The following is a 94,432-nucleotide window of genomic DNA, read 5'->3' on the forward strand; positions in this document are numbered from 1 at the left end:
CTCGTGACGATCGACTCGCTCCTGTCGACGCCGGTCGGCAACTACGTCCTGGATGCGCTCGTCGAACGCGGGGTCACGACGGCGGCGATCGACGCGATCACCGAGACCGCTCTCTACGAGTGCGTCACGGCCGGCGCCGCCGAAGCGTCGTCGGCCAAGTTCCGTGACCCACCGGCGCGCGGCTTCCCGTGGGACGAGGTCACCACGCTCGAGGTCGTCACCGCGTTGTCCGACGCGGTGCTCTCGAGTGAGGCCGCGCGCTGGTGGTCGTCGCGTGCGCTCGACCGAGCGCAGCTCTGGATCGGCGCGCCGGATGCGATCCCGCAACCGGCCAACCCGTCACCGCGCCACTACGACAAACCTCCGAACGAGATCTGGACGTCGTCCGCGCTCGACGATGGCACGAGCGCGTGGTGGCCGCGGTTGCGCGAGGGTGCCGACGGGCCCCCGCCGACGGAGACGCAATCCGTATGGCGACTGACGCCGAGTCCCGCCGCACGCGTCTTCGAGATCACGAGCGCTCAGGACTACGCGTGGCTCCGCAGTGAGTTCGCCGATTGGGACGCAATCGCGCAGGCGTACGACGGCATCCATCTCGGCGTCGAAGGTCTGATCCGCGCGCAAGGCGTGCCGTGCGGATCGGTGATGCTCGACGACTGGGACGTCGAGTCGACCGCGTGGCTGCGTTGGTGCTTCGACGGCCTCGAGCGTGTGGCCGACCTCGAACCAGATCACGCGCACACGAGCGTGCCCGTGCTGCACAACCCGATCAAACGCGCGATTTCATCTCTTCGAGCTCGTCCGCCGTCATGAGCACCGAGCGCGCCTTCGACCCTTCCGACGGGCCGACGATGCCGCGCCGCTCGAGCAGGTCCATGATCCGACCCGCGCGCGCGAAGCCGACGCGCAGCTTGCGCTGCAGCATGCTCGTCGAGCCGAGACCGCTGGTGACGACGAGCTCCATCGCCTCGTCGAGCAGCTCGTCGCCCTCGTCGTCGACCGCGTCCGCACGCGAGGTGCTGCCACCCTCCGCACCCTGCACGCCGTCGATGTAGTCGCCGTCGGTCGCCTGGCGCCGCCAGTGGGCGACGACCTTGCGCACGCATTCCTCGTCGACCCAGGACCCTTGAATCCGCTCGGTCCGGCTCGACGACGCCGCGAGCAGCAGCATGTCGCCCTTGCCGACGAGCTTCTCGGCGCCGGGCTGGTCGAGGATGACGCGCGAGTCGGCGAGGCTGCTCACTGCGAACGCGAGGCGGCTCGGAATGTTCGCCTTGATCACGCCGGTGATCACGTCGACCGACGGCCGCTGCGTCGCGATCACGAGGTGGATGCCGACGGCGCGCGCCATCTGCGCGATGCGGCAGATGCTCTGCTCGACGTCGCGCGCCGCGACCATCATGAGGTCGTTGAGCTCGTCGACGACGATGAGGATGAACGGCAACCGCTCGTAGGTCTTCTCGCCATCGAGCGGGTCGGGATCTTCCTCGGTCGGCAGCTCACCGCGATCGAACATCGAGTTGTAGCCGGTGATGTCGCGCACACCGACCTCGGCGAGGAGGTCGTAGCGCATGTCCATCTCGCGCACCGCCCACTCGAGCGCGTTCGCCGCGAGCTTGGGCTTGACGACGACCTCGGTGAGCAGGTGCGGCAGGCCGTTGTACTGACCGAGCTCGACGCGCTTCGGGTCGACGAGGATGAGGCGCACCTGATCGGGTGTCGCTCGCATCAGGATCGACGTGACGATGCTGTTGATGCAGCTCGACTTGCCCGCGCCGGTCGCGCCGGCGATCAGCACGTGCGGGAACGTCGCGAGGTTCGCGAGCACCGACTTGCCCGCGATGTCGCGACCCATCCCGACCTCGAGGGGGTGCACCGCACGCTTCGCCTCGTCGGTCGCGAGGATGTCGCCGAGCGTCACCACCGGGCGCATGCGGTTCGGCACCTCGACGCCGATCGCGCTGCGGCCCGGGATCGGAGCCAGGATCCGCACGTCCTGACTCGCCATCGCGTACGCGATCTCCTTGCTGAGACCGGTGACGCGGCTGACCTTCACACCGGGCGCGAGCTCGAGCTCGTAGCGGGTGACGGTCGGCCCGACGGTCGCGCCGATGAGGCGCGCGTCGACACCGAACTCGTGCATCGTCGCTTCGAGGATCTCGCCGCCGGCATCGATGAGGCGGGAGTCGATCTGCTTGCCGGAGCCCCGCTTGAGGATGTTGGCGGGCGGAAGCTTCCACACGCGCTTCTCGCGGCGCGCGACGGGCCGGAGGTCGACCTCGGCTTCCTCCTCTTCCTCCTCGTCCTCGTCCTCTTCTTCTTCCTCTTCTTCGTACTCCTCGTCTTCGTCCTCGTATTCCTCGTCCTCTTCGGCTTCCTCGTCGAGCTCGTACTCCTCGTCTTCTTCCTCTTCTTCGTCCTCTTCCTCTTCTTCGTCCTCGAGGAGCGACTGGTCGAAGAGCACGGCGCGCTTGTTCGCGGCCGACTGGACGAACGGAGCAGGGCTCAAATGCGCGGGCGCTTCGAGCGAAGCGTCCGAACCGACGGACGCGACCGCGGCATCGCCGTCTTCGTCGACGGTCACGTCTTCGCGCTGCGTGAGCTCGAACAGCTCCTTGAATCCGGAGCGCGCCAGACGGCCGAGCGCGGCGACGCCGCCGAGCGCGTCGCGCAGTCCGATGTGTGCGACGAGCAGGAAGCCGAACACGAACAACGCGACGAGCACGACACCCGCGCCGAAGGGTCCGAGCGCGGCTGCGAGCGGACCGGCGACGAGCGCGCCCAACACGCCCCCGGCATGACGCAGGCGCGTGAAGCTCTGCGAGTCGGGACGACCCGCGAGCAGGTCGAGCACGCCGACCGCCGCGAGCACCACCGCGACGAGACCGATACCGACGCGCACGCCGCGCCGCTCGGGCTCCTCGTCGTCCTCGTCGACGTACGAGCGCGCGACCAGCGCGGCCGCGCCGCCGATCAACGCGATCGGAAGGAGGAAGCGACCGTCGCCGAGCACCGCGCCCGCGCCGGTGTCGAGCGCGCGGCCGAAGGGCCCCGCGAAGTGGAAGCAGATCGCGAGCCCGCAGAGGATCCCCACGGCCGCGAGCGCGACCGCGAGCGCGTCACTCTTGTGGCTCTCGAGCTGGGTCGAGAGCGCCTCACGCAAGGCCGCGAAGCGCGGCTCGCGCCGCAGCTTCCGGCGGGCCGTCCGCCCCCGTCCCCGCCCCCGCTTGGCCGGGGCGCGGCGGCTGGACGCCGGCCGACGAGTGGTCGTCGTGGCCATCCGAGCACCGTAACACCGGCCACATGGACAACAGTGCTTTCTCGTCGCGCTCGCTGCGGGCCGGGAAACCCGGCCCGCGGACTGTCGCCGCTCCGAGACGCGGGATGGGAGTCGGCGAGGTCGCGCGGGCGTGCCGCTACAACGTCGGGACGTAGCCCCCGTCGACCGGATAGACGTGCCCGGTGATCCACGAGGCCGCGTCGCTACACAGGAGCGTGACGAGCGCGGTCGGATCGCCCGGGTCGCCGACGCGCGGCACGAGGTACGGCCGCGCGAGACGGGCCTCGAGATCGGGCTGCGACTCGAGCGCGGCCGCGAGCGGACCGGTCTTCATCGCGCCGAGCGCGACGCAGTTGACCGTCACTCCCGACGCGCCGACCTCCGCGGCGAGCCCGCGACTGAAGCCCATCGCGCCGGCCTTCGCGGATCCGTAGATCACCTGCATGCGCTCGCCGCGCCGCCCCGCGTCGGACACGATCGTGACGACGCGACCCCAACCGTTGCGCGCCATGTCGCCGACGTACGCGTGGGTGACGTGCAACACCGCGCCGAGGTTGAGGCGCATGTCGGTCTCCCAGTCGTCGGGACTGGTCTCGATGAACTTCTTCAGCGCGAAACCGCTTGTGGGGATGCCCGCGTTGTTGACGAGGATGTCGACGGGACCCGTCTCCTCGCGCATGCGCAGCACCTTGACCGGGCTCGTGACGTCGGCCTTCACGGGGCGCGCGCTCCCTGGCCCTTTCGCAGCCTCCGCGACCGCGAGCGCGCGCTCTTCGTAGATGTCGTTGACCCACACCGACGCGCCCGCGCGCACGAACGCCGACACGATCTCCGCGCCCACGCCGTTGCCGCCCCCGGTGACGAGCGCGGTACGCCCGACGAGGTCGATCGTGTATTCGGATCCCCCGCCACTCACGCGCTCAGGCCTCCATCACCACCGGGATGACGATCGGCCGCCGCCGCGTGCGCTCCGCGATGAAGCGACCGAGCGACTTGCGCGCGTGGCGGCGCACGGTCTCGAAGTCTTTCGGCGCTTCGGGATCGAGCTCGTTCAGCGCGTCGGCGACGACCTGCTTCGCCTCTTCGAGCAGCTCTTCGGCCTCGGGCGCGTACACCCAGCCGCGCGTGACGATCTCGGGACCGGTCAGCACCTTGCCGGTCTGCGCGTCGACCGTGACGATGACGACGACGACGCCTTCCTCCGACAGCGCGCGCCGATCGCGCAGTACCCCGTGACCGACGTCGCCGACGATGCCGTCGACGTAGGAGTAGCCCGCGGGAACCGCGCGCCGTTCGACGTCGACACCGCTCGGCCCGAGCGTCACGAGGTCGCCGTCCTCGCAGATCAGCACGCGCTCGGGCCGCACGCCGACCGCGCGCGCGAGACGCGCGTGGTGCACGAGGTGCCGGTACTCGCCATGGACGGGCACGAACCACTCGGGCGACAGCAGGCTGAGCACGAACTTCAGCTCTTCCTGCGAGGCGTGGCCCGACACGTGGACGCGCGCGTTGCCGTCGTGCACGACGTCGGCGCCCGCGCGGTGCAGCGCGTCGATCACACGCGAGACGTTCGCCTCGTTGCCCGGAATCGCGTGGGCCGAGAGCACGACGACGTCGTCGTCGGAGACCTTCACGTACTTGTGCTCGTGCGCCGCCATCAACGACAGCGCGCTCATCGGCTCGCCCTGCGAGCCCGTGCAGATGATGCACAGCTCGCCCGGCGCGTAGCGGCTCGTCTCCTCGATGTCGACGATCGCGTGCGCGGGCACGTCGAGCAGCCCGAGCTCACGCGCCATCGCGACGTTGTGCACCATCGAGCGGCCGAGGAACGCAAGCTTGCGTCCACCCCCGATCGCCGCGTTCGCGACCTGCTCGATCCGGTGCAGGTGCGACGCAAAGCAGGCGACGATCAGACGACGGTCCGCGTGCTCGCGCACGAGCGCGCGCATCGCCTCGCCGACGGTCGACTCCGACGCGGTGAAGCCCGGGCGCTCCGCGTTCGTCGAGTCCGACAGCAGGAGCCGCACGCCGCCGTTGCGGCGCGCGATCTCACCGAGCAACGCCAGGTTCGTGTGCCGGCCGTCGACCGGCGTGAGGTCGAGCTTGAAGTCGCCGGTGTGCACGATCGTCCCTACGGGCGTGAAGAACGCCGTCGCGAAGCCGTGCGGAACCGAGTGCGTGACGGGCACGAACTGGCAGTCGAACGGCCCGATCGACCGGCGCTCGCCGTCGAAGACGGGCACGAACGTCGCGCGGTCGATCAGCCCCGATTCCTCGATGCGATTGCGCGCCATCGCGAGCGACAGCTGCGATCCGTAGATCGTGAGCTCCATGTCGCGCAGCAAGAACGCGAGCCCGCCGGCGTGGTCCTCGTGCGCGTGCGTGATGAAGACGCCTTCGACGCGGTCCGCGTTGTCACGCACGTACGAGAAGTCGGGCAACACGAGGTCAACACCCGGCATGTTCTCGTCGGGGAACATCAAGCCGCAGTCGACGAGCAGGATGCGATCCTCGACCTCGAGACACAGGCAGTTGCGCCCGATCTCACCCAAACCGCCGAGGAAGACGATGCGGACGGCAGGATCGCTCATTGAACGTTGACGCTACCGCGCACGACACACCTCCTCCTGCCGCACGAGAAACGCGTGGTCGCGCCGCGAGGCGATGCCATGATGTGCTCGCGGGCGCGAGATGGGGAGCATGGATGGGAATCGCGTACCGCCTCGATCCGGTCTTGGGGCTGACCGTGACGGTGTTCGACGGAGTGATCACCGGCGAGGAATGGATCCAGGAGGTACGCGAGCTCTTTGCGGATCCCGCGTGGCCGGCGGGGCGCCTGAGCCTCACTGATCTCCGCACCGCGGACTCGCACCTGCTCACGGCCGAGCACCGCCAGGAGGTCTACGAGATCAACCAGGCGCACGCGAAGCAGCTCGTCGGCATGAAGAGCGCCGCGATCGCCGGAATGCACTTCGACGAAGCCCGCGAGTTCGAGCGCGGCAACCGCCAGTCCGGCATGCGGCTCATCGCGTTCGACGACGTCGGCCCCGCGTGCGCGTGGCTCGGCATCGATGCCGCGGCCGTCAACCCGATCCTCGCGGAGATGCGCGCCCAGCTGCGCGGCGACTGACGCGCCCGAACGCCGCGTGAACGCGACGACGCGCGCCCGGCTGACGGGCGCGCGTCGCGTCGAGCGGTCGCCTGCGGAGGATCAGGCGACGGCGCGGTCCTTCGCGACCTCGTCGAGCATGGCGTACTCCTCACCGGTGTCGGTCCAGTCCTCGAACTGGATGACGCCGAGCTCGGTGAAGCGCTCGCGCAGCCAGCCGTCGCCGGCGTCGAGCAGACCGAGCTTCTTGCAGTTCGGCACGATCTTCGAGAAGAGCAACGACTGGAACACCGCACGGTCGGGCGCCTGCATCACGAGCTTCGTCGCCATCTTCACGTCGACGCCCATGCGGTCCCACACCTCCTGCTGGAGGAACCGGTCGCGCATGCGCACCGCGGCCTCGAACGCGAACTCCTGGCGCTCACGGATCTCGCTCGCCCCGAGGCCCGCGTAGTACTCCTTCAGCGAGAGCACGCCGAACGCGACGTGGCGCGCTTCGTCGCTCATCACGTAGCGGAGCAGCTTCTTCAGCAACGGCTCGGTCGTCATCTGGTGCATGAAACCGAAGGCTGCGAGCGCGAGGCCCTCGACCATGATCTGCATGCCGAGGTACGTCATGTCCCAGCGCGGGTCGCGAATGATGTCGTCGAGCAGCATCCGCAAGTGCGCGTTGATCGGGTAGTGACCCGACAGCTTCGTGTCGAGGTACTTCGCGAACACCTCGACGTGACGGGCCTCGTCCATCACCTGCGTCGCGCCGTAGTACTTGGCGTCGATCCACGGCACGGTCTCGACGACGCGCGCGGTGCAGATCAGCGCGCCCTGCTCGCCGTGCATGAACTGCGAAAGCGTCCAGTTCTGCGACTCGACGCCGAACTCGATCCACTCCTTGTCGCCCCACTTCGCGAACGGCGTGCCGCTCAGGTCGAGGCCGGCGCCGAACATGCCGTCGGCCCCCGCCTGCGCGGTCGCGTTGGCGAGGACGACCTTCTCCTGGTCGACGTCGGTGTCCCACGGCAGGTCGGTCTCGCCGTTCCACTGCGACGTCTTCGCCTTCTCGTAGAGCTTCACGAGTGCGGGACGGCTGCGCTCGTAGTCCCACGTGAAGATCGTCTCGGGAGAGGAGGTCACCTCGTGGACGACGGCGTCGACGTCCTCGTTGGTGATCGAAAGGATCGCCTCGAGATCGTTGATGTCCTCGCGGCCGATCAGATCGGTGAAGTCGCTCATGGTGTCACTCCCTGGGACGAGACGGTGGTGAGCCCGGGGACGACGAAGTCGTCGACGAGCGCGCGGACGGAGTTGGGATCGGACAGCTCGACGGTGTCGGTCGGGCTACAGAGATACGAGAGGAGGATGCGCGCCAGCCATTCGGCCGCGCGCGCGGCGTCGTCGGAGTCGAGGAAGCGCGCGAGCGCGGGTGCGACGACCCGCGCACCGGCGTCGAGGACGCGGTCGGCGCCGTCGAACGCGAGGTGGGGCAACAGCAGCTCGGGCTCCGCGAGCAGGACGAAGTTCAGTGCGTCGTGGGCGGTGAGCCAGCGTTGCGCTTCGAGCACCATTGCGACGACCGCATCGGACAGCGTCGTTGCCGATGCGGCCGCGTGGTCGAGCGCGGCCGAGAGCGTCGCGGCTTCACGTGCGACGACCGCGCCGAGCAGCGCGGGCTTGCCGGGGAAGTACCGGTAGAGGGTGGCGCGAGAGACGCCGGCCTCGCGGGCGACGTCGTCGAGCGTGCTCTTGGAGACGCCGACGCGCGCGATACAGGCCAGGGCGGCGTCGACCAAGCGGGTCGCGGCCGGCCCCGCGGCGCCGTCCAGCCCGACCGGTTCGATCGGCGGCACGGCGACCAGCGGTTCCTGCACGGGCGGCAATCCTCCGAGCCCAGGCCGGCCGCAGCTGCGGCCAACTCTCTGAGACGGTAAGCCTCGTTTCGTCTCACCGTCAATGTGTCACGCGTCACAACGAGTCACTTGCCACACCCAACCCGGCTACCCTACTCCGGCGTGGGTTGGGCACGGTTCGTAGGTAGATCGGTGCGGACCGGCTGGTCGTGGCTCGCCCAGGTTCTCGATGGCATGGGCAGGGTGCTCCTGCTGCTGTTTCTTGTCGGAATTGTCTTGGCGCCCCCAGTGGTGATTAGCCACGGAGGGCACCACCTGCTCAGCGGAACACTCACGCTCGCGGGCCTGGCCTTCGTGCTGCTCGTCGCGTGCTTCTCGATCGGGGCGTATCAGATTTACAGCGACGACCAGGCGAGCGTCACTCGCCAACCGCCGGACGATCAGGTCGAACTGAGCTTCACGCCTTGGAATGTCCTGGGCGTATGCGCCTTTCAGGTCACCAACGACGGCCATACGGACTGGTTCAGCGCCAGTTGGGTCGACGACCTTGATTTGCGAGACGACGTGCATTGGGATGCGATCGCGTCAGGGTCGAAATCGAAGGAGCTGGGGCACGCCTGGCTTCCGATTCCCGAACGTCGGTTGGTGCCCGGAGAGGTCAAGCGACTTTCTGTGCGCTTCACCTCGCGCAGGCATCGGCCACTCGACGTACCGATCGAGTTACGGCTCACGCTCCTGGGCAACCGTCAGGTCCGACTTGCCGATGGACAGTGGCCCGAGCAAGACGAGGACTGGCGTCGAGACGTGAGCGCGCTCCTAGCGCGCCTGCGTGTGTTCCGTGAGAACTTCGACAAGATGTCAGGGACGGCCAACCTGACTCCGACCGCACCCGACCGGCTTTACGAAGCGCTGGAGAAGGAAGTCCGTGACTGCGCGCCTGTCGGAATGAGATTCCTCGACAGCTTCCGCAGCACAATCAAGCTGCTGGACGGCCGGTCAGATAGCCAGAGCCGGATGCCCGCGATCCGCGCCATCGCGTTCAAGCAAGAGTGCGATAGAGCGATCGGACGGCTAGAGCTGGGGCTAGCCGAGCCTGATGAGGAAGCGTGAGCTACTCGCCGCCGTCGCTGTCGTCTTCGGAGTCGTCGCCGACGCCGAGCAGCACGCGCATCACGTCTTCGGGATCGCCTTCGATGTTGATCGTCTCGTTGATGTCTTGCTTGGGATCCACGGCTTCAAGGCTACGCCCCACTGGACGAGCGTCGTCGCCGCCGCCGATCCGAGACGACCGCGTTCACCATCGCAGCAACGAGTGCGCACAGAAACAGTACGGCGGTGAGGTCCTCGTTGATCTGCGCAGCGATGAGCGTTCCGCCGACCAGGACCATTGGCAGGCCGACCCGGAATTCGACGCCCCGCCGCTCTTTGGGTGCCGCGAGGGAGCGCGCTACCACGAGGGCTATCAGCGCGGCGCCGACGAGAATGCCGATCACGGCTTCCTATCGGCCGTTGATGAGCGGCCGGTAAGAGAGTCGCCGGCCCGTCTGGCCCATGAGCCGCGCCATGCGCTGAGTATCGCTGAGCTTCCGAGTGGAGAACCGGAAGTCGAACTCCGCGAGGTAGCGGTCGAGGTGCTCCGCGCTGATCCGGTGGTGCGTTCCGTCGAGCGACCGCTTCAGCTGCGAAAAGTAGTTCTCGGCGCGGTTGCTGGTGATGTCGCCACGGACGTACTCGCCGCCAGCGTGGTACACGGCGTCGTGTCCGCCGCCGAACTGGTTGCCGATGAAGTTGTAGCGGTTCGACTCGTCGGTCATGAGTCGCGAGTCGCGTACGTCGACTTGGCGCGCGATCGCGTTGTAGAGGTTTTCGCTGGTGATCTTCGCCATGACCTTCGACCGCGCCTCGCCCGTCTCGCGGTTGACGAGTGTCAGCACCGGAGTCTTCTCGGGGATGATGCGCTTGGACGGCTTCGCGTCCGGGCTGAGCGTTCCGCGGATCGCACGCGACTTGCCGCCGATGTAGGCCTCGTCGGCTTCGATCGTGCCGACCATCATCGCGACGCCCTTCGGGTCGCGCTTCATCGCCTCGCGGATGCGGTGCATCATGAACCAGGCCGTCTTGGGCATGAGGTCGTACTTGCGCTGAATCTCTCGCGCGGCGACGCCGTTCTTGGACGACACGATCTCGAAGACCACGAACAGCCAAGTGGTGAGCGGGATCTTGGACCCGTGGAAGATCGTCCCGACCGTGACCGTGAACTGGCGACGGCACGCCTTGCACTTCCAGACCCGCCGTTCGCTGACCTTCCCGCGTCGGGTGGTGCGCCCCGCCTCAGCCTTCGGCGTCAGGAAGTAGTGCTTCGCCGTGGACTGGCAGTGCGGGCAGACGGGGCCCTTCGGCCACCGCAGCTCCTCCATGTATTCGTACGCAGCGGCCTCGCTGGTGAGGCGCTTCTGAAGGGCGGGGATTGAGGTGCGCTGGGCCATGAACCAAGTATATGCCACACCCATGGGTTTGGCAAGTGACTCGTTGTGTCACGCGTCACAACGTGTGACTTGACAAACCACGGATGAGTACGCTCTGTTCGTGGGCTCCAAGGTGTCGCTTTACTGGACGGCGGTACGGCGACACTGGACCTCGGTCCTAGTGACCTGGGGTACAGGCCTTGGCCTCGCCTTCGGGCTGAACGCTGTTGGCGTCGTCAAGCGATGGCCGTGGTGGGCGATCGCGGCGCTACTCGTGCTCGGACTGTTCGTCGCTCAGTTCCGCGCGTGGCGTGAGGAACACGTCGCTCACGACGACTTGAAGGAACGGCACGACTACCTGAAGACCAAGCATGACGAGGTTGTGGCCAGCCATGCAGCGACCGTGCAGTCACTTCATGAGCGACTCGACAAGCGCCCGGTTCACGACCTGCACGAAACGAACCTCCGTGCGAGCGTCGACACACTGAAGGCCTCGATCGAGCGCGGCGCCGTACCGCGCTATGGGGAACCGGATCGCTTCGTACTGCGCGAAGCGTTCGAAGCCCACTTCGCTGACTGCGCCGAAGAAATCAAGGCTTACCGGGACGCTTCGGCTCGGGAGAAAATCGCTGAGGACGTATGGACGAAGAACTTCGACGACGCGATCGTCGTCCACGGGCTCGATCAGCCGCCGCTGCACGCGGCCGATCTGCGAAATGTCCTACTCGCCAGCGCGAAGAAGGCCATCTTCGCCGAGAGCGGTCGGGAGCGCGAGGACGCGCTCCCGCGCTGGTGGCATCCGAGCCGCGACATGGGTGCGGATCTACGCGAGGAACGGCGCATGTTCCGCTTTCCGACGGCGCGCTCACTGACGATCAGTTTGAAGCGATCAAGGCGAAACTAGACCAGGCGTTCACGGAGATGACCGAAGGTCACGGCGTGACCGCTTGGCGAGCCGCCCTTTCCGAGCTCTTCGAAGCCGCTGCGGACGCCTCAACAGTGCTTGAGCGCGCCCGCGATCGGGTGCTCTATCAACGCGCCGACTGCTCGCAGTGTCGGGATGGTTAGGCGGGCTCGATGTTTACCTCGCCGCCGTCTTCGTCGTCGCAGTCGTCCGACTCGTCGCGCGGTGCCATGTGCAGGAACGCGCGGATCAAGTCGATGGGGTCGGCTTCGCTGTTGACCCGTTCGTCCATGTCGCGCTTGGGGTCCACGGCCCGAGCGTAGGCCCCTGGGGGGTGCGGGTCTCGCGAAGGCTCCGTGGTCCGTCTTCCAGAGGAGCTGCTCGACTGACGCTCAGGTCACGAGCCGTCAGGCCCGATAATTGGGCCGTGGGAATGAGCGCCGACGATTCCAACGACCGGGACACCGCCGAGCCCGGCTTGTCGCTCATGCTCGGCTCATGGTCAGCGCGAGATCTGAGGCGCGCCTGGCTCTTGGGCGTCGCGCTCAGCGCGCCGGTCGGATTGGCGATCGGATTGTTCTTCGGGCCGTACACGGCTGGCGGCGGACTACCGGGCGCGGCTGCGATCCCCGCACTCGGTTTTCCACTCGCCTGGAGCGGGATTTGCGGCCTCGCGTGGCGAGACCAACGCCGACAGAAACGATCGCGTCGTCATCTGACATGAAGCGGCAGTCTTCCCGCGCGTCGCGTCGGTGTCTACCGTCCGGTGAGCGGCCGGTAGCTCAGTCGCCGGCCCGCGGTCTGGCCCATGAGCCGGTTCATCCGCTGAGTGTCGCTCAGCTTCCGGTAGTGGCTCAGTTTGATCAAACTGAGCCACTACCCAGCTTCCGCGTGCTGAATCGGAAGTCGAACTCGGCCAGGTAGCGGTCCAGGTGTTCCGCGCTGATCCGGTGGTGCGTTCCATCAAGCGACCGCTTCAGTTGCGAGAAGTAGTTCTCCGCGCGGTTGCTGGTCACGTCACCGCGGACGTACTCACCGCCCGCGTGCCACACCGCGTCGTGCCCGCCAGTGAACTGGTTCCCGATGTTGTCGTAGAGCTTGGACTCGTCGGTCATGAGCCGCGAGCCGTCCGGGTTCACCTGGTGGTTGATCGCGGAGTAGAGGTTGTCGCTGGTGACGCGCGCCATGACTCGGGTCCGCGCTTCGCCCGTCTCACGGTTCACCAACGTCAGCACCGGAGTCTTCTCGGGCTTGATGCGCGGCGACGGCCTCGCGTCCTTGCTGAGCGTGCCGCGAGCAGCGCGGGCCTTGCCGCCGATGTAGGCCTCGTCGGCTTCGATCGTGCCAACCATGCGCGTCGCAGTGGGGTTGCGCTTCATGGCCTCACGAATCCGCATGGTCATGAACCACGCCGACTTCGGCGTCAGGTCGTACTTGCGCTGCACCTCACGGGCCGAGACGCCGTTCTTGCTGGCGCACATCTCGAACAGCACGAACAGCCACGACCGAACCGGGATCTTGGAACCGTGGAAGATCGTCCCGGTGAGCGCCGAGAACTGCTTGCGGCACTCGCGGTTCTTGCACTTCCAGACTCGCCGCGGCGACTGCGCGCCGGTCCGCGTGGCGCGCGTCCCGGTCCCACTGCGAGGCGTGAGGAACACAACCACCGTCGAATCACAGTGAGGGCACACCGGCGAGTCGCCCCACCGAAGCTCTTCCAAGAACTGGTAGGCCGATGATTCGTCGGTCACACGTTTCGCCAGAGCCGGGATCGAGAGGTGCTGCGCCATGCCCTCATTCTCGTCCCGCAGGTCTGGTTTGTCATGTGACACATTGTGTCACGCGTCACAGTTCTCGGCCGGGGCGAGACCTTTCGTGACCGTTGCTGGCGTCGACTCCTGCGACGTACAGTGGCGGGGCCACAGCGGTTCGCGGGCAGGGGGCACGGTCAGATGGCGGGTGTGAGCATGACGCCGCGGGTGCGATTCCGGATCGTCGCGATGGCGCTGGGCGCCGTGATCGCGCTGGCGCCGGCGGTCGTCGTCGCCTCGGCAGGCGCCGCGGCAGCCGCGACGAGCTGTACGAACACTGCGTTCATCGGGCTCGGCGACCCGCCGACGGCCGGCTCGATCGCGTCGGCCGGTCAGGTCGACTGCTACCAGTACTTCGCCAAGAAGGGTCAGGCGATGCGCGTCCGTGTCGTCGGCACCGGCGGCGGGCTCGTTCCGAGCACCGCGGTCGACGGCCCGAGCGGCGGCGCGATCTGCGGCCCTTCGACCAACGCGGACCAGACGTGCAAGGCCTCGTCGAAGGGCCTCCAAACGATCGCGATCCAGGCGGCGGCGAACACCGGCAGCTACACGGTGCAGATCCAGCTCACGCACCTACCGGTCAACTGCGCGAGCCTCGGCTTCGCCAACCCGCCGAACACGGGCACGATCGTCGCCGGCGCGATGTCGTGCTTCACCTTCAAGGCACCCGCGGGCTCGCATCTCGTCACGCGCGCGGTCGCGACGAGCGGTTCGCTCGTGCCGCAACTCGAAGAGCTGAACGCGAAGGGCAACACGCAGTGCGGCCCGGACGCGACGCTCGAGCAGAACTGCCGACTGCTGTCGGGCGGGAACGAGACGCTCTTCGTCGAAGACGCGGCCGGACCCAACGCCGGTTCGTTCGCGTTGTACGCGCAGCTGACCCGCAGCGTCGGCTGCACGACGCTCAAGCTCGGCAAGGCCGTGCAGTCCTCGATCACGAGCGCAGGCCAGACCGACTGCTACCACTTCACCGGCGTGCACGGTCACCGCATGCGCGTCACGGTCGCGACGACGAGTGGCGCGCTCGTCGCGAACACCGAGGTGTTCAAGCCCAACGGCACGAGCTTCTGCGCGACCTCGACGGTCACCGAGCAGAGCTGCCGCCTCTCGAGCGACGGCACGCACACCGTGTACGTGTCCGACGTGAACGGCACGGCCACCGGCAATTACACGATCTACGTGCAGGACCTCGCGGCACCGCAGAACTGCACGACCGTCCAGTACGGCAACCACGGTGATCAGCACCCGGCGACGATCTCGTTCCCGGGCGCCGAGAACTGCTACCTCTTCGCCGGCACCGGCAACACCGGTGCTCACCTCACCGTGAAGACGACCAGTGGTTCGTTGACGCCCGCGTTCGACATGTACGTGCCGAGCGGCGGCGACTTCGTGTCCGGTCGGTGCGACCACAGCGCAACCGACGAGCGCTGCTTGCTGCCGACGACGGGCACGTACCTCATCATCGTGCGCGACGCGAGCGCGAAGAACACGGGCAGCTACTACTACACGCTCACCGAACGCATCTTCAGCTAGTCGCGCAGGATTCCACCGAGCAGCTCGCGTCGCACGAGCGCCACGACCTGCGCGGGATCCTCGAGGTCGAATCGTCCCGGCGCGCCGATGAGCGAGAGCACGGCGCGCGCGAGATAGTCGGCCGCGCGATCGAGGTCGACACCATCACGCAGTCGACCCGCGCGCTGCTCACGCGCGAGGTAGGGCAAGAGGAAGTCGGCGATGAACGGCAGCGTCTTCGTCGCCTCGGTGCTCAGCAGACCGAGCAGACGCTCCGGCTCGGTCACGAGGATCTTCTGCAACAGCTCGTGCTCGAGGAGCGTGCGGCGCGCGAACACGAGACCGTCCTCGAGCAGGCCGGCTAGGTCGGCCGCGTCCTGCACGTGATCGGCGAGGCGGATGAAGTACCGGCCGATCTCCCAGCCGACGGTCTCGCGCAGCAGCTCGTCGCGCCCACCGGGGAACTGCCGGTAGATCGTGGCGCGCGACACGCCCGACTCCTTCACGACGTCGTCGATCGTCGTCTTCGCGAGCCCGAAGCGCGCGACGCACGTGAAGGTCGAGGCGAGCAGGCGCTGGCGCGCGCCCAGCGGGTCGGCGGGCTCGGCGACAGGGCCGGCGGCCTCGGGACTCACGCCGACATTCTGACCCGGATCGGGCGGCACGTTGTTCCGTAGGATCGGCTCGTGACCACGTCCGAAGAATGGATCGCTCGGGACGCCGCGGTCGTGTGGCACGGCTTCACGCAGATGTCTGCGTACGCGGACAACTCCCCCATCGTCGTCGACCGCGCCGAAGGCCACGAGCTCATCGACGTCGACGGCCGCCGCTACCTCGACGCGATCTCGTCGGTCTGGGTGACGACGCTCGGCCACCATCATCCCGACCTCGACGACGCACTCCGCGAGCAGCTCGACAAGGTCGCGCACACGACGATGCTCGGAAACGGCAACCGTGCGGTCATCGAGCTCGCGGAGGCGCTCGCGCCGGTGGTGCCCGTCGACGATCCGCACTTCCTCTTCGCGTCCGACGGCGCGGCCGCGGTCGAGCAGGCACTCAAGATCGCGTTCCAGTACTGGGCGAACATCGGCGTCTCGGGTCGCACCCGCTATCTCGTGTTCGGCGGCGCGTACCACGGCGACACGATCGGCTCGCTGTCGCTCGGCGCGGGCGGCTTCGGTACCGACCTCTACGACCCGCTGCGATTCGCGGTGCTGCGCGCGCCCGCGTTCGACGATCCGGCGTGCTTCACGCGAGCGGTCGAGCTCGTCGCCGCGCACGCGCACCAGCTCGCGGCGGTCGTCGTCGAGCCGATGGTGCAGGGCGCGGCCGGCATCCTGCTCGGCGACCCCGACGGGCTGCGCGCGCTCGGCGCCGCGTGCGCGGAGCACGACGTGCTGCTCGTGTGCGACGAGGTCGCCACCGGGTTCGGGCGCACCGGAACGTTGTTCGCATCCGAGCAGTGCGGGCTCCGACCGGACGTGCTCTGCATCGCGAAGGGCATCACCGGTGGTTACCTGGCGATGTCGGCGACGGTCGCGAACCGGCGCGTGTACGACGCGTTCCTCGGCGACGATCTCGGCGAGCGGACCTTCTACCACGGCCATTCCTACGGCGGGAACGCGCTCGCAGCCGCGGTCGCGCGCCGGCACCTCGAGATCCTGCAGAAGGACGACGTGCTGACGAACGTCGTCGCGCGCGGCGAACAGCTCGCGGCGCTCCTGCACGCGCGCTTCGACGCGCACCCGCACGTGCGCGAGGTGCGAGCCAGAGGCTTGATGGCCGGCGTCGAGCTCGCGCCGCCCGATGCGGGCCTGCGCTGGGGCCGGCGCGTGACCGCGGCGACCGTGGCGCGCGGCGTGCTCGTGCGACCGATCGGCGACGTCGTGATCATGGTCCCGCCGTTGACCATCACCGCACCCGAGATCCACCGCATCGTCGACGCCGTGGGCGCGGCCGTCGACGAGGTGACGGCGTGAGCAGCCCGGCGCAGACCGCAGGCGCGGTCACGACGGGTACGACGCCGAACCGTTCGGATCGAGCGCCGGAGATCGAAGCCGCATGAGCACGTGGTCGGCGTGGGCCGAGCGTGAAGGCGCGGCGATCCGCGACGCGGGCCAGTGGCGCGAGCCACGGTCCTTCGACGGCGGTGGACCGACGGGAACGATCGGGCCTGCGGGCGCGCCGGTCGTGTCGTTCGCTTCGAACGACTACCTCGGACTCACGCAGCATCCCGACGTCGTCGCCGCCGCGCACACGGCGCTCGACCGGTGGGGCGCGGGTTCCGGATCGGCGCGACTGATCGTCGGCGCGCGGCCGATCCACGACGAGCTCGAGCGCGCGCTCGCGGATTGGAAGGGCGCGGATCGCGCGGTGCTCTTCCCCACCGGTTTCGCCGCGAACCTCGGCGTGCTCACGACCCTCGGTGCGCCCGATGTGCTCGTCTGCTCCGACGAGCTCAACCACGCGTCGATCATCGACGGTTGTCGGTTGTCGCGCGCGTCGACCGCGGTATATCGCCACGGCGATGTCGAACACCTCGACCGGTTGCTCGCTCGACGGGAGCAACCGCGCGCGCTCGTCGTCTCCGACACGGTGTTCTCGATGGACGGCGACATTGCGGATCTCGACGGGTTGGCGGCGGTCGTGGCGCGGCACCGCGCGCTGCTCGTGCTCGACGAGGCCCACGCAGTTCTCGGCCCGGAGTATCCGGCGTCCGGATTCGACGGCGTCGACGCGGTGCGCGTCGGCACGCTCTCGAAGACGCTCGGATCGCTCGGTGGATTCGTCGTCGCGTCGGAGGCGCTCGCCGCGCTCATCGTGAACCGCGCCCGCTCCTACATCTTCACGACCGCGAGCACACCCGCCGACACCGCGGCCGCGCTCGCCGCGGTGCGCGTGCTCACGAGCTCGGAAGGCGAGGCGCTCGTAGCGAGACTTCGCGCGCACGTGGAGCGCGTGCGCGCCGGTCATCCGTCGCCGATCGTGCCGATCCTGTGTGGCGAGGAGCGCGCCGCGGTCGATGCGGCGAACGCCTTGCTCGCGCGCGGCCTGCTCGTGCCCGCAATCCGCCCGCCGACGGTCGCGCCCGGCACCGCGCGCCTGCGCGTCGCGCTCTCGGCCGCGCACACGGACGCGCAGATCGACGCGTTGATCGCCGCGCTCGCCGACCTCGCGCCGCTCGACGTGCACGCGACGACTCGATGATCGTCGTCGTCACGGGGACCGGCACCGAGGTCGGCAAGACCTGGTTCACCGCGGCGACGATCGACGCGCTGCGCGCCGACGGTCGCTCGGTCGTCGCGCGCAAGCCGGTGCAGTCGTTCGATCCCGCCGACGCGCATCCCACCGACGCCGACGTGCTCGCGCGCGCGACCGGCGAGTTGCCGGAGACGGTGTGCCCACGCCCGCGCTGGCTGCCCAAGGCGGTCGCGCCGCCGATGGCCGCGGACGCGCTCGGGCTTCCGTCGTTCACGATCGCCGAGCTCGCGGTCGAGGTACGCGCCGGCACGGGTGCCGACGACGCGATCCTGTTCGTCGAGGGGGCGGGCGGCGCGCGATCGCCCATCGCGGAGGACGGCGACACGGTTGCGCTCGCGCACGCGCTCGCAGCCGACGTGGTCGTCATCGTCGCCGACGCCGGGCTCGGCACCATCAACGCCGTGCGGCTGACGGTCGCGGCGCTCGGAAACTGGACACCGATCGTCGCGCTCAACCGCTTCGACGCGCGCGACGAGTTGCACATCGCCAACCGCGACTGGCTACGAGCGCGCGACGGCTACGAGGTCGTGACCGATCCCGCGCAGCTCGCCGCCGCGCTCACACTCCGAGGATCCCCTCGAGCCCGATCGTGAGGCCGGGCCGCGCCGCGATGTGCTTCACCGCGAGCAGCACGCCGGGCATGAACGACGAGCGGTCGTACGCGTCGTGCCGAAGAATGAGGCTCTGACCGGTCGTGCCGAGCACGACTTCTTGGTGCGCGACCATGCCCCGCATCCGCACCGAGTGCACCGGGATGCCGTCGACGGTCGCGCCACGCGCGCCCTCGGCGACGAGCTTCGTCGTCGGGTCGTCGGCCCAGTCCTTCGACGCCGCCGCGAGTCGCTTCGCGGTGAGCACCGCGGTGCCCGACGGCGCGTCGATCTTCGCGTCGTGGTGCAGCTCGATGATCTCGGCGGTTTCGAAGTAGGGCGCCGCGAGCTCGGAGAAGCGCATCATCAGCACGGCGCCGATCGCGAAGTTCGGCGCGATCACGGCGTTCGCGGCGCTCTCGTCGAAGAGCTTGCCGAGGTCGAGCAGCTCCGTGTCGGTGAAACCGGTCGTGCCGACGACCGCGTGCACACCGTGCTGCGCGCAGAAGCGCAGGTTCTCGCGCGCGGCGTCGATCACAGTGAAGTCGACCGCGACGTCGGCACCCGTGTCGAGCAGCGCCTGCGTGCCGCCGGACATCTGCACGCCGGTGCCGTGCACACCGACCTGACCGAGGTCGATGCCCGCGTGGTGCGGGTCGACCGCGGCGACGAGCTCGAGCTCGGGGTCCGCGTGCACCGCCGCGCACACGGTCGCGCCCATGCGCCCACCCGCGCCGAACACCCCGACCTTGATCACGCGCCGAACTCTAGGCCCGCGCCTCGCGCCGCGCTTCCTGCTCATGCGTGCGCTTCAGATACGAAGCAGACGTATGACCAGACGAGGTCGAGACGCGGTCAGGTCTCGAAGTCGGATTCGGAGAACGGGCCGACGGTCGCGAGGGTGCGGGGGCGGTCGGCGATGACGCGGTCGATCACGCGCTCGATGTCGTCGCCCGTGACCGCGTCGATGCGACGGACGATCTCGTCGAGCGTCGGGATCTCGTGCTCGATGAGCTCGGCGCGCCCGAGCCGCCGCATCCGCGACGACGACGTCTCGAGCGACATCGCGATCGCGCCTTTCAGATGGCCCTTCGCGGCGTCGAGCTCACGCGCCGGCAGGCTGCGCTCACTCGACAGCCTGTCGAGCTCGCCGTCGATCACCGCGAGCGTCTCGTGCACGCGCTCGGGCGACGTGCCCGCGTAGATCGCGAGCATGCCCGTGTCGGCGAACGCGCCGCGGTAGGAGTAGACGGAGTACGCGAGGCCGCGCTCCTCGCGCACCTCCTGGAACAGACGCGACGACATGCCTCCGCCGAGCGCCTGGTTCAGCACCGTCAACGCGTAACGGTCGGGATCGAGGTGCGACACCGAGCGCAGACCGACGACGACGTGCGCCTGCTCGGTCGGGCGCTCGATCACGGCGACCGAACGGGGCTCGCCGAACGAATCGGAATCGCGCTCGGGGCGATCGCCTTCGAGGCCGTCGAGGCGCGACGACAGCAGATCGATCAAGCCGTCGTGCGTGAGGTTGCCGGCCGCGGCCAACACGATGTTCGTGGGCCGGTAGTGCGCGGCGTGGTACGAGGCGATGTCGTCGCGCGGCATGGCTTCGATGCTCGAGTCGGTGCCGAGCACCGAGCGGCCCAGCGCGTGCTGCGGGAACAGCGCGCCGGCGAACAGATCGTGCACGAGGTCGTCGGGCGTGTCGTCACGCATCCCGATCTCCTCGAGGATGACCTGCCGTTCCGAGTCGACCTCGTCGGGACGGAACGCCGGTCGCCACAACACGTCGGTGAGGATCTCGACGGCGAGCGCGAGGTGCGCGTCGGGAACGCGCACGTAGAAGACGGTCTCCTCCTGCCCGGTGAACGCGTTCATCTCGCCACCGACGGACTCGACCGCCTCCGCGATCTCGCGCGCCGACTTCTCGGGCGTGCCCTTGAACAGCAGGTGCTCGAGGAAGTGGCTCGCGCCCGACTGCGCGTCGGTCTCGTCGCGCGAGCCGGTGCCGACCCACGCGCCGATCGTCACCGAGCGCAGCTCGGGCAGCGACTCGGTGACGACGCGCAGTCCGGAGTCGAGCAGCGACCGGCGGACGTCCTCCACGGAGCGGCCTCGGCCCTCGTTCTCCGTCGAATCCGTCCGGCTCAGCGCCGCCGCGGCGGCCGGCGCCGGCGGGCACCGCCGCTACCGCCCGAATCGGAGCCCGACCCACCTCGGGTCTCCGCGGCGGGACCGAGGTCGCCGAACTCCGCCTTCGCCTGGTCTTCCCAGAAGTCCTCGAACGAGCCCGCCGCCGGCGCGGCATCCGACCCTCCGCCCGAGTCGCTCGACGTGCGCTCGGAGCGACCGCCGCCCGACCCACCCGACCCGCCGGAGCCGCCGTCGCCACCCGAAGGCGCGTCGGCGCCGACGAGCGAGAGCGAGAGCTTCCCGCCCTGGTCGATGTCGTCGACCTTGACCTCGAGCTCCTGACCGAGCTGGAGCACGTCCTCGACCCGGTCGATGCGCTTGCCGCCACCGAGCTTCGAGATGTGGACGAGGCCGTCGCGACCCGGGAGGATGTTCACGAACGCACCGAACTTCGTGATGTTCACGACCTTGCCGGTGTACGTCGCGCCGAGCTCGGCCGTCGGCGGGTCGAGGATGAGCTCGATGCGGCGCTGTGCCTCGCGCACCTTGTCGCCGTCCTTCGAGCCGATCGACACCAGGCCGACCATGCCGTCGTCGCTCACCGAGATGTCGGCGCCGGTCTCCTGCTGGATCGTGTTGATGACCTTGCCCTTGGGCCCGATGACCTCGCCGATCTTGTCGATCGGGATCTCGAACGAGATGATCTTCGGTGCGGTGTCGCGCACCTCGGCACGCGGCGCGCTGATCGCGCCGTTCATCACGTCGAGGATCTTCAGCCGCGCGTCCCGCGCCTGCTGCAACGCGGCGTTGAGCACGTCGAGCGGAAGGCCGTCGATCTTCGTGTCGAGCTGCAGCGCGGTCACGAACTCCGACGTGCCCGCGACCTTGAAGTCCATGTCGCCGAACGCGTCCTCGGCGCCGAGGATGTCGGTGAGCGTCACGTACTTGCCGTCGTGGTACACGAGGCCCATCGCGATGCCGGCGACGGGCGCCTTGATCGGCACACCCGCGTCCATCAGCGACAGCGTCGAGCCACACACCGAGCCCATCGACGTCGAGCCGTTCGACGACAGCACGTCGGAGACGACCCGCAGCGTGTAGGGCCACTCGGACGAGCTCGGGATCACCGGAACGAGCGCGCGCTCGGCGAGCGCGCCGTGACCGATCTCGCGCCGCTTCGGCGAACCGACCCGACCCGTCTCACCGGTCGAGAACGGCGGGAAGTTGTAGTGGTGCATGTAGCGCTTGCGCTCATCGGTCGTGATCGTGTCGAGCATCTGCTCCATGCGCGGCATGCCGAGCGTGGTGACCGACAGCACCTGGGTCTCGCCCCGCTGGAACAGGCCCGTGCCGTGCGCGGTCGAGATGACGCCGACCTCGGCCGACAGCGGCCGGATGTCGGCGAGGCCACGACCGTCGATGCGCACACCCTCGGTGACGATGCGGGTGCGCACGACTTCCTTCTGCAGGGAGCGCAGCGCCTTCTTGATCTCACCACCGCGTCCGGCGAACTGACCGGGCGCGTCGTCGGAGCCGACGAGGTCCGCAGTGACGACGTCGGCGACCTCGTCGAGCCGCGCGTTGCGCTCGTTCTTGTCGGCGATCTTCATCGCCTCCGCGACCGGGTTGCGAGCGGCGCTGCCGACCGCGTCGTACACGTCGGACTGGTAGTCGACGCTCTCGTTGTAGGAGATGAGCTCGATCGGGCCGTGCGCTTCCTGCACCTTGTGCACGAGCTCGAGCTGCAACTCGATCGACGCGTTGATCCAGCGCTTCGACTCCTCGAGCCCCTGCGCGATCACCTCTTCGGTGACCTTCGGTGCGCCGCCCTCGTAGAGCTCCCACGACTTCTCGGTGCCGCCGGCCTCGACCATCATGATCGCGACGTCGCCGTCCTCGAGCCGCCGGCCCGCGACGACGAGCTCGAACGTCGACTCGTCGCCTTCCTCGAACGTGGGGTGCGCGATCCACGTGCCGTCGTGATGCGCGAGGCGCACCGCGCCGATCGGCCCGTTGAACGGGATACCCGACACCATGAGCGCGGCCGACGCGCCGTTGATCGACGCGATGTCGTGCGGGTTCACCTGGTCGGCGCCCATGATCGTGGCGATCACCTGCACCTCGTTGCGGAATCCCGCCGGGAACGACGGGCGCAACGGCCGGTCGGTGAGCCGGCACGTGAGGATCGCCGACTCGCCGGGGCGACCTTCACGACGGAAGAACGAGCCGGGGATCTTCCCCGCCGCGTACATCCGCTCCTCGACGTCGACCGTCAAGGGAAAGAAGTCGATGCCCTCACGGGGCTTGCTCGTGCAGACCGTCGACAGCAACGTCGTGCGGCCGACCTTCACGAGCACCGCGCCGTCGGCGAGGTTCGCCAGCTGGCCCGTCTCGAAGGACATCTCGAGACCAGCCGCATTGACCGGTCCGGAAACCTGAATGGAGTCGCTCATTCGCGACAACTCCTCTGCTGTTCGTGCAGGCGGAGCCGGTTCCCAGTTGTCAGGGTCCGAGCCTCACGGTTCGGGCGCTGGCGACTGACAACCGATTCCTCGTCCTGCGTGTTGTGGTGACGCGAAACGAGGAGCGGACGATCCGCTCCTCGCGTGGCTAGCGACGCAGCCCGAGCTTGGCGATGAGGGCGCGGTAGCGCTCGACGTCGTTGCTGCGCAGGTAGTCGAGCAACCTCCGGCGACGCCCGACGAGCATGAGCAGGCCCCGGCGCGAGTGATGGTCCTTCTTGTGGACCTTCAGGTGCTCCGTGAGCTGGTTGATCCGGTCGGTGAGGAGGGCAATCTGCACCTCCGGCGAGCCGGTGTCGGTCTCGTGGACCCGGTGCTCGGTGATCGTGGCGGCCTTCGGCAACGCGCTTCTCATTCCGTTTGCTGGTGGGAAAGCGTCGTGCAGCTGCCCCGTCGGGGCGGCACACAGCCGGGCATGCTACCGCATGACCCCCGGAATTCAGCCAGAGCGCCGGACGAAGCGCACGGCGGCGGGCGTGCCGGCGGCGTCGACGGCGGCTCGGATGGCCAGGACACCGGGCTCCCCGCCCCCCTCACCGACGGCGATCGTCACCGGTCGCACCGGTCCTTCGCCCTCGGTGAGCGTGCCCTCGTAGCGGCCGGCCGCGGGGACACACAGCCGCGGGTGGACGGTGAGCGCGCCGTCGGCGTGGGTGCCGCGCAGCTCGTGCGGACGGCCGAGCACGGTCGCCGCGCCCTCGACATCGCCCGCCGCGAGCAGCTCGCGCACGCGCGTCGACGAGAACGGCACCGAGTCGTCGGCGGGCGCGACCAGCCCGAGCCCGAGCACCTCGAAGCCGAGGTCGGCGCCCATGCGCTCGAGCATCGGGACGTTCCCGCCGCGCTTGTGCCCGAAGTGGAAGTCGGCGCCGACGACGACGAGCCGCGCGCGCAGCAATCCGACCAACACCTCCTGCACGAAGTCCTCGGCGCTTTCGTGGCTGCGCGCCTCGTCGAACGTGAGGACGACACCGACGTCGAGCAATCCGATCGCGTCGAGCAGCTCGATGCGGTGCTCGAGCGTCGTCAGCAGCTTCGGCGCGGACTCGGGCCGCACGATCTCCGCGGGATGACGGTCGAAGGTGACGAGCGCGGCCTGCAGGCCGCGTGCGTCGGCGAGCTCGCGCACGAGTCGCAGCACCGCGCGGTGGCCGAGGTGCACGCCGTCGAACGCGCCGATCGTGACGACGCTCCCACGCGCGTCGGCATCGTCGGCGTCACCGGCCCCGACCGGGTCGCGCAGCACCTTCACGGTGTCGCGCCCTCCGGCATCACCACTGCGGCCTTCAGCGCCGCACCCTTGCGTTCGTACACGGCGAGCAGCGCGCCCTGCGCGTCGACGATCGCGAACGGACCTCCCTCGGTGCACGCAGGGAGCCCCGCCGGTGCGAACACGGCACCGTGCGCGACCGCCCGCGCCTCCTCCCCCGCCACCTCGACGCGGGCCATGCCCCGCAACGCTTCGGCCGGGGTGAGCACGACCGCGCTCGGATCGGACTCGACGGTCTCGAGCGGATGCGCCTCCGAGACGTCGAACGCGCCCACGCGCAACCGGCGCAGATCGCGCAGGTGCGCGCAGCCGCCGAGCGCGACGCCGAGATCGGCCGCGAGCGACCGCACGTACGTACCGCTGCCGCACTCGACCGTCACGTCGGCCTCGGGATACGCGCCGTCGGTGAAGCCGTCGACGTCGAACCGGTCGACCCGCACGCGCCGCGACGGCCGCTCCACCTCTTCGCCCTTTCGCGCGAGCTCGTGCAGCCGGCGACCACCGATCTTGATCGCCGACACCATCGGCGGCACCTGGTCGCGCTCGCCGAGGAACCCGCGCGTCGCGTCCTCGACCTGCGCGCGCGTGAGCCGCATCGTCACCCGATCGAGCACCGCCCCCGACGCGTCGAGCGTGTCGGTCGCGACACCGAAGACGATCGTGGCGCGGTAGCCCTTCGTCGTCTCCTGCAAGAAGCGGAGCAGACGCGTCGCGCGCCCGAGCCCGACGAGCAGCACGCCGGTCGCGTCGGGGTCGAGCGTGCCCGCGTGCCCGATGCGGCGTTGCCCGTAGATGCGCCGCAGCCGCGCGACCACGTCGTGCGACGTGCACCCCGTCGGCTTGTCGACGACGACCAGTCCGTCGACGCTCACTCGTGAAGCTGGCTCTCGATGCGCCGGACGATCTCGGCGACCGGATCGTCGGTCGAGAAGCCCGCCGCGAAGCGGTGCCCGCCGCCGCCCTGCGACTGCGCGATGCGGCACACGTCGACGGCACCGAGCGAGCGCATGCTCACGCGCGTCACGCCGTCGGCGCCTTCCTTGAAGACCGCCGAGACCTCGGCCTCGCTCGTGCGGCGAACGACGTCGATCAGCCCTTCGATCTCGCCGAACGACACGCCGAACTCGTCGAGGTCGGCGCGCGTGACCGACGTGTAGACGAACGACCGGTCGGCGTCGAGCACCGCGCGTTCGAGCGCGGCCGCCATCAGCTTGAGGTACGCGAACGAGTGCTCCTCGAACAGCGTGCGCGACAACTTCGCGACCGGCACGCCGTAGCCGACGAGCTCGGCCGCGAGCTGGAACACCTCGGGCGTCGTCGTCTCGTACTGGAAGCGGCCGGTGTCGCAGACGAGCGCGGCGTACAGGCACACGGCCGCGTCGGCGTTGAGCGCGAGGTCGAGCTCGTCGACGAGGCGGCGCACCACCACGCCCGTCGCCGCGGCGTCGGGGACGATCACGTTGATGCTGCCGTAGCGATCGTTCGAGACGTGGTGGTCGAGCACGACGAGCTCGCGCGCGGCCTTCGCGGGCCGCTCGAGGTCGCCGAGGCGCGAGAGCGCGCCCGAGTCGAAGGTGATCATCACGTCGGGCTCGGTCGGGAACGACGCGGGCGGCGTGAGCAGATCGAGACCGGGCAGCTCGCGGTAGTGCGGCGCGACCGTGAACGGCTCGGAGAACGACGACACGACGTCGACGCCCGCCCCGCGCAGGACGTGGTGCAGGCCGAGCATCGAGCCCAGCGCGTCGCCGTCCGGGTTGACGTGGCACGCGAGCGCCACCGAGCGCGCGCCGCGGATCACGTCGGCCGCGTGTGCGAGGTCGCTTCTCATGCCTCGGACCCGGGCGTGTCGTTCGAGTGCAGCTCGCGCAGCAGCTCCTCGATGCGCTGGCCCGCGGAGATCGACGGGTCGAGCTTGAACGTGAGCGCGGGCGTGTTCCGCCAGCGGACCTGGTGACCGAGCGATCGGCGCAGATGCGGCGCGGCCTTGGCCAACGCGCTCGCCGTCGCCTTCACTTCGTCTTCGGTCTGCGCGCTGCCGCCGGCGCCCAGCGCGGAGTAGTAGAGCGTGGCGTACGCGAGGTCGGACGACACCTCCGCGCCCGTGAGCGTCACCATCTCGAGTCGCGGATCGGAGAGCCGCGCGAGCTCGTCGGCGACGATCTCGACGAGCACCTCGTTGACGCGCGCGGTCCGCTGGTAGCGGTGCGGGGCGTTGCGCGGCATCAGCGCACCCCGCTCATCGAAGGTCGCTCCGCTCGAGCCAGGTGCGCTCGACGTCGATCACCTCGACGTCGGGTGCGGCGTCGACGAACCGTTCGACGTTCGCGAGCACGTCCTCGAGGTGCGAGTACGAACCCGACACGACGGCGACGCCGATCGCGCACCGCTGCCACTGGTCGAGGTGGTCGACCTCGGCGACGGAGACGGCGAAGCGGTGGCGCAGCCCGTCGACGATCGGCCGGATCGCGGCGCGCTTGGCCTTCAGCGAGCGGCTCGCGGGCACGTGGAGATCGAAGCGCACGGCAGCCGCATGCATCGGAGGATTCTCGCGCGGCCCCGTCGTGCCGGTCGCATGCCCGAAATCGAAATCCCCGGGTGCGGGTGAGCCGGCCGGTCATCCTTGAGCGATGTCGATCCAGGTTCGGGGCCTCACGAAGGTCTTCGAGACCGGACGGCGACGAGCCCGGCGCCGCATCGAAGCGGTGCGCGCCATCTCGTTCACCGTCGAGCCCGGCGAGCGCATCGCCTACATCGGGCCCAACGGCGCCGGGAAGTCGACGTCGATCAAGATCCTCACGGGGATCCTGCACCCGACCGCCGGCGAAGCCGCCGTCCTCGGCATCGTGCCGTGGACCGACCGCCGCCGGCTCGCGGCGCGCATCGGCACGCTCTTCGGTCAGCGCTCCTTGCTGTGGTTCGAGCTGACGCCGCGGCAGTCGTACCGGATGCTCGCCGCGATCTACGAGCTCGACCGGCGGCAGGAAGCACAGCGCGTCGGTGAGCTCGCGGAGCTGCTCGACGCGGCCGACCTGTTCGACCAACCCGTGCGCAGCCTGTCGCTCGGCCAGCGCATGCGGTGCGAGCTCGCCGCGTGCATGCTGCACGAACCCGAGGTCCTGTTCCTCGACGAGCCGACGATCGGGCTCGATCTCCTCGCGAAGCAGCGCTTCCGGGAGCTGCTCGTGCGCCTCAATGTCGAGCGCAACACGACCACGTTCCTCACGTCGCACGACGTCGCCGACATCGAGCACGTCGCCCGCCGCGCGATCGTCATCAACCACGGCTCGGTGATCTACGACGACGACGTCGCCGCGATGCGCCGCGCGCTGCTCGCCACGAAGCTCGTCGAGGTCGGGCTCGCGCAGCCGGCGCCGCCGCTGCACCTTCCCGGCGTCGATGTGCTCGAGCAAACCGACGTCAAGGCCGAGCTCGTCGTCGACACCACCGCGACGTCGATCCGCGCCGTGCTCGACACGCTGCTCGCGACCACCGCGGTCGCCGACATCTCGGTCACCGATCCGCCGCTCGAGCAGGTCATCGCAGAGATCTACCGGCAGCCGCAGACATGAGGAGCCAGGCGCAGATCGCAGGCGCGGTCATCGTCGCTCCGCCGCGGATCCGTCCGGGTCGAGCGCCGAAGATCGCAGCCGCATGAGCAGCCGCGCGAACGCGGCGACCCGCAAGCTCACGACCGCGGCGCGCACGGCCGCGCAATCCGTGATCGCCGAGCGCGGCGGCATCGGTGTCGCGGTCGGCTTCTACGTGATCGTGGTGAGCGTGCTCTCGGGACTGTGGCGGGTCGCCGCGCACGCCAACGGGGGCCGGCTCGCGGGCTACTCGGCCGTCGCGATCACGTGGTACATCGCGACCACCGAATGTGCGGTCGTCTCGCTGAACATCCGCATGATCGACGACATCGGGCGCGACATCGGGTCGGGCGCGGTCGCCGTGGAGCTCCTGCGACCCGCGTCGGTCGTCGCCGTGCGCGTCGCGACCGAGGTCGGCCGCGCGCTCCCCCGCCTCACCGCGCTCGCGGTTGCGGCGGTCGTCGTCGCGTCGCTCGAGGCCGGCGCGCCGCCGCGCCCGGTCACGCTGCTCCTCGCGTATCCGAGCCTCGTCCTCGCGATCGCAGTGAACATCGTCGCCCAGCACGCCTTCGCGGCGGCCGCCTTCTGGTTGCGCGACGCGGGCTCGACGTGGTTTCTCTACCAGAAGCTCGTGTTCATCCTCGGCGGGATGCTGATCCCGCTCGAGGCGCTGCCGGGCTGGCTGCACGGCGCCGCGAACGCGCTGCCATGGCGAGCGATGGCCTACGTGCCGGCGCGGCTGGCGTCCGGGCACCTCGAGCCCGTGCTGTTGCTCGAGCAGGTCGCCTGGCTCGTCGCGCTCGGTGCGATCGCGGCGGCCATCTTCGGCGCGGGCCAGCGCCGGCTGCAGGTGGTCGGCGGATGAACGGCCTGCTCGCGACGATGCGCAACGCGCTCGCGGAAGCGGCGGCGAAGCGCGCCGCGCTGCTCTCGGCGATGACGATCATGATCGTGAACGACGCCGTATGGGTCGCCTTCTGGGTGCTGTTCTTCCATCGGGTCGGTCACCTGCACGGGTGGGACAGCCGGCGCGTCCTGCTGCTGCTCTCCGTCATGACGAGCGCGGCGGGTATCACGCTCGGGCTGTTCTCGAACGCGCGGCGGGTCGGTCAGATGGCGGTCGAGGGTGCGCTCGACGCGGTGCTCGCGCTGCCCGTGCAACCGCTCCCGTTCCTGCTCGTGCGACGGGTCGAGCCGGTCAACATCGGCGACTTCGCCTTCGGTATCACGTTGTTCTGCATCGTCGGTCACCCCACGCCGGTGCACATCGTCGTCTTCGCCGGTGTGGTGCTCGCCGCGTCGGTACTCATCACCGGCTTCCTCGTGCTCACCGGCTCGATCGCGTTCTTCGCGGGTCGCGGTGAGGGCGGCGAGCTCGGCTTCCACGCGATCCTGCTGCTCGGCTCGTACCCGGTCGACGTGTTCGCGGGTGCGGCGAAAGTGATGCTCTACACGGTCGTACCGGCCGCGTTCGTGTCGTCGATCCCGGCGCGGCTCGTCCTGTCGTTCGATCCCGCGCGCGCGGCGTGGCTCGTCGGGATATCCGCGCTCTTCGCGACCGCGGGCACGGTCGCGTTCACGCGCGGACTGCGTCGCTACACGTCCGGCGCGGTCTGGACGCGCGGCTGATCGCGCCGAGACCATCACCGGTTGAGCGATGAGTCTCGCGGCGACCGATCGTCCGACTGACGTGAGCGTTCGCAACGAGCGCGGAAGCTGCAGGAGGATCAGGCGATGAACGCGATGGCGCGCCGGATGTTCGATCTCGTCGAGCCGATCGGTCTCATCCCGTACTCGGCCGACGAACCCAACGAGACGATGTTCGCCCTGGGGTTCACCGACTACTGGGACACCTACTTCGCCGGCCGCGCGGCGCCCCTCGGCCTCGTCCCCGCAGAAGTGGTCGACGCGCTCTTCTACAACTTCGCGCCCGGCGAGGTCGCCCGCCACATCCCGAGGGTCTGGCGGACCACCACGCCCGAGGCGGCGATCGCCGCTCGTCAGGAGGGTTGCACGAAGGCGTTGCGGCGGATCCTCCGCGAGCGCGTCGACTCGCCCGCCTTCGCACGCGCCACTGAATTGCTGCTCGCCGCGGCGACGAGCGCACCGATCGAGGGCCGAGCCATGTACGCGGCGCTGCGCGCGCTTCCGGTCCCCGACGACGTGGTGACCCGGTGCTTCCATGCCGCGGCCTTGCTGCGCGAGCACCGGGGCGACGGGCACATCGTCGCCCTGATGACCGAGGGTGTCGGTGGGCTCGAGGCGCACGCGCTCCTCGCCCTCGACATGGGGATGCCCGCGGAGAAGTTCGGGCGCATCCACCACCTCCCCGCACCGCAGATCGCCGCGGTGATCGACGGGATGCGCGATCGCGACCTGATCGGGGACGACGGTTGGCTGAGCGCATCGGGCCGCGCAGTCAAACAGCGCGTCGAGGCGCTGACCGACGACCTCGCCGCGAAGCCCTACGAGAGCCTCGCGCCGGACGAGCTCGATGAGCTCGTCTCGGCGCTCGAGCCGCTCGCCGAGCTGCTCGTCGCCGCGCAGGACTGAGAGCGGCGGTGACGAGCTCTCGCGTCAGGTGCGCGCGACCTCGCGCTCTTCGTACGTCTCGATGACGTCGCCGCCCTTGAGGTCCTGGAAGTTCTCGAGCCCGATGCCGCACTCGTAGCCCGACGCAACCTCGCGCACGTCGTCCTTGAAGCGCTTGAGCGTCGCGATCGAGCCGTTCCAGATGACCGTGCCCTCGCGCAGGAACCGGACCTTCGAGCCACGTGTGATCGTGCCGTGCTGCACGTAGCAACCGGCGACCTTGCCGACACGCGGAACGCTGAAGACGTCGCGCACCTCGGCCTCGCCGGTGACGATTTCCTCGAACTCCGGCTTGAGCAGGCCGACCAACGCGGCGTTCACGTCCTCGAGCACGCCGTAGATGACCTCGTAGAGCCGCAGCTCCACGTTCTCTTGCTGCGCGAGCTCGCGCGCCTTGCGATCGGGTCGCACGTTGAAGCCGATGACGGTCGCGTTCGACACCATCGCGAGGCTCACGTCGCTCTCGGTGATCCCGCCGACGCCGCGCAGCACGAACGACAGGCGCACCTCGTCGTGCTCCTGGTCGAGCTTGTGCAGCGCCTGTGTGACCGCTTCCAGCGAGCCCTGCACGTCGGCCTTCAGGATCAGGTTGAGCGTGGCGACCTCGCCCCGCTGCACCATCGCGAAGATGTCCTCGAGCCGGGCGCCGCCGCCGAGGGTCATCGGGTGCGCGAGCGCAGCCGTGCGGCGCCGGCGGGCGCGCGCCTCGGCGACGGTGCGCGCCGCCTTGTCGGACGGCGCGACTCGAACCTCGTCGCCCGCGAGCGGGACGTCGTCGAGACCGAGCACCTCCACGGGAACCGACGGGCCGGCCTCGGCGATCGATGCACCGTGCTCGTCGAACATCGCGCGCACTCGACCCCACGCGGGGCCCGCGACGATCGTGTCGCCGACGTGCAGCGTGCCTTCCATCACCAGCGCGGTGACGACCGGGCCGCGACCGGCGTCGAGGTTCGATTCGAGCACTGCCGCACGCGCCAGCCGCTTCGGATTCGCGACCAGCTCTTCCACGATCTCGACGTCGGAGACGAGCAGGATCGCGTTGAGCAGTTCGTCGATGCCGAGCCCGATCGGCGCGGCGACGTCGACGACCATCGTCGTTCCGCCCCACTCCTCGGGCACGAGCTCGTGCTCGGCGAGTTGCTGGCGCACACGCGTCGGGTCGGCGTCCTCGCGGTCGGACTTGGTGACGGCGACGACGATCGGAACCTCGGCGGCCTTGGCGTGGCTGATCGCCTCGATGGTCTGCGGCATCACGCCGTCGTCGGCCGCGACCACCAGGATCGCGATGTCGGTGACCTGCGCGCCGCGCATGCGCATCGCGGTGAACGCCTCGTGGCCGGGCGTGTCGATGAACGTGATCGTGCGGTCGTTGTAGCGAGCCTGATACGCACCGATGTGCTGCGTGATGCCGCCGGCCTCACCGCTGACGACGTCCGCGTGGCGGATCGCGTCGAGCAGTGTGGTCTTGCCGTGGTCGACGTGACCCATGACGGTCACGACGGGCGGGCGCGGCTCGAGCAACGCGTCGTCGTCCTCGTCGTCGTCCTCCGCGAGGAGGGCGAGGAGCTCGAGCTCCTGCTCCGCGCCGGGCTCGACGATGAGGACCTCGGCGCCGAGCGTCTCCGCGATGAGCTCGATCATCTCGTCGGCGAGCGACACCGTCGCGGTGACGATCTCGCCGGCGTCGAACAGCAGCCGAACGAGGTCGGCAGTGGTGCGGTTCAGCCGCGGCGCGAATTCCTGGATCGTGATGCCGCGCGGGATGACGATCTCGCCTTCGGGGACGGGCGCGTCCGCCGGCGTCAGTCGGGTCGCCTGCTGCGGCTCGAGCTCGGCGGCGTCGCGACGGCGCTTCTTGCGCCGCGGCCGTGCACCACCGGGACGACCGCGACCACCGGGACCGCCGAAGCCGCCCGGACCACCGCGACCACCGGGACCGCCGCCCCGACCACCGCCACCGCCGGGTCCGCCGCCGCCACTGCGACCGCCGAAGCCGCCACCACCACCGCCACCGCCGCCTCCACCAGCACGGGAGAAGCCGCCGCCGCCTCCACCACCGCCGAAACCACCGCTTCGCGGCGCGCTCGACGGGCGCTGCATCGGCGCGCCGGGACGCGTGCCACGCGGCGGAGGCGGAATCTTCTTCATGCCCGGAGGCGGAGGAATGGGCTTGCCGGTGAGGCTGCTCCGCAGGCCTTGCGGCGGTGCGGCCGGAGCCGGGGCCGCCGCGGCGGGCGCCTGGGTCGCCGCAGCCGCGGCTGCGGCGGCGGGCGCCGGCGCGGCCGCGGGCCGCTCGGGAGGTCGCTCCGCGGGACGGGGCGGAAGCGGGACGACACCACCGGTCGAGCGCACGACGCGGTGCGGCCGCGCGGGCTCCTCGACGACGGGCTCGGATGCCGGGCGAGCGGGTTCGGTCGCAGGCTCGGCGGGCGCCGTCGCGGCCGCGGCCGGACGCGTCGCCGCCGGTGCGGGCGCGGACGCCGGTGCCGGTTCGACCACCACGGTCGCAACCGGTGCGGGCGCGGGTGCAGGCTCGGGCGCGGGTTCGGGCTCCGGCTCGCGACGAAGTCCCTTGGAGTCGGCGAGCCGGCGGACGCGGTCCGCGGACGGATCGTCGATGCTCGACGAATGACTCTTGACGCCGATCTTGAGCTCTTCGGAGAGCTCGATCACGACGTGGTTGTCGACACCGAGCTCTCGAGCGAGCTCGTAGACCCTGATCTTCTTGGTGGCCAAACTACGTTCCAACTCCTGACGACATCTGTGCGCCGCGAGCCCGCGCGTCACGGACCGCCCCGCGGCGGCTCAACGTCCTAGTCTCGCACGAAGGGCAGCCTGTTCGTCACCCGAGAGCGTTCGCCGCAGCGCGCGCTCGAGCCGACCGCGGTGCAACGCGGGCTTCACGCAAGCGATTCCGCACAGCCACGCGCCCCGTCCGGGCTCGCCGACACCGACTCGCGTGCACCCGTCGCGACCGGCGGCGACGCGGATCGCGAGCTCCTCGCGAGGAGCCACGCGACCACAGCCGACGCAGGTTCGCGGCCTTGTCCGCCCCGCACCGAGGGTCACCCGGGCGACTCGCTGTCCGCGCTCTCGGCCGGCGCCGCGCTCTCCGCGCCTGCCGCGCTGTCGGTCGCCTCCGCGCTGTCGTTCGCGTCTGCGCTCTCGGCGCCTGCCGCGCTGTCGGTCGCTTCCGCGCTGTCGGTCGCGTCTGCGCTCTCGGCGCCTGCAACGCTGTCGGTCGCTTCCGTGCTGTCGGTCGCCGCACCGTTCGAAGCGGCGGCGGGCTCGCCCTCAGTCTCGGTCGGCGTGTCCGTCGCGGCTGTCGGCGGCGGGTCACCCGGCTTCGTGCCCGGGAGGTCGGCCGCGGTTGCGCCTGCGTAACCGGCTTCCGCCGCGGAGATGGCGTCGCCGCCGCCCGCGGGCTGCCACAGCAGCTCGCCGCCGGCGCCTTCGACCCACTCGCCCTCGGCGAAGAACTCGCCCGATTCCTCTTCCTGCAGCTGCGTCTCGCTCTTGATGTCGACGCGCCAGCCGGTGAGCCGCGCCGCGAGGCGCGCGTTCTGGCCCTCCTTGCCGATCGCAAGCGAGAGCTGGAAGTCGGGGACGATCACCTCGGCGATACCGGTGTCCTCGTGGATGCGGACCTCACGCACCTTCGCGGGTGCAAGTGCCTTCATCACGAGCTCGGACGGGCTGTCGACGAAGGGCACGATGTCGACCTTCTCGCCGCGCAGCTCGTTCACGACCTGCCGCACGCGCAGACCCCGCGCGCCGACGCACGCGCCGACCGGGTCGACGTTGTTGTCGTTCGACGCGACCGCGATCTTCGTGCGGTGGCCCGGCTCGCGCGCCACCGCCTTCAGCTCGACGATGCCGTCCTGCAGCTCGGGTACCTCGAGCTCGAAGAGGCGCTTCACGAGCCCGGGGTGCGTTCGCGACACGACGATCTGCGGACCCTTGGCGGTCTTGCGCACCTCGACGATGTAGGCCTTCAGCCGGCTGCCGTGCTCGTAGCGCTCGTTGGGTACCTGCTCGGCCTGCGGCAGCAGCGCCTCGACGCGCCCGAGGTCGAGCAGCGTGTAGCGCGCGTCGGTCTGCTGGATGATGCCGGTGACGATGTCGCCCTCGCGGCCCGCGTACTCCTCGTACTTGCGCTCGCGCTCGGCCTCGCGGATGCGCTGCAGGATGACCTGCTTGGCCGTCTGCGCGGCGATGCGACCGAAGTCCTTCGGCGTGTCGTCCCACTCGCGGACGACCTGACCCTCTTCGTCGAGCTCCTGCGCGATGACGTGGATGTCGCCGGTCTCGACGTCGATCTCGACCAGCGCCTCCTCCGCCGCGTTGGGCAGCCGCTTGTAGGCCGTCACCAGCGCGTTCGCGAGCGCCTCGAGCATGATCTCTTCGGAGATGCCCTTGTCGACCGCGATCGCGGTGAGGGCCTCCATCATCTCGTTGTTCCTAGGCATGCTCGTACCTCACGACCGGCTGCTCTCCTTCGGGCGGCTGCCCTTCGAACGGGTCGCGCCGCCCTTGCCGGGCTTCGAGCCGCGGCCGGGCCGCGGTGCGGGACCCCACTCGAAGACGGTCCGGCACGCGGTCACGTCGTCGTACGCGATGCGGCGGTCGGCGCCGTCGTCGAGCTTCACGTCGAATCCGGTCTCGTCGGCGGCGGCGAGGACGCCGTGCTCGCGCACCGTCTCCCCCGCGACCGTGTGCTTCACCGACACCCGCTCGTCGATCGCAGCGGCGTAGTGCTCGGGCCGGCGCAGATTGCGCTCGAGACCGGGGCTGCTCACCTCGAGGACGTCGGAGTCGCGCAGCAGGCCCGCACCGGAGAGCTCCGGCGCGAGCACACGCGTCGCGTCGGTGATCAGGTCGAGATCGACGCCCTCGCCCTCGGCGGCATCGCGCTTGTCGACGACGACCCGGATCGCACGCGCGTGGCCCGAGCCGGTGATCTCGACGTCGTACAGATCGAGGCCCAGGCCGGAGACGACGGGCGCGACGCGATCACGAATCGCTTCAGGGTCCGCCGTCATCGCCGTCACCTCCTCACACGAAAAAACGTGGGCGTAAGCCCACGTCCCCGTCGGCCACCCGCCCGGAGGCGACGACCATCGATTGGACCGAACCGGAGAACGATACCAGCAATGACCTCGGCAAACCTGGGTCGAAACGCCGCGAATCGTCCGCGAGGTATCCCGGTCGCGGCCGTCAGCCGACGAGCACGGGCTCGTCGGGCTCGGGCAGCGCAACCGGGAACTCGAGCTCGTCGGGACCGAGCTTCGACTCGCCCTCGATGTCGAGGTTCGGCAGCAGGCGGTCGAGCCAACCGGGCAGCCACCAGTTGGCGTCGCCGAGGAGCTTCATCGTCGCCGGCACCAGCACCATCCGGATGATCGTCGCGTCGACGAAGACCGCGGTCGCCAGCCCGATGCCGACCATCTTCACGGTCGGGTTGTCGCCCAGCACGAAGCTGAGGAACACCGAGATCATGATCAGCGCGGCCGAGGTGATGACCCGCCCCGTCGTCGCGATGCCGGTCGCGACGGACTCGGTGTTGTCCGCCGTGAGCAGGTACTCCTCGCGCACCCGCGACAGGAGGAACACCTCGTAGTCCATCGAGAGACCGAAGAGGATGGCGAACATGAGCATCGGCACGAAGCTCGAGATCGGGAGCGACTCGTGCACACCGAAGAGGCTCGCGCCCCAGCCCCACTGGAAGATCGCCACGATCACCCCGTAGGCCGCGCCGATCGACAGGACGTTCATGACCGCGGCTTTCAGCGGCACGACGAGGGACCTGAAGACGCTCAGCAGCAGCAGGAACGAGAGCAGGATCACCGCGCCGATGAAGAACGGCAAGCGGGACGCGAGACGATTCGACAGGTCGATGAAGGTCGCGGTCGGACCGCCGATGTAGACGTGCGCGCCGCTCGATGCGACCGCCGCCGGCAGCGTGTCGTGGCGGAGCCGGTTGATGAGGATCGTCGTCTGCGCGGCCTGCGGAGAAGACTTCGGCGTCACCTGGATCACCGCGGTCTCGCCGTTCGGGCTCACGGACGCGCTCGCGACGCTCGCGACGTCCGGGGTGGCCGCGACGGCGCGGGAGATCGCGGGGAGCACGACGGCCCGGTCGGCATGGCTGAGGTCGACGGAGAGGATCAGCGGGCCGTTCGTGCCCGGCCCGAAGCCCTCGGCGACGAGGTCGTAGGAGCGCCGGAGTGTCGAGCTGGTCGGGTCGTTGCCGGCGTCGGGCTGGCCGAGGCGCAGCGAGAGCATGGGAATCGCGAGCGTCAGCACCAGCGCGAGGCTGGCGAGCAGGTACGCCACCGCGTGCCGGGACACGTGATGGCTCATGCGGGCCCACCCGTGGTAGCGGCCGTCGTCGCCGCGCGCACCGACCTCGACCCGGGCGCGGAACCCGGGGATGCCGAAGCGGTCGATGTTGTGACCCGCGAAGCCCATCAGCGCCGGTAGCAGGGTGAGCGCCGCGACCACGGTGACCGCGACGACCATCGCCGCGCCGAAGCCCATCCACGTGACCAGGGGCACGCCGGCGACGGCGAGCCCGCAGATCGCGATCACGACGGTCGTCCCCGCGATCAGCACGGCCTGGCCGGCGGTCGCGATGGCGCGACCGGCCGCATCCCCGACCGTGAGGCCGCGCGCCAGACCGGCGCGATGGCGCGTGACGATGAACAGCGCGTAGTCGATCCCGACGCCGAGCCCCACCATGACCGCGATCGTCTCCGCAACGGTCGGGATCGTGACGAAGGCGGACACGAGCGTGACCGCCGAGAGTCCTGACGCCAGGCCGAACAGCGCCGTGCCGATCGACAGGCCCATCGCGATCACGGACCCGAACGCGATGATCAGGATGATCATCGCGGCCAGCAGCCCGAGACCCTCCGAGCCGGGCGACCCCGACTGCTCGCCGAACTGCGCGACCTCGCCCCCGAAGTCGACCTGCACGCCGGCGCGCGTCGCCGACGACACCGAACCCTTGAGGTCCCGGTAGGGCTGCTTGCCGAGGTCGAGCGGGCTCGCATCGAAGGCGACGTTCGCGACCGCGATCGTGCGGTCCTTCGAGATCTGCGCCGGCACCTGGTACGGGCTCGCGACCGAGACCACGTGCGGCACCTTCGCGACCGTGCGCAAGGTGGACTCGATCGCGGCACGGTTGGCGGCGCTCGTGACCGTGCCGGTCCGCGGGTGGAAGACCACCTGCGCGGAGCCCCCGGCCTGCGTCGGGAAGGTCGCCTTCAACAGGTCGGTCGCTCGCTGCGACTCGACGCCGGGGACCGTGAACTGATCCTTCAACTCGCCGCCGAGTGCCTTGCCGCCGACCGTGAGCGCGATGACCGCGGCGACCCACAGCGCCAGCACGAGCCACCGGCGACGAACCGCGAACCGGCCGAGCCGGTAGAGACTCCGGGACATGACAGGCTCCTCGACACCGGCGGCGGGGGGCTTGACGACGGGCCGGCCGGAGCATTCTGGCACTCGATGACGAATGACGCAAAGTGTCAAACGGCACTGGGCGACAGATTCTTGCTAGGATTGCTCCGTGGACAGCCGGGTCACGGTCGAGCCGGGCACCGTCGGCATCACCGACGTCGGGCTACGCGAGCGCAAGAAGGAGCGCACCCGCGAGGCACTCGAGGCCGCGGCGCTCGACCTCTTCGAGCGCAAGGGCTTCGACCACACGACGGTCGAGGAGATCGCCGACGCCTGCGACGTCTCGCGGCGCACCTTCTTCCGCTATTTCGCGTCGAAGGAGGAGGCGTTCGCCGGCGACAAGGCCGAGAAGTCGGCGCTGGTCGCGAGCCTGCTCGCGGCGCGCCCGGCGGACGAGGCCCCGCTCGAATCGGTGCGGTTCGTCGTCCGAAACTTCTGCGCCCAGATGGGCCGGGACAAGGAGGCGACCCTCCGACGGCTACGGATCGCGGCGGCGAGTCACGACCTGCACCAACTGCAGGTCGAGAGCTACGACGAGCGCACCGACGGGCTCGTCGACGCGCTCGTCGCGCGCAACGGCTCCCCTGTCGACCCCGAGACGAGGCTCCAGATGCGGCTGGTGATCGGCGCCGCGATGGTCGTCATGCGCTCCGCCGCGGAGCAGTGGCTCGCAAGCGACGGCGGCGGCGACCTCGAGGACATCGTCGACCGCGGCTTCGATCTCCTCGCCGCAGGGTTCCGCGGCTGAACGCAGCGCGAGGTCAGCTCGCGAAGACGGCCTTCAGTTCCTCCGGCGCGACCGCCTCGAGCTGGTCGTAACGGCACGAGTCGGGATCGCGGTCGGTCCGCATGCGCCGGAAGCGCGCGTTGTGGCGGAAGCGGCCGTTCATCAGGCCCTCGTAGGCGACCTCGGCGACGAGCTCGACGCGCACCGGCTCCCACGACATGTCCTTGTTCGCGTTCCACCGGTTCTGGCCGCCGGGCATCCGTCCACCCGCCTCCACCGCACCCATCGCGGCCTCGGCCCAGTCGCGCCACGGGTGCCCGTCGAGCGCGTGCTCGCGGTACGGCTGGAGCTCCTCGAGCAGCCGCGCGCGCTCGGGCGCGGCCATGCTCGACGCGACGCCGACGTGGTGGAGCACCCCTTGGTCGTCGTTGAGCCCGAGCAGCAGCGAGCCGACGCCGTTGCCGTCCTTGTGGAGCCGGTACCCCGCGACCGCGCAGTCGCAGGTGCGCTCGTGCTTCACCTTGAGCATCGTGCGCGCGCCGGGTGTGTACGGATCCGCGATCGGCTTCACGACGACGCCGTCGAAGCCCGCGCCCTCGAAGCGGTGGAACCAGTCGTCGGCGACGTCGGCGTCACGCGTCGCGGGGGTCAGATAGATCGGCGGCTTTGCCTTCTTCAGCAGCCGCTCGAGCCGTAAGCGCCGGTCACCGAACGGCACCCCGAGCAGGGACTCGTCGTCGAGCGCGAGCAGGTCGAACGCGACGTAGGACGCGGGGATCTCGGCCGCGAGCTTGCGGACGCGCGACTCGGCCGGGTGCTGGCGCAGCTGGAGCGCGTCGAAGTCGAGGCCGACGGGCGTCGCGATCACGAGCTCGCCGTCGAGCACGCAGCGTTCCGGTAGCTGCGCGCACAGCGGCTCACGCAGCTCGGGGAAGTAGCGCAGGAGCGGCTTCGAGTTGCGGCTCTGGAGATCGAGGTCGTCGCCGTCGCGGAAGACGATGCAGCGAAACCCGTCCCATTTCGGCTCGAAGATCACTTCGCCCGACCGGGGCAGCTCGCGCGTGAGCTTCGCGAGCATCGGATCGATCGGCGCGCGCAGCGGGAGGCTCATCGACCCGGTTGCGCCGGCCCCGCGGACGCGGCCACCGCCTCGACGACCGAGTCGATCGCGAGCTCGTCGCGCTCGCCGGTCGCGCGGTCCTTCCGCTCGACGACGCCGCGCCCGATGCCCTTCGCTCCGACCGTGAGCTGCATCGGCATGCCGAGCAGATCGGCGTCGGCGAACTTCACGCCCGCGCTCGCCTCGCGATCGTCGACGAGGACCGAGAGGCCGCGCGCTTCGAGACCCGCGACGAGCGCGTCGGCCGCGTCGATCACCGGTTGCGCGGCATCGCCGCGCCCGGGGAGGACGACGACGTGCACGTCGTACGGCGCGACCGCGCGCGGCCACGCGATCCCCGAGTCGTCGTGGTACTGCTCGACGACGGCGGCGAGCACGCGCGAGATGCCGATGCCGTAGCAACCCATCTGCATCGGGTGCGCGTTTCCCTCGTCGTCGGTGTACGTCGCCTCGAACGCCTTCGAGTACTTCGCGCCGAGCTGGAACACGTGGCCGACCTCGATGCCGCGGTCGATCGCGAGCGGGTTGCCGCAGCGCGGGCACGCGTCGCCGGGCACGACCGTCACGAGCTCGGCCCAGTCGGTGACCCTGAAGTCCCGTTCGAGCCACGCGTCGCGCACGTGATGATCGACGCGGTTGGCTCCGGTGATCCATCCGTGGGCCGCCCGCACCGAGGGATCCGCAATGACCGCCGTCGCCGCCGGATGGTGCGGACCGATGTACCCGCGCGGCAGGTCGGGGTGCGCGGCGAAGTCGTCGTCGGTGTAGAGGCGCACCCGGCGCGGTGCGAGCGCATGCTCCAGCGCGACGACGTTGACCTCGCGATCGCCCGGCACGAGCGCGAGGCCGAGCTCGCCGTCGGCGTCGAACGCGATGCACTTCAACAGCTCGCCGCGCTCGACGCCGAGCAGCGCGGCAACCCCGTCGATCCCCGGCACGTCCGGCGTCGCGATCTCCGTCATCGCCGACGCACCCGCGGGCGCGGCGGGCACGTCGACCTCGCTCACGGCGCGACGCGCGGCCTCGACGTTCGCCGCGTAATCGCACGATGGGCACCAGACGAAGTCGTCCTCCCCCACACTCGCGACGGCCATGAACTCACGGCTCACGTCGCCACCGATCTCGCCCGAGTCGGCTTCGACCGCGCGGAACGTCAGCGCGCACCGCTCGAACACGCGGAAGTAGGCGTCGTACATCGTGCGGTACGAACGATCGAGACCGTCGAGGTCGACGTCGAACGAGTACGCGTCCTTCATCAGGAACTCACGCGTGCGCAGCAGGCCGAAGCGCGGTCGCAGCTCGTCGCGGTACTTCCAGCCGATCTGGTACAGGTTCACGGGCAGGTCGCGATAGCTGCCGTACTCGCCCTTCACGATCGTCGTGACGACCTCTTCCGCCGTCGGCGCGAGGCAGAACGCGGTCTCCTTGCGGTCGAGCAGGCGGAACATCAGCGGCCCGTACTGCGGCTCGCGACCACTCCGCTGCCAGAGTTCGAGCGGCTGGACGATCGGGAACAGGACCTCCTGTGCGCCCGCGGCGTCCATCTCCTCGCGCACGATCCGCTCGATGTTGCGGAGCACGCGGTGACCGAGCGGCAGCCACGCGTAGATGCCGGCCGCGACCCGACGGATGTAGCCCGCGCGCACGAGGAGGCGATGGCTGTCGACCTCCGCGTCCGCGGGATCGTCCCGCAACGTGCGGAGAAACAACTGCGACATGCGCATGACCGGTGAAGGTACAGGGCGCGACCGGGAACGACGCGTGCCCGACGACGGGAACACAACCGTGAGCGGCCGAGCGGCGAGCGAGGCGAGCGAGCAACCTCGCGCGCTCCCATCCCGCGTCACGGAGCGGCGAGTGGGCATCCGATGACAACGGTGAAGCCCGGTGCCGGGCCGAGCGAGCGCGACCGGAAATGTCGACCCGGGCGCTCGCAAATATTCCCGACTTGCGTGCTGGTATTTCAGACGGGCGCTGGGGTACGCTGGTCGCCGTGATTCAGCAGCGCGGCGCGAACAGCATCTCGATGGGACGAACCCCACACGAGATGTACGACGAGCGCTGTCCTTCTCTTCCTCGCTGAGCCGGGGTTCCCAGCCGGGACCGGTTCGCCGCGGCACGCTTGCCGCACCTCCATCCGTCTCCTCTCGTGGAGCCCGCCATGGCGATCGACGTATCCGAAATCAGAGGCCGCACCCTCGATCCGGAGATCGAGCAGGAAGTCAGCCGCTTCGAGACGACCGTCGAGGAGTACCTCGCGGGCGACGTCGCCGACGACGTCTTCCGGGTCTTCCGTCTGAACCAGGGGATCTACGGCCAGCGCCAGGGCGGCCATCACCAGATGGTTCGCGTGAAGATCCCGTACGGCCGGATCGAGCCCGACCAGCTCGAGGTCCTCGCCTTCATCTCCGAGACCTACTCGCGCGGCTGGGGCCACCTCACCACCCGCCAGAACATCCAGTTCCACTTCGTGCCGCTCGAGAAGACGCCCGAGGTGTTGCGGCTGCTCGCAGGCGCGGGCCTGACCTCGCGAGAGGCGTGCGGCGACACCGTGCGCAACGTCGTCGGCTGCCACCTCGCCGGCGCGTGCCCGCTCGAGGTGCTCGACATCTCGCCCTGGGCCGAGGCCGCGGCGCGCTACTTCCTGCGGAGCCCGTACGCGCAGCGTCTCCCCCGCAAGTTCAAGATCAACTTCTCCGGCTGCGCGACCGACTGCGGCCAGGCGATGTTCAACGACGTCGGCGTGATCGGCGTCACTCGGCCGCTGCCCGACGGCACGGTCGAGCCCGGCTTCCGCGTCGTGATCGCCGGCGGGCTCGGCGCGAACCCGCACCCCGCGCAGGCGCTCGAGGAGTTCACGAGCCGCGAAGACCTCATGCCGACGATCGAGGCGATCCTGCGGACCTTCGATCACTACGGCAACCGCGACAACAAGCTCCGCGCCCGCATGAAGTGGCTCGTCGACACGATGGGCATCGACGAGCTGCGGCAGCGGATCATCAAGGAGCGCCGCCTGCTGCGCGCCGCGTTCGGCTGGCCCGGTGGGCTGCCGCAGCAGGTGCAGGAGCAGGGCGACGCGCCGGCCGGCATCTCGACCGAGATCAGCCCCAAGGGTCTGCCGACCGACGTGCCCGTCCGCCTGCTGGCGACGGACCCCTACGAGCGCTGGGAAGACGCAAATGTCGTCCGCGGACGGGCGAATGGCACGGTCAGCGCCTACGCGTCGTGCAAGCTGGGGGACATCACGGCCGACCAGTTCCGCGCCCTCGCCGCCATCCAACGTGACTTCGCGCTGGACGTGCGCATCACCAGCCGTCAGAACCTCGCGCTGCGAGACCTGACCGAGGCCGATTTGAAGCCACTGTTCGAGCGTCTCGACGAGATCGGGATGGCGCAGGCCGGCGCCGAGCTCGCACGCGACGTCGTCGCCTGCCCGGGTGCCGACACCTGCAACCTCGCGGTGACCCAGAGCCGCGGTCTCGCCGACGACATCGGCAACGCGCTCGAAGAAGCCGGGCTCGCCGACGTCGGTGGCGTGAAGGTGAACATCTCGGGCTGCACCAACTCGTGCGGCCAGCACCACATCTCCGACATCGGCTTCTACGGCCTCGAGCGCCGCGCACACGGACGGGCGGCGCCGGGCTATCAGATGCTGCTCGGCGGCCACCTCGGCGCGATGGAAGTCGAGTTCGGCAACAAGGCCGCGAAGCTCCCCGCGAAGCGTGCGGCCGAGGCGGTCGTGCGCGTCGTCGGCCGCTTCGCCGGCGAGCGAGAAGCCGGAGAGACGTTCGCAACCTGGCTCGCCCGCTCGGGCGGCGCCGCGGCGGTGGGTGCCGGGCTCAAGGACCTCGACGCCTTCGATCCGCCCGACGTCGCACCCGAGCTCTACGTCGACTTCGGCGAGACCGGCCCGTACGTGGCGGAGATCGGCGAAAGCGAGTGCGCGACGTGACGACCGTGCGAAGCACCAGCCAGCCGGCACGGGTCGCCGACGTCGACCTCGCGGAGCTCGCGCGCGTCTCGGCCGAGCTCGAGCGCAAGCCCGCGACCTCGGCGATCCGCTGGGCGTGGGAGCGCTACGGCGAGCGCATGGTCCTCGCGGCGTCGTTCCAGGACTGCGTCCTGATCGACCTCGCGATGCAGGTCGCGCCGGACGTCGAGGTCGTCTTCCTCGACACGCAGTATCACTTCCCCGAGACGCTCGACTACGTCGAGACCGTGCGGCGGCGCTACGACCTGAACCTCACGGTGATGGAGCCGCTCGTCGAGCCCGACGACCTCTGGAAGATCGACACCGGTGAGTGCTGCGCGGCCCGCAAGGTCGAGCCGCTCGCCCGCGCGCTCGACGGCGCCGAGGCCTGGATGACCGGGCTGCGGCGCGACGAAGCCGCGACCCGATCGAAGGCGTCGATCGTGGGCCTCGACATCGGCCGCGGTCTCGTGAAGGTCAACCCGATCGCACCGTGGACCGCCGCCGACGTGGAGCTCTACGTGAAGGACCGCGGGCTGCCCGAGCACCCGCTCCGCCACCAGGGCTACCCCTCGATCGGCTGCGCGCCCTGCACCAGCCCGGTGCGGCCCGGCGAGGACCCGCGCTCGGGTCGTTGGGCCGGCACGGGCAAGCTCGAGTGCGGCCTGCACGGCTGGCCCACGCCGACCGAGATCCGCTGACGCCCTGACTCCTGGAGACCCGGCGGGGCGGATTTCGCCGCGCTTGGGGACGGCCGTTCCCGGACAACTAGTATCAAACGCCTTGCACACGACGGGACGTCCGACGGGCGGGTCGGTGGGTCAAGCAGGAGCACGCACACGATGAACCCCGATCCCGTCGCTCCGCCGACGGTTCGCGACTACTTCCGCATCCTCGCCCGCCGGTGGTGGGTCGTGGTGCTGGGAATCGTGGTCTTCGCGATCCTGGCCCTCGCCTACTCGTTCAAGGGCCCGACGATCTACAAGGCGTCGTCGGAGGTCCGCTTCTCGTCCAACGACTCGAACAACGTCGCGACGAACGCGGGCAGCCACGCCAACGCCGGCAGCGCCGACCGCGAGGTGTTGAGCGAGGTCGAGGTCATCAAGGCGGTTCGCTTCAAGAACCACATCCTCGACCTGATGCATCTCGAGCCGAAGGCCATCAAGCAGGTCAACGTCAGCAACGTCCTCAACACGAACGTCCTGAAGATCACGATCGGGATGGCGAAGAAGCAGGCCGCCGTCGACGTCGCGAACGAGTACGCGAAGGTCTACGTCGAGCAGGTCGGCGCGCAGCAGGCGAAGCTGACGAAGGACCAGAGCGCGTCGCTCAAGCAGCAGCTCGACACCGCGAACGCCGCGCTCACCAAGACCGCGACCGCGCTGCAGGCCGAGGCGACGCGCGTCACGACCCTTGCCAACGCAGCGATCGCCGCGGGCAGGACCGGACCCACGTCCTCGCCGACGCTCGAGTACCTCACCGCGCAGTACAACGCGCAGGAGACGCGGCTCGGGCCGATCCAGCAGCAGTACGACCAAGTGCTCGTCGACAGCGCGACCTCGCAGCCGGCCGTGAGCCAGATCGCCGACGCGGTGCTGCCGAAGAAGGCGAGCCAGCCGCAGCCGGTCAAGTACGGGATCATCGGCATCCTCATCGGCCTCGTGCTCGGCCTCGCCGGCGCGTTCGGCTTCGAGCTCCTCACCGACACCGTGCGCAGCCGCCAAGACGTCGAGCGCTTCTCGCGTCTTCCCGTGCTCGCGATGGTTCCGCGCCGCGGACAGCACGAAGGCGGGGATCGTCCCATCGCGCTCGCCAATCCGGCGGCACCCGGCGCCGAGGCGTTCCGCGCCGCACGCGCGGGCGTGCAGTTCCTCTCGATGCAGGCCCCGATGCGGCGTGTCCTCGTCGCCGGTCTGCGCGCGAACGACCATCAGGACGTCGCCGCGGCGAACCTCGCGGTCACGCTCGCGGCGGCCGGATCACGAGTCGTACTCGTCGACGCCGACCTGCGCGGCGGCCAGATCCATGCCCGCTTCGGGCTCGCGGCCGGTACCGGTCTCACCTCGGTGCTCCTCGGTGACACCTCGCTCGCCGACGCGCTGCGTCCGGTCGAGGTTCCCGGCGGCGCGCTGCGCGTGCTCGGCACCGGACCGCTTCCGCCGAACCCGGCCGACCTCGTCGCCAGCGACTCCCTCGCAACGGTGCTCGGGCAGCTCGCCGACGGCGCCGACTTCGTCGTCGTGAGCTCGTCGCCGCTGCTCCCCTACAACGACGCGCTCGCGCTCGCCCGGCACGCCGACGGCGTCGTGATCGTCGCCACCGCACGGCGGACCCGGAAGCGCCACCTCGCCGACGGTGCCGCGAAGCTGCGGCGGGTCGGTGCACCGGCGATCGGCGTCATCCTCGACCGCGGTGCCGCGCACGGCGCCGACGAGTACGAGGACACGATCGAGAGCCTGCACACGTAATTTCTCGCTCGCTCGCTCGGGCGGCGAGCGACCGCGAGGCGGGTATCCCGCCGAGCCGCGAGCAAGACCAGCAAGCACCGCTCGACGGCGTCGGCCGCGTGTCAGGCGCGGGCGAGCTCTTCGTCGACGACGGACTGCAGCTTCGACGCGAAGCGCGGTTCGGAGAACGTCGCCGCGTGCGCACGCAGCTTGTCGCGCTCCCAGTCGTGCGCGAGCAGCCGCGTGAGCGCGTCGCGCACGAGCGGCGCCTCGGGTGCATCGAAGAAGACGCCGGTGTCGTCTTCGCGCACGGTGTCGAGGAACCCCCCCCAACGCAGCGCGGCGACGGGCACACCGAACGCCGCGGCCTCGAGCGGCGTGATGCCGAAGTCCTCGAAGGACGCGGCGACGAGCCCGCGTGCGTGCGCGTACAGCCACGCGAGCTCGGCATCTCCGACCGTGCCGGTGAAGGCGACGTTGGGCCCGGCGACGGCGCGCAGCGCGGCCTCTTCGGGACCCGCGCCCACGACGACGAGCTGACGATCGGGCGTGCCCGCGAACGCGTCGACCACGGGGCGCACGTTCTTGTAGGGCAGCAAACGGGAGACACAGACGAACATGCGGTCACCGATGTCGGCGGGCAATCCGTCGGGCCGGTGCCGTGGCGAGTCGGCATCGAGGCTGAACGGCGGCGGCACGATCTCCGCGTCGATGCCGTACGCGCGTGCAACCCGTTCGCGGATCAGCGTCGAGTTCACGAGGTAGCGGTCGGCGCGGCGCGCGGCGCGCACGTCCCAGCGCCGCAACGGTCGCTCGATCGCGTTCAGCACCGCGCGCTTCGACCACGCGCTACCGGGCGGCACGTACTGGTCCTTCACCCAGAGCCAGCGCGCGGGCGAGTGGCAGTAGACGACCCGCCGGCCGCGCACGTCGGCGCCGTGCGCCCAACCGGTCGACGAGCACACGGTGACGTCGGCGTCGACGCGCAGGCGCGAGAACGCGGGCGCGAGCACGGGCAACGCGAGGCGATGTTGCCGGCGCAGCAGCGCGACCCGGTTCAACGGCATCGTGCGCACGTCGTACTGCGCGAACTCGGGGAACGTCTCGTCGGGCTCGTAGAACGACGTGTGGATCGGCGCGCCCGGGAAGGCGCGCGCCAGCGCGAGCACCACTCGTTCGGCGCCGCCTCGCTGCGTCAGGTAGTCGTGAACGATGGCGACGCGGGGGGTGTCCCGCGTCATACGTGCGCGTACTCGGGTGGTCGCAGCGCCGACAACGCGAACGGCGCGGCGCGGCCCAGCGGTTCGACGACCTTCCGGCTGGTGTCGAGCATCGTCAAGCTGTACCCACCGAGGAGGATCCAGATCGGCATCACGTTGTAGTCGTTCGCGGTCGCGTACACGAGCATGAAGAACAGCCACGCGATGACCATGAACACGACCGACGTGCGCATCGAGCGCGCGCCGACGTCGTCGAGCCTTCGCTTGCGGACCGCTTCGCGGATCATCAGCAGCCCGACCGCGAGGTACGCGAGCAGGACGAAGATGCCCTGCTCGGCCCAGTCCTGCAGGTAGATGTTGTGGGCGCGGATGTCGTTGCCGAACCGGTCGCAGTTGCCGATGTGCTGCTGCACGACCATCGCGTTGGCGCCGACACCCCACAGCGGCCGCACCTCGATGAGACAGATCGCGACCTGGTTCGCGGTGTCGCGAGTCTGCGCCGACGTCGACACCTGCGTCGCCTGGAGCCGGGCGAAGATCGTGCCCGCCGCGAGCACGAACGCGAGCCCGGCCACGACGATGAGCACGAGGAAGAAGCCGAGCAGTCGCGACAGTCGCATGAGCCGGCGGCGCACGAACGTGAGCAGGATGAGCGGGACGACGACGAGCGACGTGGCCCAGACCCCGCGCGAGAAGGTCAGCGCGATCAGGACGCCGCACAGGCCGAGTGACCACGCGATCAGTCGTCCCTTGACCGAACGCGTCACACCGATCAGCCAGATCGCGTTGTAGAGCAGGAACATCGCGAACACGTCGGTCGAGAAGAACGTGCCCTGCACGCGCTTGAAGAGTCCGCCGCCGCCGTTCCCGCCGTACACCTGCGAGGTGCGGACCTGCTTCTGGAAGAACGTTGCGACCGCGCCGACGGCGCGGCCGGTCAACACCTGCACGCCGCTCAGGAGCGCGAGGCCGACGAGCACGCAGGCGAGCGCGACCGCGAGCTGCTCACGGCCGATGATGCGCGGCATCCGGTAGCGCGCGAACGCGTAGAGACCGGTGAGCGAGAGCCACATCGACGCGGCGCGGTAGTCGGCATGGTTGAGGACGCAGCTGACCACCGACAGGACGACGAGCGCGGTCAGCGCGATCAGGACGGGGTCGACGCGGCGCCGTCGCTCGGACTCGATGTCGGAGGGTCGGGACGTGTAGTCGACCATCCACGCGATCAGCAGCGGGATGAGCACCAGCGAGAACGGGAACAGCGTGAAGCCCCACGACGACGAGGCCGCGAGGGGCGGCGGCTTGCCGCCTCCGAACTGCGCGGGCAGCGGAAGTGCCATCGACAGGATCAGGACGTACGTCAGGAGGCGTTGGAAGCGCAACAAAATCCTTGCCGCAGGCGCAAATGCCGGGAAGCCGGACGAATCGGCACCGGATTCTACCGATCCCTGATCCCGTATCCTGATCCCGAGCCTCCACGGACGGAGGAGGCGGCCGGTCGACGCCAAGGGTTGGAGAGAAGATCGCGATGCCGCAGCCCGTGGTCGTGCACATCGGCTTCCACAAGACCGCGACGACCTGGCTCCAGCACGAGGTCTTCCCGCACCACCCGCACCTGCGGTCCTACGTCGAGGGCCACCCCTGGGACGACCCGTTCCTGCGCTGCATCGTCGCCGACTCCGACCGGCGCTACGACCCCGTCCGGGCCCGGGCGGAGTACGAGGCCGGCCTGGCCCGGCTCGGTGAGCTCGCTCCCGACGACGTCATCGTGATCTCGGCCGAGCGGTTGTCGGGGCATGCGGCGAGCGGCGGCTACGACACCGTCCGCATCGCGCGCCGGCTCCACGAGGTCCTGCCCGAGGCCCGCGTCGTCATGGTCGTCCGGAGCCAGGTCGACATGATCGAGTCCGAGTACCGGCAGCTCGTCGGAGAGGGCCATCGCGGCCGGCTGGGTTCGCTGTGGACGTCGGGCGCGTGGAAGCGCGTCCAGTTCGACCTCGAGCACTACGAGTACGACGCGCTCGTGCGCGAGTACCACCGGCTCTTCGGCGCCGAGCGCGTCGCCGTCTTCACCTACGAGCTGCTCGCGGCCGACCGTGAGCGCTTCCTCGACCGGCTCGCCGACTTCTTCGGTGTCGATTCGTTCAAGCTCGACCAGGTGAGCACGCGCGACGTGCACCCCGGTCTGCCGAACCGCGGCATCGGTCTGCTGCGGTTGCTGAACCACTTCCGGCGGACCGAGCTCAACCCCTTCCCCACCGTCGACCTCGGCGTGTGGTGGCGCGGCCCGATCGTCGCGGTCGGTCGCCGGCTACCGAAGCGCACGCATCTCGTGCCGCGCAGCAAGCGCGCGGAGCTCGCGCAGCGCTACCAGGACTCGAACCAGCGGCTCGCCGCGCTGCTCCCGGACGAGGACCTCGGCCCCTTCCTCCAACGCCTCGCGAAATCGGTCGCCTGAGCTAGTCGCGCATCTTCAGGAACGCGAGCACCTTGCGGGGCGAGAGCGTGGCTTGGGTCCAGATTCCGAGTCGTTGCTTCGCGAACCCGGTGAGCAGCAGGTTCTGCAACACGGTCGCGCCCGCGGACGCGACTGCGATGCCGGTCATGCCGGCGATGTGCGCACCGATGATCTCGCCGCCGATCGTCACGACGAGCGTGATGCCCGCGGCGATCGCGACGAGCCGGTGGTGGCCGGTCATGATCAACGCGAAGGTGCACGAACCCGCGGCGACGTCGATGACGAGCCCGGCCGCGAGGATCACGAGGATGATGCCGCCGCGGTGGAAGCGGTGGCTGCCGAACGCGACCTGCATGATCCATCCGCCCGCGAAGACGAACGCGATCAAGCCGGCGAGCGACGGAATCGTCGCGAGCGTGGTCGCGCCGCGCAGGAACGTCTCGAGCTGCTTCTTCTTCCCCTTCGTCCAGAGCTCGGCGATCATCGGCGCGACGACGCCGTTCATCACGAACAGCGGCAGCGAGAGCAGGGTCGAGAGGCGGCTGGCGGCGCCGTAGATGCCGACATCGGGCGCCGATCGGAAGATGCCGACGATGAAGTTGTCGCCCGACGTCACGATCATGCCCGTGAGGTCGGTCAGCGTGAGCGGGAGCGCGATCGCGATGATCGCGGCCGTCGCGACGGGCTTCACGCGCACGCGGATCGCGCTCGTGTGGCGCCACAGGAAGAAGATCGCGAGCACCATCGTCACCGCGCTCGCGCCGAGCGAGACCGCGACGGCGATGCGCAGGGTCGTGTGGCGCATGAAGATGAAGATGAAGAGGAACGCCAGCGCCATGAGCACGCTGCGCATCGCGTCGCCGTAGATCGACGCGCTCTTGATGTCGTGGAAGCCGCGGAACGCCTCGGACGCGGTGTAGCGGATGCCTTCCGTCGCCGACCACACCGCGAGCATCACCATCACGAGCTCGAGGCCGTGCGCCGACGACGGCTTGAAGACGTGGTGCGCAAGGAACGCGCCACCGCCGAACAACAGGACGCCGGTGACGGCGATCCCACCGCCGATGTTGAGGCGGTTGATGCGCTGGACCGTGCCTTTCGCGACCCCGGGCTCGTCGCGCGCCATCGCCTCTGCGACGAGCCGGACGACGGTCCGCGGCAGGCCGAAGTGGGCAATGATCGCGGCGGTCATGATGATGCTCGTCGCGAGCGTGTAGATGCCGAACGAGTAGCCGTCGTCGCCGTGCAGCACGCGCGCCGCGAGCGTCGTCGTGAGGAAGATGCTGATCATCGCGGCGAGGCGCGTGGTCAGGGTCCAGGCAGAGCCGCGCGCGAGGCGGTCCAGGAGGCCGCCCTTGGGCGGGCGGCGCCCGCCATTCCCGCCGTTCTGCTCGGCCTGCACCTGCGGCTGCGCGAGGGGTGCGGGCGGCGGCACCGGCACGGGAGTCGGCGCGGTCGCGGGCGGCGGCGGTACCGGTGCCACCGGTGCCGGCGGCTCGGGAGGTGCCGGCGCGAACGGCACCAGGGGTGCGGGCTCGACGGGTGCCGGGGCACCGGGGTCGGGGATGCCGAGGTGATGTTCCTCGAGCAGCCACTGCGTGCGGCGGCGGTCCCGCTCTCGTTGTCGCCGGCGTGTGCCGAACACCCTCGCCGGCCCGGGTCAGGTTCGCCGCGGGGCGACGGCCGCGAAGTCGGCGTACAACGACTCGCCGCGCTCGACGAGCGGGCGCAGGTCGGGCGCGTCCAACTCCGCCTGCAGCGCAGCCTTGTGCTCGGCGCGCTCCTTCGACGGACGCGGCACCTGACGCTCGAGACGCGAGCCGCTCTTGCCGCGCGCGCGAGCACCGGCTTCGATCGACGCGAAGACCTCTTCGTCGCGCTCCGGGCTGTTGACGTACGGCGCGAACGACGTGCCGTAGCGACGGTTGACCTCGTCGATCACGACCGCGTAGTCACTCGTCACGGTCGTGAAATCGGCGACGACGACCTGACCGAGCACCGGCCGCACGAGCCCGTAGAAGGAGTTCCACTCGAGGAGGCCGCGCTTCAGACGCTTGCGCGGTTCGCGGATGACCTCGGAGAGCACCGCGTCCCGGGGCGAGCGGATCACCACGATCGCGGGGATGTTGTGCTGCGCCGCGAGCAGGATGCTCGCGGGTGCGTGCATGTGGTGCGAGACCTTCACGTCCGGGTTCACGAACATGAACGCGCGAGAGCTGAAGGTGTTCGCCGAGCGCGGGAAGCCGTCGATCGCGATCTGCACGGGCGGGACGGCGGGCACGTTCCTCCGCCGTCGCTGCGCTCGCACGTACCACGGGAACGCGCGCGGCGAGCGCGAGATCGGCAGCCAGATGCGGCGCGACCACTCGAACGCCAGGTCTGAGTCGGCCACCCGAACGTCCAATCCCCGTGCTCTCGTCGCCGCCTCGACCGACTTCCGGAAGCCGACAGCATACCGAGGCCCGAATCGGGCCTCTTCGGGCGCCGACCGCTCGGGTCGACGGGCGGGTCAGGCTCCGTTCAGGAAGGCGTACCAGTTGCCGGAGCCGCCCTCGTCGTCGGTCACGATGCCGGGTTGGAGCTTCTTGCTGAACCCTTTGCGGGTTTTCGTGCCCGTGTAGTGAGTCACGGACGTGCCGTCGATCGCCGTGAATGTCAGCGAGATCGCGCGGCCCTCGCGCGACCAGGTGATCGTGTCACCGTGGTTGTCGCCGCCGGTGTGATTGCGGTACAGGTCGACCGTCGCGAAGTAGTGGTAGGCGTGGCCGCTCCACCTCACCCACCAGGTGTAGTTCCCGGCAATGCCGGTCGCGGCGCGAGTCGGGGCCGTCGGGGCCGCGACCGCGGGCGCGGCGGCCAGCACGGGCGCGCCCAGCATCAGCACACCGATCACAACCGCAAAGAGCCGCTTCATCGCCCGCCTCCCGAGTCCCACCGCCCAGACTCGGCGAACCTAGCGCCGGAACGCGCTCGCCTTCAACGCCGGTCCTTGTTCTTGCGGGTGACGATCTCCGTGAGGTGCGCGACGTGGTCGCCGAGCGGCGCCCGTACGCCGACGCGCAGGTTGCCGAGCGCCTCGCGCACGACCGGCCACTGCTGCGCGCGTGCCGCACGCACCGCGTCGTAGACCGAATGTGACGCCAGGGCGACGCGCGCCTCGGCCCGGTCGTGCTCGGTGAGCCCCGCGGTGTCGCGGTATCGGTCGTAGAGCCGGAGCCGGTCCCGCGCGACCGCACCGGACCCGAGGTTGGTGCGCGTGAGGCCGCCGGTGTGCCAGCGGCGGCGCAGGTAGGGGCGGCGCAGGTAGACGGCGCGTCCGTACGTCGACGCGCGCAGGTTGAAGTCGACGTCGGCCGCGTGCTCGAAGCTCGCGTCGTAGCCGCCGATCGCGTCGAACACCGAGCGGCGGAACATCACGGCCGACGGTTCGCCGAAGCTCTGGCCGTTGCGCAACGACAGGCGCACGAGCTCCGCGTGGTCGAGCACGTACCGGTCCCGCTCGACGAACACGTGGTGGCGGTGACCCACGTTCAGGCGACGCGGCAGCGGGCGTCCGTCCTCGTCGATGAACTCCTCCGCGCTCGACACGAGCGCGACGCCGGGATCGGCGAGCTCCGCTTCGTACGCGGCGAGCATGCCCGGGCCGAGCTCGTCGTCCTGCGAGACACACATCGCGAGCTCGCCGCTTCCCGCGCAGACCGCACGGTTCCAGTTCCCGACCATGCCGAGGTTGGTGTCGTTGCGCGTCCACGTGAGCGCGAAGCCCGCGGCCGTCGCGCGGTCGCGGAAGGGCGCGAGCAGCGCGTCGAGCGCGCGGTCGTCGAGCCCCGGCGACGCGTCGTCCACCATCACGACGTCGAGATCGGGGTGCTTCTGTTGCGCGAACGAGTCGACCAAGCGCGTCAGATGCGCGGGGTTCGGACGGTAGAGCGGGACGCCGAGACTGACGGTGCTCAGCGCGCGCGCCGCTTCGTCGGGTCCTTCATCCGGTTCGGGTTGATCCGATGCGCGATGTACGCGATGCCTCGCGCGCAGAACAGCAGCGATCGGTACGCGCGCACGCGCAGCGCCGCGAGTCCGTGCCGCTGCTCGTGCTGGCGCCAGTACGTCGTGGTGTCGCCGCTGTACTTCCCGGCCTCCGCGGCCGTGTAGTAGTAGAGCGCGATCGAGTTGCGATACCGCGGGCCCTTCACCGGATCGGTGAAGCCGTGCACGGAGTCGAAGTCGGTCTGGAAGATGACGCACGTGCCGAACTCGGGCACGACGCTCCGCGCGACCTGTGTGGCGTTGGCGTCGCCCCAGAGTTGGAGCGAACCGCCGTCGTCGGCGGTCCAGTCCGGGTTCATGTAGACGAGCGCGTTGAGCCGGCGGAACAGGCCGAGGCGCTCGTAGTTGTGGAAGTCGGAGTGCGGCTTGAGAATCCCGCCGGGCCCGCTCGAGTGCAGTCCTCCGCCGTTCAGATACGGGTCCGGGATGATCTTCGGGATGCCGGTGATCTCCTCGAGCATCGTGAGGAACGTCGGGTCGCACATCTCGCGAATGATCCGTGCGAAGTCCTCGGGGATCTTCTCGATGCTGTCGCAGATCATCTTCTCGGGCTGGTATTCGCTGCCCTCGTAGCGACGCCAGCCCGGCCAGTCGGGGGCCGGGAAGCGCTCCGCCTCCTCGCGTTCACCGACGAGGAAATCGTCGATCACTACGTGCGGGAACGGCTTTGCGCCCGTGAACTCGCCGTGCAGTCGCACGACGTCGGTGTCCGAGAAGCTACGGATCTTCATGACCGCGGGACGGTAGCGCGCTCGTTCGTGACCATCGACACCGGAGCGTGACCGCAGGAACGGGCGGCTCGCCGCGCGGGCCGTCCGACACGGAGGCCCCGACCAGAAAGCATCGACACCGGAGCGTGGCTAGTCATCGTCGGTGATGGTGCAGCGGCCGGTGCCGTCGGCGATGGTCGTGCCCGACGGGCTCGACAGGGTGACGGTGAAGAGCTCGCTCGCCTCCGCCACGGTGTCGCCGACGATCGGGATCGAGACGACGCGCGCCACCGCTGCGGGCGGGAACGTGACCGTCCCGGATCGGGCGCGGTAGTCGGCGCCCGCCGTCGCGGTGCCGTCGGCCGTGGCGTAGTGCATCGAAACCGTGTTCGCCTGCGCGGTCGCGAGCGTGACGACGAACCGCGCGGCACGCGTGCCGTTCTGACCCTCGACGATCTGGACGTCGCCGATCCCCGCGCGGTTCGAAGGCGTGCCCGGGTCGTCGTCACGCACGATCTCGAGGCCGGTGCCGGTGCCGATCGTCGCGCCGACCGGGTTGGCGAGCGTGACGTCGAAACTCTCGTTGCTCTCGTGCACGGTGTCGGCGATGGTCGTCACCTCGACGGTCGTGTCGAGCGAGCCCGCGGGGATCGTGGCGACACCCGACGCGAGCTTCACGTCGGACGAGCTCGTCGTGAGGTTGTTCACGGTCCACGTGACGCTCACCGGATCGGTGCTCGGCGTACCGATCGAGACGGTGAACGGGATCTTGGGCTTACCGCGGTCGCCTTCGTAGTAGTTGCCACTGCTGATCGACAGCACGACCTGCGAGTCGTCGGTCGCGACGTACCCGGTGCCGGTGGCGCGCCCGAGCGCGGCACCGACCGGTTTCGACAGCGCGAGCGTGAAGCTCTCGGTGGTCTCCGAATTGCGGTCGCCCTTCACGGGCACGTCGACGGTCTGCGACACCTGCCCCGCGGCGAACGTCAACGTGCCCGCAGTCGCGGTGTAGTCGGTGCCCGCCTTCGCGGTGCCGTCGGCGGTCGCGTACCCGACGGTCACGCCGCCGGGGCTCGGCGCCGACAACGACACCGTGAACGCCGCGCTGCGCGTGGCCGCGCCGCCCTCGAGCACGGTGACGTCACCGACGTCGGCGTGCAGCGACCCGGAGCCGGGATCGTCGTCGAGGATCGTGACCGTTCCCACGGGCTGCACGATCGAGCCGCCGATCGGGTTCGTGAGCTTGACGCCGAACTGCTCGTCGGGCTCGGCCTTCGTGTCGCCGTGCACGCCGATGAGCACGTCCTTGCTGGTCTGTCCGGGCGCGAAGGTCGCCGTGCCCGACGCCTTCACGAAATCGGCCGCGACCGCGCTGCCGGCGACGGTCTTCCACTGCACCGACGTCGTCGTGCTCGACGCGACCGACCGGCTGATCGTCACCGCGACATCGCGCAGACCCGAATCACCTTCGACGATCGACGCGTCGGAGACGGCGAAGCCATCGGCGATCGAGTCGTAGCGCGCGGCGACGGTCGTGGCGGCATCGGGAACCACGAACGACGCGAAGGTGTCGGCGTCGACCCCGCTGGGCGACGTCCACGTGCTGAACGTCCCCGTCGCGCCGCCGAACGACGCCGTCGACGGTGCGACGACCTCGTGCTCACTGCCGACGATCGGATCCCATGTGAACGGCGTCGCGTGCGCGATGCCGTCGACGGTGACGGTCGCGCCCGCGGGCTGCGACGCGACGGTGACCGGCACCGTCTTCGGCAGCACGTTCGTGGTGATCGACGTCTCGAGGCCGCTGGAGTCGGTCACGGTCGTGTCGAGCTCGTAGTACGTGTCGTCGAAGCCGAGGTCGGCGAACTGGAACGAGCCCGAGGTGCCGCTGAAGTCGCCGCCCGGGAACGCGTGCCCGCCGGTGTGCTCGACGATCGTCGTCTGCACGCTGTCGCCGGACAACGGTCCGTCCTCGGCGTCGTTCGCCGCGAGCGTCACATGGATCGTGTCGCCGATCTCGAAGCGCGCGCGCGGATTGGGCGTGATGTACGACACCGTCGGGAACGCGTCGGCCGCGCCGATCTGCAGGTTCGCGGTCGCGACACCGCCGGGGTGACCGTCCGACACCGTCAACGTGACCTGGTAGCCGCCCGCCTTCTTGTACACGTGCTGCGGGTTCGCCTGCGTCGACGTCTTCCCGTCGCCGAAGTCCCAGTGGTACGTGAGCGAGTCGCCGTCGGCGTCGCTCGTACCCGCGCTCGAGAACTTCACGGTCATCGGCACCGTCGGCGACGTCGTGATGTTCGCGCCTGCGTGCGCGACCGGCGGATGGTTGGTACTACCCGTGTAGACGATCTCGCGCAGCTGCCCCGAAGCGATGCCGAGCCACGCGACGTTCCCGTCGGGCGCGATCTGCATGTCCACAGGGCTGCCCCACGTGCCCGACGTGCCGAAGTCCGACCACGCGCCCGTCGCGGGATCGACGACGCGCATCGAGTCGCGAGCGAAGTCGCCGACGAAGAGCTTCCCGACGTACTGCGACGGATAGTTCGACGTGCCCGTGTACTTCGGGCCGCCGACGATCGCGGAGCCGACCTCGTGCGGCACCTCGTCGTGACGGTACGAGTAGAGCGGATCGATCGCGCCGACGCCGGTCCCGCCCTCGCTCGGCGGATAGATCGCATGACACGTCGACGCGGTCTCGGGCGACGTCTGGTAGTCGGGCTGCACGAGCGCGACGCCGTGATTGGCGACCTCGCCGCCCTCGTAGCAGGGCCAGCCGCCGTTGCGGTCGTGCCGCGGGTTGGAGAACGTCGGCCTGAACACGTCGAGCTGCTCCCACGTGTTCCAGCCGACCTCACCGACGTACACGTCGTCGTTGCTCGGGTCGACGGTGAAACGGAACGGATTGCGCAGGCCGTAGGCGTACACGCGCGAGCGAACCGACATCGGGCTGCCCGAGTCGTAGAACGGGTTGCCCGGGATGCCCGCACCCGTCGTCGGGTCGATGCGCAGGATCTTCCCGCGCAGGTCGTCGATGTTCTCGGCCACGAGCGATTGACCCTGGTTCACCCCGTTGTCGCTGCCGTCGGCGAAGCCCACGAGCAGGTGACCCTGGTCGTCGAAACGCAAGCCCGCGACCGAGTGCAGCCGCGACGGCGACTTGAAGCCCGACACCAACGTGACGCGCGTCGCCGGGTCTGCGGTGTCGGGGTCGGTCGCCATCGGCTTGATCGAGATGAGCTTCCCGCCCGCGGGATAGCCCTGATCGGGGTCGTCGGGCCGCAGCTCCTGCGTGAAGAGGACGTACACGCGCGGATTCGTCGCGAAGTTCGGGTCGAGCACCATGCCGACGAGGCCGCGCGACTGCACGGTGTTCACCTCGTCGCGGAGGTCGACGAACGTGTGCTCGACACCGTGATCCCACACGTCGACGACGCCGGTCTTGCGGCCGACGAAGACGCGACCGTCGGGCGCGTACGCGAACGACGTCGGGCCTCCGCCCGGTCCCGCGAGCAGGTTGCCCTGCACGAGCACGGTCGCGAACCCCGGCGGCGGATCCGCGCCTGCGGGTCCCGCACCCGCCAGCGCGGCGACCGCACCGAGCGCGATGGCGGGCCCGAGCGTCAGGAGTGTCGCGAGCGCGACGACGAGGCCTCGCGCGCGCGACCCTCGCATGGTGCCGCCCTCCTGTCCCACCGCGCCGGGCACCCGGTGCTCTCGCTCGATGTTGTCCGGTCGTGGGGCGCGCCGTCCAGGCCGGCACGGCGGAGCGTCAGCCCAGGCCGACGATCCGCGCGTCGCCGCCGATCGAGCCCAGCGAGCCGAAGAACTCGGCGTCGCCGAACGTGAAGATGCCGCCGTCGTCGGCGGCGAGCTCGTAGCCGTGGCCCGACGGCGTCGCCTCGATGCCGATGATCGGGCGGTTGAGTCGCAGCCCGCCGGTCGACCCGTAGAAGCGCGCGTCGCCGAAGGCGAAGATCCCGCCGTCGCTCGCCACCAACCAATACCCGTGGCCCGACGGCGTCGGCGCCATCCCGACGATCGGTCGGTTCAAGTGGATCGCGCCCGTCGAGCCGTAGAAACGGGTGGCGCCGAACGAGAAGATCCCGCCGTCGCTCGCCACCAACCAGTAGCCGCCACCGGCGCGCGGCGCCGCGAGGCCGAGGACGGGGCGCGTGAGTCGGAGCCCGCCGGTCGACCCGTAGAACCGCGCGCTGCCGTAGCTGAACACGCCGCCGTCGCTCCCGAGCAACCAGTAGCCGCGCCGATTGGGCGTCGACGCGAGGCCGACGATCGGCGCCGCGAGGTGATGGCCGCGCAGGTCGCCGTAGCTCGAGAGACCGAAGCCCTGCACGACGCCGGCTGCGCTGACGATGCGATAGCCGCGGTTGGTCGTCGGCGCGACCGCGTACGTCACCTTCGCGGTGACGGAGCCCGCGGGCGCGACGTACTCGAGGAACCGGTTGTGCGTGACCCGACCTCCCTCCGACCACGCGGGCGCGTCGAAGTCGGCGCCGCCCACCGAGACCGCGGCCGGCGCGGCGATCTCGCGCTCGCTGCCCGCGATCGTCGAGAACGTGTACGGCGTCCGGTGGCTCACGCCGTCGGCCGAGAGTGTGATGCCCGACGGTTGCGAATCGATCGTCACCCTCGCGACGACCGGCAGCACATTGCGCGTGATCGTCGTCGACAGCCCGTCGGAATCGGTCGCGGTCGTCGTAATGCGATAGGTCGCGGTCACGAAACCCTGGTCGGCCGCGACGAACGAACCGGAGACGCCGTCGAAGTCGTTCACGGGGAAGCGGTGGCCACCGGTCCAGTAGTCGATGCTCGTCGACACCGAGTCGCCGGTCAGCGGTCCGTCCTGGGGGTCGACCGCGTGCACCGCGATCGGGATCGTCGACCCGATGCGGAACCGGAAGGTCGTCGCCGGCGCGGTGAACGAGACCTGGGGCGGTGACACCCCCACCCGGATGTGCACGTTCGCGCTCGCGCTCCCGCCGCGCCCGTCGGAGACGAGCAAGGTCGCCGTGAACGCGCCGTGCCCGAAGGTGTGGACGGGATTCGCGCTCGTGCTCGGCGCGCCGCCGTCGCCGAAGTTCCAGAGGTACGAGAGGTGATCACCGTCGGGATCCGAGGAGCCCGCGCTCGAGAAGTGCACGGTCAGCGAGTTGCCGGTCGTCGACGTGTGGTCCGCGTGCGCGACGGCGACGGGCGGCCGGTTGCCCGAGCTCGTGTAGACGATCTCGTCGAGGGTGCCGGGTCCGAACGCGAGGAACGCGACGTTGCCGTCGGGCGCGATCTGGATGTCGACCGGGTTGCCCCACGTACCGGAGGTCCCGAAGTCGGTCGCGTGACCATTCGACAGATCGAGCGTCTGCATGCGCGCACGTGCATAGTCACCGAGGAAGAGCTTGCCGACGTACGGCGACGGATAGTTCGACGTGCCGAGGTAGCGGGGGCCGCCGACGATCGCGGAGCCGACGTCGTGGGGCACGTCGTCGTGGCGATAGCCGTAGAGGGGCGGCACCGCGCCCTGGCCCGTCCCACCTTCGGCCGGCGTATAGATCGAGTGGCAGATCGGCGCGGTCTGCGGCGCGGCCTGGTAGTCGGGCTGCACGAGCGAGATGCCGTCGCCGCCCTCGTAACACGGCCAACCCGCGTCGCGCTGCACGTCGGGGTTCGACGCGCTCTGCGGAAAGACCTGGAACATCTCCCACGTGTTCCAGCCGACGTCGCCGACGTAGAGCGTGCCGTTCGTCGGATCGATCGTGAAGCGGAACGGGTTGCGGAAACCGCGTGCGAACACGCGCGAACGCACGGAGTGGGGGTTCGCGGCGTCGTAGTACGGGTTCGATGCCACGCCGTTGCCGGTCGTGGGGTCGACGCGCAGGACCTTCCCGCGCAGGTCGTCGAGGTTGAGCGCGTTGATCGACGTGCCGGTTCCGACACCATTGCCGTTGCCGTCACCGAGGCCCACGTACAGCGTGCCGTCGGGACCGAACCGCAGCCCCGCGACCGAGTGCAACGTCGCCGTCGAGTCGAAGCCGGTCATCAGCACCCGCTCGCTCGACGGATCACCCACGTCGGGCTGACCGGGCTTGTTCGTGAGGCTCACGAGCTGACCACCCGCGGGTTCGGGTGAGTCGGGGTTCCCGGGATCGAGCTCCTCCGTGTACAGCACGTAGACGCGGCCGTTCGACGCGAAGTTCGGGTCGATCGCGAAACCGACCAGCCCGCGCGACTGGTACGTGTTCACCTGATCGCGCAGGTCGATGTAGATGTGCTGCACGCCGTGGTCCCACACGTCGAGCACACCGGTCTTGCGTGCGACGAAGATGCGACCGTCGGGCGCGTACGCGAACGACGTGACGTTCCCGCCGGGACCGTCGTCGAGGTTGTTCTGCACGGTCGCGATGCTGAAGCCCGCGGGCAGCCCGGTGACGTTGGGCGCGTTCGCCGCGATCGGTTGCGGCGCCACCGCGCGCGTCGACGCGTGGGCGACGGGAACGAGCGTCGCCACCATGAGCGCGACGACGGCGCACGGCATGACGACGCGCAAGCGCGTCGCAGCCCACTTCGACACGTCGCGCACCTCCCATGTTGCACGCGTCATCGCGCGGCTCCGGCTGGAGGCCCGCGCAATCGCACGCTATCCCCGGCGGGCGACGCGCGGAATCGTGGCACTCGCACGCGCAACGGACGCGCAACGCGCGCGCGTCAAACGATCAGAAGTGAACGATGGAAGACGACGACGCGACGGTGTCGTCGGCCGCGCTCGCGCCGCCGGTCGCGGGTTTCGTCGTGAGCTTCTTCGCCGGGCTCGCGGTCTCGCCGACCGCGTTCTCCGCGACGAGCCGGTACGAGTACGTGGTGTTCGGCTGCAAGCCCGTGAGGTCCGCGGTGATCGGCTTCATGCCCTTGTTGCCGCCCATGTCGACGTCGGGCGTCACGTGGTCGATGTTGTTGCCGACGCCCCACTCGAAGTGCGCCGTCGTGGCTGCGTCCTGCGGATTCACGCTGCCGGTGAGCGTGACCGAGTCCTTCGTGAGCGACTTCGGATTCGTGAGCTTCACCTTGGGCCCGGTGTTCGGGGTGAACGCGATGACGTCGCCGTACGTCGTGCCGACGCTGTTCGTCGCGACGACCCGGTAGTAGTACTTGCCCCCGCCCGTGAGGCCGGTGATCTCCTGCGCCGGGCTGCTCGCGCCGTTCGCCGCGCTCCGCGTCGGGGTGAAGTTGTTCAGGTTCGACGGGTTCGTGCCCCACTCGAAGTGGAACGACGTCGGCTTGCCGTTGTACCAGAGGTCCGCGAGGAGGTGCGCGGAGCTCGGACCGACGTCGGGAACCTTCGACACCGCGGTCGGCGCGCGACTCGCGGACACGGTGCTGACCGCACGCGCGACGTTCGACCGGCCGGTATCCGGATCGGTCACCGTGAGCGTGGTCGTGTAGATGCCGACGTGCTTGTACCCGTGCCTGAGCGCGGCCGGCGGCACGCCGGTGCCCTTCTTCGCCTTGGTGCCGTCGCCGAAGTCGATCGTCCACTTGCCCGCACTGCTCTCCGACGCGTTGAACGACTCGCTCAGCGTGTCGAAGCCCAATGGCTTGCTGCCTTGGATCCACACCGTCGGCGCCGCCGCGGTCACGTTCGCGACGAGCGTGTCGTCGGCGGTCGAGCCGGCCTGGTCGACGACGTGCAGGTGCGCGGTGAAGGCGCCGGCGCTCGCGTAGGTGTGCTTGATCGTCGCGGATGGCGCACCGGTTCCCTGCGTGCTCTTGCCGTCGCCGAAGTCGAGGGACCACTGCGTGAGCGCGCGCGTCCCCGTGCGGGTCTGCGACCCGTCGAACACGACCGAGAAGTTCTCGGTTCCGGAGATCGGACCGGCCGTCGCGTCGACGGCGGCGCGCGGCGGCGTTGCGGGCATGATGCTGCGCGACGAGAGGTCGGCCGCGCTCGGCGGTTGCGCGGAGGGCAGCGCCTTCGCCTTCGGATTCACGGGCGCCGCGAGCGCCGACGCGCTCGAGTTGCCGATGATGTCGGGCGGCCGCGGCGACTGCGTGAAGTCGAAGTCGTCGGCGAGGTCGGCGAGGCCCGGGTAGTTCTCGCGCACCACCGGCCGCGGGTCGGGACGACCGTCGGTCGTCGGGTCGAGTCGCGACGAGCCGAGGAACACGTCCTCGATGAAGCGCTGGTACGAGTCGAAGCTGTGCACGCCGTGATCGACGTAGCCCTGCTTCGCGTACGGGCTGATGAGCAGCGAGGGCACGCGGATGCCGAACCCGTTCGCGTCGACGCCGGGCGGGTTCACGTGGTCGTAGAAGCCGCCCCAGTCGTCCCACGCGAGGAAGATCGCGGTCGAGTCCCAGTCGGGACTCTGCATGACCTTGTTGACCATGTACGTGACGTACTTGCGGCCGTCCTCGATCGACGCGGGCGGGTGCTCGCTCACCGAGTTCGTCGGCACGACCCACGACACCGCGGGCAGGTTGCCGTTCTGCGCGGCGGCCACGAAGTTGTCGACGCTCTGGATGTTGCCGAGCTGGCCCGCCTGCTTGACGTCGCTGAAGTACGGCAACGGGTTCCAGATGCTCCCCGTGCGATACGACTGCGGCAGCGGGATGCACGTGAGGTCGCCGGGGTCCTCGCAGTCGGGCTCGCTGCCGTCGAACACGTAGTAGCCCCACGAGACGCCGTTCTGCGACAGCAGGTGGGTGACGTCGGTCCACGCGTAGTTCGGCGACGGCTGGAAGCGCGCGTCGTCGACCGCGTCGACCTCGTTCTCACAGCTCATCGGGTCGTTCGGCTTGTAGCACCGCGCGGCCCAGTCCGAGACCATGAACAGGTGCTCGGGCAGGCTCCACGTGCGGCCCGATCCGAACATGTGGTCCATGAGCACGTAGTTGTCGGCGTAGCTCCAGTACTCCGGTAGATCCGAGCGGAGCTTGTACGACATCACGTCGGGCTCGGCCTTCGGCACGCCGCAGTCGGGCTGGTTCGGCTTGCCTCGACAATTCTTCAGCGCGGCCTGGTACTGCTTGATGAAGCCGTCCATGCGGCCGCCGTCGATGTCGTTGTTCGCGTCGTGCGCGCCGTGCGGTCCGCCGTTCGTGATGTCGGTCGGGTCGTGCCACGGATACACGCACTGGTGCGTCGTGGGGTCGTTCACGCACACGGTCGGGTTGCCACTCGCGTCGACCGGGATGCCGTCGGCGCCGGGATACATCCCGAAGTAGTGATCGAACGAGCGGTTCTCCTGCATGATCAGGACGACGTGCTTGATCTTCGAGAGTCCGCCGGACGCGGGTGACGCGAGCAGCGTCGCCGTCGGGCCACCGGCCGCGCTCGCCGACGCGGTCCACGCGATCGCGAACGACGCGAGCAACGCGGCAACGGTGCTCAGCACGACGAGCGCGCGACCGCGACGGTGTCCGGCTCGCGCGGCAACCGTCTCACCCGCCCGGGCCCCGCCCGCCCCGCCCTCCGGCATCGGGGGAGGCTAGCTCGCCCTGCGCACGCCGACGAACGCGCACCGTGGCGATTCTCAGGGTCATTCGCTTTGCTCGCGGCTCCGTGACGCGAACGCGGGAGCGAGCGGGGTCGCGTGCTCGCTTCGCTCGCCGCGCGCGCCGTGAAACGTCAGGCCCAGGGCAGCTCGAGGGCGAAGCGGTCGGCGAGCGCGGCCTCGTCGGCCGCGAAGTGCGCCCGCAGGCGGGCCTCGGTCTCGGCCGACCAGCGCCCGCCTTCGTCACCCTCGGCTGCGGGTTCGTCGCGACGCACGTTCCAGTGGTCGAACCTGATGAAGAGGCGACTGCGCGTGCCCTGCGGCATCCGCTTCCACAGCCAGCCGACCGGGGATCGTCGCAACCGGCGCTGCACGTTCGGGAACCGTCGCTGCGAGCCGCCGACGTGGAAGCGCTCCCCCAGCCCATCGGGCAACACGACCGACACGCCGAGGAACTCGTAGATCTTGCCGAGCACCGCGGCGGGCTCGGACTCGAGGTCGCTCGTGTACGTCACGAGCAGCTGCTCGCGGTCGAAGCGCTCGAGATAGTCGCCGAGCATGCGGCCGTACTCGCTCCACGCGACGTAGGTCTCGCCGAGACGGGTCGACGCGCGCCCGGCCTCGAGCGCTTCGGGACTCGAGAGCATCTCCGCGATCGCGTCGTCGAACGACCGCGTGTCCTGATCGCGACGCGCCGCCATCCGGTAGTGCGAGTACGCGCGCTCGACCGGGTCGCGCAGGATCGCGACGAGCCGGGCCGCGGGGAACGCGTCGGCGACCCGTTGCGCGCACCCGCGGATGCACATGTACTGCGGCGTCACGGTGCCGAGCAGCCGACCCTCGGGCAGCGGCTGCGGGAAGTAGGTCGTGAAGAGGTGCTCCGCGCCCTTCGAGTACAGCTCGGGCCGGTTGAAGAACGGCGCTTCCTTGTCGGCCGGAAGGCACAGGCGCGGGTGCTGGCGCAGGTGCTCGAAGAGCGTCGTCGTCCCGCCCTTCTGCGCGCCAATGACGACGAAGTCGAGCGCAGGCGGCGGCGATCCCATGGGAGCGAGCGATGGTACCGGTCGCCCGGAAGCCGCTCGACCCCGGTCTCCTAGGATTCGCCGGATGCCCGCTCCGAGCTTGTTTGGTCAGCCTCGCAAGCTTCGGCTTCCCCGACGCCTCGGTGAGCAAGTTCGGCGGGCCGCAGGCGACGCGCCGGCTCTGGCGGCGACGTGATCCTGATCATCGGCATGTCCCGATCGGGCACCACGTTCGTCGGCCGGTTGCTCGAGTCACGTCCCGACGTGCACCTCGAGACCGAGCCGCACATGGTGTGGAAGGCCGGCAGCTTCTCGCATCTCCCGGACGACGTCGTCGAGGACGACGCGCGCGCCGCCTCGTGGATCCGGCAGACGCTGCTCGATGCCGCCGCCGAGAAGACACTCGTCGAGAAGTCGCCGGTGAACTGCCTCCGACCCGACCTCGTGCACCGAGTCTTCCCCGACGCGCGCGTCGTCTACGTCGAGCGCGATCCCGCCCGCTGCATCGACTCGAACTACCGGCGCACGCTGAACCACGAGTCGCTGAAGCCGTCGATCGCGATCCGCAAGTACCTGACGCCCCGCCGGGCCGAGGGCGACTTCGGCGAGCACCTCGACGCGACGGGTGGACGATCGCTGCTCAAGCAGGTGCGTCCGCGCGATTGGCCGGCATTCGTCGCGTACACGGCCCGCCTGCTCTGGACGCGCCAGACGAAGGGTCCGCTCCCGTTCGGGCCGAAGATGGCGGGCTTCGTCGAGATCGTGCGCCGCGACGGGCCGCTCGCCTATCACGTCGAGGTCCTGCGGGTCGCGCAGGAACGCAAGACCCGCTTCGTCGAGCTCTACGGCGACCGGCTCGCGAGCTTCCGGCTCGAGACGCTGCAGACCGATCCCGGCGAGATCGCGCGGCTCTTCACGTTCTGCGGGTTCCCGACCGATCGCATCGACGCCCTCGTCGGCGGCTTCGACCGCGATCTGGTGAGCCGCGCGTCGCGGCCGGGCCCACACGACGAGGAGATCCATCGACTGATGAAGACGCAGGGAGTCACGTGACGCTGCCCATCGACCCCGCGGAAGCGCTCGTCGTGGTGGGCGCGCTCGCGACGAAGCCGGCCGACCGCAACATCGAGCGCCACGAGGTGCATCCGGTCCAGGTCCTCACCGCCGACGGTTTCCAGCCGGTGCGCGCGCTCGACCGCGGTGAGTTCGGCATGAGCTCGCTCGTCATCCGGCCCGACGCCGACGTCGTCTACGGCTCGTCGGGCAACGACTTCTTCCGCCTCGATCTCGCGACCGGCACCGTCACCGACTTCGACGTCGAGCTCAAGGACAGCCACGAGATCACGGAGGTCGACGGGACGCTCTGGATCGCGAACACCGGGCGCGACGAAGCGGTCGCGTTCGATCTCGCGACCGAGGGCTTCACGCAGCGGGTGCCGGTGCGGTCCGCGCGTCGACCCCAAGCGTCGGCCGCGCGTCCGGGCGGCGACGACGGCGCCGAGACCGTCGACAAGTTCCACGCCAATCAGATCGTGCGCACGCTCGACGGGAAGATGTCGGTGCTCGTGCACCACGTCGACGGCAAGCAGACCGTGAAGTACGTCGCGCAACGGCTCGTGAAGATGCAGGGCAACGGCGGCGTCATCGAGCTCGAGACCGGCCGCGGCACGCCGCTGTCACTGAGCGGGCCGCACAGCATCCAGATCGTCTCCGACGACGAGCAGTGGATCTGCGACAGCCGCGCCGGCGTGCTGCGCGTCTACGACCGGGCCTGGCGCGAGCGCGCGCAGATCCCGTGCGCCGGTTGGGGGCGCGGGGTCGCGGTGTCGCGGGGGTCGGGCACGGTGTTCGTCGGCATCTCGGCGATCCGCAAGCGCTACCTCCAGGTCATCCCGACCTCGCAGCACTCGCAGAACATGGTGCAGGCGTTCGACGTCGCGCGCCGCGCGCTCGTCGGCGAGACGCTCGTCCCGAACCTCGAGACGATCAACAACGTGTACGTCGTCTCGCTCGCGACCGCCGAACGCCTGCTCGCGCTGTAGTCGCGGCGCTCTGACAGCGCACGACGGCAAACGGCGAGAGGAGTGAGCAAGCGACCTTGCTCACTCCCATCCCGCGTCATGGAGCGGCGAGCGCCCGCGGGCCGGGTATCCCGGCCCGCAGCGAGCGCGACCATCAGGACCGCTACATCATCCCGATCATCGGGCGGAAGAGCTTCACCGCGCTCATGTCACCCGCGAACGGCGCGCTCGGACCGAATTGGAAGATCTTCCCGGCCGAGTCGACGAACCAGTAGCCCTGCCCGTCGGAGGCGAGTCGCGCGCCGACGATCGGGTTGGTGTGGGCGGTGCCACCCGCGGACCCGAAGAACGGCTCGTGTCCGAACACGAACATGCCGCCGTCGGATGCGTACAGGTAGTAACCGTCGCCGTCCTTCGCCGCGTACATGCCGATGATCGGCTTGTTGAGGTGAAGGTTGCCGGTCGAGCCGAAGAAGCCGGCGTCCGATGGCGATCCGAAGGCGAAGATGCCGCCGTCGGAGGCCACGAGCCAGTAGCCGCGTCCGCTCGGCGCGGTCGCGATGCCGACGATCGGCTGGTTCAGGTGCAGGTACTGGAGGTCGTGGTGACCGGCCGAGTTGTTCCACGTCTGGGCGTCGCCATAGACGAGCACCTGACCGGTGGCGGTCACGAGGTAGTAGCCGGCCCCGGTCGCGGTGACGGCCATTCCGACGACGGGTGAGCTCAGCGCCGTGCCGCCGGCCGAGCCGTAGAACGGCGCGTCGCCGTAGCTGAAGACGCCGCCGTCGCTGGCGACGAACCAGTAGCCCGCGTTGCCGCAGGTGTTCTGCCCGGCAACCACCGGCTTGTTCAGCACCGTGCCACCGGTCGAGCCGTAGAACTTCTGGCCGCCGAAGTCGAAGACGCCGCCGTCGGAGGCGAGCATGCGGTAGCCCTTGAGCGCCGAGCTCGTGCTCGTCGTCGCGGTCGTGATCACGCGGATCTCGTCGACGACCGACGACGTCTTCAGCGCGAACGACAACGTGTGCGCGTTGATGAGCCGGGCGTAGTCACCGTGACCGTCGAGGCCGAGCTCGAGACCGGAGACGTTGTTCGCGTAGGTGGCCGGCCCGCGCAGCTCGGCCTTGCTCGCGTTGTTGCTCAACGTCGTCGCCTTCACCTCGACGCCGAGGATCGTGCCGGTGAAGCCCACAGTCGCGGCGCGGCGCACGATCGAGTCGCCGGGCGGGTCCGAGTGGACGAGGTAGCTGTTCACGAGGGTGCTCGCCGCGATCGTCGGCTGCGGGTTCGGCAGGCTCGACGGCTTGGAGTACAGGCCCGGGTTCTTGAAGTCGACGGGCACGCTCTGGCCGAGCGAGTGCATGCTCCGCTCTTCGTACACGTGCATCGTGGCGCTGACCGCGGTGCCCGGCCGCAGGCTCGCCGGCAGCGTGCCGGTGACGACGCCACCGCACAGACCGTTCACGCCCACGGTCGCAGGCGGCGTGGCCGCCGGGCGCGGCGTGGTCGCGCCGGCAGGCATCTGACCGGAAGCGAGCGCCGCCCCCGCCAGTGCCGCGATCGAAGCAACCGCCGCGATCCGTCCGTGGATCCGTCGGGTCCTCAACGTCATGAATCCAGCCCTTCGTCGGGTTGTGGTGCACCTGGCTCAGCGAACGGAACGCACGAGCGCCTGATACTGCCGTAGGGCGACCTTCGGCTGGTCATCGTGGGTGTAGAGCCCGAAGAAATTGCCGTGGTCGCCGGTGTCGGTGCCCTTGTCACGGTAGTCGAACCAGCACAACGGGCCCGCCCAGGGGTAGCTCCCCCAGAGGCGGTACGCGTCGTACATGATCTTCGCCTGTTGCACCTGGTCGACCGACTTCGGACCGCCCGTCGGCGCGCCGTATTCGGTGATCCAGACCTTCTTCGCCGAGTCGCCGTTCGCGACCATCGTGCGGCGCGCGTTCAGCATGCGGCTCCAGCTGCGCTGCCCCGCGTCGTCCGACGGCATCAGCGGATACGTGTACGGGTGGTAGCTGACCCCGTCGAAGTACGGCTTCGCGCCGGCGCGATACAGCGCGGCGAGGAACTCGTCGCCGCCGAGCACGCCCTTGCCGGTCTCGCCGCCGAGGCCACCCGTGAGCACGAGCGCCTTCGGATCGGCCGCCTTGATCGCCGGATACGTGAGCTGCAGCACCTGCTCGTACCGGGCGGGATCGGGGTGGGCGAAGCTCTTCACGTGGTTCGGCTCGTTGCCGAGCTCGTAGGCCGCGACCTTGCCCCGATACCGCTGCGCGAGCTTGCCGGCGAAGGTCGCGTACGTGTGCAGGTCGGGCGGGAACTCGACCGACCCCGCGCCCGACGCGCGCGCCCACTTCGGTGTGCCCGTGAGGTCGAAGATGATCCGGACGTCGTGCTTCGCCGCGTCGGACACGATGCGGTCGGGCACCGTCCAGTCGTCCTGATCCGGCCCGCGCTTCTCGACGATGTCCCAACGGATACCGGTGCGGATCCACTGCGCGCCCAGCGTCGCGATGCTCGCGATGTCGGCGTCGATACGGTCCGGCTCCTCCTTCACGAGCTGGATCCCGGTCGAGATCCCGAACTGGTCGGGCTGCAGCCCGGCGATCGTCTTCGCGTCGACGGTCGCGTCGGGCTCGGCGGGCGCGGCCTGCTTGTTGCGGCCGTCGTGGCGCGCGACCGCCACACCGACGACCACCGCCACCGCCGCGACCAGCACCACCGCGAGCAGCGCCGCGACAATGCGTCGGTTCCGGGACATGAGCCGCTATGCGCAGACCGCAGGTGCGGTCAGCCGGGGCACGACATCGCGTCGTACGAATCGAACGCGTCAGGTCGCAGCCGCATCGGCGACGACCTTACGCGAGGGTTGGCGACCTCCGGCCGGCGGCCTCGCGGCCTTTTCTCAGGACGGCCCCGCGGCCGATAGGCTCGCGGCGCGTGCGTGCGCCCGGGGCGGCCGCGTGCCGTTGTGAATCCGACCGGCGGCGAATTCTCCAAACGTGCCGATCCGGAAGGAACTCGGTATCCTCATGACACTGAGCGTCGTAGGGCGGTGACTGCACGTGAATACTCAGATCTCACATCTCGACGCGCTCGAAGCGGAGTCGATCCACATCTTCCGTGAGGTCGCGGCCGAGTTCGAGAAGCCCGTGCTCTTGTTCTCGGGCGGCAAGGACTCGATCGTGATGCTCCGGCTGGCCGAGAAGGCGTTCTCGCCGGCGCGCATTCCGTTCGCGGTGATGCACGTCGACACGGGCCACAACTTCTCGGAGGTCATCGACTTCCGGGACCGGCGGGTCGCCGAGCTCGGCTTGAACCTCGTGGTCGCCTCGGTTCAGGAGTCGATCGACACCGGCCGGGTCGTCGAGGAGACGGGCCCGCGGGCCAGCCGGAACCGGCTCCAGACCACGACGTTGCTCGACGGCATCCAGTCGAACGGGTTCGACGCCGTCTTCGGCGGCGGGCGACGCGACGAGGAGAAGGCCCGCGCCAAGGAGCGCGTCTACTCCTTCCGCGACGAGTTCGGTCAGTGGGACCCGAAGAACCAGCGGCCCGAGCTCTGGAACCTCTACAACGGGCGCCACCGCAAGAGCGAGCACATCCGGATCTTCCCGATCTCGGACTGGACCGAGCTCGACATCTGGCAATACATCGACGAGCAGAAGATCGAGGTGCCGTCGATCTACTTCGCGCACCACCGCGACGTCTTCCGTCGCGACGGGATGCTGCTCGCGGTCTCCGACTTCGTCACGCTGCTCCCCGACGAAGAGCCGGAGAACCTGCTCGTGCGCTACCGCACCGTCGGTGACGCGAGCTGCACCGGCGCGGTGGAGTCGTCCGCCGGGACCGTGCACGACATCATCCTCGAGGTCGCGGCATCGCGAATCACCGAGCGCGGCGCGACGCGCGCCGACGACCGCTTCACCGAGGCCGCCATGGAGGACCGCAAGCGCGAGGGGTATTTCTGATGGAGATGCTGCGGTTCGCGACCGCGGGTTCGGTCGACGACGGCAAGAGCACGCTCATCGGGCGCTTGCTGCTCGAGACGAAGCAGATCTTCGAGGACCAGCTCGAGGCGGTCGAGCGCACGAGCCGCGACCGCGGGTTCGACTACACGAACCTCGCGCTGCTCACCGACGGTCTGCGCGCCGAGCGCGAGCAGGGCATCACGATCGACGTCGCGTACCGCTACTTCGCGACGCCACGGCGCAAGTTCATCATCGCCGACACGCCCGGACACGTGCAGTACACGCGCAACATGGTTACCGGCGCGTCGACCGCCGACCTCGCGCTCGTGCTCATCGACGCGCGCAAGGGCGTGCTCGAGCAGTCGCGGCGCCACTCGGTGATCGCATCGCTGCTGCAAGTGCGCCACCTCGTGCTCTGCGTGAACAAGATGGACCTCGTCGACTACGACGAAGAGCGCTTCGAAGAGATCTGCGCGGAGTTCACCGACTTCGCCGGCAAGCTCGAGATCGACGACCTCACGTTCATCCCGATCTCGGCGCTGCACGGCGACAACGTCGTCACGCACTCGCCGAACACGCCGTGGTACGGCGGCCCGACGCTGCTCCATCACCTCGAGCACCTCTACATCGGCTCCGACCGCAACCTCATCGACGCGCGGTTTCCGGTGCAGTTCGTCGTCCGGCCGATGTCGCACGAGCACCACGACTACCGCGGCTACGCCGGGCAGGTCGCGAGCGGCATCTTCCGCGCCGGCGACGAGGTCATGGTGCTGCCGACCGGCTTCACGACGTCGGTCGCGAGCATCGACGTCTTCGGCGGCCCCGTCGAGGAGGCGTTCCCGCCGATGTCGGTGAGCATCCGCCTCGCCGACGACCTCGACGTCAGCCGCGGCGACATGCTCTGCCGGCCGAACAACGCGGCGACCGCGACGCAGGACATCGACGCGATGGTCTGCTGGTTCAACGAGCGGCCGCTACGCGAGGGAACGATCTACGGCATCAAGCACACCACGCGCACCGCACGCTGTCGCGTGCAAGGACTGCAGTACCGGCTCGACGTGAACACGTTGCACCGCGACGAGCAGCCGGGTGCGATCGCGATGAACGACATCGGCAGGATCAGCCTGCGCTCGACGGTCCCGTTGTTCGTCGACGAGTACCGCCGCAACCGCATCACGGGCAGCTTCATCCTGATCGACGAAGGCACCCACGAGACCGTGGGCGCCGGGATGATCCTCGGAGAGTCGAGCTGAACGAACGGACCGGACGGGTCGCACGGACTCGACCGATCCCGTCGACAAAGCACGAAGTCCACGGCCGATTTCGGGGGGCAGGCCACGAGGGCAGCGCAGAATGTTCACGCCTCGGCAACATTTCGGAAGCCGTCGCGCGAAATGATGTTGCCGCCACTGGTAGTGGCGACCAGCGCAAGGCAGAATGGGCTGTCCCGGGCTTCCCGGGGCGCCAACACTCGGACAGGTCGGGGACCCTGGACGGGCCAAGAAAGGATTAAGGACCGAGCCGTCGGGGGAACGTTGGGAACGCACGGGGGCGGCAGGATGACGCGATCAGGGGCAGGGCGGCCCGGGACCGGCGCACAGCGTTGGTCCAGCATGGAGGCGATGAACCCGGTTCTCGGCGTGCCCGCACGCGAAACGGGGGTACCCGCCGCGTGAGCACCTCACCTGCCATTCAGTCGCGCGGCAACGCGACGCGCGCCAAGCTTCAAGTCGTCGGCGGTTCCGGGCCGACCGGCTCACGCTGGCTGCGCCGCATGCTGCTCGTGCTCGACCTCGCGTCGGTCGCGATCGCGTGGGGCATCGTGCTCGTCGTCCCCGGCCGCTTCAACGGCGCGTTCGCCGGACGCCCGGGTGCGCTGGTCGTCGCCGAGTGCACGATCGTGCTCGCGTCGATCCTCGCGATCGCGTCGCAACGGCTATATCTCGCGCGCGTCTCCGGGGTGCGGTCCGTCGAGATCGCCCGCCTCGCGCGTGCGGCCGTCCTGTCCGGTCTCGCTGCGTTCGTCGTCGGCAATCTGATCGACGCCAGCATCTCCGCGTGGCGCGCGGCTGCGGGAGCGGCGCTGTCGTTCCTCCTGCTCGCGTGGTTCCGGGCGGTGTACACGACCTGGCTCAAGTGGGCACGCGCGCAAGGTCGTTACTGCCGGCCGGTGATGATCATCGGCTCGAACGAGCAGGCGCACGCGCTCTTCCGGTTGCTCGACAACCACCCCGAGATCGGCTTCCGCATCGTCGGAGTCGTCGGCAACGCGCCCGATGTCGCGCACTGGTCGGAGTCGGCGCGCTACCTCGGCACGCTCGACGACAGCCTCGCGGCCGCGGCGGCGACCGGTGTGACCGGCGTGATGATCGCCGGCAGTGCGGTCCCGCGCGACGAGCTCGACGGCCTGACCCGCGGGCTGCTGCGAGCCGGGCTCCACGTGCACCTGCACCTGTCGAGCGGGTTGGAGGGTGTGTCGAGCCGGCGCTTGCGGCCACTCCCCCTCGCCTACGAGCCCCTCTTCTACCTCGAGCCGCTGCAGCTCTCGAACTGGCAGCTGACGCTCAAGCGGGCGCTCGACGTGACCCTCGCGAGCATCCTGCTCGTCGCGAGCGCGCCGGTCCTCGCGATGGCCGCGCTGCTCATCAAGCTCGAAGACCACGGCCCCGTCTTCTTCAGACAGCAGCGCGTCGGCCGCCATGGCGACCTGTTCACGATGCTGAAGCTGCGCACGATGAAGCCCGACGCCGAGCGCTACCTGTCCGAGCTGCTCAGCGTGAACGAACGGCGCGGGCCGCTGTTCAAGCTCGAGCGCGATCCGCGTCGCACACGCATCGGCCGTCTGCTCGAAGCCTCGAGCATCGACGAGCTGCCGAACCTGCTCAACGTGTTGCGCGGCGAGATGAGCCTCGTCGGTCCCCGTCCCGCGCTGCCGTCGGAGGTCGCGGAGTTCGACGAAGACCTGCTCGCGCGTCAGTCGGTGCCCCCGGGCATCACCGGTCTGTGGCAGGTAGAGGCGCGCGACAACCCGTCGTTCTACGCGTACAAGCGGCTCGACATCTTCTACGTGGAGAACTGGTCGCTCTCGCTCGACGTCGCGATCATCATCGCGACGATCAAGCACGTGATGCTGCGGATCGTGCGCAAGCGGGTCATGGCCCGCGCCGCGCGCAACGGCACCACCGGCGCGACGAACGCGAACAACAGCACGGCCGCCGCCAGCGCGGAGTAGTTCGAGCTATTCGTTCGCGCGTTTGCGGACGAGCTCGATGCGCGTCTGATCGTCGTTCGCGTCGGTGCCCTGCTCCGCGAGGAGCTCGGCGCGCGTGGCCGCGGTGATCGCCTCGGCATCCGCGTCCGCCGCGGCGATGCGCGCCTCGATGCCCTCGGCGAGGATGCGCTCGGCTTCCTCGATGAGCGCGGGCACCATCTCGGCCTCGGGCACGACCCGCACGACGTGGCCCTTCACGAAGAGGTGGCCCTTGCCCCGGCCGGCGGCGATGCCGAGGTCGGCCTCGCGTGCCTCTCCGGGGCCGTTCACCACGCAGCCCATCACCGCGACCTGGAGCGGGATGTTGCGCTGCTCCAGCGCTTCCTGGGCGGTGCGCGCCACCGTGATGACGTCGACCTCGGCGCGCCCGCACGACGGGCACGCGATGAGATCGAGGCCCTTGCGCTCGCGCAGTCCGAGCGCTTCGAGCAGCTGGCGTCCCGCGCGCGCTTCTTCGACGGGGTCGGCGGTGAGCGAGTAGCGGATGGTGTCGCCGATGCCTTCCGCGAGCAGCGTCGCGATTCCTGCGGTCGACTTCACGAGTCCCGCGGGCGGCGGACCGGCCTCGGTCACACCGAGATGCAGCGCGCAGTCGGTGGTCTCCGACAGCAGGCGGTAGGCGTCGATCATCAGCGCGACGTTCGACGCCTTCACCGAGATCTTCACGTCGTCGAAGCCCACCTCGCGGAACAGCGCGAGCTCGTGCATCGCGGACCCGACAAGCGCCTCCGGCGTGATGCCGCCGTGTGCGTCGGCCATCGCGGGGTCGAGCGAGCCCGCGTTCACTCCGATGCGGATCGGCAGGTTGCGATCGCGCGCCTCGCTCGCGACGAGCTTGATGTGCTCGGCCTTGCGGATGTTGCCGGGGTTCAGTCGCAGCCCCTGCACGCCGGCTTCCATCGCCGCGAGCGCGAGGCGGTACTGGAAGTGGATGTCGGCGATGATCGGCACCGGCGAACGGGGCACGATCTGCGCGAGGCCCTCGGCCGCGGCTTCCTCGTTGCAGGTACAGCGCACGATGTCGGCACCGGCACCCTTGAGCGCGTAGATCTGCGCGAGCGTCCCGTCGACGTCGGCCGTCTTCGTCGTGGTCATCGACTGGACGCTGATGGGCGCACCGCCGCCGACCGCGACATCGCCGACGACGACCTGGCGCGTGACCCGCCGTTCGTGCATGTCCCGAGCCTAGGACCGGCGCCGGCCCGCCCCGGCTACTCGCCCCGATGCGTCGACACGATCTTCACGCTTCGGACACCTACGACGGGCTCGTCGTGAACTTGATGATCTTCCCGTACGACGTGCCGAACGCACTCGATGCGGCGATGCGGAAGAAGTAGGAGTGGTGCGGGAGGAGCCCGCTCAGGTCGGCGTCGAAGTTGCCGGTCGTCGTGGTGTCGACCGGGGCGGTCTCCATGCCGAGCCGCCGGGTCGGCCCCCAGTCGAACCAGAAGCTCGCGCTGGGCGCGCCGTTCGGGTTGACGCGACCTGCGAGCTTCGCGGTCGTCCCCGTGACGGCACTCGCGTTGCCGGTGCCGACGCGCGGCGGCCCGCCCGCGGTGATCGATGTCGTCGCGGTCGCCTTGGTGACGCCGCTGTCGGGCGCGACGACCGTCAAGGTCGAGTGGTAGACCCCCGGCTCCGCGAACACGTGCGTGAGGTTCGCGGGCGGGACGCCGGAGCCGACGACCGCGTCGCTGCCGTCGCCGAAGTCGACCGACCAGTCGCCCGATGTGCTGTGCGAAGCGTCGAAGTGGATCGTCTTGCCGACGTCGCCGTTGATCGGCGTTCCGGTGATCCACGTCGTCGGCGACGTCTTCGGCAGCGTCACGTCGACGCCCAGCGTCGCGGTGCTCGCCTTCCCGTTCGTGTTGCTCACCGAGAGCGTGGCCGTGTAGTCGCCGGGATCCGTGTAGGTGTGCTCGATCGGCGCCGACGGCCGACCGGAACCCGACGCGAGCTCGGAGCCGTCGCCGAAGTCGAGCGTCCAACTCGCGCGCGCACCCGCACCCGCGGTCTGCGACGCGTCGAAGGTCACCGCGAGCGGCGCGTCACCGATCACCGGCGCGGCGTCGGCCGCCTCGATCTGCCGCGCGGTCGCCTTCGGCGCGTGCTTCGGCACGACGAGCGGCGTCGCGAGCTTCGACGCGGCCACGGTGGGGAGCACGAGTGGCGGGCGCGGATCCTGCGTGAAGTCGAAGTCGTTGCGGAGGTCGCCCAGCTGCGGCGCGTTCTCGCGCACGTCGGGCCGGTTGTCGGGACGACCGTCGGTTGCGGGGTCGATGCGCGCGCCGCCGAGGAAGCGGTCCTCGATGAATCGGAGGTACGCGTCGAAGCTCAGCGTCTGGTGATCGATGTAGCCGGCCTTCGCGTATGCGCTCACCATCAAGCCGGGCACGCGCAGGCCGTAGCCGTTCCCGTCGACCGCGGGCGGTTGGACGTGGTCGTAGAACCCGCCCCAGTCGTCCCACGCGAGGAAGATCGCGGTGCTGTCCCAGTCGGGCCCCTGCATGACGGAGTTCATCAGATACGTGATGTACTTCTGCCCGTCGCTGACCGTCGCCGACGGATGCTCGCTCACGGAGCTCGTCGGAACGACCCACGACACCGACGGCAGGGTGCCGCTCCGCGCGTCGGTGACGAAGTTCGTCACCGACTGGATGTTCGGGAGCTGCTTGTCGGCGCGCACGGTGTCGAACTTCGGCAACGGGTTCCAGTAGCCACCGGTCTTCGCGTCGAGGGGGCGGGGCACGCAGACGAGCGCATTGGGATCGATGCAGTCGGGCTCGGTGCCGTTGAACACGAAGTAGTTCCACGACACGCCCGCCTGTTTCAGCAGGTATGTGACGTCGGTCCACGCGTAGTCCGGCTGCGACGACGGCGTCTTGCTCTCGTCGTTCAGACAGCTCGACACGACGTGCGGAACGTCGCAGATGGCAGACCATCCCGACACGAGCGTGAGGTGCGACCGCAGGCTCGGCCCCGAGAGCGGCTCGAACATGTGGTCCTGCAACACGAAGTTGTCGGCATACGCCCAGTAGTTCGGGATGTCGGCGCGCAGCTTGTAGCCCATGACGTCGGGCACGGGCGCGTCCTGATCGCCGCACAGGCGGCCGCCGCCACCCTCGACCTTGCATTGGATCTCGTACGCGTTGATGAAGCCGTCCATCGCGCCCTGGTCGATGTCGGTCGCAGTCGACGAGACGCTGTGCGGGCCCCCGAAGTTGGCATCGTGCGGATCGTGGAAGGGGGCGGAGCACACACCGCGCTTCGGATCGGGCGCGCAGACCGTCGGGTTGCCGTCGGCGTCGACCGGGATACCGTCGGCGCCGGGATATTTGCCGAAGTACTCGTCGAACGAGCGGTTCTCCTGCATGAGGACGACGACGTGCTTGATCTTGTCGATGCCGGGCGCGTTCGCGGAGCCGAGCAGCACCGCGACCGGCTTCGCGCCCGCCTCGGCCGGCGCACCCCACGTCGACAACGCCGCCGCGACCATGACGACGACCACCACACCGAGCCGCAGCGCCCGGGCCCACACCCTCATCCGTGAATCCTCCGCCCCCGAATACGGCGGTCACGCTACACGGCGAGTCTCGGCCCGCTCAGGCGCGGGCCAACCGCCGGATCGGGCGGGTCGTTCCGCGGCCCGCTCGACTTGGGGACTGAGGCGTCGGTCGCGGCGCGCGGAGCGAGTGCGACAAACCGTTTCAGGCGTGCGCGATCGACGAGTAGGTCGACCACGAGGGCTTGTGGTCGCCGGCGTCGTTGATGATCCCGAACCAGTCCTTGTGGGTCGAGGTGTCGGTGCCCTTGTCCTGGTAGTCGAACCACGAGATCACGCCGCCCCACGAGTACGTCTTCCAGAGGTCGAACCCGTTCTGCATGATCTGCGACTGCTCGGTCTGGCTCACGCCGCCGGGACCGTTCGTCGGCGCGCCGAACTCGGTGACCCAGATCGGCTTGGCGCTGTCGCCGTGCTGCACCATCAGCGCGCGGACCTTCAGCATCTGCGACCAGCTGCGCGTCCCGCCGCTCGTACCGCCGCCGTTGACATCCTGCGTCGGCAGCAACGGATACGTGTACGGGTGGTACGCGATGCCGTCGAAGAAGCCCTTCCCACCGTGCGCGTAGACGCCGGTGAGGAAATCGAGGCCGGTCAGGTTGCCCTTGTGGTGGCGACCGCCGGCCAGCCCGGCCGTGAGCACGAACGCGTTCGGGTCGGCCTTCTTCATCGCGGGGTACGTGTCCTGGAGCATCGTGGCGTACGCGGCGGGATCGGGGTGCGTGACCTCGCTCGTCAGGTTGGGCTCGTTGCCGAGCTCGTACACGCGCACGCGACCCGCGTAACGCGCCGCGACCTTGGCGCAGAAGTCGGCGTACTGCTGCGGATCATCGCCGTACTCGCCTTCTTCCGACGCGCCCGACCACTTCGGCGCCTGACCGATGTTGAAGATCAGCTGCACGTGGTTCTTCTGCGCGTCGGACACGATGTGATCCGCGTTCGACCAGTCGTCGTGATCGGCCGACTGCGGCTCGACGTCGCGCCACAACAGCGCGGTGCGCAACCAGCGCGCGCCGGCGTCGGCGATGCCCGCGATCTCGGTGTCCTGCTTCGACGCGCTCTCGTTCCACATCTGCACGCCGGTCGTGAGTCCGAGCTTCGCCTGGAGGTTCGAGAACGCGATCTTCCCGGACGGGCCGAGCGTCGGCGGTGTCGTCGACGACGACTTGTGTCGTGAGTGCGCGATGAGAATGCCGCCACCGACCGCGGCCGCGACGACCACGACGACGAGCAGGATGTTCACGACGTAGCGCGCGGTCGAGTTGTCGCGACGAGTTCGAGGCATCAGGCGTCTGTCCTTCCCACCGTTCGGGCGGTCAGAACGGATTCGCGATCGGATTCTTCACGTCGAGGAACAACGTCGACAAGAAGAGGAACGCCAGCACCGCGAGCACGAGCAACGTGACGGGCATGAGCCTCGCCACGTCGACCTGCACGCGGCGGCGTCGCACCGCCGACGCGATCCATTCGTAGATCGCGATCGCCGCATGCCCGCCGTCGAACGGCAGCAGCGGCACGAGGTTGAAGATCCCGATGAACACGTTGATGAGAATCAACAGGAGGAAGGTCTGCACCCAACCCGCGGCCACGGCCTGACTCGCGAGGCGACCGAAACCGACGACCGAGACGGGGCGATCCTGCTGCGCCGACTTGGGTGGGGATTTCTGGAAGTTCTCGAGGTATCCGTGCACACCGGAGGGCGAGAAGATGTGACCCAGCGCGGCGATCGACGTACCGCCGAGCTGCACCTCGCGCCACGGTGCGAGCGCGACCGACTGCAGGACGCTCGGGCGCACGATCGATCCGTCGGGCGTGATGCCCGCGTAGCCGACGTGATCGCCGGGATCGTCGGGACGACCCGCGGCGAGGTGCACCGACAACGTGACGCGCTCGGGAACACCGTTCGCCTTGCGCGAGACGACGAGCGCGACGGTCTCGCCCGGTCGATCCTGGATCGCCTTCACGGCGTCGTCCCACGTGTGCACCGGTTGTCCCGCGACCGAGAGGATGTGATCCCCCGGATGCACGAGCGCCTGCGCGGCCGGACCCGCGACGTCGTGCACCGTCGTCGTCGTGCTCGAATCGGAGAACCAGTCCCCCGCGCACGCGAGCACGACGAACACGAGCACGAGCGCGATGAGGAAGTGCATCGCCGATCCCGCGCACGCGACACCGAGCTTCTGCAGGAAGCCCTTCGACCGGTACGCGCGCGGCTCGTCTTCCGGCTCGACCTCTTCGAGGTTCGTCATGCCGATGATGCGGCAGTAGCCGCCCGCGGGGATCGCCTTGAGGCCGTACTCGGTCTCGCCCTTCTGCACCGACCACACGCGCGGCCCGAAGCCGACGAAGAACTCGGTGACCTTCATGCCCGCGCGCTTCGCCATCACGAAGTGACCGAACTCGTGCAGCATGATCATCACGAAGAAGCCGAAGATCACGGCGACCGTGCCGAACACGTTCGGCCGCGCGACCGCGAGCACGACACCGGACGCGATCGCGAGCAGCACGTAGGTGACCGCGCGCTTCTTGTCGATGTCGACCGCTTCGAGCGGATCTCTCACGCCGCGCTCCTCCCGGCGATCAGCTGCCGGGCCCGATCGCGAGCGCGACGGTCGGCCTCGAGCACGTCCGCCACCTCATCGGCGGCACCCGTCCCGTCCTGAAGCACGGCGTCGACGACCTCGTCGATACCGGTCCAGGGCAGGCGGCGATCGAGGAACGCCTCGACGGCAACCTCGTTGGCGCCGCTCAGCGTCGCGGGCGCGGTACCGCCGTTGCGGCCGGCCTCGTACGCGAGGTCGAGGGCGCGGAACGTCGCGCGATCGGGCACCTCGAAGTCGAGCGAGCCGAGCGTCGCCCAGTCGATCGCGCCGAACGGTTGGTCGAGCCGCGCGGGCGCGCCGAGCGCGAGCCCGATCGGAAGCCGCATGTCGGGCATCGACAGCTGTGCGACCGTCGCGCCGTCGCAGAACTCGACCATGCTGTGCACGACCGACTGCGGATGCACGACCACGTCGACCTGGTCGAAGTCGACACCGAACAGCTCGTGCGCCTCGATCACCTCGAGGCCCTTGTTCATCAGCGTCGAGCTGTCGATCGTGATCTTCGCTCCCATCGACCACGTCGGGTGCGCGAGCGCCTGGTCGACGGTGACGCGCGCGAGCTCGGCGCGCTTCCGTCCGCGAAACGGTCCTCCGCTCGCGGTCACGACGAGTCGACGGACTTCCGACGGACGCCCCGCGCGCAGGCACTGGTAGATCGCGGAGTGCTCGGAGTCGACGGGCACGATCTCGCCGCCGCCGTGCGCGCGCACTTTCGCGACGACGGGTCCGCCCGCGATGAGGCTCTCCTTGTTCGCGAGCGCGAGCCGCTTGCCGTGACGCAGCGCGCTGAGTGTCGCGGGAAGACCCGCGAATCCGACGACCGCGTTCAACACGACGTCGGCATCGGGATGCGCGGCGAGCTCCTCGAGCGGCGCGGCGTCGTCGCCGCAGAGCACCGCGCGTTCCGGCGGCAGACCGAACTCGGCGGCCTGGGTGTCGAGCGCGACGCGGTTCCGGCCGGCTGCGAGCGCGACGACCTCGTAGTCGTCGGGGTGCGCGCGCAGCACCTCGAGGGCCTGGGTTCCGATCGAGCCCGTCGACCCGAGGATGACGACGCCGGTCATTGTCGAAAGCCTAGAGGGCGGGGTCGGCGTCTCACGGGCCGACCGGACCCCGGGTTCTCAGCAGCCGTGACTGGCCGAGCCGCGAGCGGAGCGAGCAGTGCGACTTCGCTCGCTCCCATCCCGCGTCACGGAGCGGCGAGCGAAGCGAGTGCGACCAGAAAACTCAGAAGATTTTGAGGTGCAGGGCCAGGTAGTACGTGATGGGGAGGCAGAAGAGCAGACCGTCGAAGCGATCGAGCACGCCGCCGTGCCCGGGCAGGAAGGATCCGAAGTCCTTGAGCTCGAGATCGCGCTTGATCATCGACTCGCAGAGGTCGCCGAGGATCGAGCCGATGCCGACCGCGATGCCGAGGTACAGCGCGTGCTTCGTGTCGGTCCACGGATGGATGCGGTGCACGACGAGCAGCGCGAGCACGACCGATGCCACGAAGCCGACGAGCGTGCCCTCGACCGTCTTGTTCGGCGAGACGTTCGGCGCGATGCGCGACTGCCCGAACTGCGAACCGAAGAAGTAGCCGATCACGTCGTAGGACACGGTGCAGATCGCGGTGCCGAGCACGAGACCGACACCGTCGGGCGATTGCAGCAGCAATCCCGCGAAGCCGCCGAGCACGCCGACGTAACCGAACGTGAGCACCGTGCTCGCGATCCCGCGCACCGGGCGGCCCGGCGTGACGCGCCACAGGAACCACAACATCGAGAACACGGTGACGAGCGCGAAGAACACGGGATACGCGGCCGTGCCGTCGTGCTTCGCGGCGAACACCATGCCGACGGACCCGAGCAGCGCGAGGACGGTTGCGGGATGGTGCCCGCGACTGCGCAGCGCGTTGGCGAGCTCGAGCGCGCACATGCCGACGATCGCGGCCGAGAGGACGAGCGTCCACGTGCGTCCGAGGCTGAGACAGATGAGGGCCACGACGACGATTGCGCCCGCGGTCAGCAACGCGAGCGGAAGATCACGACCGCTCGGCGCCGGCAACATCTCGGCTTCGGGCTCCTCGACCGGCGGGCGCGGCCGAGAGCCACCGCGCCGGCGGCGCGCCGCGACCTGCGCCGCGAACGCGGCGTCGTCGTCGGGCGGGGGCGCGTCGGCGAGCGCACCGATGCGCGTGGTCTCGCCGGTCGTCTCGTCGCTCAGGTCGTCGAAGGTCTCCTCGGACCACTCCGAGCTGTCGGACCGATAGCGCGGTCCGCCGGAGGGGCCGGAGGAGAACGACGCCCACGCCGACAGGTCCTCGTCCTCGTCGTCGTCACCGAACACCGCGGGCAGTTGCCCGGTCGCGGGCTCGGTCCAGTGCGGCAGCGGCGGCGATTCGGCCTCGACCGGCTGCGCGCGCACGAGCCCCTCGGGCTCGTCGTCGTAGTCGGTGTCGACCGGGCGCGGGAACACCTGGATCTCGCCGCGCTCCTCGGCTTCGGCGATCGCGGCCTCGCGCTGCTGGGTCGCGGACCACGTGCCCTCGCGACCACCGGAGTGCTCGCTCGCTGCGGCGCGCGCGGCGCGACCCTCGTTCTCGAGCACGGCCTGCGCTTCCTCGGCGCCCAGAATGCGAACGCCTTCGGGCTGATCTCGGTCTTCTCGGTCGGACATGACCCTCCCCGGCCCCCGTCACGCCAGGCTAACGAGAGCCCGGCTCCTGCGCGCGGCCGTCACACCTCGAGGAGCTCGTGCTCCTTGTGCGCCAGCATCGCGTCGATCTCCGCCACCGCTTCGTGCGTGACCTTCTCGAGGTCCTTCTCGATCCGGTCGAGCGCGTCGCGCGACAGGTCACCGTCGCGCTCCTGCGTCTCCAACTCCTTGCGGACGTCGCGGCGGACGTTGCGCACCGCCACCCGGCTCTCCTCCGCGCGGTGCTTCACGACCTTCACGAGATCCTTGCGCCGCTCCGTCGTCAGCTCGGGAAACGTGAGGCGCACGAGCGCGCCGTCGTTCGACGGGTTGACGCCGAGGTCGCTCTCCTGGATCGCGCGCTCGATGCCCTTGATCGCGGCCTTGTCGTACGGCGAGATGACGAGCACGCGCGGCTCGGGCACCGAGAAGCCGGCGATCTGCTGCAGCGGGACTTCAGTCCCGTAGTAGTCGACCTTGAGCTTGTCGACGAGCGCCGGCGTCGCGCGGCCGGTGCGCACGGCGGCGAACTCTTCCTGGAGGTGTATCACCGCCTTGTGCATGCGGTCCTTGCACTCGACGACCTTGTCGTCCATCACTCCTCTCCCTTCGAGCTGACGAGGGTTCCGATCGGCTCGCCGAGGAGCGCGCGCCGGATGTTGCCCGCCTCCATGACGTCGAACACGATGATCGGGAGCGAGTTGTCCATGCAGAACGTGATCGCGGTGGAGTCCATCACGTCGAGCCGCCGGTTCAGCACCTCGAAGTGCGTCACCTCGGTGAGCTTGACCGCGTCCTTCACGACGCGCGGGTCGGCGCTGTACACACCGTCGACGCCCGAGTGGGTGCCCTTCAAGATCGCTTCGGCACCGATCTCCGCGCCGCGAAGCGCCGCAGTGGTGTCGGTCGTGAAATACGGGTTGCCGGTGCCGGCCGCGAAGATCACGAGCCGGTTCTTCTCGAGGTGTCGCACCGCGCGCAGCGGGATGTAGGGCTCGGCGACCTGTGCCATCGAGATCGCGGTCTGCACGCGCGTCGGCTGCCCCAACGCTTCGAGCGCGTCCTGCAACGCGAGCGCGTTGATGACGGTCGCGAGCATGCCCATGTAGTCGGCACGGGCACGATCCATGCCCCAGCGCGCGCCGGCGAGACCGCGGAAGATGTTGCCGCCGCCGACGACGACCGCGATCTCGACGTTCAGCTCGGCGTGCGCCTTGGCGACCTCTTCCGCGATCCGGCCGACGATCTCGGCGTCGATGCCGTACCCGATCCTGCGGTCGGCAAAGGCCTCACCCGAGAGCTTGAGCACGACCCGGCGGTAGACGCTCTCACTCATGCGCGTGGTTCCCTTCGCTCTCGGAGAGCCGACGTGCCCGACCCCTACTCCTCACCGATCTTGACGCGCACGAAGCGCTTGACCGCGGCACCCGAGCCGAGTGCCTCGAGGAGGCCCGCGATCGTGACCTTGTTGTCCCGCACGAACGGCTGCTCGAGCAGGACCACCTGCTTGAAGTAGCCGCCGAGCTTGCCCTCGACGATCTTCGGGATCGCCTGGTCGGGCTTGCCCTCCTCGCGGGTCTGCGCCTCGAGGATGCCGCGCTCGTGCTCGATGTCGGCCTCGGGCACATCGGCCCGGCTCACGTAGCGCGGCGCCGCGCTCGCGATGTGGAGCGCGAGATCGTGCGCGACCGCGCGCGCCTTGTCGCCGTCGCCCGCACCCGTGACCTCGACGAGCACGCCGATCACACCCCGCTCGTTCTGGACGTGCTTGTACGCGTCGAGCACTCCGTCGCTCGTCTCGTAGCGCGCGATCCGGCCGAGCTCGATCTTCTCGCCCAGCGTCGCCGAGAGGCCGGCGAGCTCCTCGCCCACGGTCGCGCCCGCGAACTTCTTGTCGGCGATTCCTTCGTCGCCTTCGCTGCGCACGAGCGCCACGAGGTCGGCGACGAGCTGCTTGAACTGCGGGCCCTTGGCCACGAAGTCGGTCTCGCAGTTCACCTCGACGAGCGCGGCGACGCTGCCGTCGAGCGTGACGTCGACGGTGCCCTGATCGGCGCTGCGGCCTTCGCGCTTGCTCGCGCCGGCGAGGCCCTTCTCACGGAGCCAGTCCTTGGCTGCGTTCATGTCGCCGTCGCATTCTCCGAGCGCCTTCTTGCAGTCCATCATCCCGGCGCCGGTGATCTTGCGCAGCGCCGCGACGTCCTTCGCGGAGACGTCAGCCATTGTCGGCGCCACCCTCGCTCGCCGCCGGCGCGTCGGCCGCCGCGGGCTCGGGAGCCGGCGTGTCGGCCGCGCCGTCCTCGCTCGCGCCGGTCTCGGTTGCGCCGTCCTCGGTCGCGTCCGCGGGTGCGGCCGCGCGCGGCGCGGCGGCGCGCGCCTCGATGCGCTTCTGCTGCTCGGCCGCGGCGTTGCGGGCCTGCGCCTGCTGCTCGGCCTTCTTGCGCATCGCCTCGGGGTCGAGCGGCTTCTGATCGGCGACGTCCTCGGCGCGCGTGCCCGGACGCGCGTTGCGCTTCTCGGCGATGAAGTGGCCCTCGACGACGGCGTCGGCGATGACGCGCGACAGCAGCGTCGCCGAGCGGATCGCGTCGTCGTTGCCGGGAATGACGTAGTCGATGACGTCGGGGTCGCAGTTCGTGTCGACGACCGCGACCACGGGGATGCCGAGCCGGTTCGCCTCGGTGACCGCGATGTGCTCCTTCTTCGTGTCGATCACGAAGATCGCGCTCGGCACCCGCTCGAGGCGCTTGATGCCGCCGAGGTTGCGCTCCAGCTTCGCGGCCTCGCGCCGGACCTTCAGGCCTTCCTTCTTGATCATCTGGTCGACCTCGCCGGAGTCGATCATGCGCTGCAGCTCGCGCAGCTTCGACACGCGCGCGTGCACCGTCTGGAAGTTCGTGAGCATGCCGCCGAGCCAGCGGAAGTTGACGTACGGCGAGCCCGAGCGCAGGGCGTGCTGCTGCACCGGCTCCTGCGCCTGCTTCTTCGTGCCGACGAACAGGACCGTGCCGCCGTTGGCGACCGTGTCGCGTACGAAGCGGTACGCGGTGTCGATCGAGCCGAGCGTCTGGTGGAGATCGAGGATGTAGATCCCGTTGCGCTCGCCGAAGATGAAGCGCTTCATCTTCGGATTCCAGCGTCGGGTCTGGTGTCCGAAGTGGACGCCTGCCCCGAGCAGCTGCTTCATCGTGACGACGGGCGTCTGGGTCGGATTCGTCGCTACGGCCACGGCCGCGCCTCCCTTGGTTGGTGCTTCCGCCCGCGCGGACGCCGATCCCGGATCGTCCGGGGGCGCCACCTCGGGTTCACGGGCGGATGTCGTCGGTGAGTCGGTGGGTGGGGTCGGCGAGCCGGACGGCCGGCCTTCCCGCTGGCCAGGAGGTCCCCGGCCGGCGGCGAGTGTAGTCGGCGCCCTTTCGGCGACTCCCTGGCCCCGGGCCGGCGTCAGGCGGTCAGGGTCGTTCGGGCACGTAGACGTACCGGGGCTCGTCGTCGAGGTCGTCGAGGACGTACACGCCGACCCGATCCCGCTCCACCTCGAGCGGGAACGGCCGGGTGACGAGGAACCCGTAGCCCGCGCATGGACCACCCACGCAGGGCACGAGGACCCGGCCGCCTGCCGGCTCGGTCTCCACGGCCGCGACGCTACGCGTCGTCGGGCAGCTCCGCCGGGCCGGGCCGGCTCGAGGACGACTGTGCGGCTCGAACCCACACCGCTCGTCGGCCGCTCCGCCGACGAGCGTCGGATGCGGGACCGGCATTGCCGAACGGGAACGGCGAACGCGTCGCCGCGCCGAGGTCGGCACCGGCGCCGAGCAGACGCGCGGCGCTCTATTCGCGCGACCGTCGACGAACCCGTCGCGACGTTTTGGCCCGTCGTCGACGGCGCCGCGCCGCGACCGCGACCGTCGCGGCCGCGAGCCCGGCGACGGGCGCCGCGCCGACGGGGCTCCACGCGGTGGACGACGCCGGCGCGCGCGATCGCGCGGCAGTCGGCATCGCGCGCGCGGCGGGCGCGCGCGGTGGGTCCGCCGCCTGCCCCGGCATCGACCACCACGACGGCGGCGGCGACATCGGCGAGCGCGCCTCGACGCGCACTTCGTCCGCGATCACGGCGAGCTCGTCGTTCGCTTCGCGCGCGGCGACGGGCGCCGACGCGAACGATCCGCCGTGCGGCTCCGCGAGGTGCACGATCGCGCCGAGGTCGGGCGGGCCGAACAAGAGCATCGGATCGATGTAGTCGTCGCCGACGCGAACGCCGAAGTGCAGCACGTCGGCCGCGTGCTGCGGTCCGGTCCCGCCGGTCGTGCCGACGGTTTCGCCGCGCGCGACGTGCTGCCCGCGCACGACCGCGATCGATGCGAGGAACGAGTCGGTCGTGCGCACGTCGCCCGCGTTCAGGACGACGACGTGCAGGCCCGCGCCGACTCGACCTGCGAACACGACCGTGCCGTCGTTCGCGGCGCGCACCGGTGTGCCCGAACGAACGCCGAAGTCGACGCCGAGATGACCGGGACCGAACCGCGTCGTGGGCGGATCGAAGCCGCGCACGACCGGTCCGTCGACGGGTCGCGTCCACGGACCGCTGGGAAACGCGAACGCCGGAGCCGCCGGCGCGATCACGAACGCGCCGAACAGAACGATGAAACCAAGAAACCACCGCACTCGAACCTCCACGACCGCGAACACGTCGAACGGGGGAAGTTCGGAGGGAAGTGCGACGCCGTGACCGTAGCAACGGCCTACGACAGTGTCGACGAGCTAGGTGACGAGACCGCGTTCCGGTGTCGGCTCCGACAGCCGCGAGCGCAGCTGGAAGATCGACTTCGTGTGGATCTGGCAGACGCGGCTCTCGGTGACGCCGAGGACCTGTCCGATCTCCGCGAGTGTGAGGCCCTCGTAGTAATAGAGCGTCAACACGAGCCGCTCGCGATCGGGCATGCGGTTGATCGCGTCGGCGAGGACCTGGCGCATCTCCTCGGTCTCGAACGCGGCGACCGGATCGTTCGCGGTGTCGGCGATCGTGTCGCCGAGGGTCGCGCCCGCGGCGCGGTCACTGCCCGCCGCGAGGAGCTCGTCGAGCGCGACGAGTCCGACGAACGAGATCTGCGACATCACGCTCGCGAGCTCGTCCTCGGTCATGCCGAGCTCGACCGCGACCTCTTTGTCCTCGGGGGTGCGCTTCAGCTCGTTCTCGAGCTTCGAGTACGCGCGCTCGATGGAGCGCGCCTTCGCCCGCACCGAGCGGGGCACCCAGTCGATCGAGCGGAGCTCGTCGATGATGGCGCCCTTGATGCGGGAGATCGCGTACGTCTCGAACTTGAAGCCGCGGTCGGGATCGAACTTGTCGATGGCGTCGATGAGCCCGAAGATCCCGTAGCTCACGAGGTCGGTCTGCTCGATGTTCTGGGGCAGACCCGCGGCGACTCGGCCCGCGACGAACTTCACGAGAGGCGAATAGTGCAGAATGAGTCGTTCGCGAGTCTCCTGGGAACCGGCACGCTTGTACTCGGTCCAGAGCTCGCCGATGACGTCGGCCGCGTCGTCCACGTTGTCCTTCACGCCCGCGGGTGCGTGTTCTCGTACACGGCTCTCAATCGGTCACGAGTGACGTGAGTGTAGATCTGGGTGGTCGAGAGGTCCGAGTGGCCCAGGAGCTCCTGGACCGCCCGCAGGTCGGCGCCCCCCTCGAGCAGGTGCGTGGCGTAGGCGTGGCGCAGGGCGTGGGGATGGAGGATCCGGCCGTCCGGGAGCGGGTTCCGTTCCAGGATCCGGCGGGCGTCCCGGGTGCTGAGGGCCCGGCCGAGGCGGTTGAGGAAGATCTGGTCGGGTGACTCGGGGCGGGCCAGCGCCGCCCGTCCCGAAGCGAGGTAGGCGCGCACCGCGTCGAGGGCGGGCGCGCCGAGCGGGATCCGCCGTGTCTTGCTGCCCTTGCCGACGACGGTGACGACGCGCCGGCGGAGGTCGAGGTCGGACTCGCGGAGATCGCAGCACTCGGCGACGCGCAATCCCGCGCCGTAGAGCACCTCGAGCACCGCGCGGTCGCGGAGCACGATCGGGTCGAGGTCGTCGTCGAGCGCGGCACCGTCGAGCAGATCGAGAGTCTCCTCGCGACGCGGCACGCGCGGGAGTCGCCGTCCGCCCTTCGGCGCGCGTAGCGAGCGACCGGGATCACTCGTGATCACGTCGTGCCGGCTGAGGTAGCGCGAGTACGCGCGCACCGACGCGGCCTTGCGCGCGATCGTCGAGCGCGCGAGCCCGCGCGTCGTGAGGTACGCGAGGTAACGGCGCAGCACGCGGTGGTCGAGACCTTCGGGCTCCGGACAGCCGCCGCGCTCGGCCCACATCACGAACTCGCAAACGTCGTGCTCGTAGGCACGGCGCGTATGCGGACTCGCCCGCGTGAGCGATCGGTTGAAGGGCTCGACGGGCCAGGACATCGCCCGTCCACGGTACCGCCGCGCGCCGGACACCCTTGACCACGTCGGGTGGTGACCGCCCGGAGCCCGCACGGCTACGGTCGGGCGAGCATCGATCGACCGGGGGGGTGCCGATGGGTGGGATCGGAGTCAGCCGCTGGGCTCGGATCGTGGCATTGGCCGCGATCCCGATGCTCCTTTCCAGTTGCACCTGGTTCGACCTCGCCCACCTCGCGAGCGACGCGACCGAAGGTCGCGACAACGGCACTCCCGGCTCCGCACTCGCGCGGCGGTACCTCGTCGATCAGCTGAAGCCGATCGCGAAGGGCGCCAACACCGCGCTCACCGGCGACGACGCGTACACCCAGCCGATTCCGGGCGGCACGAACATCGTCGCCGTCATCCCCGGCTCCGATCTCGCGAGCCAGTACGTCATGGTCGGCGCGCACTACGACCATCTCGGGCACAGCTGCCGCACCTCCGACCCCGCGGACACGATCTGCAACGGCGCGACCGACAACGCGGCCGGCGACGCGGCGCTCCTCGCGATCGGCCGTGCGCTCGCGAGCGCGAAGCCGCCGCCGCGGCGGTCGGTGATCCTCGCGCTGTGGGACGAGGAAGAGGACGGACTCCTCGGCTCGAAGTACTACACGCAGCACCCGCTGATCCCGATCGCGCAGACCGTCGCATACGTGAACTTCGACATCCAAGGCGCCAACCTCCGGCCGAGCGTGCGCAACGACACGTTCGCGGTCGGCGCGGAGAGCGGTGGGTCGGCGCTGCAGAAGATCGTGCGGAAGGCTTACTCGGGGTCGACGCTCGACGGCGGTCTGTTCAGCGCGGTGTTCGGCGAGGGTCGCAGCGACTACGCGAACTTCCTCGCGGCGCAGGTGCCGACCGTCTTCTTCACCGACTCGACCGGTCCCTGCTACCACACCGCGCAGGACGGGTTCGGGGTCGTCGACTTCAACAAGCTCGACCAGCAGATCGACGTGTCGCTCAACGTCACGCGCGTGCTGGCGACGACCGCGACGCCACCGACGTTCGTGTCCAACACGCCCATCGCGGCGTACGACGACGCGGTGCTGCTGGGCAAGCTCGGCGATCAGTTGCAAGCCGACAATGCGCGCTTCGACGCCTCCGACCGCGCCGCGTTGCGCACGCTGCGGCGCGACGTGCACGCGATCATCGCCGCCGGACCCGCCGCGTTCGACCAGAACGCGATCGTCACCCTGCTGACCGACGCGGCGTCGGCGGTGCAGATCCTCACGCACGGCTCGTGCGACGGATTCTTCGGACCTCCCGCGTCGGTGCGCTGACGTCGCAGCGCAGGTCGGGCGTCAGCTCGAAGAGCTCGCGAAGGTCCAGAAGGGCGCCGGATATTCGCGTCGCAGCACCGGCAGCACCTCCACCCAGTCCGCGTCCGTGAGCGCGTCGACGGCACTGACCGCGATGCGGCCGTCGTCGTGCACGTCGAAGCCCCAGCCGAAGCCCGCGAGTGGAACGACGCGCCGCGGCTTCAGCTCCATCACCTCCGTGATGGGCGTTGTCGCGAGGAAGCTGCGGGCGCGCCAGTGCACTCGGGCACGATCGCGGCGCGAGGGCGAGTCGAACAGCACCGGCTCCGTGCCGTACCGGCAATACGCCGTGCTCCACTCCACCGCCGCGCCTCCTCGTCGGTGTGGTCAGGGTGGCCGCTCGGAAACCGGCACGCCAGGACGTTCACTGTCCGACCCCTCCCGTACGGTGCCCCCAACGTTCGTGGCCGCGTGTAAAGGCCTCCCGTTCTTCGCCACACCGGGAGGCTCCGATGCTCGCATCCATCCACAGCGCCACGTTGCTCGGTATCGCCGGACAACCCGTCCGGGTCGAGGTGCACGTCAGCAACGGTCTGCCCGGCTACTGCGTCGTGGGCCTCCCCGACGCCGCGGGACGCGAGTCGCGCGAGCGCGTCCGCGCCGCGCTCCTGTCGTCGTCGCTTCCTTGGCCGCAGCGCCGCATCACCGTCAACCTCGCGCCCGCGGCGGTGCGCAAGACCGGCTCCGGGCTCGAGCTCGCGGTCGCGGTCGGGCTGCTGGTCGCGTCCGACGATCTGCCCGACAGCGCGCTCGACGGCGTCGGCGTGCTCGGTGAGCTCGGCCTCGACGGCGGCGTTCGCGACATCCCCGGCACGCTCGCGCTCGTGGACGCGCTCCGCGGTGTCGGCGTGCACGAGATCGTGGTGCCCGCGGGCGTCGCGGCCGAGGCGATGCTCGTCGACGGAGTGACCGTGCGACCGGCGCGCTCGCTCGCCGAGCTCCGCGACTGTCTGAAGGGCGAGCTTCCCTGGCCCGATCCGCCCGAGGCACCCCCGCCTCCGCCGCCCGATCCGGACGCGCCCGATCTCTCCGAGGTGCGCGGCCTCGCCGGCGCGCGCCGCGCGCTCGCGATCGCCGCCGCGGGATCACACCACTTGTTGTTGGTCGGTCCACCCGGCGTGGGCAAGACGATGCTCGCCCGACGGCTGCCCTCGATCCGCACGCCCCTCGATCCCGAGCAGGCACTCGAGGTGACGCGCATCCATTCGGTCGCCGGCTTGGCGCCGTCGGGAGTGTTGCTGCGCGACCGACCGCTGCGCGCACCGCACCACAGCAGCTCGACGGCCGCGCTGATCGGCGGCGGCAGCAACGGTCGGATCCGGCCCGGCGAGCTCACGCTCGCGCATCGAGGAACGCTCTTCCTCGACGAGCTCGCGGAGTTCGGACCGGCGGCCTTGGAGTCGTTGCGGCAACCGCTCGAGGAGCGGGTCGTCCGCATCAGCCGCAACGGAGCGACGCTCGATCTCCCGGCCGACGTGCTGCTGGTCGCGTGCTGCAACCCGTGTCCGTGCGGGCTCGCACGCCGGAACTGTCGCTGCAGCGATTCGCAACGGCACCGCTATCGCCGGCGGCTCTCCGAACCGCTCCTCGACCGGTTCGACCTCCGGCTCGTGCTGGACACTCCGGGGCCCCACGAGCCCGTCGGCCCGACCAGCGCGGAGATCCGCGCCCACGTCGGGGTCGCCGTCGCGCGTCAGGAACGCCGGTACCGCGGACGCGCGTGGGAGCGGAACGCGCACGTGCCCGCGAGCGCGCTCGAACGAGATTCGCCGTTGCCGGCGTCGACCGCGCAGCTCGAGCGCGTCATCGCGAGCGAACGCGAGCTGAGCGCGCGCGGGATCGTGCGACTCCGTCGCGTCGCGCGCACGATCGCCGATCTCGACGACCGTGACGACGTCAACGACCTCGATCTCCTCGAGGCCGCCGAGCTGCGCGAGGACGTGCTGTGATCGCCACGACCACTTCCGGCTTCGCGCCGGGTGCGCTCGACGCCGACGCGATTGCCGCGGCTGCGCTCGCGAGCCTCCGCAGCGCGACGCCGTCGCGCCTGCACCGGCTCTTCACCCACTTCGGCGGTCCCGCCGGCGCGCTCGCAGCCGTACGCGCCGGACGCGCATCACCGGCGCTCGCCGCCGAGCCGAACGGCGACGCGATCGCGCGCCGGTGGGCGCGTGATGTCGACCCCGATCGCGTCGAGTCGCAACTACGTGAACGCGGCGCTCGGGTGTTCGCGGCCGGCCGGCCCGGGTTTCCGATCGACCTCGAGCTCCGCGACGCTCCCGCGGTCCTCTTCGCCGAGGGCGACCGGCCCGAAGTTCTCGACCGCCCTCGAGTCGCGGTCATCGGCACGCGCGCGGCGACGCCCGGCGGGCTTGCGGACGCGCACGCGATCGGTCGGTTTCTCGCCGAGCAGGGGATCACGGTCGTCAGCGGGCTCGCGCTCGGCGTCGACGGCGCGGCACACCGGGGCGCGCTCGAGGTCGGGGGCGGCGCGATCGGTGTCGTCGCCACGGGCCTCGAAGCCGACTATCCGCGCCGCCACAAGGCCTTGTTCGACGGCGTGCGGCGGCACGGTCTCCTCGTCGGGGAGCACGGCTTCGGCGTGCCGCCCTCGCGATCGCGTTTCCCGATCCGCAATCGCATCATCGCGGCGCTGAGCGATGCCGTGGTGGTGGTCGAAGCGACGGCAACGGGCGGGTCGCGCTACACCGTCGACTGGGCGATCGAGTACCACCGCGAGGTCTTCGCCGTCCCCGGCTCGCGTCGCAACCCGGCCGCGGAGCTCTGCAACACGCTGATCCGCGACGGCGCGCACCCGCTGCTGCATCCGTCCGATGTCGTCCTCGCGCTCGCGCAGGACGCACCGGCGTCGTCGGGGTACGCCGCGATCGCGGCCGACCTCGGCGGCGACGGCGGGTGGGATCGGCCCGCCGTCGTGCTCAGCCCACCGGCGCGGCGGCTGTTCCGG

78 protein-coding genes are annotated in these 94,432 nt (G+C 69.8%); 25 read left to right on the forward strand and 53 right to left on the reverse strand.

Annotated features, from left to right (window positions below; translation table 11 throughout):
* The coding region (locus tag VH914_09645; protein ID HEX4491454.1) for a hypothetical protein at window positions 1-813 on the forward strand (813 nt) is incomplete at its 5' end.
* Here VH914_09645 and VH914_09650 read toward each other — a convergent pair.
* From VH914_09650 to VH914_09660, 3 genes are all read right to left on the reverse strand, one after another.
* A complete protein-coding gene (locus VH914_09650; GenBank protein ID HEX4491455.1) occupies window positions 770-3,163 on the reverse strand; it encodes a DNA translocase FtsK 4TM domain-containing protein in 2,394 nt (797 codons plus the stop codon). The genes VH914_09645 and VH914_09650 overlap by 44 nt on opposite strands.
* Before the next feature lie 253 nt (window positions 3,164-3,416).
* The gene (locus tag VH914_09655; protein ID HEX4491456.1) at window positions 3,417-4,196 is read right to left on the reverse strand and encodes an SDR family oxidoreductase; all 780 of its coding nucleotides are present in this window, start codon (window positions 4,194-4,196) and stop codon (window positions 3,417-3,419) included.
* Window positions 4,197-4,200: 4 nt separating this feature from the next.
* Entirely contained in the window at window positions 4,201-5,871 is a 1,671-nt protein-coding gene (locus tag VH914_09660; GenBank protein HEX4491457.1) for a ribonuclease J, read from the reverse strand.
* Between the two features lie 113 nt (window positions 5,872-5,984).
* On the opposite strand from VH914_09660, the gene VH914_09665 reads away from it, so the two are divergent.
* Complete coding sequence (locus tag VH914_09665) at window positions 5,985-6,410, forward strand: hypothetical protein (GenBank protein HEX4491458.1); 426 nt, start codon at window positions 5,985-5,987, stop codon at window positions 6,408-6,410.
* Window positions 6,411-6,491: 81 nt separating this feature from the next.
* Here the strand turns inward: VH914_09665 and VH914_09670 are convergent, their stop codons facing one another.
* Both VH914_09670 and VH914_09675 read right to left on the reverse strand, forming a co-directional pair.
* Complete coding sequence (locus VH914_09670) at window positions 6,492-7,619, reverse strand: ferritin-like domain-containing protein (GenBank protein HEX4491459.1); 1,128 nt, start codon at window positions 7,617-7,619, stop codon at window positions 6,492-6,494.
* Window positions 7,616-8,254, reverse strand: a complete 639-nt coding sequence (locus tag VH914_09675) for a TetR/AcrR family transcriptional regulator (GenBank protein HEX4491460.1) — start codon at window positions 8,252-8,254, stop codon at window positions 7,616-7,618. The genes VH914_09670 and VH914_09675 overlap by 4 nt, the downstream gene beginning before the upstream one ends.
* 171 nt (window positions 8,255-8,425) lie before the next feature.
* Between VH914_09675 and VH914_09680 the strand changes: the two genes are divergently transcribed.
* Window positions 8,426-9,343 carry a hypothetical protein gene (locus tag VH914_09680; protein ID HEX4491461.1) on the forward strand — a complete coding sequence of 306 codons (918 nt, stop codon included), beginning with the start codon at window positions 8,426-8,428 and terminating at the stop codon, window positions 9,341-9,343.
* Between the two features lie 131 nt (window positions 9,344-9,474).
* On the opposite strand, the gene VH914_09685 is transcribed toward VH914_09680, so the two are convergent.
* Entirely contained in the window at window positions 9,475-9,726 is a 252-nt protein-coding gene (locus tag VH914_09685; GenBank protein ID HEX4491462.1) for a hypothetical protein, read from the reverse strand.
* Window positions 9,727-9,732: 6 nt separating this feature from the next.
* Window positions 9,733-10,719, reverse strand: a complete 987-nt coding sequence (locus tag VH914_09690; GenBank protein ID HEX4491463.1) for an IS1595 family transposase — start codon at window positions 10,717-10,719, stop codon at window positions 9,733-9,735.
* A 100-nt stretch (window positions 10,720-10,819) separates the two neighbouring features.
* Between VH914_09690 and VH914_09695 the strand changes: the two genes are divergently transcribed.
* Window positions 10,820-11,602: a hypothetical protein gene (locus VH914_09695; protein HEX4491464.1), complete on the forward strand. Its 783-nt coding sequence runs from the start codon at window positions 10,820-10,822 to the stop codon at window positions 11,600-11,602.
* A 160-nt stretch (window positions 11,603-11,762) separates the two neighbouring features.
* Here the strand turns inward: VH914_09695 and VH914_09700 are convergent, their stop codons facing one another.
* Together VH914_09700 and VH914_09705 are read right to left on the reverse strand one after the other, a co-directional pair.
* Window positions 11,763-11,912 (reverse strand): hypothetical protein, encoded by a 150-nt coding sequence (locus VH914_09700; GenBank protein HEX4491465.1) that lies wholly within the window; start codon window positions 11,910-11,912, stop codon window positions 11,763-11,765.
* 553 nt (window positions 11,913-12,465) lie between these two features.
* Entirely contained in the window at window positions 12,466-13,392 is a 927-nt protein-coding gene (locus tag VH914_09705; GenBank protein HEX4491466.1) for an IS1595 family transposase, read from the reverse strand.
* 171 nt (window positions 13,393-13,563) lie between these two features.
* Between VH914_09705 and VH914_09710 the strand changes: the two genes are divergently transcribed.
* Window positions 13,564-14,946, forward strand: a complete 1,383-nt coding sequence (locus VH914_09710; protein HEX4491467.1) for a hypothetical protein — start codon at window positions 13,564-13,566, stop codon at window positions 14,944-14,946.
* Here the strand turns inward: VH914_09710 and VH914_09715 are convergent.
* On the reverse strand, window positions 14,943-15,560 hold the full coding sequence (locus VH914_09715; GenBank protein ID HEX4491468.1) for a TetR/AcrR family transcriptional regulator: 618 nt from the start codon (window positions 15,558-15,560) through the stop codon (window positions 14,943-14,945). The genes VH914_09710 and VH914_09715 overlap by 4 nt on opposite strands.
* A 51-nt stretch (window positions 15,561-15,611) precedes the next feature.
* Between VH914_09715 and bioA the strand changes: the two genes are divergently transcribed.
* The 3 genes from bioA to VH914_09730 all read left to right on the forward strand — a co-directional run bounded on the left by bioA (window position 15,612) and on the right by VH914_09730 (window position 18,779).
* Window positions 15,612-16,904 carry an adenosylmethionine--8-amino-7-oxononanoate transaminase gene (bioA, locus tag VH914_09720; protein HEX4491469.1) on the forward strand — a complete coding sequence of 431 codons (1,293 nt, stop codon included), beginning with the start codon at window positions 15,612-15,614 and terminating at the stop codon, window positions 16,902-16,904.
* Window positions 16,905-16,986: 82 nt separating this feature from the next.
* Window positions 16,987-18,132, forward strand: a complete 1,146-nt coding sequence (locus VH914_09725; GenBank protein HEX4491470.1) for an 8-amino-7-oxononanoate synthase — start codon at window positions 16,987-16,989, stop codon at window positions 18,130-18,132.
* Window positions 18,129-18,779, forward strand: coding sequence for a dethiobiotin synthase (locus VH914_09730; GenBank protein HEX4491471.1), 651 nt, complete (start codon window positions 18,129-18,131; stop codon window positions 18,777-18,779). The genes VH914_09725 and VH914_09730 overlap by 4 nt, the downstream gene beginning before the upstream one ends.
* Here the strand turns inward: VH914_09730 and dapB are convergent.
* The 9 genes from dapB to VH914_09775 all read right to left on the reverse strand — a co-directional run bounded on the left by dapB (window position 18,745) and on the right by VH914_09775 (window position 27,240).
* Window positions 18,745-19,533, reverse strand: coding sequence for a 4-hydroxy-tetrahydrodipicolinate reductase (dapB, locus tag VH914_09735; protein ID HEX4491472.1), 789 nt, complete (start codon window positions 19,531-19,533; stop codon window positions 18,745-18,747). The two genes, VH914_09730 and dapB, sit on opposite strands and share 35 nt — an antisense overlap.
* A gap of 98 nt (window positions 19,534-19,631) precedes the next feature.
* Window positions 19,632-20,882 carry a pitrilysin family protein gene (locus VH914_09740; GenBank protein HEX4491473.1) on the reverse strand — a complete coding sequence of 417 codons (1,251 nt, stop codon included), beginning with the start codon at window positions 20,880-20,882 and terminating at the stop codon, window positions 19,632-19,634.
* 41 nt (window positions 20,883-20,923) lie between these two features.
* On the reverse strand, window positions 20,924-23,362 hold the full coding sequence (locus VH914_09745) for a polyribonucleotide nucleotidyltransferase (GenBank protein ID HEX4491474.1): 2,439 nt from the start codon (window positions 23,360-23,362) through the stop codon (window positions 20,924-20,926).
* 157 nt (window positions 23,363-23,519) lie between these two features.
* A complete protein-coding gene (gene rpsO / locus VH914_09750) occupies window positions 23,520-23,786 on the reverse strand; it encodes a 30S ribosomal protein S15 (protein ID HEX4491475.1) in 267 nt (88 codons plus the stop codon).
* Between the two features lie 84 nt (window positions 23,787-23,870).
* Complete coding sequence (locus tag VH914_09755) at window positions 23,871-24,683, reverse strand: FAD synthetase family protein (GenBank protein HEX4491476.1); 813 nt, start codon at window positions 24,681-24,683, stop codon at window positions 23,871-23,873.
* Window positions 24,680-25,573: a tRNA pseudouridine(55) synthase TruB gene (gene truB / locus VH914_09760; GenBank protein ID HEX4491477.1), complete on the reverse strand. Its 894-nt coding sequence runs from the start codon at window positions 25,571-25,573 to the stop codon at window positions 24,680-24,682. Before truB ends, VH914_09755 begins: the two co-directional genes overlap by 4 nt.
* Window positions 25,570-26,532 (reverse strand): bifunctional oligoribonuclease/PAP phosphatase NrnA, encoded by a 963-nt coding sequence (locus VH914_09765; protein ID HEX4491478.1) that lies wholly within the window; start codon window positions 26,530-26,532, stop codon window positions 25,570-25,572. The genes truB and VH914_09765 overlap by 4 nt, the downstream gene beginning before the upstream one ends.
* Window positions 26,529-26,927, reverse strand: a complete 399-nt coding sequence (rbfA, locus tag VH914_09770) for a 30S ribosome-binding factor RbfA (GenBank protein HEX4491479.1) — start codon at window positions 26,925-26,927, stop codon at window positions 26,529-26,531. Before rbfA ends, VH914_09765 begins: the two co-directional genes overlap by 4 nt.
* A 13-nt stretch (window positions 26,928-26,940) precedes the next feature.
* The gene (locus VH914_09775) at window positions 26,941-27,240 is read right to left on the reverse strand and encodes a DUF503 domain-containing protein (GenBank protein HEX4491480.1); all 300 of its coding nucleotides are present in this window, start codon (window positions 27,238-27,240) and stop codon (window positions 26,941-26,943) included.
* A gap of 91 nt (window positions 27,241-27,331) precedes the next feature.
* Between VH914_09775 and VH914_09780 the strand changes: the two genes are divergently transcribed.
* The 4 genes from VH914_09780 (at window position 27,332) to VH914_09795 (ending at window position 30,844) form a co-directional block, all read left to right on the forward strand.
* Complete coding sequence (locus tag VH914_09780) at window positions 27,332-28,273, forward strand: ATP-binding cassette domain-containing protein (protein HEX4491481.1); 942 nt, start codon at window positions 27,332-27,334, stop codon at window positions 28,271-28,273.
* Between the two features lie 82 nt (window positions 28,274-28,355).
* Window positions 28,356-29,156, forward strand: coding sequence for an ABC-2 family transporter protein (locus tag VH914_09785; protein HEX4491482.1), 801 nt, complete (start codon window positions 28,356-28,358; stop codon window positions 29,154-29,156).
* Window positions 29,153-29,920, forward strand: a complete 768-nt coding sequence (locus VH914_09790) for an ABC-2 family transporter protein (GenBank protein HEX4491483.1) — start codon at window positions 29,153-29,155, stop codon at window positions 29,918-29,920. Before VH914_09785 ends, VH914_09790 begins: the two co-directional genes overlap by 4 nt.
* A gap of 105 nt (window positions 29,921-30,025) precedes the next feature.
* Window positions 30,026-30,844 (forward strand): MarR family transcriptional regulator, encoded by an 819-nt coding sequence (locus VH914_09795; protein ID HEX4491484.1) that lies wholly within the window; start codon window positions 30,026-30,028, stop codon window positions 30,842-30,844.
* Between the two features lie 24 nt (window positions 30,845-30,868).
* On the opposite strand, the gene infB is transcribed toward VH914_09795, so the two are convergent.
* The 4 genes from infB to VH914_09815 all read right to left on the reverse strand — a co-directional run bounded on the left by infB (window position 30,869) and on the right by VH914_09815 (window position 38,332).
* Window positions 30,869-33,622 (reverse strand): translation initiation factor IF-2, encoded by a 2,754-nt coding sequence (gene infB, locus VH914_09800; protein HEX4491485.1) that lies wholly within the window; start codon window positions 33,620-33,622, stop codon window positions 30,869-30,871.
* 329 nt (window positions 33,623-33,951) lie between these two features.
* Window positions 33,952-35,355, reverse strand: coding sequence for a transcription termination factor NusA (gene nusA / locus VH914_09805; GenBank protein ID HEX4491486.1), 1,404 nt, complete (start codon window positions 35,353-35,355; stop codon window positions 33,952-33,954).
* Between the two features lie 9 nt (window positions 35,356-35,364).
* Window positions 35,365-35,928, reverse strand: coding sequence for a hypothetical protein (locus VH914_09810; protein ID HEX4491487.1), 564 nt, complete (start codon window positions 35,926-35,928; stop codon window positions 35,365-35,367).
* A 175-nt stretch (window positions 35,929-36,103) separates the two neighbouring features.
* A complete protein-coding gene (locus tag VH914_09815) occupies window positions 36,104-38,332 on the reverse strand; it encodes an MMPL family transporter (protein HEX4491488.1) in 2,229 nt (742 codons plus the stop codon).
* Window positions 38,333-38,459: 127 nt separating this feature from the next.
* On the opposite strand from VH914_09815, the gene VH914_09820 reads away from it, so the two are divergent.
* Window positions 38,460-39,098: a TetR family transcriptional regulator gene (locus tag VH914_09820; GenBank protein HEX4491489.1), complete on the forward strand. Its 639-nt coding sequence runs from the start codon at window positions 38,460-38,462 to the stop codon at window positions 39,096-39,098.
* 13 nt (window positions 39,099-39,111) lie between these two features.
* On the opposite strand, the gene VH914_09825 is transcribed toward VH914_09820, so the two are convergent.
* Window positions 39,112-40,188, reverse strand: a complete 1,077-nt coding sequence (locus tag VH914_09825) for an ATP-dependent DNA ligase (GenBank protein ID HEX4491490.1) — start codon at window positions 40,186-40,188, stop codon at window positions 39,112-39,114.
* Window positions 40,185-41,921, reverse strand: coding sequence for a proline--tRNA ligase (locus tag VH914_09830; GenBank protein HEX4491491.1), 1,737 nt, complete (start codon window positions 41,919-41,921; stop codon window positions 40,185-40,187). The genes VH914_09825 and VH914_09830 overlap by 4 nt, the downstream gene beginning before the upstream one ends.
* A gap of 437 nt (window positions 41,922-42,358) precedes the next feature.
* On the opposite strand from VH914_09830, the gene VH914_09835 reads away from it, so the two are divergent.
* The 3 genes from VH914_09835 (at window position 42,359) to VH914_09845 (ending at window position 46,635) form a co-directional block, all read left to right on the forward strand.
* A complete protein-coding gene (locus VH914_09835) occupies window positions 42,359-44,149 on the forward strand; it encodes a nitrite/sulfite reductase (protein ID HEX4491492.1) in 1,791 nt (596 codons plus the stop codon).
* Window positions 44,150-44,154: 5 nt separating this feature from the next.
* On the forward strand, window positions 44,155-44,868 hold the full coding sequence (locus tag VH914_09840; protein HEX4491493.1) for a phosphoadenylyl-sulfate reductase: 714 nt from the start codon (window positions 44,155-44,157) through the stop codon (window positions 44,866-44,868).
* A gap of 141 nt (window positions 44,869-45,009) precedes the next feature.
* Entirely contained in the window at window positions 45,010-46,635 is a 1,626-nt protein-coding gene (locus tag VH914_09845) for a polysaccharide biosynthesis tyrosine autokinase (GenBank protein ID HEX4491494.1), read from the forward strand.
* A 101-nt stretch (window positions 46,636-46,736) separates the two neighbouring features.
* Here VH914_09845 and VH914_09850 read toward each other — a convergent pair whose 3' ends face one another.
* Together VH914_09850 and VH914_09855 are read right to left on the reverse strand one after the other, a co-directional pair.
* Window positions 46,737-47,855 carry a glycosyltransferase gene (locus VH914_09850; GenBank protein HEX4491495.1) on the reverse strand — a complete coding sequence of 373 codons (1,119 nt, stop codon included), beginning with the start codon at window positions 47,853-47,855 and terminating at the stop codon, window positions 46,737-46,739.
* Entirely contained in the window at window positions 47,852-49,216 is a 1,365-nt protein-coding gene (locus tag VH914_09855) for an O-antigen ligase family protein (GenBank protein ID HEX4491496.1), read from the reverse strand. The genes VH914_09850 and VH914_09855 overlap by 4 nt, the downstream gene beginning before the upstream one ends.
* Before the next feature lie 146 nt (window positions 49,217-49,362).
* Between VH914_09855 and VH914_09860 the strand changes: the two genes are divergently transcribed.
* Window positions 49,363-50,292, forward strand: a complete 930-nt coding sequence (locus tag VH914_09860) for a sulfotransferase (GenBank protein HEX4491497.1) — start codon at window positions 49,363-49,365, stop codon at window positions 50,290-50,292.
* A 1-nt stretch (window position 50,293) separates the two neighbouring features.
* On the opposite strand, the gene VH914_09865 is transcribed toward VH914_09860, so the two are convergent.
* From VH914_09865 to VH914_09905, 9 genes are all read right to left on the reverse strand, one after another.
* Window positions 50,294-51,775 (reverse strand): oligosaccharide flippase family protein, encoded by a 1,482-nt coding sequence (locus VH914_09865; protein ID HEX4491498.1) that lies wholly within the window; start codon window positions 51,773-51,775, stop codon window positions 50,294-50,296.
* 177 nt (window positions 51,776-51,952) lie between these two features.
* Window positions 51,953-52,684: a hypothetical protein gene (locus VH914_09870; protein HEX4491499.1), complete on the reverse strand. Its 732-nt coding sequence runs from the start codon at window positions 52,682-52,684 to the stop codon at window positions 51,953-51,955.
* 117 nt (window positions 52,685-52,801) lie between these two features.
* Window positions 52,802-53,206 (reverse strand): hypothetical protein, encoded by a 405-nt coding sequence (locus tag VH914_09875; GenBank protein ID HEX4491500.1) that lies wholly within the window; start codon window positions 53,204-53,206, stop codon window positions 52,802-52,804.
* A gap of 62 nt (window positions 53,207-53,268) precedes the next feature.
* A complete protein-coding gene (locus VH914_09880; protein HEX4491501.1) occupies window positions 53,269-54,339 on the reverse strand; it encodes a glycosyltransferase in 1,071 nt (356 codons plus the stop codon).
* Window positions 54,246-55,070, reverse strand: a complete 825-nt coding sequence (locus VH914_09885) for a 2OG-Fe(II) oxygenase (GenBank protein HEX4491502.1) — start codon at window positions 55,068-55,070, stop codon at window positions 54,246-54,248. Before VH914_09885 ends, VH914_09880 begins: the two co-directional genes overlap by 94 nt.
* 129 nt (window positions 55,071-55,199) lie before the next feature.
* Window positions 55,200-58,727: a Calx-beta domain-containing protein gene (locus VH914_09890; protein HEX4491503.1), complete on the reverse strand. Its 3,528-nt coding sequence runs from the start codon at window positions 58,725-58,727 to the stop codon at window positions 55,200-55,202.
* Window positions 58,728-58,824: 97 nt separating this feature from the next.
* Window positions 58,825-61,668, reverse strand: coding sequence for a PQQ-dependent sugar dehydrogenase (locus VH914_09895; protein HEX4491504.1), 2,844 nt, complete (start codon window positions 61,666-61,668; stop codon window positions 58,825-58,827).
* A 112-nt stretch (window positions 61,669-61,780) separates the two neighbouring features.
* On the reverse strand, window positions 61,781-64,543 hold the full coding sequence (locus tag VH914_09900) for an alkaline phosphatase family protein (protein HEX4491505.1): 2,763 nt from the start codon (window positions 64,541-64,543) through the stop codon (window positions 61,781-61,783).
* Window positions 64,544-64,692: 149 nt separating this feature from the next.
* Window positions 64,693-65,601, reverse strand: coding sequence for a sulfotransferase (locus VH914_09905; GenBank protein ID HEX4491506.1), 909 nt, complete (start codon window positions 65,599-65,601; stop codon window positions 64,693-64,695).
* A 171-nt stretch (window positions 65,602-65,772) separates the two neighbouring features.
* Between VH914_09905 and VH914_09910 the strand changes: the two genes are divergently transcribed.
* Together VH914_09910 and VH914_09915 are read left to right on the forward strand one after the other, a co-directional pair.
* On the forward strand, window positions 65,773-66,633 hold the full coding sequence (locus VH914_09910; protein ID HEX4491507.1) for a sulfotransferase: 861 nt from the start codon (window positions 65,773-65,775) through the stop codon (window positions 66,631-66,633).
* Complete coding sequence (locus tag VH914_09915) at window positions 66,630-67,622, forward strand: hypothetical protein (GenBank protein HEX4491508.1); 993 nt, start codon at window positions 66,630-66,632, stop codon at window positions 67,620-67,622. Before VH914_09910 ends, VH914_09915 begins: the two co-directional genes overlap by 4 nt.
* Before the next feature lie 142 nt (window positions 67,623-67,764).
* Here the strand turns inward: VH914_09915 and VH914_09920 are convergent, their stop codons facing one another.
* Complete coding sequence (locus VH914_09920) at window positions 67,765-69,213, reverse strand: hypothetical protein (GenBank protein ID HEX4491509.1); 1,449 nt, start codon at window positions 69,211-69,213, stop codon at window positions 67,765-67,767.
* Window positions 69,214-69,249: 36 nt separating this feature from the next.
* The gene (locus tag VH914_09925) at window positions 69,250-70,365 is read right to left on the reverse strand and encodes a cellulase family glycosylhydrolase (GenBank protein ID HEX4491510.1); all 1,116 of its coding nucleotides are present in this window, start codon (window positions 70,363-70,365) and stop codon (window positions 69,250-69,252) included.
* A 304-nt stretch (window positions 70,366-70,669) separates the two neighbouring features.
* On the opposite strand from VH914_09925, the gene cysD reads away from it, so the two are divergent.
* The 3 genes from cysD to VH914_09940 all read left to right on the forward strand — a co-directional run bounded on the left by cysD (window position 70,670) and on the right by VH914_09940 (window position 74,807).
* Entirely contained in the window at window positions 70,670-71,575 is a 906-nt protein-coding gene (gene cysD / locus VH914_09930) for a sulfate adenylyltransferase subunit CysD (GenBank protein HEX4491511.1), read from the forward strand.
* Window positions 71,575-72,828, forward strand: coding sequence for a GTP-binding protein (locus VH914_09935; GenBank protein ID HEX4491512.1), 1,254 nt, complete (start codon window positions 71,575-71,577; stop codon window positions 72,826-72,828). The genes cysD and VH914_09935 overlap by 1 nt, the downstream gene beginning before the upstream one ends.
* A 419-nt stretch (window positions 72,829-73,247) precedes the next feature.
* Window positions 73,248-74,807, forward strand: a complete 1,560-nt coding sequence (locus VH914_09940) for a sugar transferase (GenBank protein HEX4491513.1) — start codon at window positions 73,248-73,250, stop codon at window positions 74,805-74,807.
* Window positions 74,808-74,813: 6 nt separating this feature from the next.
* Here the strand turns inward: VH914_09940 and ispG are convergent, their stop codons facing one another.
* From ispG to VH914_10010, 14 genes are all read right to left on the reverse strand, one after another.
* Window positions 74,814-76,022 (reverse strand): flavodoxin-dependent (E)-4-hydroxy-3-methylbut-2-enyl-diphosphate synthase, encoded by a 1,209-nt coding sequence (gene ispG, locus VH914_09945; GenBank protein ID HEX4491514.1) that lies wholly within the window; start codon window positions 76,020-76,022, stop codon window positions 74,814-74,816.
* A 79-nt stretch (window positions 76,023-76,101) separates the two neighbouring features.
* Complete coding sequence (locus VH914_09950; GenBank protein HEX4491515.1) at window positions 76,102-78,390, reverse strand: alkaline phosphatase family protein; 2,289 nt, start codon at window positions 78,388-78,390, stop codon at window positions 76,102-76,104.
* A 163-nt stretch (window positions 78,391-78,553) separates the two neighbouring features.
* Entirely contained in the window at window positions 78,554-79,693 is a 1,140-nt protein-coding gene (locus tag VH914_09955) for a hypothetical protein (protein HEX4491516.1), read from the reverse strand.
* Between the two features lie 31 nt (window positions 79,694-79,724).
* Window positions 79,725-80,969 carry an RIP metalloprotease gene (locus tag VH914_09960; protein HEX4491517.1) on the reverse strand — a complete coding sequence of 415 codons (1,245 nt, stop codon included), beginning with the start codon at window positions 80,967-80,969 and terminating at the stop codon, window positions 79,725-79,727.
* Window positions 80,966-82,075, reverse strand: coding sequence for a 1-deoxy-D-xylulose-5-phosphate reductoisomerase (gene dxr / locus VH914_09965; protein ID HEX4491518.1), 1,110 nt, complete (start codon window positions 82,073-82,075; stop codon window positions 80,966-80,968). Before dxr ends, VH914_09960 begins: the two co-directional genes overlap by 4 nt.
* Before the next feature lie 163 nt (window positions 82,076-82,238).
* Window positions 82,239-83,669, reverse strand: coding sequence for a phosphatidate cytidylyltransferase (locus tag VH914_09970; GenBank protein HEX4491519.1), 1,431 nt, complete (start codon window positions 83,667-83,669; stop codon window positions 82,239-82,241).
* A 59-nt stretch (window positions 83,670-83,728) separates the two neighbouring features.
* Window positions 83,729-84,283, reverse strand: a complete 555-nt coding sequence (gene frr, locus VH914_09975; protein ID HEX4491520.1) for a ribosome recycling factor — start codon at window positions 84,281-84,283, stop codon at window positions 83,729-83,731.
* Window positions 84,283-85,023, reverse strand: a complete 741-nt coding sequence (pyrH, locus tag VH914_09980) for a UMP kinase (protein ID HEX4491521.1) — start codon at window positions 85,021-85,023, stop codon at window positions 84,283-84,285. The genes frr and pyrH overlap by 1 nt, the downstream gene beginning before the upstream one ends.
* A 44-nt stretch (window positions 85,024-85,067) precedes the next feature.
* A complete protein-coding gene (tsf, locus tag VH914_09985) occupies window positions 85,068-85,910 on the reverse strand; it encodes a translation elongation factor Ts (protein ID HEX4491522.1) in 843 nt (280 codons plus the stop codon).
* The gene (rpsB, locus tag VH914_09990; protein ID HEX4491523.1) at window positions 85,903-86,874 is read right to left on the reverse strand and encodes a 30S ribosomal protein S2; all 972 of its coding nucleotides are present in this window, start codon (window positions 86,872-86,874) and stop codon (window positions 85,903-85,905) included. The genes tsf and rpsB overlap by 8 nt, the downstream gene beginning before the upstream one ends.
* A 265-nt stretch (window positions 86,875-87,139) precedes the next feature.
* Complete coding sequence (locus VH914_09995) at window positions 87,140-87,322, reverse strand: hypothetical protein (GenBank protein ID HEX4491524.1); 183 nt, start codon at window positions 87,320-87,322, stop codon at window positions 87,140-87,142.
* Between the two features lie 196 nt (window positions 87,323-87,518).
* Entirely contained in the window at window positions 87,519-88,352 is an 834-nt protein-coding gene (locus VH914_10000; protein ID HEX4491525.1) for a M23 family metallopeptidase, read from the reverse strand.
* A 96-nt stretch (window positions 88,353-88,448) separates the two neighbouring features.
* Complete coding sequence (gene whiG / locus VH914_10005) at window positions 88,449-89,249, reverse strand: RNA polymerase sigma factor WhiG (protein ID HEX4491526.1); 801 nt, start codon at window positions 89,247-89,249, stop codon at window positions 88,449-88,451.
* A complete protein-coding gene (locus VH914_10010) occupies window positions 89,246-90,127 on the reverse strand; it encodes a tyrosine-type recombinase/integrase (GenBank protein ID HEX4491527.1) in 882 nt (293 codons plus the stop codon). Before VH914_10010 ends, whiG begins: the two co-directional genes overlap by 4 nt.
* A gap of 113 nt (window positions 90,128-90,240) precedes the next feature.
* Between VH914_10010 and VH914_10015 the strand changes: the two genes are divergently transcribed.
* A complete protein-coding gene (locus VH914_10015; GenBank protein ID HEX4491528.1) occupies window positions 90,241-91,425 on the forward strand; it encodes a M28 family peptidase in 1,185 nt (394 codons plus the stop codon).
* Window positions 91,426-91,446: 21 nt separating this feature from the next.
* Here VH914_10015 and VH914_10020 read toward each other — a convergent pair whose 3' ends face one another.
* Entirely contained in the window at window positions 91,447-91,767 is a 321-nt protein-coding gene (locus VH914_10020; protein ID HEX4491529.1) for a hypothetical protein, read from the reverse strand.
* 149 nt (window positions 91,768-91,916) lie between these two features.
* Between VH914_10020 and VH914_10025 the strand changes: the two genes are divergently transcribed.
* Window positions 91,917-93,413, forward strand: coding sequence for a YifB family Mg chelatase-like AAA ATPase (locus VH914_10025; protein ID HEX4491530.1), 1,497 nt, complete (start codon window positions 91,917-91,919; stop codon window positions 93,411-93,413).
* A partial coding sequence (locus VH914_10030) for a DNA-processing protein DprA (protein ID HEX4491531.1) occupies window positions 93,410-94,432 on the forward strand: 1,023 nt, incomplete at its 3' end. The genes VH914_10025 and VH914_10030, both read left to right, overlap by 4 nt.

Source organism: Acidimicrobiia bacterium, assembly GCA_036271555.1.
Lineage (GTDB): Bacteria > Actinomycetota > Acidimicrobiia > IMCC26256 > PALSA-610 > DATBAK01.

Bases quoted from the DNA above. Each gene is read 5' to 3' on its own strand.
- rbfA (HEX4491479.1), bottom strand. From the start codon at position 26,927: ATGCCGCGCAACGCCCCGCACCGCTACCAGCGGACCGCGCGCGTCAAC.
- VH914_09660 (HEX4491457.1), bottom strand. From the start codon at position 5,871: ATGAGCGATCCTGCCGTCCGCATCGTCTTCCTCGGCGGTTTGGGTGAG.
- VH914_09825 (HEX4491490.1), bottom strand. From the start codon at position 40,188: ATGAGCCTCCCGCTGCGCGCGCCGATCGATCCGATGCTCGCGAAGCTC.
- VH914_09780 (HEX4491481.1), top strand. From the start codon at position 27,332: ATGTCGATCCAGGTTCGGGGCCTCACGAAGGTCTTCGAGACCGGACGG.
- VH914_09810 (HEX4491487.1), bottom strand. From the start codon at position 35,928: ATGACGGCGGACCCTGAAGCGATTCGTGATCGCGTCGCGCCCGTCGTC.
- dxr (HEX4491518.1), bottom strand. From the start codon at position 82,075: ATGACCGGCGTCGTCATCCTCGGGTCGACGGGCTCGATCGGAACCCAG.
- rpsB (HEX4491523.1), bottom strand. From the start codon at position 86,874: ATGAAGCAGCTGCTCGGGGCAGGCGTCCACTTCGGACACCAGACCCGA.
- frr (HEX4491520.1), bottom strand. From the start codon at position 84,283: ATGGACGACAAGGTCGTCGAGTGCAAGGACCGCATGCACAAGGCGGTG.
- VH914_09935 (HEX4491512.1), top strand. From the start codon at position 71,575: ATGGAGATGCTGCGGTTCGCGACCGCGGGTTCGGTCGACGACGGCAAG.
- pyrH (HEX4491521.1), bottom strand. From the start codon at position 85,023: ATGAGTGAGAGCGTCTACCGCCGGGTCGTGCTCAAGCTCTCGGGTGAG.
- ispG (HEX4491514.1), bottom strand. From the start codon at position 76,022: ATGCACGAACGGCGGGTCACGCGCCAGGTCGTCGTCGGCGATGTCGCG.
- VH914_09905 (HEX4491506.1), bottom strand. From the start codon at position 65,601: ATGGGATCGCCGCCGCCTGCGCTCGACTTCGTCGTCATTGGCGCGCAG.
- nusA (HEX4491486.1), bottom strand. From the start codon at position 35,355: ATGCCTAGGAACAACGAGATGATGGAGGCCCTCACCGCGATCGCGGTC.
- VH914_10010 (HEX4491527.1), bottom strand. From the start codon at position 90,127: ATGTCCTGGCCCGTCGAGCCCTTCAACCGATCGCTCACGCGGGCGAGT.
- VH914_09920 (HEX4491509.1), bottom strand. From the start codon at position 69,213: ATGACGTTGAGGACCCGACGGATCCACGGACGGATCGCGGCGGTTGCT.
- VH914_09900 (HEX4491505.1), bottom strand. From the start codon at position 64,543: ATGCCGGAGGGCGGGGCGGGCGGGGCCCGGGCGGGTGAGACGGTTGCC.
- VH914_09955 (HEX4491516.1), bottom strand. From the start codon at position 79,693: ATGCCTCGAACTCGTCGCGACAACTCGACCGCGCGCTACGTCGTGAAC.
- VH914_09665 (HEX4491458.1), top strand. From the start codon at position 5,985: ATGGGAATCGCGTACCGCCTCGATCCGGTCTTGGGGCTGACCGTGACG.
- VH914_10025 (HEX4491530.1), top strand. From the start codon at position 91,917: ATGCTCGCATCCATCCACAGCGCCACGTTGCTCGGTATCGCCGGACAA.
- VH914_09895 (HEX4491504.1), bottom strand. From the start codon at position 61,668: ATGACGCGTGCAACATGGGAGGTGCGCGACGTGTCGAAGTGGGCTGCG.
- VH914_09830 (HEX4491491.1), bottom strand. From the start codon at position 41,921: ATGCGCATGTCGCAGTTGTTTCTCCGCACGTTGCGGGACGATCCCGCG.
- VH914_09970 (HEX4491519.1), bottom strand. From the start codon at position 83,669: ATGTCCGACCGAGAAGACCGAGATCAGCCCGAAGGCGTTCGCATTCTG.
- VH914_09705 (HEX4491466.1), bottom strand. From the start codon at position 13,392: ATGGCGCAGCACCTCTCGATCCCGGCTCTGGCGAAACGTGTGACCGAC.
- VH914_09785 (HEX4491482.1), top strand. From the start codon at position 28,356: ATGAGCAGCCGCGCGAACGCGGCGACCCGCAAGCTCACGACCGCGGCG.
- VH914_09690 (HEX4491463.1), bottom strand. From the start codon at position 10,719: ATGGCCCAGCGCACCTCAATCCCCGCCCTTCAGAAGCGCCTCACCAGC.
- VH914_09730 (HEX4491471.1), top strand. From the start codon at position 18,129: ATGATCGTCGTCGTCACGGGGACCGGCACCGAGGTCGGCAAGACCTGG.
- VH914_09925 (HEX4491510.1), bottom strand. From the start codon at position 70,365: ATGTCCCGGAACCGACGCATTGTCGCGGCGCTGCTCGCGGTGGTGCTG.
- VH914_09950 (HEX4491515.1), bottom strand. From the start codon at position 78,390: ATGAGGGTGTGGGCCCGGGCGCTGCGGCTCGGTGTGGTGGTCGTCGTC.
- VH914_10015 (HEX4491528.1), top strand. From the start codon at position 90,241: ATGGGTGGGATCGGAGTCAGCCGCTGGGCTCGGATCGTGGCATTGGCC.
- VH914_09860 (HEX4491497.1), top strand. From the start codon at position 49,363: ATGCCGCAGCCCGTGGTCGTGCACATCGGCTTCCACAAGACCGCGACG.
- VH914_09875 (HEX4491500.1), bottom strand. From the start codon at position 53,206: ATGAAGCGGCTCTTTGCGGTTGTGATCGGTGTGCTGATGCTGGGCGCG.
- VH914_09845 (HEX4491494.1), top strand. From the start codon at position 45,010: ATGAACCCCGATCCCGTCGCTCCGCCGACGGTTCGCGACTACTTCCGC.
- VH914_09790 (HEX4491483.1), top strand. From the start codon at position 29,153: ATGAACGGCCTGCTCGCGACGATGCGCAACGCGCTCGCGGAAGCGGCG.
- VH914_09890 (HEX4491503.1), bottom strand. From the start codon at position 58,727: ATGCGAGGGTCGCGCGCGCGAGGCCTCGTCGTCGCGCTCGCGACACTC.
- tsf (HEX4491522.1), bottom strand. From the start codon at position 85,910: ATGGCTGACGTCTCCGCGAAGGACGTCGCGGCGCTGCGCAAGATCACC.
- VH914_09885 (HEX4491502.1), bottom strand. From the start codon at position 55,070: ATGAAGATCCGTAGCTTCTCGGACACCGACGTCGTGCGACTGCACGGC.
- VH914_09850 (HEX4491495.1), bottom strand. From the start codon at position 47,855: ATGACGCGGGACACCCCCCGCGTCGCCATCGTTCACGACTACCTGACG.
- VH914_09765 (HEX4491478.1), bottom strand. From the start codon at position 26,532: ATGAGAAGCGACCTCGCACACGCGGCCGACGTGATCCGCGGCGCGCGC.
- VH914_09835 (HEX4491492.1), top strand. From the start codon at position 42,359: ATGGCGATCGACGTATCCGAAATCAGAGGCCGCACCCTCGATCCGGAG.
- VH914_09670 (HEX4491459.1), bottom strand. From the start codon at position 7,619: ATGAGCGACTTCACCGATCTGATCGGCCGCGAGGACATCAACGATCTC.
- VH914_09815 (HEX4491488.1), bottom strand. From the start codon at position 38,332: ATGTCCCGGAGTCTCTACCGGCTCGGCCGGTTCGCGGTTCGTCGCCGG.
- VH914_09725 (HEX4491470.1), top strand. From the start codon at position 16,987: ATGAGCACGTGGTCGGCGTGGGCCGAGCGTGAAGGCGCGGCGATCCGC.
- VH914_09775 (HEX4491480.1), bottom strand. From the start codon at position 27,240: ATGCATGCGGCTGCCGTGCGCTTCGATCTCCACGTGCCCGCGAGCCGC.
- VH914_09745 (HEX4491474.1), bottom strand. From the start codon at position 23,362: ATGAGCGACTCCATTCAGGTTTCCGGACCGGTCAATGCGGCTGGTCTC.
- rpsO (HEX4491475.1), bottom strand. From the start codon at position 23,786: ATGAGAAGCGCGTTGCCGAAGGCCGCCACGATCACCGAGCACCGGGTC.
- VH914_09795 (HEX4491484.1), top strand. From the start codon at position 30,026: ATGAACGCGATGGCGCGCCGGATGTTCGATCTCGTCGAGCCGATCGGT.